Here is a 99099-nt window from a genome sequence, read left to right on the forward strand (position 1 = left end):
CCAGATCAGAGAAGGCATGGCGCTCGCCGTTGATTTCCTGATAGTCCTCGTGACCTTTGCCAGCCAGCACAATCACGTCATCGGCCGAAGCAGCGGCAATCAATTGCGCGATGGCCTGACCACGGCCAGCCACGAACGTGACTTTATCCACAGCGGTAAAACCGGCACGGATGTCATCGAAAATCACTGCCGGGTCTTCGGTGCGCGGATTGTCATCGGTGACCAGCACTTGATCGGCCAGACGCTCGACCACTTCGGCCATCAACGGACGCTTGCCACGATCACGATCACCGCCACAGCCGAACAGGCACAGCAACTGACCTTTGACGTGCGGACGCAATGCCGTGAGAACTTTTTCCAGCGCATCCGGGGTGTGGGCGTAATCAACCACCACCAGCGGCTGAGTGCCGCCGCCAAGACGCTGCATGCGTCCGGCCGGGCCTTCGAGCTTCGGCAACACTTTGAGAATTTCGTCGAGTGCGTAATCCAGGCCGAGCAAAGCACCGACCGCAGCCAGTACGTTGCTCAGGTTGAAACGACCGAGCAAGGTGCTGCGCAGATGATGTTCGCCCTGCGGCGTCACCAGCGTGGCGCGTACGCCGTGGTCGTCGAACTGCGCTTCGCGACAGAACAGATAAGCGCTGCTGTCGAGCAGGCTATAGGTGATCAAGCGCGACTCACGTTTTTCAGCGGCCAGTTGCCGGCCGAAATCGTCGTCGAGGTTGACCACGCGGCACTTCAGATCATTCCAGGCAAACAGCCGGGCCTTGGCCTCGGCGTAAGCCTCCATGGTGCCGTGATAATCGAGGTGATCGCGGGACAGGTTGGTCATCACTGCCACGTCGAACGCCAGCGCAGTCACCCGGCCTTGATCCAGACCATGGGACGAGACTTCCATGGCCACGGCTTTCGCGCCGGCCTTTTTCAGGTCGCCCAAAGTCGCTTGCACGGCAATCGGGTTCGGCGTGGTGTGCAGACCGCTTTCCAATGCGCCATAGAAGCCGGAACCGAGGGTGCCGACAATGCCGCAATGCTGACCAAGCAGATCCAATGCCTGCGCGACCAGTTGGGTCACGCTGGTTTTACCGTTGGTGCCGGTGACGCCGATCAAGTTCAGATGATGGCTTGGTTCGCCGTAAAACCGCCCGGCGATATCTGACAACTGCGCCGCGAGCCCTTTGACCGGAATCAACGGGACGTCAGTGATAGGCAGGACGGTCGCGCCCTCAACTTCATAGGCCACAGCGGCAGCGCCGCGCGCCAGCGCATCGGCAATGTGCGCACGGCCATCAAATTTGCCGCCCGGCACCGCGAGGAACAAATCACCCGCGCGCACGTTACGGCTGTCCAGCGCCAATTCACGGATCAACAGATCGTGGCCGGCGTGGGGGAATATTTTGTTCAGACTTAATGACATCAGCCGCGCCCTCCATTGGCTTTCAGCGGAATAACCGGGGTGGCGTTGGCCTGTTGCGTGGTCGGCAGGTTGTCCGGAGTCACGTTCATCAGACGCAGGGTGCCGGACATCACACGGCTGAAAACCGGCGCCGATACCAGACCACCGAAGTAACCGGCCTTGGACGGTTCATCGATCACCACAACAATGGCGTAACGCGGATCGCTCATCGGGCCGAAACCGGCGAACAGCGAACGGTAAGAGTTTTCGGCGTAGCCCTTGGTGCCGACCGAGGTCTTGCGCGCAGTACCCGACTTGCCGGCCACGTGATACGCCGGCACCTGCGCACGGAAAACGCCGCGTGGGGCCTCAATCACTTGGGTCAACATGCCCTGCATGGTTTTCGCGACAGCTTCAGGGAGCACCTGAGTGGTCTGCGGCGGCTTGTCGGTTTTGATCAGGGTGAGCGGCGCGAGGCGACCGTTGTTGGCCAGTGCCGAGAACGCGTGAACCAGCTGAATCGCGGTCACGGAAATACCGTAGCCGTAAGACAGCGTCGCGGTCTCAGCCTTGCGCCAATCGCGGTAATTCGGCAGGTTGCCGACGCGCTCGCCCGGGAAGCCGAGGCCGGTGTCTTGGCCCAGACCGACTTTCTGCGCGAGACGGTAAATGGTTTCACCGCCAATATCGAACGCGACCTTACTCATGCCGACGTTACTGGAATTGATCAGGATGCCGGTCATGTCCAGAACCGGGCCTTCGCTCTTGGAAACGTCCTTGATCGTGTACTTGCCGATCTGCAGAGTGCCCGGATACACCTCGACGGTGTCGGTCGGTTTCCAGCGGCCGGACTCGATGGCAGCACTCATCGAGATGGCTTTCATGGTCGAACCCGGTTCGAACACGTCGATCATCGCGCGGTTACGCATCATTGCCGGCTGCAGGTTGCGGCGGTTGTTCGGGTTGTAGGTCGGCTGGTTGACCATGGCCAGAATTTCGCCGGTCTTCACGTCCATGATCACCAGGCTGCCGGCCTTGGCGCCGTTCTCGATGATCGCGTTACGCAGTTCGCGGTTGGCCAGATATTGCAGACGCAGGTCAATGGACAACGCCAAGGGCTTTCCGGCCTTGGCGTTTTTGGTGACCTGGACATCCTTGATCAGCCGTCCGCGCCGATCCTTGATGACCTGCCGCTTGCCGGGTACACCGGCGAGCCATTCGTCATAAGCCAGTTCGACACCTTCGCGACCGTGATCATCGATGTCGGTAAAGCCGACCATGTGCGCCGTGACTTCACCGGCCGGATAGAACCGGCGGAATTCTTCGATGCCGTAGACGCCCGGCACTTTAAGGTCGAGCACAGACTGGCCCTGCTCGGGGGTCAACCCGCGCACCAGATAAATGAATTCTTTGTTGGCTTGCGCTTCGAGGCGCTCGGTCAGGGCTTTCGGGTCCTGACCCAACGCGGCGGCCAGTGCCGGCCACTTCTCTTTGGCGGTCTGCATTTCCTTGGCGTTGGCCCACAGCGTGGTCACCGGGGTACTCACGGCCAACGGCTCGCCGTTACGGTCGGTGATCAGACCACGGTGAGCAGGAATCGGGATGTGACGAAGACTGCGCGCGTCGCCCTGGCCTTTGAGGAAGTCACGGTCAACCACTTGCAGGTCGATGATGCGCCAGCAGATCGCCGCAACCATCACGCCGAGCAGCGCCACCATCAGGCGGAAGCGCCAAGGGAAGAGTGCGCCTTCGAGTTTCATCATGGCGCCACCATCTTCACGTCAGCCGCGCCCGGGATGTGCATCTTCAATTGTTCGGTGGCCAGCACTTCGATCCGACTGTGCGCGGTCCAGGTGCTTTGCTCAAGAATCAGCCGGCCCCACTCGGCCTGCGCCTTGTCGCGCACGCTGAGTTCGTTGTAAAGGTTGTTGAGCAACTGGCGGTTCCAATGCGCGCTGTAAGACACGCCGATGGCCGACACGAGCACGCCGACAAACAGCAGCAGCATGAAGAAGCTGCCGCCGGGCAGTGGCTTGGCGAAAAGCTTGCTCACCGCAACTTCTCCGCGACGCGCATGACGGCGCTACGGGAACGTGGGTTGGCTTTGAGTTCGGCGTCGGAGGCCGTCTGCGCTTTGCCATGGACTTTGATTTTCGGTTCGAACGCTACGTGGCGAACCGGCAGGTTGCGCGGCAGGTTGTCGGCTTCGCCTTTCACCAGCTTGCGCATGAACAGTTTGACGATGCGGTCTTCCAGCGAGTGGAAGCTGATCACGACCAGACGGCCGCCGATTTCCAACGCGTCCAGTGCGGCTTCAAGGCCGGCTTCCAGATCGCCCAACTCGTTGTTGACGTGAATACGCAAACCCTGGAACGCACGGGTCGCCGGGTTCTTGCCCTTCTCCCACGCCGGGTTGGCAACCTTGAGTACTTCAGCCAGATCGGCGGTGCGCTCGAAGGGCTTGATATCGCGACGTTCGGCGACGGCGCGAGCCATGCGACCGGAGAAACGCTCTTCGCCGTATTCCTTGAACACCCGGGCGATTTCCTCAGCCGGCGCGGTGTTAACGAACTCGGCAGCGCTGATGCCACGGGACGGATCCATGCGCATGTCGAGCGGGCCGTCGTTGAGGAAACTGAAGCCGCGCTCAGCGTCGTCGAGTTGCGGCGAAGACACGCCCAGGTCGAGCAGGATGCCGCTGACCTTGCCGGCCAAACCACGTTCGGCGACGACCGAACCGAGCTCGGCAAAGCTGCGCTGCACAACGACAAAGCGGCCGTCTTCGGCCGCTAGCGTTTGCCCGGTGGCAATCGCTTGTGGATCCTTGTCGAATCCGATGAGTCGCCCGTCAGTCCCAAGCTGGCTGAGGATCAACCGACTGTGCCCGCCGCGCCCGAACGTGCCGTCCAGATAGCAGCCATCAGGACGTACGGCGAGAGCCTCGACGGCCTCGTCAAGCAGTACGGTGATGTGGTTAAAGCCGCTATCAATAGTCACAGGATCAAATCACGCAGTTCATCAGGCATCGCGCCCGGTTGTTGAATGGCAGCAAGGTCAGCGGCAGACACCGCGTTCCATGCATCCTCGTCCCACAATTGGAACTTGTTCAGTTGGCCCACCAGCATCGCTTTCTTATCAAGCTTGGCGTATTCGCGCAGACGCGGTGGAACCAGAAAACGACCACTGCCATCGAGTTCGAGGTCGACGGCATTACCAATCAATAAACGTTGCAGGCGACGGTTCTCTTCGCGAAGCGAAGGGAGTGCGCGCAACTTGGTTTCAATAATTTCCCACTCGTCGAGCGGATAGACACACAGACACGGATCAACGGCATCAATGGTGACGATCAATTGGCCGGAACTGCGCGAATCGAGCTCGTCACGGTACCGGCTCGGCATAGCGAGACGGCCCTTTGCATCGAGACTGATAGCGTTAGCTCCGCGAAACACGTCTGCGTTTCTCCAATTTTTATCGTTTTGAGCTCAAAAAACCCACTTCATGCCACTTTCCGCCACTTGCGCACACTATAGGAATGCGCCCACCACACCGTCAAGGCGCGGATTAAAGGAAAACCCTTACAGAACGGAGATTTAGGAGCATAAAAGGAGGCACAACGAGAATCTGGCGGAGACTTTTGACCCATAACTTGATGCAGCACTGAAAGCTGCGCTCGAAAGTTAAAGTAATTTGTTAAGAGTAAGATTTTTTCGGTATTACGAAGGCGCTTCTGCTGTTGATTGAAGCAGGGTGGGAAATTGCTATTACTGCATTTGCCGCTGCCGAACTTTCAGCGTGGGCCTGCTGATAATACACAGCCCCGATAACACTGATTCAAGCAGGGAAAGAAAAAGGTGGAGAGTCGATCTGTAAGCCGGGTTCTGTCTTGAACAGTCATTCGTCTACGATGGCCATCACTGGACATCTTTAGCAACCTACCCGGTCCCAGCGCGGGCCACGCCTTGGGACCCTATTTGGTCTTGCTCCAAGTGGGGTTTACCTAGCCACGAACTGTTGCCAGACGTGCGGTGCGCTCTTACCGCACCTTTTCACCCTTACCGTCGCCGAAGCGCTTAGGCGGTTATTTTCTGTGGCACTTTCCGTAGGCTCACGCCTCCCAGGCATTACCTGGCACTTCGCCCTATGGAGCCCGGACTTTCCTCCCCCCCCTAATTTTCATAGAGGGCAGCGACTGTCCGATCGACTCTCCGCCGCGAAGGTTAACGGCAGAGCGGCCGAAGAACAAGCGCTAAAAGCCCCAAGACCGCTATGGGCGACGGCTTACACGTCTTTCTGTTTGTCCAGCGCGACCTGATACAGCACGTTTTTGCGCTCACCGGTGATCTGCGCTGCCAACGCAGCGGCACGCTTGAGCGGCATCTCTTCGAGCAACAGATTGAGGACGCGCATCGCCTCGCTGCTGACGGCGTCTTCAGACTCCGGCGCTGTCCAGCCTGCGACCAACACCACGCACTCGCCGCGCTGCTGATTGCTGTCGGACTCGACGAACGCGCGCAATTCAGCCAGGGGCAGTCCTTTGAGGGTTTCGAAGGTTTTGGTTATCTCACGAGCCAGCAATGCCTGGCGCTCACCACCGAACACCGCCTCCATATCCTGCAGACATTCAAGAATGCGATGCGGGGCCTCGTAGAAAATCAGCGTGCGCGGCTCTTCCTTAACTGCTTCCAGGCGCGCCTTGCGCCCAACCGACTTGGCCGGCAGAAAGCCTTCGAAGATGAATCGGTCGGATGGCAGGCCAGCCGCCGACAATGCCGCGATCAAGGCGCAAGCGCCGGGCACCGGCACCACATTGATCCCCGCGGCACGGGCCTGACGTACCAGGTGATAGCCTGGATCGGAAATCAGCGGCGTACCGGCATCGGAAATCAGCGCAACGTTGTCGCCCGCCAGCAAACGAGTAATAAAGCGGCTACCTTCATCTCGTTCGTTATGCTCGTGGCATGCGGCCAACGGCGTGGAGATACCGAAGTGCTGCATCAGTCGCTGCGAGTGACGCGTGTCCTCGGCAGCAATCAATGCCACTTCGCGGAGAATTTTCAGTGCCCGGGCGCTGATGTCGTCCAGGTTGCCGATGGGCGTCGCCACCACATAAAGCGAGCCAGCAGCGGAATTCAAAGGACCTGGAGCAGTCAAAGCGCACACCTCATGATCGGTAAAAGCCGGCATTGTAACGCGTCACGAGGCTTGCGATGCGCTCTGCCCGCACACGGTTTTGCGCGCAGATCTGCGGCTCCGCAACATTTACTCCAGCTAAATTGACTGATTCACGCCACTAACATCGCGCCCCGGCCAGTGCTTGGGTACAATTCCACGCTAATTTGATCGAGTATCAGGAACACTTACATGATCGCTTGCCTGCGGCTGTTCACTGCCCTCTGCCTCGCTGCCCTTTTGGCGGCCTGTGCCAGCTCCCCTTCCTCCAGCCTTGGCGAACTTCCACGGACTCCGGATGCCAGCATCGAGCAACTGCTCGAACAGGCTACCCAGGCTAAAACCCCGGAAAAAGCCGCCCTGCTGCGCCTGAGCGCAGCGGATCTGGCTTATCGTCAGGGCAATGCCGGACAGTCCGCGCAAATCCTGCAACAAGTGCCCGTTGAACAGCTAAAGCCGGGGCAGCAGATTTTTGCTAACACGTTGGCCGCCGAACTGGCCATGACCCGCAATCAGCCGAAAGCCGCGCTGACCGCACTGAGCCACCCGAGCCTGCAAAAGCTGGGTGAGATGCCGGAAGAGCAGCAGGTGCGCACCGGCACCGTTCATGCCCGCGCCCTCGAAGCCGATGGCCAGACATTGGCCGCCGCCCGCGAGCGCATCTTCATTGCGCCGATGCTGCAAGGCGAAGCCGCGAGCAAGAACCACGAAGCAATCTGGACACTGATTGCTTCGCTGCCGACCGACCAATTGCAACCAAACAACACCGATGACCTCGGTGGCTGGATGGCTCTGGCGCAGGCGGTTAAAACCGCTGGCACCCTGGAGCAGCAGCAGGCCGCTATCGACACCTGGCGCGCACAGAATCCAAAGCACCCAGCAGCGATCAACCTGCCACTGCCGCTGACCAAGCTCAAGGAACTGGCCAGCCAGCCCCTGAGCAAAATCGCCCTGCTGCTGCCGCAAGACGGCCAGCTGGCTTCAGTCGGCAAAGCATTGCGTGAAGGTTTCATGGCCGCGCACTACCAGGCTCAACAGGCCGGGCAGAAGCCGCCAGCCATCGAGTTCTACGACAGCTCGAAACTGACCTCGATGGACGAGTTCTACCGCAAGGCTCAGGCAGACGGCGTGCAATTGGTCGTTGGCCCGCTGGAAAAACCACTGGTCAAACAACTGAGCACCCGCCCGCAACTACCAATCACCACCCTGGCGCTGAACTACAGCGAAGGCGATCAAGGCCCGGCGCAACTGTTCCAGTTTGGTCTGGCCGCTGAAGACGAAGCCCGCGAAGTCTCCCGTCGCGCCCGCGCCGACGGCCTGCACCGCGCCGCAATCATGGTGCCAAAAGGCGAATGGGGTGACCGCGTGCTGCGTGCGTTCAGCCAGGACTGGCAAGCCAATGGCGGCAGCATCGTTGCCACAGAGCGTGTTGATCAGCCGGTGCAACTCGCCCAGCAGATCGCCGACATGTTCCAGTTGCGCCAGAGTGAAGCCCGCGCCAAGAGCCTGCAGAATGCGGCTGGCACCAACGTCGCCGCACAGCCTTCGCGTCGTCAGGACATTGAGTTCATCTTCCTTGCTGCCACTCCACAGCAAGCGCAGCAGATCAAGCCGACCCTGAACTTCCAGTACGCTGGTGATGTTCCGGTTTACGCGACCTCCCACGTGTACAGCGCCAGCGGCGATGTGAACCAGTACAACGACATGAACGGCATTCGCTTCTGCGAAACCCCATGGCTACTGGAAGCCAACGATCCGCTGCGCCAGCAAGTCACCGCACAGTGGCCACAAGCCGCCGGCAGCCTCGGCCGCCTGTATGCCATGGGCGTCGACGCCTATCGTCTGGCACCGCGTTTGGGCCAACTCAAAGCCCTGCCGGACAGCCGCATCGAAGGGCAGTCGGGCAGCCTCGGCATGACTCAGACTCAGCGTGTTGTGCGTCAGTTGCCTTGGGCGCAGTTTGTCAGCGGTCAGATTCAACGTCTGCCGGACACCGCGCGCTAATGCCCGACAGGTCACGCTCGCAAAGCGGTAAAGATGCCGAGCGCCATGCGCTCGAGCATCTGCAGAAACAGGGGCTGCGACTGTTGGCGCAGAACTGGTTATGCAAACGCGGCGAGCTTGATCTGGTCATGCTTGATGGCGATACAGTAGTATTCGTTGAAGTTCGCTACAGAAAAAACACTCAATGGGGTGGCGCGCTCGCTAGCATCGATGGGCGCAAGCAGCAGAAACTGATTTTCGCTGCGCAGTATTTTCTTCAGCGCGAGACGCGCTGGGCCAATTCCCCCTGCCGCTTCGACGTGGTGGCCATCGACAGCCATCCGAGTCAGCTGAACTGGTTGCAGAATGCTTTCGACAGTTGATCTGCATCCAACCCGGACTTTTTCATCCGACACATTTTGCTCTTTGCTTTGCGGGCTGCACATTCACGTGCCGGACAGCCGCGCTACTTAAGGTCACACAGATGGACATGCAATCCCGAATTCGCCAGCTTTTCCAGGCCAGTATCGACACCAAGCAACAGGCGATGGACGTACTTGCACCGCACATCGAGCAAGCCAGCCAGATCATGGTCAACGCCCTGCTCAACGAAGGCAAAATGCTTTCGTGCGGCAACGGCGGCTCCGCCGGCGATGCGCAGCACTTTTCCTCGGAGTTACTCAACCGCTTCGAGCGCGAGCGCCCGAGCCTGCCAGCCATCGCCCTGACCACCGACACATCGACGATCACCTCGATCGCCAACGACTACAGCTACAACGAAGTGTTCTCCAAACAGATCCGTGCGCTCGGTCAGCCAGGCGATGTCTTGCTGGCTATTTCGACCAGCGGTAACTCGGCGAACATTATTCAAGCGATCCAGGCCGCACATGATCGCGAAATGATTGTCGTAGCTTTGACCGGACGCGATGGCGGCGGCATGGCGTCGCTGCTGTTGCCCGAGGACGTCGAGATTCGCGTACCGGCCAACGTCACTGCACGTATTCAAGAAGTCCACTTGCTGGCGATCCATTGCCTCTGCGATCTGATCGACAGCCAACTGTTCGGGAGTGAAGAATGACCCCTAATCGCCTTGGCCTTCTGGCCTTGACCCTGTGCCTCGGCATCAGCGGCTGCACCTCGGTGGTGAACGCCAGCCGTGAAGCACCGATCGAAGACGACCGCGGCACCCGTACCTTCGGCAGCAAGATCGACGATTCGCTGATCGAAACCAAAGTAGGCGTGAACATCGCCAAGGCCGATCCGGCGCTGGACAACGACTCGCACATCGTCGCCACCAGCTTCAACGGCGTAGTGCTGCTGGCGGGTCAAACGCCGCGCGAAGACCTCAAGGCCAAGGCCGAACAGGCCGCCGCCAATGTGCAGCGCGTGAAGAAGGTGCACAACGAACTGCAAGTACTGCAGCCCTCCTCCTTGCTGGCTCGCCAGAACGACGCGTGGCTGACCACCAAGATCAAGACACAGATGCTCACCGACGCCAGTATTCCGGGCTCGCGCATCAAGGTTGTGACCGAGAACGGCATCGTCTACCTGCTGGGCCTGCTGACCAAACAGGAAGCCACCCAGGCGACCAATCTGGTCCAGGGTGTTTCCGGCGTGCAGAAGATCGTGAAGCTGTTCGAATACATCGACTGATAGCTGAAACGCGCACACAAAAAAGGCGATCCATCCGGATCGCCTTTTTTATTACTTCACCACTTTCAAACTTGGCCGGCCGCTAGGGCGCGGTGGCTCGCTGTCCGGTGGCGGCAAGTCGTCATCCGGCTCGATGTCGTCTTCGTCATCCATCGGCGACTCGATATCGAACACCATGCCCTGCCCGTTCTCCCGGGCGTAGATGCCCAGGATTGCGCTGATCGGCACGTACAGACTGTGCGGGACACCACCGAAGCGACCTTCGAAGGTCACTACGTCGTTGTCCATGTGCAGATGCCGCACAGCGCTGGGCGAGATGTTCAGGACAATCTGCCCGTCACTGGCGAAACCCTGCGGCACCTGCACCGCTGGGTACTCGGAGTTGACCAGCATGTGCGGGGTGCAATCGTTATCCACAATCCACTCGTAGAGCGCGCGGACCAGATAAGGTCGACTGGAGTTCATAGCGGCTCCTTAAGCCTTAGCGCATATCGCGTTCGACACCAGACAGACTCGCCTGGAAAGCCTCACGCGCAAACTGGCGCTCCATATAATCAAGCAGCGGCTTGGCTGGCCGCGGCAGTTCAATACCCAGAATCGGCAAACGCCAGAGTATTGGCAATAGGCAGCAATCCACCAGACTTTGTTCCTCACTGAGGAAAAACGGCTTGTCGGCAAACAGCGGCGACACGCCCGTCAGGCTTTCTCGCAATTCCTTACGCGCCACGACACGCGCGGCCTCCTTGGACTTGGGATCAAGTATCAGATCCACCAGACCACACCAGTCACGCTGAATACGGTGAATCAGCAGACGACTGTTGGCACGCGCCACCGGATAAACCGGCATCAATGGCGGGTGCGGGTAACGCTCATCCAGATATTCCATCACCACGGTCGACTCCCACAACGCCAGGTCACGATCGACCAGCGTGGGCAGGCTTCCGTAAGGGTTCACCTCAATCAGTTTAGGCGGCTGGCGACCAGCTTCCACATAAATGATCTCGGCGCTGACACCCTTCTCTGCAAGTACGATACGCACCCGGTGGGAATAGTGGTCGGCGGGGTCGGAGTAACAGGCCAACCGATTGGTCACGCCCATGGCGATCCTCCTCGCTTGTTGAAATTATCGGAACCGGAAAAACGCGCGCGCCCAGAGGGCGCCTCCGGCAAAGCCTGGCTGACCAGACGTTGCGCTATCGGAGACGCCCTTGGGCGCGCGCGATTAACAGCAATGCTTTGAAGCGTATCAGTGCACGTCTTTCCAGTATTCACGCTTGAGCAGATAGGCGAACACAAAGAAGAACGCCAAGTACAGCAAAACGTAAGTACCGATGCGCTGATGTTGCAGCTTAACCGGGTTAGCCGAGTAAGCCAGGAAGGTTACCAGATTCTTGACCTTCTCATCGAACTGCTCTTCGTTCAGAGCACCGGACTTCGGCACGATGGTCAACTGATCGCACGCTTCATGGGTCAAAGGCGTACCGGTCAGCGGATCATATTGCTTCTTGCCGTCCTCGACGATCTGCACCTGTTTGCAACCCACGACCTGACGACCCTGCAGGCCGACCAGCACGTTAGGCATGCCGACGTTCGGGAAGACCTTGTTGTTCACACCCCAAGGACGCGCAGGATCTTCGTAGAACGACTTCAGGTAACCGTAGAGCCAGTCAGTGCCACGCACGCGAGCCACCAGCGTCAGATCCGGTGGCGCAGCACCGAACCAGGTCTTGGCGTCCGCCGGCTGCATGCCGATGTTCATGTGATCGCCGATCTTGGCACCCGTGAACACCAGTTTCTCCAGCATCAGTTCGTGAGGCACGCCGAGGTCATCAGCCACGCGCTCGTAACGCTGGAACTTGGCACTGTGGCACCCCATGCAATAGTTGGCAAAGGTACGTGCGCCATCCTGCAAGGCAGCCTTGTCGGAAACGTCGATGTCGACTTTTTCCAGTTCCGGACCGCCAGATTCAGCGGCGAAAGACAGGACAGGCAAAGCAGCAAAAAGCAGAGCAAAAAATAACTTTTTCATCAGCCAGTCACCCTTTCCGGAACCGGTTTGGTCTTCTCGAGCCTGGTGTAGAACGGCATCAGAATGAAGTAGGCGAAGTACAAGAAGGTGCAGACCTGCGACAGCAAGGTTCGCCCCGGTGTCGGAGACAGAACGCCCAGAATGCCCAGAATCACGAACGAAATGCAGAACACCAACAGCCAGATTTTGCTCATCCAGCCCTTATAGCGCATCGACTTGACGGGACTGCGATCGAGCCATGGCAGGACAAATAGCACGGCGATGGCCGCGCCCATGGCGATAACACCCATGAGCTTGTCCGGAATAGCCCGCAGGATCGCGTAGAACGGTGTGAAGTACCAGACCGGCGCAATGTGCTCTGGCGTCTTGAACGGGTTAGCCGGCTCGAAGTTTGGCTTTTCGAGGAAGTAGCCGCCCATTTCCGGGAAGAAGAACACGATAAAGCAGAAGATGAACAGGAACACCACTACGCCGACAATATCCTTCACGGTGTAGTAAGGGTGGAAGGCAATGCCATCCAGCGGGATGCCGTTTTCGTCTTTGTGCTTCTTGATGTCGACGCCGTCAGGGTTGTTCGAACCCACTTCGTGCAGCGCCAGAATGTGCAACACCACCAGACCGAGAATCACGATTGGCAGGGCCACCACGTGCAAGGCGAAGAAGCGGTTCAGGGTGATCCCGGAGATCAGATAGTCACCACGGATCCACTGAGTCAGGTCGTTACCGATGACCGGAATCGCACCGAACAGCGAGATGATCACCTGCGCACCCCAGTAGGACATCTGCCCCCAAGGCAGCAGATAACCCATGAAGGCCTCGGCCATCAGCGCCAGGTAGATCAGCATGCCGAACACCCAGACCAGTTCACGCGGTTTCTGATACGAACCGTAGAGCAGGCCACGGAACATGTGCAGATAGACCACGATGAAAAACGCCGAGGCACCAGTGGAGTGAAGCAGGCGCAGGATCGAGCCGTACTCGACGTCACGCATGATGTATTCGACGGAAGCAAACGCTTCTTCTGCCGACGGCGTGTAACTCATCGTCAGCCAGACACCGGTGACGATCTGGTTGACCAGAACGAGCAGCGCCAGCGAGCCGAAGAAATAGAAGAAGTTGAAGTTTTTTGGAGCGTAATACTTGCTGAGATGGTCTTCCCACATTTTGGTGGCAGGGAAGCGCGCATCAACCCAATCCATGAACTTGCTCATCACGCTTTCTCCGTATCGACGCCAATGACAATCAGGTCATCGGTCTCATAGGAATGCGGGGGAACTGGCAGGTTCAAAGGCGCAGGTTGCGACTTGTAGACGCGGCCAGCCAGATCGTAGTGAGAACCGTGGCAAGGGCAGAAATAACCGCCTACCCAGTCTTTACCCAGATCCGCAGGTGCCACTTCGGGACGGAAGGTTGGTGAGCAACCCAAGTGCGTGCAGATCCCGATCAGCAGCAGAATTTCCGGCTTGATCGATCGCACTTCAGGGTCGACATAGGTGGGTTGCGTGGAGTTTTTGGAGGTTGGATCAGAGAGCTGGCCCTCGATCTTCTTGAGATTCCCCAGGATTTCCTCAGTACGGCGGACAATGAACACCGGCTGGCCGCGCCACTCAGCAATCATCTGCTGTCCTGGCTCGATTTTGCTGACATTCACTTTCACCGGTGCACCTGCGGCTTTTGCCTTGGCACTGGGAAACCATGACCCCACGAACGGGACCGCAGCCCCCACCGCTCCTGCAGCACCCACCACGGATGTGGCTGCTACCAAGAAGCGACGCCGGCCTGCATTCACGCCGTCATTGCTCATTCAGTCCTCTCCCATCAGCTTTGTGGCCTGTTAAATCAGGCATCTACTAAATAAATCAATGTTACTTATAAAAATTTTGCCGAGATGGTAATGAAAAGCCCCAATTCTGACAAGGGAATTACCCGGAGCTCTTACCCTCAAGCCTTGCAGTATAGGGGGTCTACGGAAGTGGCAAGTTGTCGCAGCGCAATTCTTTTGATAAATCGCAGGCATAAAAAAACGCCCGGTTCCGTGAGGAATCGGGCGTTCTTTTTGAACGTGGAAGCGGAATTAACGCTTCGAGTACTGCGGACGCTTACGCGCTTTACGCAGACCAACTTTCTTACGTTCAACTTCACGGGCGTCGCGAGTAACGAAGCCAGCTTTGCGCAGAGCGCCACGCAGGGTTTCGTCGTAGTCCATCAGAGCGCGAGTGATGCCGTGGCGGATTGCGCCAGCTTGACCACTTACACCACCGCCGATCACGGTGACGTAGATGTCGAACTTCTCGACAGTCTCAGTCAGCTCCAGCGGCTGACGAACTACCATGCGGGCAGTTTCGCGGCCGAAGAAGTTTTCCAGCGAACGGTTGTTGATGGAGATATTACCAGTACCCGGACGCAGGAAAACGCGTGCGGTTGCGGTCTTGCGACGGCCAGTGCCGTAATTTTGAGTCGCCGACATAATGTACTATTCCGTTAAAACTTCAGTTCTTGGGGCTGCTGAGCAGTATGTGGGTGTGCAGCGCCCGCATAGACTTTCAGCTTACGGTACATGTCGCGACCCAGTGGGTTTTTAGGCAGCATGCCTTTAACCGCGGTCTCGATCACGCGCTCAGGGGCTTTAGCGATCAGCTTTTCAAAGTTGATCGACTTGATGCCGCCCGGGAAACCGGAGTGGGAGTAGTACATTTTGTCAGTGGTTTTAGCGCCGGTAACACGGATCTGCTCGGCGTTGATTACGACGATGTAGTCGCCGGTGTCAACGTGAGGAGTGTACTCAGGCTTGTGCTTGCCACGCAGACGGCTCGCGATTTCGGTGGCCAGACGACCCAGGGTCTGACCAGCAGCGTCGACGACAAACCAGTCGCGCTTTACTGTTTCCGGTTTAGCAGTAAAAGTTTTCATTCTTTATAGCCTCAGGGGCCGCCCTGTAAATTAGACGGCGGATCTTACTGAATAGTGCGTACTTTGACAAGTCAAAGGCAGCCGGATACAGACGCTTTCGGGGGCTCGGGTCGGCGCGTCCGTTCAACGGCAAGATTCTTCGGCGGCGGCGCATCACTTCCACTGCAGAAAGAGGTCGGCAATTATGCAGATTGCGAAAAATAATTCAACCTGCTTTTATGATTGTTTTGCCCAAGGAGCACCCGATGGACTATCGCCAGCTAGGCCGTACCGACCTGAACGTGAGTGCAATCTGCCTCGGCACCATGACTTGGGGCGAGCAAAACACTGAAGTTGAAGCCTTCGCACAGATTGAACGGGCCAAAGAGGCCGGGATCAATTTCATCGACACCGCCGAGATGTACCCGGTGCCGCCGAAAGCCGAAACCTACGCCACCACCGAGCGCTACATCGGCAATTACTTCAAAAGTCGGGGCGATCGTGCCGACTGGATCCTGGCCAGCAAGATCGCCGGCCCGGGCAACACCATCGACTACATCCGCGACAAAAATCTGCGCCACAACCGCCAGCACATCACCGAAGCGGTAGATGCCAGCCTCAAACGCCTGCAAACCGATTACATCGATCTCTACCAGTTGCACTGGCCTGAGCGCAGCACCAACTTTTTCGGACAGCTGGGCTACAAACACAAGATCGAAGCCAACCTGACCCCGCTCGAAGACACCCTTGAAGCGCTCGACGAGCAGGTGAAGGCCGGCAAGATCCGCCACATCGGTCTGTCCAACGAAACGCCGTGGGGCACCATGCGTTTCCTCGCTCTGGCCGAAGCCCGTGGCTGGCCGCGCGCTGTGTCGATCCAGAACCCTTACAACCTGCTCAACCGCAGCTTCGAAGTCGGCCTGGCCGAAATCGCCATCCGCGAACAGTGCGGCCTGCTCGCCTATTCGCCGTTGGCGTTCGGTTTCCTGTCGGGCAAGTACGAAGGTGGCGCCCGCCCGCCAAAAGGTCGCCTGAGCCTCTACAGCCGCTTCAGCCGCTACTTCAATCCGCAATCGGAAGCTGCCTGCAGCCGTTACGTTGCACTGGCCCGTGAACACGGTCTGGATCCGGCGCAAATGGCCCTGGCGTTCGTGACCCAGCAACCGTTCGTCACCAGCAACATCATGGGTGCAACCACTCTTGAGCAACTGGACAGCAACATTGCCAGTTTCGATCTGAAACTTTCCGATGAAGTGCTGGCAGGGATCGAGGCGATTCACAAGGATCATCCAAATCCTGCGCCATAAGTAAAAAAGAGTGATCATTCCCACCCAGCGTGTGGGAATGCACTCCTGACGCTCCGTGTCGCGCTCAAAGCGGAACGCAGAGCGTCCCCGGCGGCGTTCCCACGCAGAGCGTGGGAACGATCATCAAAGCGACCGCGCAATGATCTCCTTCATGACTTCATTGGTGCCGGCATAAATCCGTTGCACTCGCGCATCAGCCCAAGCCCGGGCCACCGGGTATTCCCACATAAAGCCGTAACCGCCATGTAACTGCACGCATTCGTCGAGTACCTTGCACTGCAGGTCCGTGCCCCAATACTTGGCCATCGCCGCCGTCGGCACGTCGAGCTTGCCTTGCAGATGCAACTCCAGGCATCGGTCGACGAACACCCGACCGATCTGAATCTCGGTGGCCATCTCCGCCAGTTTGAAGCGGGTGTTCTGGAAGTCGGCAATCGCCTTGCCGAACGCCTTGCGATCGCGGGTGTAATCGAGTGTCCATTGCAGCGCAGCTTCCGCCGAGGCCAGACCACCAATCGCCACGGTCAGACGCTCCTGCGGCAGTTCCTGCATCAAATAGGCAAACCCCGCCCCGGCCTGACCCAACAGGTTTTCTTTCGGCACGCGTACGTCCTGAAAGAACAATTCCGACGTGTCCTGCGCCTTCATTCCGACCTTTTCCAGACGCTTGCCCTTGTCGAAGCCCGGGGTGTTCGCTTCGACCAGAAACAGGCTGGTGCCCTTCGCTCCAGCCTTAGGATCAGTCTTGGCGACGACGATCACCAGATCAGCCAGGAAGCCGTTGGTGATGAAGGTTTTCGAGCCGTTGATCACGTACTCATCGCCGTCCAGCACAGCGGTGGTCTTGACCCCTTGCAGGTCAGAACCAGCGCCCGGCTCGGTCATGGCAATCGCCGTGACCATCTCGCCCGACACCAGTTTCGGCAGGTATTTGTGCTTTAGCGCTTCGCTGCCGTAATGCAGGATGTAAGGCGCGACGATGTCCGAATGCAGCGAGAAACCGATACCGGTCAGGCCTAGTCGACCGACCTCCTCGATCACTACGGTGCTGTAAAGAAAGTCCGCCCCCAACCCGCCGTATTCTTCCGGCAGATGCGAGCACAGCATCCCTGCCTCCCCTGCCTTGTTCCACAGTTTGCGGTCGATATAGCCTTGTTTCTCCCATTGCGCATGAAACGGCACCGCCTCTTTTTCGAGGAAGGTTCGTACGCTGTCGCGGAACAATTCGTGCTCGGGGCTGAACAAGGTTCTAGGGATCATGCGGCACCTTTCTTTCTTGTTGGAGGGATATGACCTTCAGAGACTATGCCTCCCCTCCGATACAGGACACTGGACACATCCGACAAAAAATAAGACGATCCAGCCGTCTGGTGACCACTTTCCCTTATAAAAACAAAACAAAAGTTGAATTATGTCTAAGCAAGTCTCCACGCCCTTGCGGCGCGTCAGCATCCTGGCGATCGACCGGGTTTTCGCATCCACTCTCATGCAGGCCAAGGATTTTTTCCATCTGGCCAGCCTGCGTTACGGTAAACAACTGGGCCACGGCCTGACTCCGGCGTTCGAAACACGCCTGGTTAGCCCCGACGGCAAACCAGTGAACAGTTTCAGCGACGTGGTCATGCCGGTCGACGGCGGCCTGGAAAATGCCGACGTCATTATCCTTCCGGCGTTCTGGGACGATTTCGATACGCTTTGCAGCCGTTATCCACAGATCCTGCCGTGGCTGCGCGAGCAACATGCTCGCGGCGCGGTACTGTGCGGCGAAGCCACCGGAGTGTTCTGGCTGGCCGAGGCCGGCCTGCTCAACGGCAAGGAAGCGACCACCTACTGGCGCTTCTTCAATGCGTTTGCCGAGCGTTTCCCACGGGTGTTCCTCAATCAGGACAAACACCTGACCGACGCCGACAACCTCTACTGCGCCGGCGGCACCACATCGGCCTGCGACCTCTACATCTACTTGATAGAGCGCTTCTGCGGGGCCAACGTCGCACAGGCCGTGGCCCGCGACATCCTCTACGAAGTGCAGCGCAGTTATTCGCCGGGGCGCATCGGTTTTGGCGGACAGAAGCTGCATCAGGACGTGATCATCCTGCAGATCCAGCACTGGCTCGAAGAGCATTTTGCCGACAAGTTCCGTTTCGAAGACGTCGCCCGCGAACACGGCATGAGCATTCGCAATTTCATGCGCCGCTTCCAGACCGCGACCGGCGACAAGCCGTTGCATTACCTGCAACGACTGCGCATCGAGACGGCGAAAGGCTTGCTGTCGGGAAGCCGCAAGAGCATCAAGACCATCAGTTATGAAGTCGGATACGACGATGCGAGTTTCTTTGCGCGACTGTTCCGCCAGCACACCGAATTGTCACCGAACCAGTATCGGCAGCAGTTTCAGCAGGCGGCGTAAAGGCCTGCGATCTTTTGATCTTCAGCGCACAAAAAAGGGCCTGCAAATGCAGGCCCTTTTTCTTTGCCGAAATCCGTTTAAGGCTTGTGCGCCCGGGACAGGAATTCGTGCGATTGCATCTCCAGCAAACGGCTCAGCGTACGCTGGAACTCGAAGTTCAGACGTCCGCCGGTGTACAGATCCTTCAACTCGACTTCCGCAGAAATGATCAGCTTCACGTTGCGGTCGTAGAACTCGTCGACCATGTTGATGAAGCGACGAGCGATGTCGTCGGTGGTGACGCTCATCTGCTCGACACCGCTGAGCAGCACGGCGTGGAAGATCTTGCCCAGTTCGATGTAGTCGTTCTGGCTACGCGGGCCGTCGCACAGTTCGCGGAAGTCGAACCAGGCCACGTCGTCACAGGTACGCAGCGCGCGAATTTCACGGTTCTCGATGATCAACACATCGTTTTCCACCGCCGCCGTGCATTCCGGTGTCAGTGCCTTGAAGCTCTTGCGCAGGCTTTCGTGAGCGGCTTCGTCGAGCGGATAGTGAAACAACTCCGCCTGTTCGAGGTGACGCAGACGGTAGTCAACGCCGCTGTCGACGTTGACGATCTCGGTGTTCTGCTTGATCAGCGCGATGGCTGGCAGGAAGCGCGCACGTTGCAGGCCGTCCTTGTACAGGCCGTCCGGAACGATGTTCGACGTTGCGACCAGGGTTACGCCGTTCTTGAACAGCTCTTCCATCAGTGTGCCGAGAATCATGGCGTCGGTGATGTCGGAAACGAAGAACTCATCGAAGCAGATAACCCGCGATTCCGCCGCAAAACGCTTGGCGATGAGGGTCAGCGGGTTTTTCTCGCCGCCGAGGGTTTTCATCTCTTCGTGCACACGCTTCATGAAGCGGTGGAAGTGCGTGCGGGTCTTTTCCTTGAACGGCAGCGCTTCGAAGAAGGTGTCGACCAGGTAAGTCTTGCCGCGACCCACGCCGCCCCAGAAATACAGTCCCTTGACCGGCGTCTGATCCTTTTTACCAAACAGTTTGCTCAACAGGCCGGGCTTGTTCTGATCGGCGGCGATCAGATCCTCGTACAGGCGCTGCAAATGACGCACAGCAGTTTCCTGCGCGGCGTCATGGAAGAAGTCCGGGCGTTTCAGATCAGCTTGGTATCGTTCTAGGGGCGTCATAATTCGTTAGCAAGGCAACAAAAACGGGCCGTCACTGTAGCGACGGCCCGTGGGAATGGCAATCAGCCCTTGGTCGGGCCGAGCCGCTGATTATTCCTGAACCGGTGTCAGTGCGATGCGCAGGGCCTCGATGGCCGCGTCCCGTGCTGCACTGTCGGCGAACACCGGGCTGTCGCCGACACACTGGCCTTCCAGCCACACGCTGAAGCTCAGGTCTTCGCTGCGCACGTCCAGTGGTTGACCGGATTGCAATTGCTTGGTCACCTGCCCTGCCGCTTTGCCATCAGCGAAGTTGCGCGACAGCAGCAGTTGCTCGCCATCAACCGCCAGCAGACGGAAGCGGAAACTGCCGTCGTCTTCACGGAAACTGACGAAGCGTGCGGCTTTCGCGGCTTTCTTCTTGGTGGTCGCGGCCACTTGAACCTGATTGACGAACGAACGCAGGCCAACCGCTTCGCGCAACTCGTTGAGGAACGGCGTCGCCACGGCACGGGCCTTTTTCGCGCCGATCTGCAGGATGTCTTCCAGATCCGCCGGACGCTCGATCAATTGGTGATAACGCTCACGAGACTCGCCGAGTTCGTTGTCGAGCAACTGGAACAGGCGATTCTTCGCCTCGCCCCAACCCAGACCGCCCAGCAGTTCGCTGCGGAATTCGTCCGACTGCGCCGGCGTCGAGAACGCCTGGAACAGGGTGAACAGGTGCGAGTTGTCCGGATCCTTGGCTTCGCCCGGCGCTTTCGAGTCAGTGACGATCCGCGAGATCGCGTCTTTCATCTCTTTGGCGCTGGAGAACAACGGGATGGTGTTGTCGTAGCTCTTCGACATCTTGCGACCGTCCAGGCCCGGCAACGTCGCCACGCTTTCTTCGATCAGCGCTTCGGGCATGGTGAAGAATTCTTTGCCCTGACCGAACAGGTGGTTGAAGCGCTGGCCGATATCACGGGCCATTTCCACGTGCTGAATCTGGTCACGCCCCACCGGCACCTTGTGCGCGTTGAACATCAGGATGTCCGCGGCCATCAGTACCGGGTAGCTGTAGAGGCCCATGGTGATGCCGGCATCCGGGTCTTCGCCGGTCTCGACGTTTTTATCCACAGACGCTTTGTAAGCGTGGGCGCGGTTGAGCAGGCCCTTGGCGGCAACGCAGGTCAGCAACCAGGTCAGCTCGGGGATTTCCGGAATATCGGACTGGCGGTAGAAGGTCACGCGGTCGACATCCAGACCACCGGCCAGCCAGGTCGCGGCGATTTCCAGACGCGAGCGCTGAATGCGCAGCGGGTCATCGCATTTGATCAGGGCGTGGTAGTCGGCCAGGAAGTAGAACGAATCGGCATTGCTGTCGCGGCTGGCGAGGATCGCCGGGCGGATGGCGCCGGCGTAGTTGCCCAGGTGCGGCGTGCCGGTGGTGGTGATGCCGGTAAGGATGCGGGTACGGTTCGTCATGGGTAATCGCTTGTCAGACTGCAATCAATTCGAGAGACGCGGCAGGATCAGATCCTTGAGATCGGTCAACTTGCCATGAAAAAAGTGTCCGCATTCTGCCACTTTCAGCAGCTCATGGGGGCGCTGGAGTTTTTCAGACCATTGGTAAACCAGTTGCGGATCGATGACTTCATCGGTTTCCGGCTGGATCAGAGTCAACTCGCCGAGTTGCGGCAGTTGATCCTGTTCGCCCAGACGCATCACCGCCGGCGCGACCATGAACAGGTGCTTGAGCTGCACACCCTGGGCTTCGAGACGGCCACCGAGACTTGCTGCAACAAATCCGCCGAAGGAGAAACCGAACAGGGTCAGCGGCAGATCCGGGTGTTTTTCCCGAAGCCAGGCAGCAACGGCTTGAGCGTCATCGACTTCGCCGGTGCCCATGTCGTGTGCCCCTTCGCTGGCGCCGACGCCACGATAGTTGAAACGCAAGGTGATCAGGCCCGCGTCACGCGCGGTGCGCTGCAGGGTCGAGACGACCTTGTTGAGCATGGTGCCGCCCTGCACCGGGTTCGGATGGCAGATCAGCGCGATGCCGCGCGGCTGCTCGTTATCCAGGTACAGAGACTCAAGTTGACCCACCGGGCCGTCAATCACTACAGGGGTTTCACGCATCAGCAAGGAAGGAACTCCGTGACCTCGAATCGGGTCGACTCGTCTAGCAAATTGTCTGTGCCAATCTATTGCGAGTGAATCGCGGTATACAGCGCAGGTTCGAGCCGTTAACGTAAAGCAAAGCCGTTTATAGAGGAAGGACTCGTGGAACACTCGCTCTTAGTTTGGTTGTTACCGACTCTTGCCCTGGTTGTGGGTGTCGCCATTGGATTCCTGATCGCGCGCGTTGCGCCGAACGCCGCGCCGAGCCGTACGCAGCGTCAACTGGATGATATCCAGGAGCGTTTCGACAGTTATCAAAACGAGGTGGTCACTCACTTCAACAGCACCGCAATGCTGGTCAAGAAGCTGACCCAGAGCTATCAGGAAGTGCAGGATCATCTCGCCGAGGGCGCCAATCGTCTGGCCCTGGACGAGCAGACCCGCCAGCGCCTGATCGCCGCCCTGCACGCCGACGCGGCGGTGGCACCACGCGAACGCCTGACGCCCCCGCGCGATCAAGAGCCACCGCGCGACTACGCTCCGAAGACGCCGAACTCGCCGGGCATGCTTGATGAGCAATATGGTTTGAAGAAGTAATCAGTCTTCGCTGAAAACAAAAAGCCCCCGGACAATTCGGTTGTCCGGGGGCTTTTTTGTGCCTGCTCATTCGCGGACAACCTGACCTCCTGTAGGAGCTGTCGAGTGAAACGAGGCTGCGATCTTTTGATCCTGTTTTTAAAGATCAAGATCAAAAGATCGCAGCGTCTCGCAACTCCTACAGGGAGACCGCGTACAGAACACAAAAAAATGCCCGATCACCAGGATCGGGCATTTCTTCATTCAGACATCCAGTTACGGATACTGCTGAACCGTACCCGGCTGCTGCTGACCACCATACTGCTGACCCGGAATCGCCTTGAGGTTGACTTCAACGCGACGGTTCTGCGCACGGCCATTGACGTCACCGTTGCTGGCAATCGGGTTATCCGGGCCGGCGCCACGGGCCGACAGGTTGGCGCCACTGACACCTTGCGAGGTCAGGTAAGTCGCCACGCTCTGCGCACGGCGCTGGGACAGGTCCATGTTGTGCTGGCGGCTGCCGGTGCTGTCGGTGTAGCCGACGATTTCGATCTGGTTCTGGCTGAATTCTTTCAACGAGCCGGCCAGGTTGTTCAGCGGCTGGTAGAAGCTCGACGCGATATTCGCCGAATCGGTAGCGAAAGTGATGTTGCCCGGCATGATCAGCTTGATCTGATCGCCCTGACGCTGCACTTCAACGCCGGTGTTGGCCATGCTGGCGCGCAGTTTTTTCTCCTGCTGGTCGGCGTAGTAACCGTAACCGGCCGCCGAAGCACCGACCACGGCCGCACCGATCAAGGCACCCTTGCCACGGTTATCGTGACCGATAGCAGCGCCGGCCAGTGCACCGGCCAGAGCGCCGAGGCCACCGTATTTGGCAGTTTTGCTCATGCCTTGGGACCCACCGTCGGCCTGACCCTGATTGTCATACGGGTTGGGCGAGGCGCATCCGGACAGCAAGGCCACGGCAGTAGCGACAATAATCAAACGACGCTTGGTGAACATGAAGAGCTCCTACGTTTCTGCATTCTGTGGTGCAGCGGCCGTTTGGCAATAAACCTCTGCGGGCGTTTGATCGTGACTATGCGCAAAAATTCCACCGGGCACTCGTGACAAAATATTTAGGCCCGTACAAACGGGTTCTCGCGCATTTCATCGCCCAGACGCGTGTCCGGACCATGCCCGGCAATTACCGTCGCGTCTTCATCCAGCGTATATAGCCGCTGCTTGATCGATCGCACGATGGTCGCCTGATCGCCGCCCCACAAATCCGTGCGCCCTACCCCGCGACGAAACAGCGTGTCGCCGGCAATCAACAGCTTAGCCTCGGAAAACCAAAAGCTCATGGAACCTGGCGTATGACCCGGCGTGTGCAGGGCAACGCCGCAGCCGCAAGCGAGTTCTTCATCATCGCTCAACCAGCGATCGGGCGATGGCACCGGCACGTAAGGCACGCCGAACATCTGGCATTGCATCTCGAGGTTGTCCCACAGGAACTGATCTTCTTTGTGCAGATGCAGCGTTGCGCCGGTTTTTTCTTTCATCTGGCCGGACGCGAGGAAATGATCGAGATGGGCGTGGGTGTGGATGATGCTGACGACTTTCAAGCCCAAGGCATCGAGGCGGGCCATGATCAGATCGGGGTTGCCGCCCGGGTCGACGACGATGGCTTTCTTGGTGATGGGGTCGCCGATAATGGTGCAGTTGCACTGGAGCGGGCCTACGGGGAAGGTTTCGCGGATGAGTCTTGCGTGGGGAACAGACATGGGGAAGTCCTGGACGAACGGCGATGTTGTTTGTTTCAGGATTCTACTTCACATGCCGATACAGATCGCCCGGTCAGTTATTTGGCGCCATTGATCAGAAATATAATGGCCAAATGATGTCAAATATATTGCCCTTGGTGCAAAATCGCATTTTTTGTAGCGGTCGCATTCAGGAAGGGCCGCAAAGTACTCAGGAAATTCCATGCCAACGCCCAAGACTTACTCCTTCAGTTTGCCTTCCACGCTGACGGGCAATGCCCTAGTTGATAGCCTTATATCCGGTACATATTGGGTGGGGGCCAACTGGAGTCCGACCGGGCCTACCAACCTCAGCTACAGCTTCATGGCACCGGTCACGTCGTATTTCGTTATCGATTACAGTCCCGACAACGAATACAACGCACTGTATGAGCTGACTGCGGGGCAGAAAACGGCTGTCACCAGTGCGCTGGGAGCCTGGAGCGCTGTTGCCAACATCAACTTCACCTTGACCACCGACACCATCAGCAACGTGGGTGACATGCGGTTTGGTGGCTATCGGTTGATGGACGACAAGACCGCTGCCTGGGCTTACTTTCCTTCCAATACTCCGGTAGCCGGAGATGTCTGGATTGGCCCGCAAACCAACGATGCGAACCCGGGCAAAGGCAGCTACGACTACCTGACGTTTGTGCATGAAATCGGTCATGCGCTGGGCCTCAAGCATCCTTTCGACACCAGCGCAACCAACAAGACTCTGTTGGACTCCACGCTCGACGATGTTCACTTCACAGTGATGAGCTACAACAGCAACTATTCCTACCAGCCGACCACACCAATGGTGCTGGACATCATCGCAATCCAGAGCCTGTACGGCGCCAACATGGCGTGGCAGGCGGGTGACACCGTTTACAAGTGGGGGGCCAACCAGTCGATTTTCGAAACCATCTGGGATGGCGGTGGCAACGACACGATCGATGGCAGCAATCAACTCGCCCCCGTCAGTATCAACCTTAACGAAGGCGCGTACAGCCAGATCGGCAAGGCGTTCATTGATTACAATAACCAGACAGCTATCAATGACGGGCTGGCGATTGCTTACGGGGCCAAGATCGAGAACGCAATCGGTTCTGCGTTTAACGACATCCTGACCGGCAACGCGCTGAACAACACGCTTGATGGCGGCCTCGGCGCCGACACCATGTCCGGCGGCGACGGTGTCGACACCTATTACGTCGACAACGTCGGCGATGTCGTGATCGAAACCGATGCCTCGCTTACCGCGCTCGACCGCGTGTTCTCCAGCATCGACTACACTATCGGCGCCAACGTCGAGAATCTGATCCTGACCGGTAACGCCAACCTCAACGGCACCGGCAACGCGGTCAGCAACCGCATCTCCGGCAACGATGGCAATAACGTCCTCGACGGTGGCATCGGCGCCGACACCATGATCGGCGGCTTGGGCAATGACACCTACATCGTCGACAACGTCGGTGACACCGTGACTGAGACCAGCACCCTGATTGGCGAGATTGACACCGTTCGCTCCGCGCTGGATTGGAAACTGGGTGCCAATCTGGAAAACCTCGTTCTGACCGGCAGTGCAGTGAACGGCACAGGCAACGAGCTGAACAACACCCTGATCGGTAACGCTACAGCCAACACTCTAGATGGCGGTCTCGGCGCCGACACCATGATCGGCGGCGACGGCGTCGACACCTATTACGTGGACAACGTCGGCGATGTCGTCATCGAAACTGATGCCTCGCTGACTGCACTCGACCGGGTATTTTCGTCCATCGACTACACCCTAGCCGCCAACGTCGAAAACCTGATCCTGACAGGTAATGCCATAAACGGTACCGGTAACGAACGGGACAACCGGCTGACCGGCAACGCCCTGGCCAACACGCTCAATGGCGGCCTTGGCGCCGACACCATGATCGGCGGCGACGGTGTCGACACCTATTACGTCGACAACGTCGGCGATGTCGTCATCGAAACCGATGCCTCGCTGACCGCGCTCGACCGCGTGTTCTCCAGCATCGACTACACTATCGGCGCCAACGTCGAGAATCTGATCCTGACCGGTAACGCCAACCTCAACGGCACCGGCAACGCGGTCAGCAACCGCATCTCCGGCAACGATGGCAATAACGTCCTCGACGGTGGCATCGGCGCCGACACCATGATCGGCGGCTTGGGCAATGACACCTACATCGTCGACAACGTCGGTGACACCGTGACTGAGACCAGCACCCTGATTGGCGAGATTGACACCGTTCGCTCCGCGCTGGATTGGAAACTGGGTGCCAATCTGGAAAACCTCGTTCTGACCGGCAGTGCAGTGAACGGCACAGGCAACGAGCTGAACAACACCCTGACCGGTAACGCTGCAGCCAACACTCTAAATGGCGGTCTCGGCGCCGACACCATGATCGGCGGCGACGGCGTCGACACCTATTACGTGGACAACGTCGGCGATGTCGTCATCGAAACTGATGCCTCGCTGACTGCACTCGACCGGGTATTCTCGTCCATCGACTACACCCTAGCCGCCAACGTCGAGAATTTGATCCTGGCCGGCAACGCCAATCTAAACGGTACCGGCAACGCGGTCAGCAACCGCATCACCGGCAACGACGGCAATAACGTTCTCGACGGAGGTCTCGGCGCTGACACACTCATCGGCGGCCTAGGCAACGACACATACGTCGTCGACAACGCTGGCGATATCATCATTGAAACCAGTACCCAGGCCAGTGAGATCGACACCGTGCGTTCGTCGATCAACTGGACCCTGGCCGCCAATCTGGAGAACTTGGAGCTGACCGGCAATGCCAATATCAATGGCACCGGCAACGCGGCCAACAACTACATGACCGGCAACGACGGCAGTAACGTCCTCGACGGTGGAGCCGGTGACGACACGCTCGACGGCGGGCTCGGCTCTGACACCATGATCGGTGGCGATGGCGTCGACACCTATTACGTCGACAACGTCGGCGATGTCGTCATCGAAACCGATGCCTCGCTGACTGCACTCGACCGGGTCTTCTCGTCCATCAACTACACCCTCGGCGCTAACGTCGAAAACCTGATCCTGATCGGCAGTGCCGACCTCAATGGCACTGGCAATGCAGTGAACAACCGCATGACCGGCAACATTGGCAACAACGTCCTAGATGGTGGTCTGGGCGCAGACACCATGATTGGCGGCGCCGGTGATGACATCTACATTGTGGATAACTATTCGGATATCGTGACCGAACAGGTTGGCGAAGGTCATGACCTGGTCAGGACCAGTATCAGCTATACCCTTACCGCCAATGTCGAAGACTTGACGTTGATCGGGAATGATCACGCGACGTTGACTGGCAACGCCTTGGACAACGTGATCCGGGGCAATTCCGGCATAAACTACATCGATGGCGGTCTCGGGGCCGACACCATGATCGGCGGCGATAACTACGACGCCTACTACGTCGATAACATCAACGACGTCGTCATTGAACTCGCCAACGAAGGTGATGACACCATCTTCACCAGTGTCGACTACACATTGTCGGACAATGTCGAATACGGCCAGATGCTTGGCGACGCCAACCTGAACATGACCGGCAACGACCTGGATAACACCCTGCACGGCAACAATGGCAACAACATCCTGTCGGGCGGTTTCGGTGCCGATCGCATGATTGGCGAGAGCGGCGACGATACCTACATTGTGGATAACGTCAATGATCTTGTGTTTGAATCGCCCCTCAATGGCGGTCACGACCTCATCCGAACCTCGGTCGACTACTCCCTCGCGGAAAACGTCGAAGACGGCACAATGCTCGGCAACACGGACCTGACCCTGCTCGGCAACAATCTCGATAACGTCCTGACCGGTAACTCCGGTAACAACGTACTCATCGGCTATGCCGGTAACGACAAACTGTTCGGCGCAGAGGGTAACGACAAACTGTATGGCGGCTGGGGAAACACTACGTTGAATGGCGGTACAGGGGCCGACAGCTTTACCTTCAACAATATGATCATGCAGGGATTCGAATTTGGCGGAGGTTCCTCGCATAACGTCGTCGCCGACTTCAATGCGCTGGAAGGCGACAAGATCGATTTCTCCGGTTTCGATGCAGATCCGATGGCCCTCGGTATCCAGCACATGACGTTCATTGGTGCTAATGAATTCACTGGAACCGGGCAACTACGCTTCGTGGATCAGGTCCTGTCGGGCAACCTGGACCCAATCGCAGGGGGGTACTTTGAAGTGCAACTGGTGGGTGTCAACGCTCTCAGCGCGAACGACGTACTGGTCTGACCTTTCTGCTCTGCAAGCAGATTGGAACAGGCAAAATGAAAACACCCCGCCAAGGCGGGGTGTTTTTTTGCACGTTGTTTATCCCTATGCCAACAACCCCAATTCTTTGGCCCGCGCCACTGCCTGAGTTCGCCGCTCGACCGCCAGTTTGCTGTTGATATGGCTGGCATGGGTTTTCACGGTATGCAGCGAAATGAACAACTGCTCGCTGATTTCCTGATTTGAGCAACCTTGGGCGATCAGGCGTAACACCGCAAGCTCCCTGCTGCTGAGCTGTTCAGCGGGACCGGATTCAACGACTGAACGCGGTGCGGCTGGGGGGAAGTGCTCCAGCAATTGCTGCCCTGTCAATGTCAGTGAAACCTGCAACTGCCCACGCGACCAGTCGGCGTGCCCTTTCATCAACGCATCAAACGGTTGCAGAACGCCACCCGCTGCGGCTTCCAGCGCCTGACTCAACGCCTTGCGCGCCTCCGGTTCGCGGCCAGTGCCCAGTAACAAGGTGACCTTCTGCGCCAGCGCCATTACACACAGCAACTGCCGACCGGTTTGCTGACCGTTTTCCAGCAGCACATTCAACCGCCCTTCGGCGAGCATCGGCTGCCCTTTGATCACATCGAGCAACGCCTGTTGCAGTTCAACGTGCAACGGCAACTGTGGATGAAATTCCGGTGGCGCCGCTGCAAGCTCGCCCGTGTAAGTCTGGCCCAGCCGCGCCAGCCAGGCTTCGGCCAGATCGGTACGGCCTTGCGCCAGCCAAAGCTCACATTTAACCAGGGTGATCATCGCCAGATAGTAGATCGGCGGTACGTCCCAGATGTGCATCAGGCGTTCGGCTTCGGCGAGTTCGGCGAAGGCTTTGGCGAATTCGCCGCTGGCGCCGTCCAGACGCGCAATCACACAGTGGCCGATCAATACGCTGATATCGCGGCAGGCTCGCGCTTCACCGATCCCGGCCAATAAGCGCACACGTGCGGCCTGCGGCTGCAAGCGCATCGCCAGTAGAAAACCTTCGTACAGCGTCAGCCGCGCGCGCACCGCATACAACCGTTGCGGCGACAGGCCGCGCAAGCGCTCAAGGCCCTGATGCACTTCATCCAGTGAGCGCAGGATTTCGCCGCGCGCTTGCAAGACACGGGCACGGTCGTAGTGCGCCAATGCTTCGAACAAGGGATTGCCGACGCGTTGCGCCAGCTCAAGGGATTCGCGGTTCAGCCCGCGAGCGCGCCACAGATCACCGTCGGCAATCGCCAGATTGGACAAGGTCGACAAACACATCAATCGCTGGCCATAACGCTTGGCCGGCAGACTCTCAAGAGCTTCTGAGCAATACCTGAGGGTCAGTTCCCGATGGCCGCGGCCACGGGCAATGATGCCGCTCAGCGCCAGCCATTGCGCCAGCATCGACCTTTGCGCCGTGGCGGACGGCGCCGGCAGGAAACGGCTCAAGTGACTGGACAACTCTTCAGCTGCGTCGAGCTGGCAGGCCAGCCCCAGCGCCCAGCTGTACAAAACGATCAGTCGCGGCGTGCTGATCAGCAGGCTGTCAGGCAAGTCCATTTTCCAGCGCAGCAGCATGCCGACGTTTTGCTCGGCCAGCAGCTGTTCTTCGGAGAGGTTCTGTACCAGATTCGCCGCTACATCAAGGTGACCCGCGCGCAGGGCTTGCTCCACTGCCTCGTCGAGCAAGCCTTGGGCATTGAACCAGCGACAGGCGCGCAAATGCAGGGTGGCGGTCGGCACCATCGCCTGGGCAATCGGCCGGCTGCGCAACAAATCAGAAAACAGATGGTGATAACGATACCAGTGCCCGTGTTCGTCCAGCGGCACCAGAAACACCTGATGCGCCAAAAGGAAACGCAAAATTTCGGCACTGTCGTGAGCTTCGCGCACCGCGTCGCACTGTTCGCTGCAAAAGCGTTCTTGCGGTGCAGTGTCGTAGAGAAACGCCTGCACCTCGGCGGGCAGGCAATCGATGACTTCTTCGAGTAGATAGTCGCGGATCAGCCCTTCCCCGCCGTTCAGCGCTTGCGGTAACGCCGCGTCGCTGCCGGCCTCGGACACCGCCAGCAGCCAGAAGCGCAGCCCGGCGACCCAGCCTTCGCTGCGCTGAATGAGGTTTTCCAGGGCTTCGCCGCGCAAAGACGTGCTGTGGCGATCGAGTAGCGTCAAGGCCTCATCGTGGGTCAGGCGCAGATCCTGCTCATGCAGTTCGAGCAATTGCCGCGAAAGACGTAAACGCGCCAGATGCCAGTCCGGGCGCTGCCGACTGGTGACCATCACCAGCAAGCCATCGGGCAAATGATTGAGGAAAAATTGCAGGCACCGGTCGAGCACCGGCCCTTGGGCGAGATGGTAATCGTCGAGCACCAGCAGCAACGGGGTTGCCGTATCGAGGTGCAGCGTCAGCTCATCGAGCAGACCGTCGAGCCACTCTTCGAAGGCAAAGGGTTGATGGCGTTGACGCATCTTCAGCAGGCCAAGTGCACGACTGCCCAATTGCGGAAAGTAGTCCTGCAGACCTTCAAGCAAGCGCTCGAGAAAGCGTCCGGGGTCGCTGTCGCGCGGGCTCAAACCCAGCCAGAGACTTTGCCAGTGTGCCGGCAGACTCTGGCAGAACTCCACCGCCAGCGAACTCTTGCCGAACCCGGCCGGGGCGCTGACCAGCAACAGTCGTCCACCGAGTCCGGCTTGCAGGCGCTCGCAAAGGCGGGGTCGCAGCACGTATCCGTCGGGTAATGGCGGGCGAAAAAAACGCCCGTCCAGTGCCGCGACGGCAACGCTTGCGGGACCCGGAAGTGGGGACAGATCAGTCATGGCCGGCTCTTGTTCGAATTGCTGTTGGCGGCGTTGCAGATGTCCGCAGACTAGCCTTAATCGAACCGGTTATGAAGGTTGCCGCTACAAATGGCTACAAAAAAGCTACAGACAAAAAAACGCCCCGAACCAGTCGGGGCGTTTTCACGAGGATGCGGCCTCGGATTCACTGCGGATTAGCGAACACCGTCCTGGCGCAAAGCGGCCGGGGTGAAGTCGCTGGTGGTGGCGGTGAAGCCGAAGTCATACGCCTGCTTCTCTTCGTTCTTCATGCCCAGTGCCAGATAGCGGCCGGACTGCAGGTCGTAGAGGGTTTCCAGCGCGTACCACGGCACTTGCTTGTCGTAGTAGTTCTCGGCGTGTGCCTCGGCTACGCGCCACAGTTGACCGCGACCGTCGTAATGGTCGATTACCGCGGCCTGCCAGGTATCTTCATCGATGTAGAAGTCACGTTTGGCGTAGATGTGGCGCTGACCTTCCTTCAGGGTCGCCACCACGTGCCAGACGCGACGCAGCTCGTAACGCGCAAGATCCTGGTTGATGTGGCCGGCCTTGATGATGTCGGAGTACTTCAGCTTCGGATCGTCGAGCTTGTAGCTGTCCGAGGCGATGTACATCTCTTTCTTGCCTTCAAGCTTCCAGTCGTAGCGGTCCGGCGCACCGTTGTACATGTCGAGGTTGTCGGAGGTCCGCAGGCCATCCGCCGCCGTACCCGGCCCGTCATAAGACACTTGTGGCGCACGGCGCACACGGCGCTGACCAGCGTTGTAGACCCACGCCGAACGTGGTTCTTTAACTTGGTCAAGCGTTTCGTGTACCAGCAGCACACCACCGGCCAGACGTGCCGGCGCGGTCACTTTCTGCTTGAAGTAGAACAGGATGTTGCCCGGGTTTTTCGGGTCGTAGTCCTTCATCTTGTCGCGGAACACGAACTGGTCCTGGAAGTACACCAGACTGTACGAGCCATTCGGCTGTGGCGTCGCCTGGGTCACCAGACGGGTCACGCTGCCGCCGCGATAGCGGGTGATGTGGTTCCAGATGACTTCCACACCGGTTTTCGGAATCGGGAACGGTACGGCGGTTTCAAAGTTTTCCAGACCGTTGCCACCGGACACCAGATTGGTGGTCGTGGCGTTTTTCTTGATCGAGGCGAACACCTCATCCGGCACGGTGGCGCCGCGATGGGACGGATACACCGGCATTTTGAAGGTTTCCGGGTAGCGCTTGAACATCGCGTACTGGCCCGGTGCAAGTTTATCCTTGTACTTGTCGGCATCTTTCGCGGTGATGGTGAACAGCGGCTGTTCACTGGCGTACGGGTTGGACAGGAAACCTTTGCTGTCGACGCTGCCGGCATTCTTCGGCAGCGGCTTCCAGGCCGGAATCGAACCGTCGGCATTACCGGCCATTTCGGCGCCCATCGGGGTCAGGCTCTTGCCCAACTTGTCGGCTTCGGCAGCAGGCACTGCGGCCATGACACTGGTCGCCAGCAGCGACAGGCCCAGAACACCGGCGTGGAACAGACTCTTTGTTATTTTCATAAATTCGTTCGTCCTGAAATGCAGTGCTTAGAAGTTCACGCCGAAGCTGAGCGCAACGAAGTCGCGGTCATCCACGGTGGTGTACTTGCCGTCGAAGAAGTTGGTGTAAGCCAGGCTCGCGGTGTAGGTGTTCTGGTACTCGGCATCGACGCCCAGGCTGACGGCTTTGCGACCTTCCTCGAAGTTGCCGCCAGGGCCTGGCGAGTAGCCGCTGACGTCGTGCGACCAAGCCACGTTAGGCTTGAGGTTCACGCCGGCGAAGACGTCGTTGTATTCCCAGATGGCGCGACCGCGGTAGCCCCACGACATCGATGTGGTGAAGCCGTCGTTGTCGCAATTGCGGCTGCGGTTGTTCTGCGGCGAGCCCGGCCCGGCACCATTGATGGTGCTGGCATTGAGGATGTTGGCGCAGGTGTTGGTGGTACCCGTGGCCGGCAACTCACCCGGGCCATACACCGGATCGCGGCCATAACGCTTGTCGGACCGGCTTTCCAGCCCGCCGACGTAGGTCGCGCCGACTTCACCGACGAGGGTCAGACGGCTGGCGCCCATGACCTGGTCGAAGAAGTGTGTGAAGGTCGTTTGCAGTTGGGTGATTTCCTTACGCTCGTAGCCATGCAGATCCTGGCCAGGAACGCCAGTGAGCAACGAAGCGTTGGTCAGCGCGCCGCCCAGCGGACGTACCCCGGCGAACAGGATATCGGTGGAGTTCAGTTGCACCGGTGCGTTCGGGCGATAGCTGATTTCACCGCTCCACGCCGTACCGGTAGGCAAGGTGGTGGAGAAGCTCAGGCCGTAGAGGCGAATGTCTTCCGGGTATTCAATGAAGTAATTCGAGTTACCCGCCACCAGCAGTGGTGCGAGGGCAGCGAACGGTCCTGGCAAAGACGCTGCGGTGTTGTAGACCGACTGTGGCGCACCGGTGGCACTGAAGATCGGCGCACGGCTGTGGTAGTTCATGAAGTACGCGCCGAACTCGGTATCCAGTGGCTCGAACATGTACTTCAGGGACGCGCCCCACTGACCGCTGTCACGGGCATCACGATCCGGGCCACGACGCACCAGAACGCCTTCCTGGTCTACGTTGACACCGTTGGCAGCCAACGGCCCCAAAGCGATGGCCGGGATTTGTGAACGCTTGTTCAGCACCCGCAGGTTGTCGTTGCAACCGTCGGCAACGATGTCCGGCTGCGAGAAGAACGTGCCGCAGTTGTCGACGACGGTCTGGTCCCACTCAAGCTGATAGAACGCTTCGGCCGAGAGGTTCTCGGTCAGGCTCTGGGACACGTAGAACATGTTGACCGGGATCAGGCCTTCCTTGATTTCGGCGCCCGGACGACGGAATGCAGACACGTCGATCGGGTTGATGGAGTTGATGCCGCCGCCGATGAAGGTACTTTCACCCCAGCTCACCACCTGCTTGCCCAGACGCACGGAACCCGGCTGATCGGCGATGGAGTAGTTGTGGTAGACGAAGGCGTCGAGGATCTGCGCGCCGGACGACTTGGCGCCCTCTTTGCGACCCGAATCGCTGATGTCCTTGAACTCGCGGCTTTCGTCCTTGAGTTCAAAGTCGTACCAGTATTTGCCACGGACGAACACGCCGGTGTCGCCGTATTTCAATTCAAGGTCATGGATACCCTTGAAGATCTTCGAAAAGGTTTCGCCACTCTTGAAGTTGGCGTGGCCGTCGTCGGAAGTCTGCGACAGCCCCTGACCGCCGTTGTTGACGCCGATGAGGTTCTTGTTCGGGCTCTGAGTAGACCAACTGGCACCGATCGACAGGGAAGAGTCGAACTGGCCTTCGATTTCACCGACGTTGAAACTGACGCCGAATGCAGGCCCGGCGAGCGAGGAGGCAAGACTGACCGCCAGAGGCAGTTTCGCCCGGCGCCAGAACTGGTTTACTGAGGTCATCGACGCTACTCCATGTGCATTATTGTTATGGCAGTGAGTACTTTTAAAAACGTCTGAAGGACCGGATGCCAACGGCTGTCCGATGTCACTCCAAAAATGCATCGCCCCGTTTTGTGCGTGTGCCCCGTTCTTAAAAATCCTTGAGCGGACTATAGCCAGCAGGTGGTACTGCTTGATCCCTCTAAAGTGTGATTTGCAGCCGCCAACCACTCTGGAACAGTCCTTTCGCCAGTCCGACAGATGTCGGCACGGCAAGGATGGCTGATTTTTTCGATTTCACAAGCCAAGCGCTTGCTTGGTGGGTCTGGCGCGCCGTTTTCGGCGCGCCAGAGACACTTAAAGTGTCGAGAGGAAGGTGCTGTTATTGGCCTGCCATTCGGTGATGTCGAGGCGGATGCGCTTCTTGTCGAGCTTGCCAACGCTGGTCTTGGGAATTTCCGTAACAACGGCAATCTGGCTTGGAATCGCCCACTTGCTCAGGTGCCCCAGTTCGACGAACGGCTTGAGGTGTTCCTTGAGCTCACGTGCCCCGATTTCATGACCTTCGCGGATCACCAGCAGGGCAAACGGGCGCTCGCCCCACTGCGGATCGGCGATGCCCACCACTGCTACTTCGCGTACCGCCACATGACGGCTGATCAGGTCTTCGAGGTCGAGCGAAGAGATCCACTCGCCACCGGTCTTGATCACGTCCTTGATGCGGTCGCGGATGTCGATCACGCCCATGCTGTCGAGCGTCGCAACGTCACCGGTGTGCAGCCAACCGCCGGCCCACAGCTCGGCGCCCTTCTGCGGCTCGTTGAAATAGCCTTCGGTCAACCACGGTGCGCGCAGCACCAGCTCGCCCTGAGTCTCGCCGTCCGCCGGGAGAAAGTTGCCCTCAGCATCGACGATGGCAGCTTCCACCAGCGGCCCCGGCACACCGGCCTTGATCCGATAAGTGGTGCGTTCGTCTTCGGTGCCAGCCATCAACTCATCGTTGAGGTGCGCACATGAGACCAGCGGCCCGGTTTCCGACATGCCGTACGCGGCGGTGAGCTGAATGCCGCGAGCCTTGGCGGTTTCATACAAGGTGCGATTGAGTGCGCTGCCACCAATGACGATTTTCCAGCCGCCAAAATCGTTGCCCTGCGCACCTTTGGCGTTGAGCAGCATTTGCAGGATGGTCGGCACGCAATGGGAGAATGTGACCTTCTCCTTGCGCCACAGCTCCACCAGAAACTCCGGGTCGTAACGTCCCGGGTAAACCTGCTTGAGCCCAAGCATGGTCGCCACGTAAGGCAGGCCCCAGGCGTGCACGTGAAACATCGGTGTGATCGGCATGTACACGTCGTTGGTGCCGAGCAGGCGCACGCTGTCGATCGAGCCCATGATCGTCGACACGCCCATCGTGTGCAGCACCAGTTGCCGATGGGTGAAGTACACGCCTTTCGGGTTGCCGGTGGTGCCGGTCGTATAGAACGTGGTGGCGACCGAGTTTTCGTCGAAATCCTGGAAATCGTACTGCGGACTGGCTGCGGCCAGCAGTTGCTCGTACTCGCCGACCAGATTTGGCAGCTCGGCGGTTTTTTCCGGCAGGTCGGTCAGCAGCAGGGTTTTGTCGACCGTGGTCAGGTGCGGCGCGATGGCCTGGTACAGCCCGACGAACTCGCTATTGACCAGCACAAAGCGGTCCTCGGCGTGGTTCATGGTGTAGAGAATCTGTTCCGGCGACAGACGCACATTGATGGTGTGGATCACCGCGCCGATCATCGGAATGGCAAACATGCATTCCAGGTAACGATGGCTGTCCCAGTCCATCACCGCCACGGTGTCACCGGCCTTGACTCCGGCAGCCGTCAGCACGTTGGCCAGCCTTGCGACACGCTCGATCAGGGTCGGATAGCTGTAGCGCAACTGGTCACGGTAGATGATCTCGCGGGTTTTCTCGTAACGGGCGCCGGACATCAACAGCCGTTTAATCAGCAATGGATACTGGTAAGCCCCATCGGCCGGGGGAATGACGCGAGTCTGCAACATAAGAATCCCTTTTCTGACTGCACGGTGTTAGGCGAAGAGTTTTGTACTCTAGATCGCTTATACGCCAGTCAAATCAGCCGAAGGAATGATTTGCACAGCCGTACAAATGCTAGCTTTGCGCCAGCATTTGCCGCTTTTCTATCGCTCAATGCATCTCGGTAAACGCGATTTTCACGCCGAGAGCGATCAATACCGCACCCATGGTGCGGTCGAACCAGTGGCCCATGCGGGCGAAACCGGCGCGTACGCGTTGTTGGCTGAACAGCATCGCCACCAGGCAGAACCAGACGGCCGTCGCGACAGCCAGATAAACGCCGTAACCGGCCTGCACCGATAGCGGCGTGTGCGGATTGATCACCACGGTGAACAGCGACAGGAAAAACAGCGTGGCTTTCGGGTTCAGACCATTGGTCACGAAACCCGAGGTGAAGGCACCACGCGCTGTGCGAACACCCGCTTCCTTGTGCAAATCGTCGGTGACGGTTTTCGCCGGTTGCGCGCGCAAGGCCTTGAAGCCGATATACACGAGGTATGCGGCAGCCGCCCATTTCAAAGCGTTGAACAGGACAATCGACTGCGACACGATCAGGCCGATGCCGAGTAGCGAATAACCCACATGCAGGAAAATCGCCGTGCCGACACCCAGTGCCGTCCATGTGCCCGCGCGGCGACCATGGGTCACGCTCTCGCGCACCACCACGGCAAAGTCCGGGCCGGGGCTGGCGACGGCCAGCAGGTGGATCAATGCAACGGTCAAGAACTCGGTCCAGTACATGGGGGCTCCTTTCGGCCAAGCGTAACGTTTTGTTTCATCTGGTAGGCTCGGCAGATTACGCCTTCCGTTCAACGCACAAAAGGTACAGTTGATGACGAACCCGCGCCGCGCCGTATTCCTCGATCACCCTTCGCTGGATCTTGGCGATCTCGACCTCAGCCCGTTGCGCACCTGCTTCAGCGACCTGCAACTGTTCGCCCAGACCCTGCCGGAACAAGTGGCCGAACGCTTGCGGGGCGCAACAGTTGCGATCACCAACAAGATCAAGATCGACGCCGCCGCCATGGCCGCCAACCCGGATCTGAAACTGATCCTGATCACCGCCACCGGTACCAACAACGTCGATCTCGCGGCTGCTCGCGCCCATGGCATCACCGTATGCAACTGTCAGGGTTATGGCACCCCGTCGGTGGCGCAACACACGATCATGCTGTTGCTCAACCTCGCTACACGCCTGGCCGATTACCAGAAAGCCGTCGGTGAAGGCCGCTGGCAGCAGGCGAAACAGTTCTGTCTGCTCGACTACCCGATTGTTGAACTGGAAGGCAAAACCCTCGGGCTGCTCGGTCATGGTGAGTTGGGCGGCGCCGTCGCACGGTTGGCTGAAGCCTTCGGCATGCGCGTGTTGCTCGGGCAGATTCCGGGACGCCCTGCCCGGCCGGATCGCCTGCCGCTGGATGAACTGTTGCCACAAATCGACGCCCTCACCCTGCACTGCCCGCTCAACGAGCACACCCGCCACTTCATCGGCGCCCGCGAACTGGCGTCAATGAAGCCCGGCGCGTTCGTGGTCAACACCGCCCGTGGCGGATTGATTGATGAACAAGCCTTGGCCGATGCCTTGCGCGCCGGTCATCTCGGCGGCGCTGCTACTGATGTACTCAGCGTCGAGCCGCCAACCCAAGGTAATCCGCTGCTGGCCGCCGACATTCCGCGCCTTATCGTCACGCCGCACAACGCTTGGGGCAGTCGCGAAGCCCGGCAGCGCATCGTTGGCCAATTGACCGAAAACGCCCAGGCGTTCTTCAGCGGTAAGGCGCTACGGGTCGTCAGTTGATAAACTGCGGCACTTTTTTTTGAGGAGCAGTTATGGATCCGCGCAGTGAAGTACTGCTTCGTCAGGCCGAGTTATTTCAGGGTTCACTGTTGTTGGCAGGCTTGCCTGCCGACGATTTGCTCGGGCGCCTGCCCAACGCCTTTGGCTGGTGCTGGCACGCCGGCGACCAAGCCGCGCTCGACTCTCGCTTCGAAGGCCGCAGCCATTTTGGTGTGAACATTCCCGAGCGCGCGTTCGACAGCACTGTGGTGTTTTTGCCCAAGTCCAAGGACCTGACCGATTACGTCCTCAACGCCGTGGCCGCACGTCTGGCCGGTCGTGAAGTGTTTCTGGTCGGGGAAAAACGCAGCGGCATCGAAGGCGCCTCCAAGCAACTCAACCCGTTCGGCAAGCCACGTAAACTCGACAGCGCACGTCACTGCCAACTGTGGCAAGTGACGGTCGCTAATGCCCCTGAAGCCAAATCGCTGGAAAGTCTGGCGCAAACCTATGAATTGCCGCTGGCCGAAGGCCCGTTGAAAGTCATCAGCCTGCCGGGTGTGTTCAGCCACGGTCGACTGGATCGCGGCAGTGCCTTGCTGCTGGAGCATCTGGACAAACTGCCAAGCGGTCATTTGCTCGACTTCGGTTGTGGCGCAGGTGTATTGGGCGCTGCGGTCAAACGTCGCTATCCGCACAATCAGGTGACATTGCTCGACGTCGACGCGTTTGCCGCCGCCAGCAGCCGTCTGACCTTGGCGGCCAACGGTCTGGAAGCCGACGTGCTGACCGGCGACGGGATCGATGCGGCGCCCATGGGTTTGAGCGCCATTCTGAGCAATCCCCCGTTCCATGTCGGCGTGCATACCGACTATTTCGCTACCGAAAATTTGCTGCGAAAAGCGGCCAAACATCTGAAAAACGGCGGCGAACTGCGCTTGGTCGCGAACAGTTTCCTGAAGTATCAACCACTGATCGAAGAGCATCTTGGGGTCTGTGCGATCAAGGCCGAAGGCAATGGCTTCCGGATTTACCGGGCCAAACGCGGCTGAAGTTTCTTTTCAAAAAGAGGCTTGCTCTATCGGATTTGCCTAGGCAGAATCCGCTCCGTCCTAGGGGAGTAGTCTCCCACGAGCGCCAAGCTCGTCCGGCATACGTCAACATACTTGATCCTCAGATCATGGCGTATGCGACCCAAGCGTCCGCACCAGACGGATCGCAGGGTTTGACAAGACCTATGACACGCACACCTTACCCGGGGCGGGAAGGCTGTACGTGTCATAGCCGTGTCGACCCGCCCCTTAGGAAAATCCTGATGCTGGACTCGTTACTCGTTCCCACCGCAATCGTTGCCTTGGCCGAAATCGGCGACAAGACGCAACTGCTCGCGCTGATTCTCGCCGCTCGCTTCCGCAAACCCTGGCCGATCATTGCCGGGATTGTCGCCGCGACCTTGGCCAACCACGCAGCAGCCGGTGCGGTCGGTGCCTGGTTCGGCAGTTTCTTCTCGGATTCGGTGCTGCACTGGATTCTCGCCGCGAGCTTCGCTGCCACTGCGCTGTGGACACTGGTCCCGGACAAGATGGATGACGATGAAGCGAGCACCGCGCGCAAGTTCGGACCGTTTCTGACCACGCTGATCGCGTTCTTCCTTGCGGAAATCGGTGACAAGACGCAGATCGCCACGGTGATGCTGGCGGCGCAATATCCTGAGTTGTGGCTGGTGATTATCGGCACCACCCTGGGCATGTTGATTGCCAACGTGCCGGTGGTATTGGCGGGTAACTTTGCCGCAGACAAACTGCCGCTGACCCTGATCCGTCGCCTGGCGGCTTCGGCATTCCTGATTCTGGCGATCGTTGCGGTGTACAAGGCGATGCAGAGCAGTGGCTGGGTTTAAACATGCCAACACCGCTCGTTCCCACGCAGAGCGTGGGAACGATCACCACCTCTAGGCTAAGTCCGACTCAGGACTTCGGTGCTTTCTCGTACAGCGGCATGACTTTCGGAATCGCCGCCTGCAACGAAGCAATACGGCTGGTCGACGCCGGGTGAGTGCTCATGAACTCCGGTGGCGAACCTTCCGAGGCCTTGCTCATCTTGTTCCACAGGGTGATCGCCGCGTTCGGGTTGTATCCGGCACGGGCGGCCAGTTCCAGCCCGATCAGGTCGGCTTCGTTTTCGTTGGCACGGCTGTTAGGCAAGGTCATGCCGTAGTTGGCCACGGTGTCGGCCAGCGCCAGGCTGTCCTGACCCAAGCCAAACAAAGCACCCGCACCCTGCTTGGCCATCTCCATACCGTATGCCTTGGACATCGCTTCACGACCATGCTCGCGCAAGGCGTGGGCGATTTCATGGCCCATGACTGCGGCGATTTCATCGTCGGTCAGTTTCAGGCTGTCGATCAGCCCGGTGTAGAAAATGATCTTGCCGCCGGGGCCGCAGTTGGCGTTGAGCTCATCGCTCTTGATCAGATTGACTTCCCATTTCCACTGAGCGGCATCCGGACGGAAGTTCGGCGCCTGGGCGATCAGGCGGTTGGCAATGGCCTGAACCCGCTTGGCTTCCGGGCTGGTCTTGTCCAGCACGCCTTTGCTCGATGCTTCGCCGACGGTCTTCTGATACGACTGGGCATACATCTGGTCGACCTCTTGCGAGGACAGCATGCTGAACATGTACTGCTTGCGCTCCACGCCCACGGCGCCGCCGCTGGTGGTGTTGACCGACTGACAACCGGCCAGCAACAGCGCTGCGCTCAGTGCACTTACAACCAATGTCTTGTTCATTAAAAAGCTCCCTGAAAACCTGTCGCGTATCGTAGGCGGGTAATTGTATCGGCGCCAGATACAACGGACGTGTTGCACCGACTTTCAGAAGTTTCCCACCCGCGCTGTCGTAAAAAATTCACAGCGACCGGCAAGCCCCGGCAACTACGTCGCATACCGATCCATTTGCGACATCCCCGCCTGATCACGCCTTGCACCACTCATGGCTCATTGCCCGCTGCCGATACAACAGCGCAGACGTCCTCTTGCGTGCGGAGCTCCCATGAAGTTCAAGTCGATCCAGTTTTCCGTTGCCGCTCTGGCCGGCGCCATCGTTCTCAGCGTGGTCGCCGCGCTGGTGTTATATGCGCTGTTCTCCGGCGCCCGCACCCAAGAGATGGTGCAGCAGCGCACTCAGGCCCAGTTCGAGCAAGTCATCGAACAGCGCCTGACTTCGCTGGCGCAGACCCAGGTCAGCCAGATCCAGCGCGAACTCGAAGCGCCGTTGTTGATTGCCGGTGGGCTGGTGCGGGTCAATGCCCTGCTCGGCGCGCCGGGTGCCGATGGCCAGCCGCGACTGACCGTCAGCCGTGAGCAACTGATCAGCCTGATCAAAGAAAACGTCGAAAAGAACCCGAAGATTCTGGGTACTTACATCGGCTGGGAAAAAAACGCACTGGACCACAATGACGCAGCCTACGTCGGCACTAGCGTAGTCGGTATCGATTCGGCCAACGGGCGCTTCCTGCCATGGTGGTTCCGCAATGACGACGGCACCCTGGGCCTGGACAAACTGGTGGACGTCGACGACCAGAAAGTCCTGTCCACCGGCGTGCGTGCCAGCGAGTACTACCTGTGCTCGAAAGAGAGTAAAAAATCCTGCGTGATCGATCCGGCGCCCTACAAGGTCGGCGACAAGATCGTCATGCTCGCCTCGTTTATTGAACCGATCATGCTCGACGGCGCGTTCCAGGGCATCGTTGGCGCCGACCTGTCGGTGAACTTCATTCAGGAAATGCTCCTCGCTGCGAACCAGAAGCTGTACAGCGGCGCCGGGCAAATGGCCCTGGTCGGCAGCAACGGGCGGATCGTTGCCTACACCAAGGACCCGAGCAAATTCGGCGAGAAGGTCAGCGACATTCTCGACGCCGAGCAGATCGCCAACATGGCCAATCTCAAGCGCGGCGAAGTCACCTACTCCGTCGACAAGGACAAGGGCCGGATCGAACTGTACCTGCCGTTCGGCATCGGCCAGACCGACGCACGCTGGACGCTGATGCTGCAACTGCCGCTCGACGCGGTGATGGCCGACTTGCAGAAACTGCAGGCCGACCTCGACGCCCAGCGCAAATCCGACACCTTCGGCATGGCCATGGTCGGCCTGATCATTGCCGGCATCGGCCTGCTGGTGATCTGGCTGGTGGGCCACGGCATCGCCCGACCGCTGAAGCAAATGGTCGCCATGCTGGATGACATCGCTCAGGGCGAAGGTGATCTGACGCGTCGTTTGAGCAGTGATCGCAGCGATGAACTGGGCTCGATCGCCAAGGGCTTCAACACTTTCCTGAGCAAGTTGCAGGCGATGATCACGCAAGTGGTGACGTCGGTGCAGAGCGTCAGTGATTCTTCCGAACACACGGCCGACATCGCGATTCGCACCAACATCGGCATACAGAAACAAATGGCCGAGATCGAGCAGGTCGCCACTGCCGTGCACGAAATGACCGCTACCGCGCAGGACGTCGCGCGCAATGCGACCCAGGCTGCGCAAGCCGCCAGTCATGCCGATCAGGCCGCCAGCCAGGGCATGCAGATCGTCCGTGATACTTCGAATTCGATTGGCGTGCTAGCTGTGGAAATCGGCAAGGCTGTGGACGTGGTGCAAACACTGGCCAAGGACAGCGAGAACATCAACGCGATCCTTACCGCGATTCGCGGGATTGCCGAGCAAACCAACCTGTTGGCGCTTAACGCGGCCATCGAGGCGGCGCGCGCCGGGGAACAGGGTCGTGGTTTTGCCGTGGTCGCGGACGAAGTGCGCAATCTGGCGCAGAAGACCCAGAAAGCCACCGAAGAAATCCAGTCCATGATTCAGCAACTGCAACAAGGCACCCGCGACGTGGTGCGGGTCATGGAAGACAGCCAGAATCGCACCGACGAAAGCGTGCAGCACGCGGCAAAAGCGGCCGAGGCGCTGGAGACGATTACTCAGGCAGTGTCGGTGATCAATGACATGAACACGCAGATTGCCAGTGCGGCCGAGGAGCAGAGTGCGGTCGCCGATGACATCAACCGCAACGTGATCAATATCGGGCAAGTGGCCAATGAAGTGGCGGGCGGCGCGGATGAGTCGAGTTCGGCGAGTGCCGATCTGACCAAATTGGCGGAGCAACAGCGACGGTTGATCAATCAGTTCAAGGTCTGAAAAACGAAGAGCCCCTCACCCCGGAGTCAAACACTCCGGTCCATTGAGCTTCGGATCATTCACCAGATTCGCCAACACCCGCTCGCGCAACGCGGCGGGTTCACTGGCCAGCAGCGCCTGCAAGGTATGCAGCGGCGTCTCGGGATCGAGCCAGGCCGCCTGCCCCGCCTCATCCAGAATCAACGGTCGTCGCTGACTGGCCGCTGACTGAGTGATCACCGCCGTGCTCAGCCACACCTGCTCCTGCACCGGATACGCTTCCCAGATCGCCGCAAAAAACAGCGAAGAGCCCTCACCCGGCGTCAGCCAGTACGGGCGCTTGCGCTGGGTCCCGCGCCATTCATAAAAACCGTTGGCCGGCAGCAGGCAACGACGCAGACGCAAGGCTTCACGAAACATCGGCTGCTCGGCCACCGTTTCCGCCCGGGCGTGGGCCGGGGTACGCGACAGATCGGTCAGCCACGGCGGCGTCAGCCCCCAGCGCGCACGGGCCAGAGTGCGTTCGCCATCTTCACCGGCACGCAGCATCAACACCGAATCGTTGGGGGAAATGTTCCACTGCGCCAGTTGATCGGCGGGAAAACCTGGCAGCGCCGCGAAGTCGCGGTTCCAGCGAAACAGGGCATAACGTCCACACATGGGGCAACACGTCTCACAAATAAAACGAACGTCAGCCTAACAGACCAGCGTACCGGGGAAGCTCTCCGGTTCATCGCCGGGTAGCGGCAGCGCGGCATTGTACGCGGTGATCAGTTCAAGCGCGTATTCGGCCTTATCATTGTCGACCGACAGCCCCAACAGGCCAAAGATCGGCAACTCGCCCGTGCCGCCGAGCAGATCCCGCCCCATCAGGTGCGCCTCGATGCCTTCGCTGGCAAGCATGCCCTTGAGCATCTCGCCTTCCATCAGGTTTTCCGGCTCGTAGATTCGCTGCATGGGCGCCCCTCATTCGTTTTCGCTGAAGACTTCCAGGTGCCACTCATCCTCGTGAACCTGTAATACAAACGTGATCGGTCGACAACACACCTGACAGTCCTCGATGTAGGTCTGATCACCGCCGGACAGGTCCACTGTCGTCTCGACCTCTTCACCACAATACGGACATTCATACAGTGCGCTTTCCAGCATCGCGGTCTCCCAAGTGACTTGTGCGTATAATCGCCGGTCTATTTGCAGGGCTATTTTTGTCTGGCTACTTTTTCAGACCGTGCCCCGTTGGTTTTCGATCAAAACCTTTACTTACCCTAGCCGTTTCCAACAAGAGAGCATGATGGGCGAATTCGATGCCATCCGACCTTACGACGACAGCGAAGTACCTGCGGTACTGGCAAGACTGCTCGGCGACAAGGCGTTTCTAGATATCCTCACCCACTTCCGCTTCCCGCGTTTTGCCGGTGCCTTCGGCTGGATGCTCAAACCACTTATAGCCCATCGGCTGCGTCGTGAGTTCGCCGATGTGACGTCAGTGGCGACCTTGCAGGACAAAGTCGAGTTCTACGTCGACCACACCATCGAGCGCGCCACCGATGGCGTGACCTATACCGGTGTCGAGCAATTCAAGTCCGGCAGCGCGTATCTGTTCATCGCCAATCACCGCGACATCGTGATGGACCCGGCCTTCGTCAACTACGCCGTGTATCACGCCGGCCTGCCGACGCCGCGCATCGCGATTGGCGACAACCTGCTGCAAAAGCCGTTTGTCAGCGATCTGATGCGCCTGAACAAAAGCTTCATCGTTCACCGCTCGATCACCGGACGCCGCGAGAAAATGGCTGCGTACCAATTGCTGTCGGCCTACATCAACCACTCGATCCGCAACGACTGCGCCTCGATCTGGATCGCTCAGGCCGAAGGTCGGGCCAAGGACGGCGACGACCGTACCGAGTCGGCGATCCTCAAGATGTTCCACATGAGCCGCAAGGACGAGCCATTCGGTGAAGTCATTCAGTCGCTGAACGTCACCCCGGTGTCGATCAGCTACGAATACGACCCGTGCGACCAGGCCAAGGCCCGCGAGCTGTATATCCGCGCCACCACCGGCACCTACGCCAAGGCGCCGGGCGAAGATGACGTGAGTATCGCCAAGGGCATCACCGGCTACAAAGGCCGGGTGCACGTGAACTTTGCCGCGCCAATCACCGATCTGTTCGAAGACACCAAGCAATTGGCGGTCGAGATGGACAAGCAGATTCTCGGCGGTTATCGCCTGTTCCCGGTGCATTACCTGGCGTATGCGCAGTGGGCGGATGCTGATCCGCAGTTGAACGTGCCGAAGGCTGCCGAGGTGTTCCCGGCGGATGAACTGGCCAAGGCGCAGGAAGAGTGGCAGCAACGGTTGGACGCCTGCCCTGAAGAGCATCGTCCGTATCTGGTGCTGCAATATGCGACGCCGGTGCGCAATCAGTACCGGGTCAAGGCTGGGTTGGCGCTGTAAGCGCTTTCGGCAAGGTACAAAAACGGCGCCCTCGAGCGCCGTTTTTTTATGCCGCCAATCATCAGAAGCGGGTGCTGACCCACGAAATGAGCAGCGCCAGCCCCAGGCAGGCAAAGCCGAAGCGATAGAAAAACCGGTTCATGCGCAACGTTGCCCAATCGAGGATCGGCTCGGCGTTCGGCTGCGCCTGGCGCTGGGCCGCAATACTGGCCATTGCGCGTTGTTCACGGCGGCGAGTCGCGTGCAGCAGCCAACTGCCCGGGAAGGCCAGCAGCAGGGCCAACAGATTGATCAATTTGGCGGGATGGGCGGTAAACAGCGTCATCAAATGCAGCGACATCACAGACCTCAAACTTAATCGGTGTGGCAGGCGCCAGACCGACGACTGCGGCGGGATTCTACCGAAACCGGCCCCCGACGCCTCCCTTTTACGACAAATAACCCATCAATCGACCGATGGCTGTCCTGTGTCACGGCTTCGTCATTTACATCGGCCACCATGCGCGCCTCGAAACACACATGGAATGCGACATGCTTCACGCTGAAAACCAGGACCGTCTCTACCTCATCACCCCATCCGACGAACAGCAGAGCCTCGTCGGCAGCCTTGCCTTCAATGTTCAGGATCGCCATTGGCTGGTGTATTGCGCACTGGGCGGGCATCAACATGCGGATTTGCCCGAGACGGATTTGCTGACTGGGGTCAGCGTGCTCGATTTCTATTCGCAAGCTGCGTGAGTCAAGAGCCCCTCACCCTAACCCTCTCCCGGAGGGAGAGGGGACTGACCGAGATGAATATTTAAGTTACGTCGACCTGAAATATCGAGCCGTACTCAAGCCTTGAAAAGCCCCCAATCGGCTCCCTTCCCCCTCGCCCCCCTGGGGGAGAGTGCTGGGGTGAGGGGGATGGATCTTCCAGACAACCCGAATCCAGAACCTGCACACATGAAAAAGCCCGGAACCATCACTGGCCCCGGGCTTTTTCACATCTGGCGAATGCCTTATTCAGCAAGCACCTGCCCAACAGTCGGATCCTTGAACAGACGCGTCAACGCATCGCTCAACACGTCACTCACCAGTTTGGTGTTGGTTTCCTGATTCGGCGCCATGCCGAAACGCTGGTCCAGCGATGCGCCGTAACGGCCGCTGTAGCGGCGGTTGGCGTTCTGTACGTCGGAGCGGAAGGTTGCGCCGATGGTCGCTTCGGTCACGTACATGCCTTCTTTAGGCGACTGATATTTCAGTTCCGCCAGGGTCACGGTCAACTGGGGAGCATTCGGCGCGTTGTTGGTCGGGGTGAACCCGAGCAGACGCACGGCGGCTTCAGCCTGAGCCTGCAACTTCGGCAGGATCTGCTCGCGTTGCACGGTGATGGCGCTGGTTTCCGGGTAAAGACCACCACGGGTGCCCAGGGTTGGCGACGGACGACCGTCAACCACACGCACTACCACAGGCTGGCCACGGCCGACGGCTGGCAATTGCGTGGTCAGCTTCGGTTCCGGACTCAGTTGTTGCGGGCTGTGGGCGCAGCCGGCCAGAGTCAAACCGGCCACAGTGATCAAACCGAACAACAGGCGTTGCAACATGCTCTTCTCTCCAGAATCAGGCACAAACAGGCCGGCAGTATAGCGGTGGGCCACTGCGGGTCACCAGCATCGCGAGGTGAATACTGAAATGTCTGACAAACCCTGTCGAAAGCGGTTCCTGTCACACATTCTTCACCACCCATACACCTTGACGTCACGGGTCGCTGGCAATCTTCAAACCAGTCCTCCAACAAGGTACTCGGCCATGCGTTATCTGATCTCGTTGTTCGCCCCACGCCCACTGCACCGCAGCTTCGCCCTGCTCGATCGTAACGGCCATTGTCAGGCGTTCAAGCAGTGCAGCCTGCAACCAATGGGCGATGGCTGGGTGGAAATCGAAGAAATCCGCCTGCAGTGGTTGAACCAGCCGCTGCCCGCCAGCGCCCGGGTCGTACCGCGACAAATGCGCGCACGGGCTCAAGTGCAGTTGACCATCTGACCGGACGGCTAATAAAAGTCATTAAACACAACCAACTCCGCGCATTTCTTCGATACAATCTCCCCCCGATTATAAGGACGTCTCCTGATCGGGCCCCGCAACAGCGTCAATGCGCTTGCATCGACATCAAAAATCGCCCACAGAGAGCCGCCCACACAGATCGAGTGAAGTTGGCGCGCTTGCCTGTTCTTCCGGCAAAACCCCGCTTTTCGCGAATCTGCAGAGCTGTCATGACGCTCGGTCACTGAGCTGTTTTGCCTTCACGGGCACGGTGCCAGGCTTCGACAGCCCTTTTTTGAGGTTCACGTCTTCAAAAGAGCGTGAAAAAAACGGGTTTTCACAACTTCACAAGAGTGTGGCGAGCAAATGAATAGTTTTGCGTCTGAACATGCACCATTAGCGTCTGAAACAGCCCAACGACACAGGACCGGGTACACCTCGAATATCGGAGCCTGAAGCCTGTCCGCTACGGATTTGGTTGCACAAAATGGATGTCTCGACCATAAGTCGAATTGCCAGCCGCGCGCTGAAATGAGTTCATGGAACTCTTGAAGCCTGGCCGCATGCATCCATCGAAGTTGCGAAAAATTGCGAAGATTCGGACATGGCGAACTGACCCTCGTTACCTGGGGCATCACTGACCTGCCCCTGAACGCCTGGCAGCCATGCCGACAATTTGGTGCTGCAGATTTTGGAGACGCGTTAAATGGCGCATAACGAAGCAGTCGACGTAGTACTGGTTGGGGCCGGCATCATGAGTGCCACCCTTGCCGTGCTGCTCAAAGAGCTCGATCCGGCGATCAAGCTGGAAGTTGTCGAGCTGATGGATTCCGGTGCTGCGGAGAGTTCCAACCCGTGGAACAACGCCGGTACCGGTCACGCTGGCCTGTGCGAGCTGAACTACACGCCGCAGGCTGCCGATGGCAGCGTCGACATCAAGAAAGCCGTGCACATCAACACCCAGTTCGAAGTGTCCAAGCAGTTCTGGTCGTACCTGACCAAGAAAGGCACCTTCGGCTCGTGCAAGTCCTTCATCAGCCCGGTGCCGCACCTGAGTTTTGTCCAGGGTGACAAAGGCGTTTCGTTCCTTAAGGAACGCTTTGACGTGTTGAGCAAGCACCACGCTTTCTCCGACATGGAATACACCGAAGACAAAGCCAAGATGGCCGAGTGGATGCCGCTGATGATGCCGGGCCGCTCGCCGGACGAAGTGCTCGCTGCCACCCGCGTGATGAACGGCACCGACGTCAACTTCGGCGCCCTGACCAATCAGTTGCTCAAGCACCTGACCAGCGCACCCGACGCCCAGGTCAAATACTGCAAGCGCGTGACTGGCCTCAAGCGTAACGGCAACGGCTGGACCGTCAGCATCAAGGACGTCAACAGCGGCAGCAGCCGTGAAGTCGACGCCAAATTCGTCTTCCTCGGCGCCGGTGGCGCGGCACTGCCGTTGCTGCAAGCCTCTGGAATCGAAGAAAGCAAAGGCTTCGGCGGCTTCCCGATCAGCGGCCAGTGGCTGCGTTGCGACAACCCGGACGTGGTCAAACACCACCAGGCCAAAGTCTACAGCCAGGCCGCCGTGGGTTCGCCGCCGATGTCGGTGCCGCACCTGGACACCCGCGTGGTCGATGGCAAGAAATCCCTGCTGTTCGGGCCATACGCCGGTTTCACCACCAAGTTCCTCAAGCACGGCTCCTTCATGGATCTGCCGATGTCGGTTCGCGCCGGCAACATCGGGCCGATGCTGGCGGTGGCGAAAAACAACATGGACCTGACCAAGTACCTGGTCAGCGAAGTGATGCAGTCGATGGAGCAACGTCTTGAGTCCCTGCGCCGTTTCTACCCTGAAGCGAAAGCTGAAGACTGGCGCCTGGAAGTGGCCGGCCAACGGGTGCAGATCATCAAGAAAGACCCGAAAAAGGGCGGCATCCTGCAATTCGGTACCGAACTGGTGGCTGCGAAGGACGGTTCCCTCGCTGCTCTGCTCGGCGCATCCCCAGGTGCCTCGGTAACCGTTTCGATCATGCTGGAACTGATCGAGAAGTGCTTCCCGGGCAAGGCCAAGGCTGAATGGGCTGGCAAACTGGCCGAAATCTTCCCGGCCCGTGAAAAAGTACTGGAAACCGATGCTGCGCTGTATCGCAAGATCAACACGCAGAACAACATCGCACTGGAACTGGTTGAAGAAAGCAGCGAGACCCCAAGCTACGCTTGATCTAGCGGCATAAAAAACGCCCCGTACTCAGTGAGTGCGGGGCGTTTTTTTATGCCTTGAGAAAACCTTAGCCGCGGCTTTTTTCGATCAGCTCGATGTAGTCCGGGGCGTTTCGCTGATCCTTGATCACCTCAACGAAAGTCTGGCCCTGCTCATCCTTGCCATCGACGTCGTAGCCAGCGGCAACGAAGAACGTCAGAAACCGCTCGAAATCATCAATGCGCAAGCCACGATAAGCCTTGATCAGTTTGTGCAGCGACGGCGAGGTGGCGTCGACCGGTTCAAAATCGAGGAACAGCTTGATCTGCTCATCGCCGATCTCGTCACCAATCACTTGTTTCTTATCTTTACGCATTGCCGACTCCAGCTCGCAGACATTTCACGGGCGGGCAGTTTACCCCTGCCCCGCCGCCGGGCTCAACGCGCGCGCACGCTGCCGGTGTGCAAATCGGCCCAGATATGGCCGTTGGCGTAACTGAGGAACTGCACATAGACGGTGTCGTTACGCAGCAGATCGATCACCACGCGGTATTGGGCGAGCGGGTAAAACAGGTTCAGGGTTTTGCTTTTTTCGTCGTAAAGCGGCTTTTTCAGGCTTTTGCTTTCACCATCGAAACTGACCAGCACCTGAGTTATCGTCGCGCCCTTGTTCAGGGACTTGCCCTTGAGACGGATCATCAGCGACGAAGTGACCGGAATCGGCTGCTGATTGGATTGGCGTTGCGCACCGACGACCACCGAATAATCGGTGACTTGCAGCAGTTGCTGCTGTTCCGGCTCGGCATCGCGAAGGGTCAGGTCATCCGGCGGCAGGAATTGACTGTGCATCGGCGCGGCGGACAGAGGCAGGCTGAGGGTCAGCAACAGGGCGGCAAAGCTGCGGATCAAGAGGCTCATGGCTGGCTCCGGGGACGGGCCGAGCACTCTAGCATGGGATTAAAAGCAAAAGATCGCAGCGTTCCGCAGCTCCTACAGGTTTACATCAATCCCATGTAGGAGCTGCCGAAGGCTGCGATCTTTTGATCTTGCTTACATGCCTTTAACGGCAAAGATCCCGTTGGCGTTGCGCCAGTAGCCTTTGTAGTCCATGCCGTAACCGAAGATATAACGGTCGATGCACGGCAGACCGACGAAATCGGCTTTCAGGTCAGGACGTGCCTTGCGGTCGTGATCCTTGTCGATCAGCACGGCGGTGTGCACTTTGCGCGCGCCAGCGTGTTTGCAGAAGTCGATGATCGCGCCCAGGGTGTGACCTTCGTCGAGGATGTCGTCGATGATCAGTACGTCGCGGTCGATGAACGAGACTTCCGGCTTGGCTTTCCAGAACAGATCGCCGCCGCTGGTTTCGTTGCGATAACGGGTGGCGTGCAGGTAGGACGCTTCCAGCGGGAATTGCAGATGGGTCAGCAGTTTGCCGGAGAAGATCAGGCCGCCGTTCATCACGCAGAACACCACCGGGTTGCTGTCAGCCAGTTGCTCGTTGATTTGTGCACCGACGCGGGCGATGGCCGCCTCGACTTCAGACTCGGTGTACAGGCAGTCAGCCTCTCGCATGATTTGACGGATATGCTCGAGATCAGCGGACATGGCGCTCTCCGGGGGGGTTGTGGGTGGGGGGTATGGCTGCGAAAAGCGGGCAAAGGTACGCATCTCGCACGGCTGAATCAAGCCTTTATGGACTAACGTACTCAATGTCCTATAGGACATCACCCTCGGATAGATTAATCTAGGCCGGTTTTTTTGCCCGCCGCCGGAGCCTTTCCCATGCCCATCCTCGAGATCCGCCATCCGCTGATCCGTCATAAACTCGGCCTGATGCGCCGCGCTGACATCAGCACCAAGAATTTCCGCGAGCTCGCTCAGGAAGTCGGCGCACTGTTGACCTATGAAGCTACAAAAGATTTGCCGCTCGAATCCTACGATATTGAAGGTTGGTGCGGCACCGTGTCGGTCGAGAAAATCGCCGGCAAGAAGATCACCGTCGTGCCGATCCTGCGCGCCGGCATCGGCATGCTCGAAGGCGTGCTGAGCCTGATCCCGGGTGCCAAGGTCAGCGCTGTGGGTGTTGCCCGCAACGAAGAAACCTTGCAAGCCCACACTTATCTGGAAAAACTGGTTCCGGAAATCAACGAACGCCTGGCCATGATCATCGACCCGATGCTCGCTACCGGCAGCTCCATGGTTGCGACCATCGACCTGCTGAAAAAGGCTGGCTGCAGAGATATCCGCGCCATGGTGCTGGTTGCCGCGCCGGAAGGCATTGCCGCAGTAGAAAAGGCTCACCCGGACGTGACCATCTACACCGCTTCCATTGATGAACGCTTGAACGAACACGGTTACATCATCCCAGGGCTGGGCGATGCCGGCGACAAGATCTTCGGCACCAAGCAGAAGGACGCGTGACCATGCAGCAAGAGTTCAACGATCCGCTCTGGCGCACGGTGCTGTCCGGCGCGCAGATGCTGTTCGTGGCTTTCGGCGCTCTGGTGCTGATGCCGCTGATCACCGGCCTGGACCCGAACGTGGCACTGTTTACCGCAGGTCTTGGGACGATTCTGTTCCAGATCGTCACCGGCCGTCAGGTCCCGGTGTTCCTCGCGTCGAGCTTCGCTTTCATCACCCCGATCATTCTCGCCAAGGGCCAGTTTGGCCTCGCCGCGACCATGGGCGGCGTGATGGCGGCTGGTTTCGTCTACACCTTCCTGGGCCTTGCGGTGAAGATCAAAGGCACAGGCTTCATCGACCGCCTGCTGCCGCCGGTGGTGATTGGTCCGGTGATCATTTCCATCGGCCTGGCCATGGCACCGATTGCCGCGAACATGGCAATGGGCAAGGCGGGTGACGGTTCCGAACTGATCCACTACCAGACCGCGATGATGATCTCGATGCCGGCGCTGCTGACCACGTTGATCGTGGCGGTGTTCGGTAAAGGCATCTTCCGTCTGGTGCCGATCATTTCCGGCGTGCTGGTCGGCTTTGGCATGGCGTTCTATTTCGGCGTGGTCGATACCGCGAAGATTGCCGCAGCTCCATGGTTTGCGATCCCGCACTTCACCGCACCGGAATTCAACTGGCAGGCGATTCTGTTCATCGTGCCGGTGGCATTGGCTCCGGCCATTGAACACATCGGCGGTGTGATTGCGGTGGGTAGCGTTACCGGTCGCGACTATCTGAAGAAGCCGGGCCTGCATCGCACCCTGCTCGGTGACGGCATTGCCACCACCGCTGCCGGCCTGTTCGGCGGCCCGCCAAACACCACTTACGCCGAAGTGACTGGCGCCGTGATGTTGACCAAGAACTACAACCCGAAAATCATGACCTGGGCGGCGATCTTTGCCATCAGCCTGGCGTTCGTCGGCAAGTTCGGTGCGCTGCTGCAAAGCATTCCGGTGCCGGTGATGGGCGGGATTCTGTGCCTGCTGTTCGGTTCGATCGCGGCAGTGGGGATGAACACCCTGATCCGTCACAAGATCGATCTGGGTGAAGCACGCAATCTGGTGATCGTTTCGGTGACGCTGGTGTTCGGGATTGGTGGTGTGCTGGTCGGCACCGGCACCGGCCCGGATGACTTCGGTCTCAAAGGCATCGCGCTGTGCGCGGTGGTGGCGATCGCGCTGAACCTGATTCTGCCGGGCAATGACGGCTGGAAGAACAAGAAGGCGGATGAGCCGTTGATCTAACCTCTGATCGTTCCCACGCTCTGCGTGGGAATGCAGCCCGTGACGCTCCGCGTCACTGGACGCAGAGCGTCCCTAGAGGCATTCCCACGCAGAGCGTGGGAACGATCACTACAGCGCCAAAGGCGCTCGCTCGCACAAGGTCGCCAACGCCTTCGCCCATTGCGGGTCATCATTCAGGCACGGCACCAGCAACAACTCCTCTCCCCCCGCCTCGCGGAACTGCTCCTTGCCGCGATCACCGATCTCTTCCAGTGTCTCGATGCAGTCGGCAACAAACGCCGGGCACATCACCAGAATCTTCTTCACACCGCTTTTCGCCAGCTCATCCAGCCGCGCTTCGGTATAGGGCTCGATCCACTTCGCCCGGCCCAATCGCGACTGAAAAGAGACAGACCATTTGCCCTCCGGTAACCCCATACGCTCAGCGAACAGGGCCGCCGTGCGCAAACATTGCGCGCGATAACAGGTTGCCAATACCGCAGGCGACGCATTCTTGCAGCAGTCTTCATTTTTGAAGCAGTGATTGCCGGTCGGGTCGAGCTTGGTCAGGTGCCGTTCCGGCAGGCCATGGAAGCTCAGCAGCAAGTGATCGTAATCCTGCTGCAAATGCGGCTTGGCACTGGCCACCAAGGCGTCGAGGTATTCCGGCTGATCGTAGAACGGCTGCAGCACCGAAATCTGCACATTGAGCTTCTTCGCGCGGATCACGCGCTTCGCCTCTTCGATCACCGTGGTGGTGGTGCTGTCGGCGAACTGTGGATAAAGCGGCGCCAGCGTGATGCGCTTGTGTCCCGCTGCTACCAGCCTTGTCAGGCACGTTTCAATTGAAGGCTCGCCGTAGCGCATCGCCAGATCGACCGGGCCGTGTTTCCACTGCGCTTTCATCTGCTCTTGCAGACGGCGGCTGAGTACCACCAGCGGCGAACCTTCGTCCCACCAGATAGAGGCATAGGCGTGCGCCGACTGCTCGGGCCGCTTGATCAGAATCAGCGAAACCAGCAAACGCCGCACCGGCCACGGCAGGTCGATCACGTACGGGTCCATCAGAAATTGATTGAGGTAACTGCGCACATCGGCCACCGAGGTGGAGGCCGGGGAGCCCAGGTTGACCAGAAGCAAGGCGTGATCGGTCATGCAACGTCCTATTTCAGAGGCGGCTGGAGAGATCGTCCAGAGCCGCGCGTAAATCCGTGAACTGGAAAGTGAAACCCGCTTCCAGCAAGCGTGCCGGCGTGGCCCGTTGGCCGCCCAGCAACAACAAAGACATCTCGCCGAGCCCCACCTTCAGTGCAAGGGCGGGCATCGGCATGAACGCCGGGCGGTGCAACACGCTGCCCAGCGTCTTGGCAAATTCACGATTGCGCACAGGTTTCGGCGCGCACGCATTATAAGGACCGCTCGCCTGATCGCGGTGCAGAAGAAAATCAATCAGGGCGATTTGATCGTCGATATGAACCCACGGCATCCACTGCCGACCATTGCCCAAAGGCCCGCCCAGCCCGAGCTTGAACGGCAGCAGCAAGCGCGACAAAAAGCCGCCCTCGGCCGACAGCACCAGACCGGTTCGCACCAGCACCACGCGGATGCCCAGCGACTCTGCGCGCAGGGCGGTTTCCTCCCAGGCGATGCACAACTGGCTGGCGAAATCGTCGATCACTGGCGGCGAGTCTTCGGTCAACTCGCGTTCACCACCGTCGCCGTACCAGCCGATGGCCGATCCCGAGATCAACAACGACGGCTGCTGCGCTCGGGTTTCGAGCCACGCCAAAAGGGTTTCCGTGAGCTTGATCCGGCTGCTCCACAGCAACGCCTTGCGGCGATGCGTCCACAGGCGGTCGGCGATCGGCGCGCCCGCAAGATTGACGATGGCGTCTACGGGTTCATCGCCGAGGTCTTCCAGGCGCGCAATGCCACGCACCTGCGCACCACAGATTTTCGCGACTTTTTCGGGGCGTCGACTCCACACCGTCAGGCGATGGCCCTGCTCCGCCCAATGCTGGCAGAGCTGCCGTCCTATCAAACCAGTACCGCCGGTCAGCAATATGTGCATGACATCTTCCTCGCGTGGCGTTTTACCCGGATCCCTAGTCTATTTTTAAAAGCAGGGATCTTTTCGAACGGGCAGGCTCTATTGTTTAACCATAGGCCAAGCTGTCAGAACGAGAACGCTAGAAGTTATACCAAAAAACAAAATTGTACAGGTTTCATCAACGGCGTAGTCTGTACAGAAAGGTAAACGAGGCCCCTATGACTGTACCTATCGCAATCATCGGCACCGGCATCGCCGGACTCTCGGCAGCCCAGGCTCTGACAGAGACCGGGCACACCGTTCAATTGTTCGATAAAAGTCGCGGCAGCGGTGGACGCATGTCGAGCAAACGCAGCGACGCCGGTTCGCTGGACATGGGCGCGCAATATTTCACTGCGCGCGACCGCCGTTTCGTCACCGAGGTTCAGCGCTGGCAAAGTCAGGGCTGGGTCGCCGAGTGGACACCGCAGCTCTATACCTTCCAGGGTGGACAACTGAATCTGTCGCCGGACGAGCAGACCCGCTGGGTCGGCGCGCCGCGCATGAGCGCGATCACCCGCGGCTTGCTCGACGGCATGGAAGTCCACTTCGCCTGCCGGATCACCGAGGTCCTTCGTGGCGAAGAACACTGGCATCTGCAAGACGCCGAAGGCTTCACCCACGGCCCTTTCAGCCATGTGGTGATTGCCACGCCAGCGCCTCAGGCCACGGCATTGCTCGCCGCTGCGCCGAAACTTGCCGGTGCCGCTGCCGGGGTGAAAATGGAACCGACCTGGGCCGTTGCCCTCGCCTTCGACACACCGCTGGATACGCCCATCGAAGGCTGCTTCGTGCAAGACAGCGCCCTCGACTGGCTGGCGCGCAACCGCAGCAAACCCGGACGCGACAACACCCTCGACACTTGGGTGCTGCATGCCACCAGCGCTTGGAGCCGGCAGCACATCGATCTGCCCAAGGAAGCCGTGATCGAGCAACTGCACGGCGCCTTTGCCGAGTTGCTGCACAGCGCCATGCCCGCCCCGACCTTCAGCCTCGCTCACCGCTGGCTCTATGCCCGCCCGGCAACAGGCCACGAATGGGGCACCCTGGCCGATGCCGATCTGGGTTTGTACGCCTGCGGCGACTGGTGCCTGTCCGGGCGCGTCGAAGGCGCCTGGCTCAGTGGCCAGGAAGCCGCGCGACGTCTGCACGAACACCTGCAATGAATCGCATCAATCCGCAAAAACTGCTGCTGTCGAAATGGACAGCAGCCCACCCGCAAAACCGTGAAAAACATTTTCTGGTCACCGAGCTGATCCGCGATGAGGAAGGCACGGTGCTCGAGGTTGAGTTGCAAGCAGTGCTCACGCAGCGCAGTGAGCGATTCGAGTGGCAAATCCTGAAAAATAATTCCGAGTGGATGCAAGGCTGGAAGTGAAACCTGCTCCCACACGGAATCACCTCCCCTGCAAAAACTTATACAAATGATTTGACTTGTACACCCATGAATCTATGCTGAAAGAAATGTTGTACAGAGATAACTCTCTGTACAGGTATAGATTCGAGGTGCTTATGTCCGAAGCTTCCCAGCTCAAACCCAAGATAGCCATCAGCGCCTGCCTGCTGGGCGCCGAGGTGCGCTACAACGGTGGACACAAGGAATCGCGACTGTGCAGCCGCACTCTCGCTGAACACTTCGAGTTCGTCCCGGTATGCCCGGAAGTCGCCATCGGCCTGGGCATTCCCCGCGAGCCGATTCGTCTGGTAGGCAATCCTGAAAGCCCCGAAGCCATCGGCACCGTCAACCCGACGATCAACGTTACCGCGCCACTGGCTGAGTACGGCGAGAAAATGGCCGCCGAACTCGGTGATCTCTGCGGCTATATCTTCATGCAGCAATCGCCGTCCTGCGGGCTGGAACGGGTCAAGGTCTATCACGCCAATGGCGCTCCGGTGAACGGCGGCGGTCGCGGTATTTACGCCCAGGCCTTCTGCGCGCAGCACCCGGACTTGCCGGTGGAAGAAGCCGGACGCTTGAACGACCCGGTGCTACGGGAAAACTTCATCACCCGCGTCCTCGCCTACAGCGCCTGGCAGCAAGTACTGGCCCAGGGTTTGAGCCGTCGCGCCCTCACCGAATTTCACTCGCGCTACAAATACCTGCTGATGGCCCATAACCCGGTGCAATACAAAACGCTGGGCAACATGCTCGGCAACATGGGCCACAGCGACCCTGCGGAACTGGGGCCACGCTATTTCAGCGAGCTGATGGCTGCGTTGAAAAAGTGCGCGACCCGGCGCACCCATAGCAACGTCTTGCAGCACATCAGTGGTTATCTGAAGCAGGCGATCAGCGCCGCAGACAAACAGGAAATGCAGCACGTGATCGGCCAGTACCGCCACGGCATCGTACCGCTGGTGGTACCGCTGACACTGCTCAAACATCACTTTCGCCAACATCCGGATCCGTACATTGCGCAACAGGTTTACCTGCAACCGCATCCGGAAAATCTCAGCCTGCGAAACGCTATCTAATGAATGAAAAACCCGATTCAAGCGCCCAGGAAGACCTCGGCGCCGACTTCAAGAAAGCCCTCGACGAAGGTTGGCTGCCGATCCGCGAAGTGGCGCGCCAGACCGGCGTCAATGCGATCACGCTGCGTGCGTGGGAGCGTCGTTATGGACTCGTCATCCCGCAACGCACACCGAAGGGCCATCGGCTGTATTCGGCCGAGCACGTACAACGCATCCTGACCATCCTCACCTGGCTCAACCGCGGCGTCGCGGTCAGCCAGGTCAAGCCGCTGCTCGACACGCCGCAGGCATTCAGCGAACCGGTGGAAAACGACTGGCAACGGTTGCGCCAGACCCTGCTCGCAGCCGTTACGCAACTCGATGAACGCACCGTCGACGACAGCGTCAATCAAGCGATGGCGCTCTACCCGCCGCGCACATTGTGCGAGCAATTGCTGATGCCGCTGCTGGAAGAACTGGAACAGCGCTGGCAGGGCCAGTTCGGCGCGCAGATGGAACGCGTGTTCTTTTATTCGTGGCTACGCAGCAAATTCGGCGCACGCATCTACCATAACAATCATCAACTGCACGCTGCGCCCCTGTTGCTGATCAACCATTCCGACCTGCCACTGGAACCTCATCTGTGGCTATGCGCTTGGCTGATCAGCAGCGCCAATTGCCCTGTGCAAGTGTTTGACTGGCCGTTACCGGCCGGGGAGCTGGCACTGACGGTCGAACATCTGCAAGCCCGTGGCGTACTGCTGTATTCCAGCAAAGCCATGCAGCTTGCGCAGTTGCCGAAACTGTTGGCTGGCGTGAGTTGCACGAAAATGATTGTCGGACCAACGGTATGCATCCACCACGCCGAGTTGTCCGTAAAAACCTCAGAAACTGCTGATTTGTACCTGGCTGAAGATGCGCTTTCGGCGCACCAGGCCCTCGTTCAGCATGGGCTGATTTAATGAGCGCGGCGAATACCGACATGCAATTGATCTGGCTGCGCAGCGACTTGCGCCAACACGACAACACTGCCCTCGCGGCGGCCGCAGCGCGCGGTCCGACGGTCGCGGTGTATCTGTTGAGCCCACAGCAGTGGCAAGAACATGACGACGCGCCGTGCAAAGTCGACTTCTGGCTGCGCAATCTGAATGAGCTGAGTAAAAGTCTCGGTGCCCTGAACATTCCGTTGTTGATTCGCACGGCGGCGCACTGGGATCAGGCGCCGGCGGAGCTGCTCAAACTCTGTCGGCAATTGGACATCGAAGCGGTGCACGTCAACGAGGAATATGGCATCCACGAAAGCCGCCGTGATGCAGCCGTGGCCGAGGCATTGCAGGCCGAAGGTATCGATTTTCGCAGTTACCTCGATCAATTGCTGTTCAAGCCCGGCACCGTGCTGACCAAGACCGGAACCTACTTTCAGGTATTCAGCCAGTTTCGCAAGGTCTGTTACGAGCGCCTGCATCGCGCGATGCCGGCGCTGGTAAAAGTCCCCGGCAAACAGTCGCCATTGAACATCGACAGTGATCCGATTCCTGCGTCCGTCAAAGGCTTCGCCACACCAAGCGAGTCACTGCGTGACCTGTGGCCTGCCGGCGAACAAGAGGCCCGTCGCCGTCTCGATACCTTCGCCGACGCCCAAATCGATTACTACAAAAGCGAGCGCGACTTCCCGGCCAAGCCCGGCACCAGTCAGCTGTCCGCGTACCTGGCCGCCGGTGTGATCTCGCCGCGCCAATGTCTGCACGCCGCCCTGCAAAGCAATCAGGGCGAGTTCGAAAGCGGCAAAGTCGGCGCCGTTACCTGGATCAACGAGTTGCTGTGGCGCGAGTTCTACAAACACATTCTGGTGGGTTATCCACGGGTCTCGCGCCACCGCGCGTTCCGTCCGGAAACCGAAGCACTGGCCTGGCGCAATGCGCCGGATGACCTCGCCGCATGGCAAGAGGCGCGTACCGGCCTGCCGATCATCGATGCCGCCATGCGCCAATTGCTCGAAACCGGCTGGATGCACAATCGCCTGCGCATGGTGGTCGCAATGTTCCTGACCAAGAACCTGCTGATCGACTGGCGCGAAGGCGAGCGCTTTTTCATGCGGCATTTGATTGATGGGGATCTGGCCGCAAACAACGGCGGCTGGCAATGGAGCTCGTCGACGGGCACCGATTCGGCGCCGTATTTCCGCATTTTCAATCCACTGAGCCAGTCGGAAAAATTCGACAGCGAAGGCTTGTTCATCAAGCACTGGCTGCCGGAACTGGCCGGCCTCGACAAAAAAGCTGTGCATAACCCGGCCAGTGCCGGCGGATTGTTCGGTGTGGCGGATTACCCAACGCCAATCGTCAATCTGAGTGCCTCGCGGGAGCGGGCGCTGACCGCGTTCAAAAATCTGCCCTCGCGCCAACCGGCCGGAGGCGATCATGAGTGAATTCCTGCGCCGCTTCGCCCGCCAGTTTGCCGAATTGAACTCAGACAACCTGCACCGTTTGGGCGAGCTGTACAGCGATGACGTCCAGTTCACCGACCCGCTGCACGAAGTACAGGGGTTGGCGCAATTGCGTGATTACTTCAGTGAGCTGTACGCCAACGTCAGCGAGCTGCGTTTCGACTTCCACGGTTTCGACCAGATCAGCGACGGTGAAGGCTACCTGCGCTGGGTCATGAGCTATCGCCATCCACGCCTGGCCGGGGGCCGGGTGATCCGGGTAAGCGGTTGCTCGCACCTGCTTTGGCGCGACAAGGTTTATCGCCATCGGGATTATTTCGATGCCGGGGCGTTGCTCTATGAACACTTGCCAGTATTGGGCCGGGTGATCGCCTGGCTGAAAAGGAGAATGGGATGAGTCGTACACCTCCACGGCGTTATTGGCTGACCGGTGCCAGCAGTGGCATCGGCGCGGCACTGGCTGAGGACATTCTGAAAAGCGGTGCGCATCTGGCGGTCAGCTCACGCCAGGTCGCCCCACTCAAGGTCTTGTCACAACGCTATCCGGGACAAGTGCTGGTGGTGCCCGGAGACCTGACCAACAGCCAGACGGTCCGGGAAATCGGCGAACAGATTAACGAGGCCTGGGGCTCACTGGACACGGTGATCCTCAATGCCGGCACCTGTGAATATGTCGACGCCCGGCAGTTCGACGCCTCCATTGTCGAGCACGTGGTGCGCACCAATCTGCTCGCCAGCGCTTACTGCATCGAAGCCGCCCTGCCCTTGCTGCGCAAAGGCACCGCGCCGCATCTGGTCGGGGTGGCGAGTTCCGTGACTTACATGCCGCTGCCAAGGGCCGAAGCCTACGGCGCGTCCAAAGCAGGGCTGCGTTATCTGTTCGAATCGTTGCGCATTGATCTGGCGGATGAGGGCATTGAAGTCACCGTGGTCAGTCCGGGTTTCGTCGAAACTCCGCTGACCGCGAAGAACGATTTTCCGATGCCGCTCAGTTGGCCTGTGGATAAAGCCGCGCGGCACATCTTCGCCAAACTCAAGGATCGACCACTGGAGATCGCTTTCCCGGCGCTGTTCATGGCGGCGCTGTGGCCCTTGTCGAAATTGCCTGCCCGCCTGCAACTGGCAATCGGCAAACGCATGGTGCGCAAATCACCGCCGCTGCGTGATCCAGTATGAAGGTCGCTATCGTCGGCAGCGGGATCGCGGGGCTGACCTGCGCCTATCTGCTCAATCGTCGCCATGACGTCACCGTGTTCGAGGCCGGCGACTGGGTCGGCGGTCACACGCACACGGTGCAGGTGACGGTCGACGAACGTCAGTACGCGGTCGACACCGGTTTCATCGTGTTCAACGACTGGACCTACCCCAACTTCATCCGTTTGCTCGATCAGCTCGGGGTGACGTCCAGCCCTACTGAAATGAGCTTTTCGGTGACCGATCCGGATAGCGGTCTGGAATACAACGGCAACAACCTCAACAGCCTGTTCGCCCAGCGGCGCAATCTGTTGTCGCCGGGGTTCTGGGGCATGCTGCGCGACATCCTGCGCTTTAACAAAGAAGCCCAGCGCGACCTTGCCGAACAGCGCATCGCGGCCGACATGACACTGGATGATTACCTCAAGGCCGGCGGTTATGGCGAGCGCTTCATCCTGCACTACATCGTGCCGATGGGCGCGGCAATCTGGTCGATGCCGATGGCCGAGATGCTCAATTTTCCGCTGCAGTTCTTTGTGCGGTTCTTCAAGAATCATGGCCTGCTGTCAGTCAGTGACCGCCCGCAATGGCGGGTGATCGACGGGGGTTCCAGCGCCTACATCGCGCCGCTGACCGAATCGTTCAAGGACAGGATCCGCCTGAACTGCCCGGTGAGCCGAGTCGATCGCGACGAACACGGCGTGGTTATCCACAGCCCGGCGGGCATCGAGCATTTCGACAAAGTGGTGTTCGCCTGCCACAGCGATCAGGCCTTGCAACTGCTGGCGACCCCGAGCGACGCCGAACGGGCGATTCTCGGCGCCATGCCCTACGCCGACAACGAAGTCGTGCTGCACACCGATACGCGTCTACTGCCGACACGCAAACTCGCTTGGGCCAGCTGGAATTATCGCTTGAGCGGTGCCGGCCATACCCACGCGGCCGTCACTTACGACATGAACATCCTGCAAGGGATTGAGAGCGACACCACGTTCTGCGTCAGCCTCAACCAGAGTGCCGGCATCAGTCCGTTCAAGGTGCTCGCCAAATACACCTATGCCCACCCGCAGTTCAGCCTCACAGCGGTAGCCGCGCAGAACCGCTGGGCCGAACTGGACGGCGTGCAGAACACCCATTACTGCGGTGCCTACTGGGCCAACGGTTTCCATGAGGACGGTGTGGTCAGCGGCTTGCGCGTGGCCGCCGCGTTCGGTGAAACCTTATGAACAGCGCCCTCTACAGCGGCTGGATCGGCCACCGACGTTTTGCGCCGCGCCGGCATGAGTTTCGTTACCGGATTGGTCTGCTGTATCTGGATCTGGCCGAGCAGGACGCGGTGCTGGGTTTATCGCCACTGGCGGGACGCAGTCGATTTGCGCCGTTCTCCTTCCGCGAGACGGACTACCTGAAAACCTTCACCGGTCGGGGCGTTCGCCTTATCGATGCTGTGCGCCAGCGGGTCGCTGAGGCTATCGGGTATGAGCCACAGGGTTCGATCTGCCTGCTGACCCAGCCTCGCAGTTGGGGCCTTTCGTTCAACCCGGTGAGTTTTTTTTATTGCCATGAACCTGACGGGCAACTTGCGGCCATTCTTTGCGAAGTCACCAACACCCCGTGGCGCGAGCGTTATCACTACGTACTGCCCGCCAGCCCCCGGGTGAACCTGCACGACTTTCATCAACATTTCGCCGTGGCCAAAGCCTTTCACGTTTCGCCTTTTCTGCCGCGCGATCTGGAATACCGTATGAGTTTCAGCCCCGCCGCGCAAAGCCTCGGCGTGCACATGGCGGACTGGCAGGGCGAACACAAATTGTTCGACGCCACCCTCAGCCTGAAACGCGAAACACTCGACCGGCCAAACTTGCATCGCTATTTGCGGCGTTTTCCATGGATGACGGCAAAAACAGCTCTGGCGATTTACTGGCAGGCACTGCGCCTGTTGCTCAAGCGTGCACCGATCTTCACTCACAAGGCTGCTGACGGCAGCTTTCAAACCGCCACCGTGCTTCCCAAGGAGCGCCGCCATGAAATCCTCTAGCGTCTCGGCCAAAGCCAATCTGTTCAGCACCAATGGCGTGACCGGCTCGCTCCTGCGCCGTGGCGTTTTGCGCCTGCTGGGTCAGCTCAAACACGGGCAACTGGTGGTCATCGAGGATGGCGAACGTCTGCTGTTCGGCACCCCTGGCAGCACATTGCTTGGGGAAATTCATGTCCAGGATAAGGCTGTCTGGGGAATGGTCGCCAGCAACGGTTCGATTGGCGCTGGCGAAGCGTTTATCCACGGTTACTGGAGTTCGCCCGACCTGACTGCGGTGGTGCGGGTGTTCGTCAGCAACCTTGAAGTACTCGATGCAATGGAGGGCGGTTTGGCTCGCCTCGGGCGACCGTTGGTGCAGGGCTTGCACTGGCTCAATCGCAATACGCGCAAAGGCTCGCAGAAGAACATCGCCGCCCACTACGATCTGGGCAACGATCTGTTCGAACAGTTTCTCGACCCGACCATGATGTATTCGGCGGCGCAGTTCCTCACTCCCGAAGACAGTCTGGAACAGGCGCAACTGAACAAACTGGAGCGCATCTGCCAGAAGCTCGCGCTCAAGCCCGAGGACCACCTGCTGGAAATCGGCACAGGCTGGGGCAGCATGGCGCTCTACGCGGCGCAGAACTATGGCTGCCGGGTAACCACCACCACGTTGTCGAAAGAGCAGTACGCCTTTACCGCTCAGCGCATCGAAAAGCTGGGCTTGCAGGATCAAGTCACCTTGTTGCTCAAGGACTACCGCGACCTCACCGGCGAGTACGACAAACTGGTATCGATCGAGATGATCGAAGCGGTCGGCCATCGCTTCCTGCCCACCTATTTCAAACAATGCGCGCACCTGCTCAAGAGCAACGGCCTGATGCTGATTCAAGCAATCACCATTCGCGAACAGCGCTACGAGCAGGCCAAACGCGGGGTCGACTTTATCCAGCGCTACATCTTCCCTGGCGGCGCCTTGCCGTCTGTGCAGAAGATGCTCGAGGTGGTCAGTCGCGAAACCGACATGAACCTGCTGCACATGGAGGACTTCGGCCTGCACTACGCCAAAACCCTGCGCCTGTGGCACGAGAACTTTCGCCGCGCCCACAGTCGCTTGAGCGAGTTGGGCTACGACGATTACTTCCTCAGACTGTGGGAGTTTTACCTGTGCTATTGCGAGGGCGGATTCCTCGAACGCACCATCGGCACCGCGCAGTTGTTGCTGGCCAAACCGGCCGCCATGCCCGCGCCGCTGCTCGGCCGCTTCGATGCTTGAGCGGATCGCCAATGCCGTGCTGTTCCAGCTCGGCTGGCTGGTCTGTGTGCTCGGCGGCAACAGCCTGTGGTTGCTGCTGGCGTTGGCGGTGCTGGTGATTCATCTGCGCTGGATCAGCAGTTGGGCGGCTGAAGGCCGTTTGATGCTCAGTGTGGTGATCGTCGGCACGGCGGTGGACAGCGTCTTGCGTGCCCTCGGGGTGTTCGAGTTTCAGGATCAGTCACCGTTGATTCCGCTGTGGCTGATGTTGCTGTGGGCCTTGCTCGCCACGACCTTGCGTCATTGCCTTGAGTGGACTGCCAGGCCATGGTGGCTGGCCAGCGCGCTCGGCGCGGTCGGCGGTGCAATGTCTTACTACGGTGGCGGGCGCCTGGCCGGGGTGCAATTCCCCTACGGCGAGTTACCGACACTGATCGGCATCGGCCTGCTCTGGGCGCTGCTGTTTCCGCTGCTGCACATCATGGCCCGACGCTTGAGTCACTGAGCGTCCGTCAGAGCTTTCACACACTCAGCAAGCTCTGCCTTACACTGCCGGCCATGAAAACCATTCCTCACCAGCAAATCACCGAACCGGCGGTCACCTGTTCGACTTGCGCAGCCTGCTGCTGCCAGCTCGAAGTGATGCTGATCACCGACACGGGCGTGCCTGATCGTTTTATCGATACCGATGAATGGGGCGGCGAAGTGATGCTGCGTCTGGACGACGGCTGGTGTGCGGCGCTGGACCGCGACACGATGATGTGCACGATTTACGAGAAGCGCCCGCTGATCTGCCGCGAGTTCGAGATGGGTGCACCGGAGTGCATCGAAGAACGCCAGGGTATCGCCACAGCCTACCGCTGATTAAAAGCGAAAAGATCGCAGCCTGCATGGGATTGTGTTTTTCCCTGTAGGAGCTGCCGAAGGCTGCGATCTTTTGATTTTGCTTACAACGGCAACGTGTAATGCAGCGAGTAGCTTTCTACACCGTCGTTGTCACTGGCAAGACCGGCGTTGGAATAGTGCGTCGCGCGGATCCCGACTTCATGCCCGCCATTGAAGCGCAGACCAAACCCGAGACGGTCTTCGAACTGGAAGGAGCCGCCGAGATTGTTCGATTCGTATTTGGTATTGGAGAACGCCGCCACACCGATCCCCGCCTCGATATAGGGCTTGACCGACTGGCCGGCAAACTCGTAAACAAATACCGGCGAGAACGACAGGCTGTTGTTGCTGGAGGTCTTGTCACCTTCCCAGTAGGTGTAAGCACCGCTCCAGTAACCGGTAAGGCGACCAACGTCGCTCTGCAGCCAGCTCTTGTCCCAGTCGAAATTCATCCCCAGGCGATAGGCCATGGTCGAATCGCTGGTAGCACCGACGGCGAATTCAACGCCGGCAGCTTGTGCAGTAATACTTTGCCCCATCAACGCGGCCGCAATCGCGGCCAGGCAGAATAGTCGCTTCACTTTGAAACTTCCTTTTCCGGAACGATCGTTTGGTTTTTTAGGTAACTCATCGCTATAGAAGCTAGCGCTTAAACAGAAGTTCAGCCGATGTTTCGGTTATTTCACAATTTTTTTACAAACTGAAGTTTTGTACATCACCCACTGCTTGCCCCAGCATTGGCAGGATGTTTTTAAAGTGCTGCGGATCATCGCTGGTCCAGAATCTGACCGATCGGTTCGGTCCTTCGGCGAGCAGATCACGCTCGGCCAAAAGACGTTGAAGTTGCCGCGCCACGGCGGCGCCGGTATCGATCAGGCTGATGGTCTCGGGGATCATCGACTTGAGCATCGGCTTGAGGAAGGGATAGTGCGTGCAACCAAGAATAATCGTGTCGCAACCGTTGGCCAGCAGCGGATCGACATAGCTTTGCAGCAACTGGCGCAACTCGGCGCTGTGCAGATCACCGCTCTCGATCAGCTCGACCAGGCCCGGGCACGGTTGAGTGATCACGCGCACATCGGTGGCAAAGCGGTCGAGTAAAGCGGCGAACTTGGCGCTCTGCAACGTACCCGTGGTGGCAAGTACACCGACTACGCCGCTGCGGGTCGCAGCGGCCGCCGGCTTCACCGCCGGCTCCATGCCAACGATCGGCCAGTCGGGAAAATCACCGCGCAGATCGGCAGCCGCCGCCACTGTCGCGGTATTGCAGGCGACCACCAAAGCCTTGGCGCCCTGCTCGCGAAAAAAACCGGCCATCACGCTGCAACGCTGGCGGATGAACTCCGGGGTTTTCTCGCCGTACGGAATGTGCCCGCAATCGGCGAAGTACAGCAGCGATTCATTGGGCAACAAGCGCTGGATTTCTGCCAGCACCGACAAACCGCCGACACCGGAATCGAACACGCCGACCGGCGCCTCACGCATGACGCAACCCACAGACGCTGCAACCCGGATCACGCTTGACCCGCAACTCGCGGAAACGCGAACCCAAGGCATCGATCAACAGCAAGCGGCCCACCAGCGGCTCACCGAAGCCGACCAACACTTTCAACGCTTCAAGCGCCTGAAGGCTGCCGACCAACCCCACCAACGGCCCGACCACACCAGCCTCGCTGCAGGTCAGTTCGGCTTCGCTGCCATGCCCGTACAAACAGTGATAGCAAGGGCTCTCGGGGCGACGCGGGTCGAACACCGACAGTTGCCCTTCAAGACGAATGGCGGCGCCGCTGACCAAGGGTTTGGTCGCGGCCACGCACGCAGCGTTAACCGCTTCGCGCGTGGAAAAATTATCCGAACAGTCGAGTACCAGATCCACCGCCGCAACGGCAGCGGCGAGAGAGTCCTCGTCGAGCGCCTGACGATGCGGCACCAGTTGAATCTCGGGATTGATCGCACTCAAGCGCTTTAGCGCCGAGTCGACCTTGCTCATGCCGACGCTGTCGGTGTCGTGAATGATCTGGCGTTGCAGGTTGGTCAGATCGACTGTATCGAAGTCCGCCAGATGCAGTTCGCCGACACCGGATGCCGCCAGATACAGCGCAACCGGTGCGCCAAGACCACCGAGGCCGACGATCAGGACGCGACTGTCCTTGAGCTTCAGTTGCCCATCGATATCGATGTGTTGCAGCAGAATCTGCCGGCTGTAGCGCAGCAACTCCTGATCATTCAGCACGGCAGGCGTCCCAGACTGATGCGTTGATGGCCGCCCAGATCGGTGCGGCTGTGGACTTCTTCGAAACCGCGAGTGTTCAACAGATCGCGCACGGCTTCGGCTTGATCATAGCCGTGCTCGAGCATTACCCAGCCGCCGGCCTGAAGATGATCAGGGGCCTGGGCAACGATCAGGCGCAGATCGTCGAGCCCATCCTCACCGGCCACCAGCGCACTCGCCGGCTCGAAGCGCACATCGCCTTCGACCAGGTGTGGATCGGCGGCGGCAATGTACGGCGGGTTGCTGATGATCAGATCAAAACGCTGACCTTCCAGAGCGCTGAACCAGTGACTGCTCAGCACCGTGGCGTTGTTCAAGTGCAGACGCTGGCGATTGCGCTCGGCCAGTGCCACCGCTTCCAGCACGCGATCCACGGCGGTGACTTGCCATGCCGGACGCTCACTGGCCAGAGCCAGGGCAATCGCGCCGCTGCCGGTGCCGAGGTCGAGCACTTTGGCCGGGGTCGCTGGCAGCAATTCCAGCGCCGCTTCCACCAGCAGTTCCGTGTCAGGCCGGGGAATCAGCGTGTGCGGCGCGACTTCCAGATCGAGTTTCCAGAATCCTTGCTGGCCGAGAATGTAGGCCACCGGCTCGCCGCCACGACGGCGTTGCAGGTATTCGGCAAAGGTCAGCGCGGCTTCCGTCGGCACGATGCGCTCGGGCCAGGTATGCAGGAAACTGCGCGACTTGCCCAGCGCGGCCGCGAGGAGCAATTCGGCATCGAGACGTGCGGTAGGTGAGTCCGGCAGTTCGGCGGCACGCAACAGGCTGGCAATGATGGTCATTTATTCACCTATCGCAGCGAGTTGGTCAGCCTGGTATTCGGCCAGCAAAGGCTCGATCACCGCGTCAACGCCACCGGCGAGAACGTCATCAAGAGAGTACAGGGTCAGGTTGACGCGATGGTCAGTGACCCGGCCCTGGGCAAAGTTGTAGGTGCGAATCCGCTCGGAACGGTCACCGGAGCCGACCAGCAATTTACGCTCGCTGGCGATGGCATTGGCCGCCGCGGCGGTTTGCTGATCGTTGAGTTTGGCCGACAGCCACGCCATCGCCCGCGCACGGTTCTTGTGCTGGGAACGCTCTTCCTGACACTCGACGACGGTGCCGGTCGGTATGTGCGTGATGCGGATCGCCGAGTCGGTCGTGTTGACGTGCTGACCACCGGCCCCGGAGGAGCGGTAAGTGTCGACACGCAAATCCGCCGGGTTGATCTCGATGGCTTCGCGCTCGTCCGGCTCGGGCAACACCGCTACGGTGCAGGCCGAGGTGTGGATACGTCCCTGGGATTCGGTGGCGGGTACACGCTGTACGCGGTGCGCGCCGGATTCGAATTTCAGCTTGCCGTAAACGTTGTCGCCTTCAATACGAGCGATGACTTCTTTATAGCCGCCGTGCTCGCCTTCGTTTTCCGAAAGGATCTCCACACGCCAGCCACGGCGTTCGGCGTAACGCGAGTACATGCGGAACAGGTCGCCGGAGAAAATCGCCGCCTCGTCGCCACCGGTGCCGGCGCGGATTTCGAGAAACACGTTGCGCCCGTCGTTGGGGTCTTTGGGCAGCAACATGCGCTGCAGATCGCCTTCCAGCGTGATCAGCAATTCTTTGGCTTCACGGACTTCTTCCACGGCCATTTCACGCATGTCCGGGTCGCTGTCCTTGAGCAGCGCCTGAGCGCCTTCAAGATCGCTTTGTACGCTGAGCAGCTTTTTATAGGCGTGTACGATCGGCTCGAGTTCGGCGTATTCCTTGGAATAAGCGCGAAACCTGCCCTGATCGGAAATGACTTCGCCGTCGCCGAGCAACGCGGTCAGTTCCTCGAAACGGTCCTGGAGGATGTCCAGTTTATTGAGCAGTGACGCTTTCATTGCGGTTTTTTATCCGAAAAGCTATCCGGTGAGCCCTCGAGGGCAAAGAGTTCCTGGGCCATGGCCAGCGCATCGAGGCGGCCTTCGGCAGAAAGCTTTTTCAGTTGCACGCTGGGTGCATGCAACAGTTTATTGGTCAGGCCACGGGCCAATTGCCCCAGCACATCTTCAGCGTTGCCGCCGTTGGCCAGCAGACGCAGGGCTTTTTGCAGCTCTTCGTCGCGCAAGCGTTCGCTCTGTTGACGATAGGCCTTGAGCACATCGACCGCCGCCAGCTCACGCAGGCGCACCATGAAATCGTCGGCACCGACCGAGACCATCTCTTCAGCCGCTTGCGCTGCGCCTTGGCGGCTCTTGAGATTCTCGGCGACCACTTCGTGGAGATCGTCGACGCTATACAGGTAAACGTCGTCCAACTCGCCGACTTCCGGTTCGATATCCCGGGGAACAGCGATGTCGACCATGAAGATCGGTTTGTGCTTGCGCAGCTTCAATGCGCTCTCGACGGCTCCCTTGCCGAGAATCGGCAACTGACTGGCCGTCGAACTGATGACGATGTCGCTGCGCACCAGTTCGGCCGGGATGTCCGAGAGCAACACCGCGTGGGCGCCGAACTGCTCGGCCAACAGGCTGGCACGCTCAAGCGTACGGTTGGCGACAACGATGCGTTTGACCCCCAGCTCGTGCAGATGGCGGGCGACCAGGGTGATGGTCTCGCCGGCGCCGATCAGCAAGGCCTGGCTGCGTTGCAAATCACTGAAAATCTGTTTCGCCAGGCTGACCGCGGCAAACGCCACGGACACCGGGTTTTCACCGATGGCGGTGTCGGTACGCACCTGCTTGGCGGCATTGAAGGTTGCCTGGAACAGCCGCCCCAGCAGCGGCCCGATGGTGCCGGCCTCGCGAGCCACGGCGTAGGCCGACTTCATCTGGCCGAGAATCTGCGGTTCGCCCAGCACCAGCGAGTCGAGCCCGGAGGCGACGCGCATCATGTGACGAACTGCCGCATCATCTTCATGCACATAAGCACTCGCGCGCAGCTCATCGAGGCTTAAATGGTGATAATCGGCCAGCCAGCGCAGCACGATATCCGCAGAAAGCTGATCCTGTTCTATATAAAGCTCACTGCGATTGCAGGTGGAGAGGATCGCAGCTTCGCGGCTGTCGGTCATTCGGCAGAGCTGCTGCAAGGCCTCAACCAGTTGCTCAGGGGTAAAGGCCACGCGCTCGCGGACGTCTACTGAAGCAGTCTTGTGGTTAATACCGAGTGCAAGGAAGGCCATTCAAGGTCGCTGATGGTGACGTGAAGCCGGCAATTGTCCACCTTCGTCAGATTCAGAACAACTACCGCTGACTATTGTCCCAATTGTCCGCCCCTATAATGGGCACAATTGAGACTCGGTTATGTTTGGCCGAAGGCTTGTGTCATGATGATCCGACCGCAGGTTAGTCGTCCTCTTCCTATATGAATAGATCTTCCGCGTTGCTCCTTGCTTTTGTCTTCCTCAGCGGCTGCCAAGCCTTGGCCCCCGTTGCGCCGAACGGTACGCCGTCGGTAGAAGACACCACGCCCGCCCCTGAAAAGCCCAAGGTTTACAGCTCGTTCAGCGAAGAAACCGTGTTCAGCCTGCTGAGCGCCGAACTCGCTGGCCAGCGCAATCGTTTCGACCTTGCCCTGGACAACTACGTGACCCAGGCCATCAACACTCAGGATCCGGGCGTCTCCGAGCGTGCGTTCCGCATCGCCGAGTACCTTGGCGCCGATCAACCGGCCCTCGATACCGCGCTGATCTGGGCGAAAAACGCCCCGGACGATCTCGAAGCGCAACGCGCCGCCGCCGTGCAACTGGCACGCGCCGGGCGTTACGACGACTCGATGGTCTATATGGAGAAAGTCCTGCAAGGCAAGGGCGATACCCATTTCGATTTCCTCGCACTGTCGGCGGCCGATACTGATCAGGAAACCCGCAACGGCCTGATGAAAAGTTTCGACCGTTTGTTGCAGCGTCACCCGAACAACAGTCAGCTGATTTTCGGCAAGGCCCTGCTCATGCAGCAGGATGGCGACAACAAAGCGGCACTGGCCCTGCTCGAAGACAATCCGCCTGAAGACGGCGAAATCGCCCCGATCCTGCTGCGCGCACGTCTTCTCCAGCTCCTGAACCGTGGCGACGAAGCCCTGCCGCTGCTGAAAAAGAACATCAAGAAATACCCGGACGACAAGCGTCTGCGCCTGACTTACGCGCGCATGCTGGTTGAACAGGACCGGATGGACGACGCCAAGGCCGAGTTCTCCGGCCTCGTTCAGCAATACCCGGAAGACGACGAACTGCGTTACTCGCTGGCGCTGGTGTGCCTGGAAGCCAAGGCCTGGGACGAGGCCAAGGGGTATCTGGAAGACCTGATCGCCCGTGAAAGCCATGTCGATTCGGCGCACCTTAACCTCGGTCGTATCGCCGAAGAGCGCAATGACCCGCAAGGCGCACTGATCGAATACGCCCAGGTCGGCCCGGGCAATGACTATCTGCCCGCGCAGTTGCGTCAGGCCGACATTCTGATGAACAACGGCAAAACCGCCGAAGCACAAAGCAAACTGGCGGCCGAGCGTGACGAACAACCCGATTACGCGATCCAGTTGTACCTGATCGAGTCGGAAACCCTGTCGGCCAACAAACAGGAAGACAAGGCCATGAAAGTCTTGCAGCAAGCCTTGCTGCAATACCCGGACGATCTGAATCTGCTGTACACCCGCGCCATGCTTGCGGAAAAGCGCAACGATCTGGCGCAGATGGAAAAAGACCTGCGCCTGATCATCAAGCGCGATCCGGACAATGCCATGGCGCTGAACGCGCTGGGCTACACCCTGTCCGACCGCACCACCCGCTACGCTGAAGCCAAGACGCTGATCGAGCAGGCGCACCAGATCAACCCGGAAGACCCGGCAGTACTCGACAGCCTCGGCTGGGTGAATTACCGCTTGGGCAACCTGGACGACGCCGAGAAATATCTGCGTCAGGCGCTGGAGCGTTTCCCTGATCACGAAGTCGCCGCACATCTGGGCGAAGTCCTGTGGACCAAGGGCAATCAGCGCGAAGCCAAACAAATCTGGGGCAAATTCCTCAAGGATCAGCCCGACAGCACCATTCTGCGCAGCACCATCAAGCGCCTGACCGGATCCGAGACTCTTTAATGTTTTTGCGCCACGTTATTGTTTTCAGCTTCATCGCCCTGCTCGCCGGTTGCGCGGGCTTCGGCGCTCGCGAATCGGTCGAAGGCCACGGCAGTCCGGCTCAATGGGCCGCGAACAAACAGCAACTGACCGGCCTTGACGGCTGGCAGATCGACGGCAAGATCGGCATCCGCGCCCCGAAAGACTCGGGCAGCGGCACGCTGTTCTGGCTGCAGCGTCAGGACTATTACGACATTCGACTCTCCGGCCCGCTGGGTCGTGGTGCGGCACGCTTGACCGGGCGTCCGGGCAAGGTGTCGCTGGAGGTCGCCAATCAGGGTCGCTATGAATCGCAGTCGCCGGAAACGCTGCTGGAAGAGCAGCTTGGCTGGAAACTGCCAGTGTCGAACCTCGCCTGGTGGGTGCGTGGCCTGCCGGCGCCGGAAAGCAAAAGCCGTCTGAGTCTGGATGCCGACAGCCGCCTGGCCAACCTTGAACAGGATGGCTGGAAAGTCGAATACACCGCCTACACCGAACAAAATGGTTACTGGTTGCCCGAGCGCATCAAACTGCACGGCACTGACCTGGACGTGACGCTGGTGATCAAGACCTGGCAGCCGCGCAAACTGGGGCAATAAGCATGAGCGCTGCACGCCTGACTCTGCCGTCGCCGGCCAAACTCAATCTGATGCTGCACATTCTTGGTCGCCGTGAAGACGGTTATCACGAGTTGCAGACGCTGTTTCAGTTTGTCGATTACGGCGACGAAATCACTTTTGCCGTTCGCGATGACGGTGTGATTCAACTGCACACCGAATTCGCAGGCGTGCCCCAGGACAGCAACCTGATCGTGCGCGCGGCGAAGATGTTGCAGGAACAATCCGGTTGTTCTCTTGGCATCGACATCTGGATCGACAAAGTGCTGCCCATGGGCGGCGGCATTGGTGGCGGCAGTTCCAACGCGGCGACAACCCTGCTCGGTCTCAATCATCTGTGGCAGTTGTGCTGGGATGAAGATCGACTCGCCGCACTGGGCTTGGCGCTTGGCGCTGATGTTCCGGTTTTCGTCCGTGGCCACGCAGCGTTTGCCGAGGGCGTAGGTGAAAAACTCACCCCGGTCGATCCCGAAGAACCGTGGTATCTCGTGCTTGTGCCGCAAGTCGCTGTAAGTACGGCAGAAATTTTTTCCGATCCTTTGTTGACACGCAACACGCCGCCCATTAAAGTGCGCCCCGTTCCCGAGGGAAACAGTCGAAATGACTGCTTGCCGGTGGTTGCAAGGCGTTACCCAGAAGTACGTAACGCATTGGATTTGTTAGGTAAATTTACCGAAGCAAAGCTCACCGGAACTGGAAGTTGTGTGTTTGGGGGCTTCCCAAGCAAAGCTGAAGCTGATAAAGTCTCGGCCCTTCTGACAGAGACCCTTACAGGGTTTGTAGCAAAAGGAAGCAACGTTTCGATGTTGCATCGCAAGCTGCAAAGTCTGCTCTAAAGGAACCAAGTGCTCGGCACTTGATGCAACAGATACAGGGGCGTCGCCAAGCGGTAAGGCAGCAGGTTTTGATCCTGCCATGCGTTGGTTCGAATCCAGCCGCCCCTGCCATTTTCTATACTCATCCAGGTTACCCTCAGCCTCTAGGTACTGCGCGTGTCCAAGATGATGGTCTTTACGGGGAACGCTAACCCCGATCTGGCTCGGCGTGTTGTACGTCAGCTGCATATCCCTCTCGGTGACATCTCTGTCGGTAAGTTCTCCGACGGCGAAATTACTGCCGAGATCAATGAAAACGTTCGCGGTAAAGACGTTTTCATTATTCAGCCGACTTGCGCTCCGACCAACGATAACCTGATGGAACTGGTAGTGATGGCTGATGCCTTCCGCCGCTCCTCGGCTACTCGTATCACTGCTGTTATTCCTTATTTTGGTTATGCCCGTCAGGATCGCCGTCCGCGTTCCGCACGTGTGGCTATCAGCGCGAAAGTCGTCGCTGACATGCTTACCGTAGTCGGCATCGACCGTGTTCTCACGGTTGATCTGCATGCTGACCAGATTCAGGGTTTCTTCGATATTCCGGTAGATAACATCTACGGCTCCCCGGTTCTGGTGGATGACATTGAAGATCAGCGCTTCGAAAACCTGATGATCGTATCGCCGGATATTGGTGGCGTCGTGCGTGCACGTGCTGTTGCCAAGTCGCTGGGTGTGGATCTCGGGATCATCGACAAACGCCGTGAGAAAGCCAATCACTCTGAAGTGATGCATATCATCGGTGATGTCGAAGGGCGTACCTGCATTCTGGTCGATGACATGGTCGATACCGCCGGCACTCTGTGCCACGCGGCCAAGGCCCTGAAAGAGCATGGCGCAGCCAAGGTCTTTGCCTACTGCACACACCCTGTGCTGTCGGGTCGGGCCATCGAGAATATCGAAAATTCCGTGCTGGACGAGCTGGTGGTGACTAACACCATCCCGCTGTCCGCTGCAGCACAAGCCTGTGCACGTATCCGTCAACTGGATATTGCACCGGTAGTTGCCGAAGCGGTTCGCCGCATCAGCAATGAAGAATCGATCAGCGCGATGTTCCGCTAAGGGCCCTGCCCTTCTCGAAATGTCTCGTTGACGAAAAGCGCCCCGCCCCGGCATTCCTGTCGGGGCGGGGCTTTTTTGCCCATACCGTGTTAGGCGCTGGTCGCAAACGCCGCTCGGTCATGGCTATTTTGGAGATACAAAATGAACGATTTTACTCTGAATGCTGAAGTGCGTTCCGACCTGGGGAAAGGTGCGAGCCGCCGCCTGCGTCGTCTCGCCGCTCTGGTTCCAGCTGTTGTTTACGGTGGCGAAAAAGCCCCTGAATCCATCAGCATGCTGGCCAAAGAAGTTGCCAAACTGCTCGAAAACGAAGCGGCTTACAGCCACATCATCGAGCTGAACGTTGGTGGCACCAAGCAGAACGTCATCATCAAAGCTCTGCAACGTCACCCGTCGAAAGGCCACGTTCTGCACGCTGACTTCGTACGCGTTGTAGCAGGTCAGAAACTGACCGCTATCGTGCCTGTACACTTTGTTGGTGAAGAAGCTCCAGTGAAGAAAGGCGGCGAAATCTCGCACGTTACTTCGGAAATCGAAGTGACCTGCCTGCCGAAAGATCTGCCTGAGTTCATCGAAGTCGACCTGTCGAAAGCAGAAATCGGCACCATCATTCACCTGTCGGACCTCAAAGCTCCTAAAGGTGTTGAGTTCGTTGCTCTGGCACACGGCGATGACAAGGCTGTTGCCAACGTCCACGCTCCACGTGTTGCTCCAGAAGCTACCGAAGAAGGCGCAGCAGAGTAATTCACTCTGTAACGCCTGAGTGAGCAGGTAACATCGCGGACTGGAACGTAGCGAGAAAGCGGGCGAGAACGCGGAGTTTACATTCATGGTAAATGAGCAATTTTCGTCCACTTTCGCCGCTTTCCCTGATCGCGGCGATGTTATCCACCACTCCAAGGAAGGGCCCCTATCGTGACTGCCATCAAACTGATCGTTGGCCTGGGAAATCCAGGCGCCGAATACGAACAGACCCGGCATAACGCAGGGGCCCTTTTTGTTGAGCGCATCGCCCACGCACAGAATGTGAATCTTGTGGCCGATCGCAAATATTTCGGCCTGACCGGGCGCTATTCGCACCAGGGTCAGGATGTTCGTCTGCTGATTCCCACCACCTACATGAACCGCAGCGGCCAGGCCGTGGCGGCACTCGCAGGTTTCTTCCGCATCAAGCCTGAAGAAATCCTGGTGGCGCACGACGAACTCGATCTGCCTCCGGGCGTTGCCAAGCTCAAGCAGGGCGGCGGCCATGGCGGTCACAACGGGTTGCGCGACATCATCGCGCAACTGGGTAATCAGAATACTTTCTACCGCCTGCGGCTTGGCATCGGCCACCCGGGCGTCGCCAGTATGGTTTCAAATTTCGTCCTGGGTCGTGCGCCACGCGCCGAACAGGAAAAACTCGATGCCAGCATCGACTTTGCCCTCGGCGTGCTGCCGGATATCCTCGCCGGTGAATGGAACCGCGCGATGAAAAACCTGCACAGCCAGAAGGCCTGACTCTACTCCGAGGGGAAACACCATGGGATTCAATTGCGGCATCGTCGGCCTGCCTAACGTCGGCAAGTCCACCCTGTTCAACGCCCTGACCAAATCCGGTATCGCGGCCGAGAACTTCCCCTTCTGCACCATCGAGCCGAACAGCGGCATCGTGCCGATGCCGGACCCGCGTCTGGAAGCACTGGCAGCCATCGTCAATCCAAAGCGCATCCTGCCGACCACCATGGAATTCGTCGACATCGCGGGCCTTGTAGCTGGCGCTTCGAAAGGTGAAGGCCTGGGCAACAAGTTCCTGGCCAACATCCGTGAAACCGATGCCATCGCTCACGTCGTGCGCTGCTTCGAAGACGAAAACGTAATCCACGTTTCCAACAGCGTCGACCCGAAACGCGACATCGAAATCATCGACCTGGAACTGATCTTCGCCGACCTCGACAGCTGCGAGAAGCAACTGCAGAAAGTCGCACGCAACGCCAAGGGTGGTGACAAGGACGCAGTGGTTCAGAAAGCTCTGCTGGAGCAACTGATCGCACACTTCACCGAAGGCAAGCCTGCGCGCAGCCTGATGAAGAACATGAGCACTGACGAAAAGGCAGTCATCAAAGGCTTCCACCTGCTGACCACCAAACCGGTCATGTATATCGCCAACGTTGCTGAAGACGGTTTCGAGAACAACCCGCACCTGGACGTGGTCAAGGCCATTGCCGAAGAAGAAGGCGCCATGGTGGTTCCGGTCTGCAACAAGATCGAAGCGGAAATCGCCGAGCTGGATGACGGCGAAGAGAAGGACATGTTCCTCGAGGCCCTGGGTCTGGAAGAGCCTGGCCTGAACCGCGTGATCCGCGCCGGTTACGAAATGCTGCACCTGCAGACCTACTTCACCGCCGGTGTCGAAGAAGTCCGCGCCTGGACCGTCAAAGTCGGTGCCACCGCACCTCAGGCTGCCGGCGTGATCCACACCGACTTCGAAAAAGGCTTCATCCGCGCCGAAGTCATCGCCTACAACGACTTCATCCAGTACAAGGGCGAAGCCGGCACCAAAGAAGCCGGTAAATGGCGTCTGGAAGGCAAGGACTACATCGTCAAAGACGGCGACGTGATGCACTTCCGTTTCAACGTGTAAGCGACACGCCCAAGAAAAAGCCGCGTTTGATACGCGGCTTTTTTGTGCCTGACATAATCTCCGCCACACCACCTGACAATTGCGGGGTCAGGCCTTTTTGGTCCGCGGCAAGAAGATCGCCAACACGCCAAACAACGGCAAGAACGAGCACAGGAAGTAAACGTACTCAATCCCGTGCACATCCGCGAGATGCCCAAGCAACGCCGCGCCAATCCCGCCAAAACCAAACATCAAACCGAAAAACACCCCGGCAATCATCCCGACATTGCCCGGCACCAACTCTTGCGCGTACACCACAATCGCCGAGAACGCCGAAGCGAGGATGAAGCCGATCACCACGCTGAGGACCGTCGTCCAGAACAGATCGACGTGAGGCATGAGCAACGTAAACGGCGCCACGCCCAGGATCGAAAACCAGATCACCGCCTTACGCCCGATCTTGTCGCCGATCGGCCCGCCGAAGAAGGTGCCCGCCGCCACCGCTCCAAGAAACAGGAACAAGTGCAGCTGCGAACTGGCCACCGACAGGTCGAACTTCTCGATCAGGTAGAACGTGAAATAGCTCGTGAGGCTGGCCATGTAGAAATACTTGGAGAACACCAGCAAACCGAGCACCACCAGCGCACTGGTCACCCTGCCCTTCGACAACCCGTGAGTCGCCGCCTGGCCGGCCTTGAGTTTGAACAGGTTCAGGTGATGGGCGTACCAGCGACTGATGCGGTACAGCACGAACAATGCAAACACTGCGAACAGACCGAACCACGCCACGTTGCCCTGACCGAACGGAATAATGATCGCCGCCGCCAGCAATGGGCCGAACGCAGAACCGGCGTTACCACCGACCTGGAAGGTCGATTGCGCCAGACCGAAGCGTCCGCCCGAGGCCAGCCGCGCAATGCGCGATGCCTCGGGGTGGAACGTCGAGGAGCCGATACCAATCAGCGCCGCCGCCAACAGAATCAATGGAAAACTGCCGACCATCGACATCATCACGATGCCAATCAGCGTGCAAATGGAGCCGGCCGGCAGCAGCCAAGGTTTCGGGTGGCGATCAGTGTGGTATCCGACCCAGGGCTGCAGCAACGACGCAGTCAGTTGAAAGGTCAGGGTAATCAAACCGACCTGAGTGAAGCTCAGATCGTAGTTGGCCTTGAGCATCGGGTAGATCGACGGCAGCACCGACTGGATCAGGTCATTGATCAAATGCGCCAGCGCCACCGCGCCGATGATGCGCATCACCAATGGGCTGCTTTGGGGAGGAGCGGACGCCGAGGCAGCGGCGGTCTGAGTGTTGCTGATAGCCATGGAGATTTCCGGACAGCAGATGGGTGCCCGCAGGCAGGTGCGTCAATGTGCCATTTTTCGGTGCGCCAGCGCCATCCCCTTAGCCAGCTAACGAACGAGTTGTTCATCGCCATAACGGTGATAGCGCAACGCCATGGTCTGAATCTTGCCTTGCTTCTATGCTTGAACGCGGCGCCCTTACAAAGGGCGCCGAGAATGGGAAGTTTCGCTACAGAGTCGGCCTACAGAGCGGGCGAGAGTGAACTTTCGAGGCCTTTTAGCAGGGCACAACATCAAGGTCGCACGACCGCGATGCACGCCAATGGTGCGTGGTGTCCAGAGGAGTCATGGGGCATGCAGGCTTTCCTTTCACCGGGGATCAAATTGCTGGGGCGGTTTGGCTTCGCACGTAAATTCCAGCTGTTGTTTCTGCTGTTCATTCTGCCGTTGGCCGGCAGTCTGTTGATGATCGGCCAGGACTATCGCGACAAGCTCAACCTGATTTCCGGCGAACGCGCCGGGGTGCGCCAATTGCTCAGCCTCGATGCGCTGGACAATATGCTCGCCGCCCAACGTGACCGCGCCGCCCGTTGGCGCGCCACGGAAACCAATCGCCAACCGACGCCGGCGACCCTCGCCGCCATGGCTGCATTCGATGGCGTGCAACCCGCCGTCCTGCAAGCCACCGCCGATTTGGGCAATGCCCTGAAAAACGAAGGCGCCGACGGCGAGATTCTCGTCCGCTATCAGGCGTTGCAAACCGCGCTCAATGGCCTGGATTCGAAAAGCCTCAGCGGCGTCGGCTGGTGGCCGGACGGTTACGACCGGTTCACCCATGCCCTCAGCGCCCTGCAAGCGTTGCGCGAGCAGATCGTCATGGACAATCGCCTGACCTTGGCACCGTGGCTGGAAACCTACTTGCTCACGCAAATTTCCACGCAGCACGCGCCAGACTTGATCGAACGGGTCGGTCGCCTCGCAGCGGTGGGTCAGGCTTCGGTGGTGTCCGGCCAGTTCACCTTGCAGAGCCGTTTGCAGTTGCGCGACCTGCGCAGCCGTATCGGCGATGCCCGCGAGCAACTTGTCAAAACGGCAGGCCTGCTCGAAGCGCGACTGCCGAAAGAGCTGCAAGCCTGGGCCGGCCAGTATCACGGCAGCCTGAAAAACCTCGATGCTGGCCTCAAGGTGCTGGATGACGGCGTGTTCGGCGGCAGCATCACGCTCAAGCCCGAAGAGTTCGAACGCAGCCTCGACGCGTTGCTGACCGACCTCGCCTCCCTGCGCCAGCAATCGCTGGTGTCGCTGGATCAGCGCCTGGAGGCCTACCACGCCTCGGCGATTCGCCAGTTCATCCTCGTCGCCGCTGTATTCGGCTGTCTGCTGCTGGCCGCGTTGTACTTGTTCGTCTGCCTGCAAGCCTCGATCCGGCGCAGCGCCAGCGGCATCACCGTGCTTGCCGAAGCCCTGCGTGACGGCAACCTGAGCCTGCAAGTGCCGGTGGAGGGCCGCGATGAGTTGGCGGCGATCAGCACCGCGCTCAACGTCGCCGTGGTGCAACTGCGCAACAGCATGCTCGGCGTCGACCACGAGACCTCGCAACTGAGCAACGCGGTGCGCAGCCTCAACGATCATTCCAGCGGCGCGCTGGGTGAAGTCGAAGCGCAACAGTTGCAGATCAGCCAGATCGCCGCTGCCGCCACGCAACTGGCTGCCACCTCGCAAGGCGTGGCGCAGAGTTGCGAACAGGCTTCCGGCAGCGCGCAGCACACCCAACGCATCGCCGCCGACAGCAGCCGCGACAGCCAACGGACTACCGCGAGCATTCAGCAACTCAATCAACGCCTCAACGAAACGGCAGCGGCACTGGGCCGGGTCAGCGAACAAGGGCAGCAGATTCAACTGGTGGTCGACACCATTCGTGGTGTTGCCGAACAGACCAACCTGTTGGCACTCAACGCTGCGATTGAAGCGGCGCGCGCCGGTGAACAGGGACGCGGTTTTGCCGTGGTGGCCGATGAGGTGCGCAGCCTGTCGCAACGCACGCAATCGTCCACTGCACAGATCGCCGGCACCGTTGACAGCCTACGCGCCACGGTCAACGAAGCCGTGAGTTTGATGGAAGCCGCGTGCGGCCAGGCGCAAACCGATGCCGAGTCGGTCACCGGTCTCGGTGAACGCTTGGGCGAAATCGCCAGCGCCGTACAGAGCGTCACCGACACCCTCGCGCAGATCGCCACGGCGGTTGAAGAGCAAGCGAGTACCGCCGATGAGGTCAGCGGCAATATCCAGCAGGTCGATCAGGCAGCGGTGCGTTTGCTTGAAGGTGCGCGGGCGGTGAACTTGGCGGCGGACACCCTGAGCCAGGGCAGCCATGCGTTGAGCGCCAATACCGCAAGATTCCAACTGCGTTGACGCCCTGCCCGGCCCCGATTTCCGGGGTCGGAGGATAAGCGGTTGAAAACAGGAAGAAATATTTTAAATTTACGCTTGACGCTTTTCCATTTCAGGGGAATAATGCGCGCCACTTGGCTACATAGCTCAGTTGGTTAGAGCATAGCATTCATAATGCTGGGGTCCGGGGTTCAAGTCCCTGTGTAGCCACCAAGTACTAAAAACGGCTTACCGAAAGGTAGGCCGTTTTTTTATGCCTCGAGAAAAGTATCGGTAATCTGTTATTCCGCCGTAATCACCAAGCACCCTTTCATCACGCGGACTTTGACGTTCTCGTTTACCTCGAATCCTGCCTGTCGTAACCACAGGCCGCGTAGCCTGATCCAGGGCACGGGTTTGGCGGGGCTGTGGGTTTTTTCCTTTGTGTGGACCGGGTAAAAGTCTGCGGCGATTTTCAACCGGCGTTCAGTGATGGGGGTTGATGACGTATGATTGGTTTCAGCCATGATTAGCTCCTGTTATTAGCTCCTGTTTAGCTGCTTGTGGTTAGCGGGGCCAGGGTGTTCGTGCACCTTGGTTCCGCGTTCTTTGGGTTACTTCAAACTTCTTTTTCTTCGTCGCTCGTTTTGGTCGCTGCCTGTGCGATCAGGGCGTCGAGCATCTGCGCAATGACCTTCTGTTGGACCTTCGAAAGCTCATTAATGGACTGCAGCCGTCGATACCACGTCGAGGTCAAGCTGCGTCTGGGCGTCTCCGTGTGCGAGGGAGCCCCGAGCAGGTCTTCAACAGGAACGCGAAGCGCAAATGCCATCTTCACCAGTGTCGTGACCGGCATGCTGCGGGTGCCCTCCTCGTAGCCCTGAAAGGTTTGCCGGGAAAGACCTAAGGCCCGTGCAAACCGAGTCTGTGTGATTTCGTGCACTGTGCGTAAGTGAGCAATGCGACTGCCCATCGCCACCAGAAAATCGCGATCCTCGTTGGAAATACTCATGACAATGGCCGACTGAAAATAGAGTTGAATGGCAACGGACTCATCCTTTTCATCTGAAATCCATCCTGGAAATAACGATAGAAACCATCCTCAGGTAAAGGCGCGTAAGTTGTCGACCTGAAAGGTTTGTAGGAGAAATGCCGAGCAACCGACAAGTTGGGCCGAGGTACTACAGGCGCGAAATGCCTTTTCATTCGACTGAATCGGTACTAAGAGATCAGGTTGAAAAAACGCTGTAGGAAACTGGTTCGATGCTGTTATGAATTAAATCGCGCACCACAAAAACAAAAAAACGGCTTACCGCAAAGTGAGCCGTTTTTTGTGCCCGGAGGAAAGTGCCCCCAGCAAAAGCACTAATGATTTACTGCGACCAGTTGCCCAATGCCGACAACCCCTTCCCCCAAACCTGCCGAGTCCGCAACCCCACCATCGCCCGCCAATCAGGGTCCGCTGGATAAAACTGCTCCAGCAAACTCAACTTGATCGCCCTTCCCGTCGCGTCAAGCGGATCGCCATGTAGATGCAGCCAATGGTCATCACGCAAATATCGATGCACGTCCGCTCCCGGATACGTCCCGCACTCGATCACGAATGGCATCAGTTGCACACCTGGTAATGCATTGAGCAACGCCTGCGAGGTGTAACCGGTAGCCGTCGCCGCGACACCGGTTTCACTCAGGGTATCGGCGCCGGTGTGCAGGGTGTAGAGCCATGGGCCGTAGATCGATTGGGCCTGCGCCAACACCGGGTATGGCGCCTCAGTGATGGTCAACAGCATCGGATGACCGTACTCACCAGCCCCGGTGTGCAGGTCGAAACACATCAGCGTTTCTGCGCCAGCCAGATGTGCTTCGATGATTTGATGCAACGTGCGATTCGACCAACTAGGCGCGCGGCCACCGTAAAACAATCCATCGGGATGGCTGTGCTGACCGCCCTCGACAATCGACATCACCGCCGGCCAGCCATGCTCATCGATCTGCGCAGCCAGCAAGGCATCGGCACGTTGTCGCTCGGGGCCGTTCAAGTCGCGGCAGGCGTAGATTTCATGCAGCGCGGCGTAAGCCCGGTTATCCGGTAGCGACCCAGTGAAATCTTGGTGATTGCGGTTGAGGTCGATGTTGTCTTCATTGACCCGCCGCAACCACGCCGTGCCCCAGGGATTGATCAGGTGAACCATCACCACCGCGACGTCCTTGGGCAGCGAACCCGGCACGAAGGTTTTCAGCCAGTCGATCTGACAGTCGGAGCCGTAATAACCCTCCACGCCATGCGTACCGCTAAGCGTCACCAAACGCCGCTTCGCCTGCGGGTTGCCGAGCACAGCCACATCGGTGCTCAACGGTTCGCCAAACGGCCCGCAACGCGGGTGTGCGTAGGAGGTAAGCGTCGCGCCGGCGGATGTCGCAGCGGCAAGAAACTGTTCGCGCTGATGGCGGTAACTGGACTCGCTAGGAAACTCACTGTGCATGTCGGCCTCTTGTAGATTTTTCTGGCTTCACGATTGCCACTGACCCTACAGAAAATTCGCCAAGGCATGAAGGAGAAACACACCGGTGGTTTGCGTCCTTCACGGTCGGTCGATAAAGTCCGTCAGACTTTTATCCCACGGACGGAGAGCCTACGTGTTTCCAGCCCTGCCCTTGAGCCGCTTTCGCCTGCCTGCCCTGACGCTGATTATCAGTGCCCTGACCCTCACCGCGTGCAACGCACCACCCTCCTCGACCCTGCCGCTGGCGCCGGAAGCCGCCTCCGGTTATCGCACCGATCTGCAAACCCGCCACGCCAGCAAACACATGGCCGCCGCTGCGAATCCGCTGGCCGCTGAAGCCGGTCGCGAGATGCTACGTCAGGGCGGTTCGGCGATTGATGCGGCGATTGCGATGCAAGCGGTGCTGACGCTGGTTGAGCCGCAATCCTCCGGGATCGGTGGCGGCGCGATGATCGTGCTGTGGGACGGTAAACAGGTGCGCACCTATGACGGTCGCGAAACCGCGCCGGCCGGCGCCACCGAGAAGCTGTTTCTGCAAGCGGACGGTAAACCGATGCCGTTCCCGCAGGCGCAGATCGGTGGCCGTTCGGTCGGCACGCCGGGCGTGTTGCGCGCACTGGAGATGGCGCATAAACAACACGGTCGCCTGCCGTGGGCGAAGCTGTTCGAGCCGGCGATCAAACTCGCCGAGCAAGGCTTTGCGATTTCCCCGCGTCTGTATTCGCTGCTGGCGTCAGACCCGGTGATTGGTAAATCGCCGGACATGGCCGCGTACTTTCTCAACCACGACGGCAGTGTCAAAGCCGTCGGCACGCGCCTGCAAAACCCGGCGCTGGCTAAGGTGTTCAAGCGCATTGCCAACGAAGGCGCCGATGCGCTGTACAAAGGCCCGATCGCCGAGGAAATCGTCGCCAAGGTTCAGGGCCACGCCAACCCCGGCAGCCTTTCGTTGAACGATCTTCAGCGCTATCAGGCCAAGGAGCGCGCGCCGCTGTGCACCGACTACAAGCGATGGCAGGTCTGCGGCATGCCGCCGCCGTCGTCGGGCGGGATCGCCTTGGCGCAGATTCTCGGCACCTTGCAGGCACTGGAAACCCGCGACCCGCGTCTTTCGCTGACCCCGCTCAAACCCCACAAGACTGACAAACCGGCCGGCATCGAACCCGATCCACAAGCCGTGCATCTGATCGCCGAAGCCGAGCGCCTGGCCTACGCCGACCGCGCGCAATACGTCGCCGACACCGACTTCGTGCCAGTGCCGGTCAAAGGCCTCGTCGACCCAGGCTACCTCGCCAGCCGCGCCAGTCTGATCGGCGAACGCAGCATGGGCAGCGCCAAACCGGGCACGCCGCCGGGCGTGCAAGTGGCCTACGCACCGGATCGCTCGCCGCTGCGCATTTCCACCTCGCAAGTGGTGGCGGTGGATGACCTCGGCGGCGCCGTGTCGATGACCACCACCATCGAAGCCGCATTCGGTTCGCACCTGATGGTTCAGGGCTTCTTGCTGAACAACCAGATGACCGACTTCTCGTTCATCCCCGAAGAGAACGGGCAGAAAGTCGCCAACCGTGTCGAACCCGGCAAACGTCCACGCTCGTCGATGGCGCCGACGCTGATCTTCGACCGCAACAGCGGCGAATTCCTCGCCAGCGTCGGCTCACCGGGTGGCTCGCAGATCATCGAATACGTGGCGAAAACCACCGTCGGCCTGCTCGACTGGAACCTCGATCCGCAAAGCGCCATCAGCCTGCCCAACTTCGGCAGCCGCAACGGCCCGACCGAACTGGAACAAGGCCAGTTCAGCCCGGCGCTGATTCAGGCGCTGAAGGACAAGGGCCACAGCGTGAATGAAATCGACATGACCAGCGGCACCCAGGCCGTCGTGCGGGTCAAGGATGCGCAAGGGAATGTGTCGTTGGCGGGTGGCGCGGATCCACGGCGTGAAGGGGAAGCGTTGGGCGATTGAGGCTACGCAGTGAATGGAAAAGGCTTACCGGGAGGTAGGCCTTTTTTATGCTCTGAGATCGAGTTTTTGCTTGGCGACCACGACTCAGCGACTAGCCACCAAATGCGCCCCAAACAGCAGATAACAACCACCGGCCAATCGATCCAGCCATTGACGTGACCGCTCGTAAACACCGGCAATCCGCCGACTGGCGAAGAACAGCGCCACGCTGCAATACCAACTGAACGACAACGTGGCCATGGTCATCACCGCCAGCGCCAGCAGCAACGGCGGTATATGGGCAGGCATCGCGGTGGCGAAGATTGTTGCGACGAAAAGCGCCGATTTGGGGTTGGTCATGTTGCCCAGAAAACCGCGCCCGTAAGCACCGAGCAACGTTTGCTGCGCAGCATCTGAAGCGCCTGGGACGATGGGCGCCTTGCGCTTGAATTGCTTGAGTCCGAGATAGATCAGGTAGCAGCCGCCGGCAATCTTGAAGCTCAAGTACAAGGTCGGCGCTGCGCTGAACAATGACTGGATACCCAGGCCGCCCGCCAGTCCCCACAACACCGTTCCGCTGGCAACGCCGAGCGCCGCTACCACGCCATGACGGCGGGAGCGGCTGACTGCGAGTTGAGCGATGTTGAAGAAATTCGGGCCGGGTGTGACCACCGCAACTGTCCATAGCAACGCCAGCGACAGTAACGGAGCGAGATAACTCGAAAGGGAAAGGTCCATGGGGCACGTGTGATTGGTTCGACAATGCCCCTACCTTGCAACATTCAGCAATGTTTTGCCATCAGCCACCATTCAAATCGCTAGCGTCTTGCCATCCACCGCGTCACCAATCGTCAGGAAATGCCCACCCGCCACATGGTGCAGCGTACGCAAACCATCATGCCCTTCGAAATGCCAACGCCCTTCACTGAACACACGCTCATCGGCGTGAGCGGCGATGACTTCGGCGAGAAACAGATCGTACTGTTCGTGGTTACGCGGCTCGGGCAACAAGCGGCATTCGAGCCAGGCGACGCAACCGTCGAGCAATGGCGCCTCGACTTTCTCGCCAGCAAAGGTCTGCAAGCCATAGGCCTGAAACTTGTCCTGCCCTTGGTTTTGAGTGATTTCCAGACCCGACGTGTTGCCGACGGTTTGCACGATATCGGCCTGATTGACGCACGGCACGTTGAGGACGAAGGTGCCGGACGCTTCAAGCAATTGCCGCGTCCAGGTGGATTTGTCGAGTACGACGGCGACTTTCGGCGGTTCGAAATCCAGCGGCATCGCCCATGCGGCGGCCATGATGTTGCGCTGGCCGTCATGGGCGGCGCTGACCAGAACGGTCGGGCCGTGGTTAAGCAAACGGTAGGCTTTGTTCAGGGGTACCGGGCGGCGGTGGGAATCGCTCATGGGGATCTGCTCCGGGAAAAAGGAACAGATTGTAGCGCCAGCGATTGGAGAAACGCAGAACCTGTGGGAGCGAGCTTGCTCGCGATAGCGGTCTGTCAGGCAACGCATTGGTTGAATGTCAGACCGCTATCGCGAGCAGGCTCACTCCTACAGGGTTTGGTTCAGGTCAGTGGGACAGTTGATTGGCGAACTGCCCGACCGCATCGACCACTTTCTGCGCGCCGTCCTGAATCTCGAGGATCACCGTGCCCGCCTCCGCCGCGAGCGCCAGCCCTTGTTCGGCCTGGAGCTTGCCGTCGGTCATCAGGGCGACGGCGTTGCGCGCCATTTCCTGGTTCTGCCGCACCACGCCGACGATTTCCTCGGTCGCCTGGCTGGTACGTGAAGCCAGTTGTCGCACTTCATCGGCCACCACAGCAAAGCCGCGCCCCTGCTCGCCAGCACGCGCTGCTTCGATCGCCGCGTTGAGCGCCAGCAAGTTAGTCTGCTCGGCAATGCCGCTGATGGTTTTGACGATGGTGCCAATCACCAGCGACTGCTCGTTCAGCGCTTCGATGCCTTCACCGGCGGTCTGCATGTGCCGCGACAGATCGCGCATCACGTTGACGGCCTCGGTCACAACGGTCGTACCGCGTTGCGCGGTGCTGTCGGTCTGCTGCGAGGTGCTGTAGGCAATGTTGGCCGCGTCAGCGACGGCTTGCTCGCGATTGACCTGATCGGTGATCACCGTGGCGAACTTCACCACTTTGTACAGTTTGTTGTTGGCATCGACCACCGGGTTGTAGGACGCCTCCAGCCATACCCTACGACCATGGCTGTCGACACGCTTGAAGCGTTCAGCCACGAATTCGCCATTGTTCAAACGGCGCCAGAAGTTCTGATACTCGGCGCTGTTGTATTCCTCGGGTGTGCAGAACATACGGTGATGTTTGCCTTTGATCTGCGCCAGGCTGTAACCCATGCCGTTGAGGAACCGCTCGTTGGCGTTGAGCACGTTGCCGTTGAGGTCAAACTCGATCACTGCAGTGGAACGCACCAACGCGCCGATCAGGTTTTCGTGTTCGCGGGAGGCTTCGATGGTGCGGGTCAGGTCGCTGGAGAAGATCGAAATATGTTTGATCCGACCATCCGAAGAACGTACAGGCTGGGCAATCGAGCGCAACCAGGCCTCTTCACCATTGCCACGCAACAGGCGCACGGCTCCGGCGAAGTGCTCGCCTCGGGTCAACGCATTCCTGAAGCGGTGGTGAAATTCGTCGGATTTGACGTGAGCCGGCACGATATCCTCAAGCGCCCGCCCCATCAGGTCCTGGCTCTTGTAGAGCATCTCGTTGAGGAAGTTCTGGTTGACCGATTGAATCCGTCCGTCCGGTTCAAGGGTCAGCACCAGCATCTCGCTTTCCAGGCTTTCCTTTACCTGCACAAGACTGGAGAGTTCTTCACGAAGAGCGGCCAGCTCTTGCTTCAGGCGTTTGTTGAACATGGGAAAGCACCGATGGGCAGGGTAGTAAGCGGGATACAGCCTAACCATCGGCCTTGGAAGTCTTTTCTGAAGAGCGTTTGAGACCGGTCAGTCAAAAATAGTTTGGGCGGTTGGCGTCAAGCAGCCCCGGCCACCTGACACGGGCCCGTGCGCGGCATCCGCGAGCCGAAATACGCAGCACTGAGAATCCCCACTACGCCCATCACCGCGCAGAAGATCACGCAGATCCAAGGGCTCCACGGCATCAGACCGATCAACAACAGCGGTGTGATACTCGCCCAGGCGGCGTAGGCAATGTTGTAGGTGAAGGAGATCCCCGACACTCGGATACGCGCCGGGAACAAACCGACCATCACCGACGGCACCGCGCCGACGACACCACACGCCAGACCAGCCACTGCATACGCCAGACCGACCCAATCGCCGCCCATGATCAGACAGCCATAAAGCACGGCGATGCCTAGCGGCAGCAGCAGGCTGTAAAGCATGACGGTGCGCCAGGCGCCGATGCGATCGACCAGCAGACCGGCGATCACGCAACCGATATTGAGGAAGACGATGCCCAATGCGCTCAGGGCAAAGGTGTGGCTAGCGGTCATGCCGAAGGTTTTCTGCATCATGGTCGGGGTGATGACCACGAACACCACCACTGCCGAGGTCAGTACGCAAGTCAGTAGCATGGCCGGCAGCATCGCCAACCGGTGTTCACGCAGCACGGTACGCAGCGGCAGTTCGACCCGCGCTTCGCGTTGCGCTTCCATTGCCATGAATACCGGAGTTTCGCTTAACCAGCGACGCAGATAGACACCGATCACGCCGAATACGCCGCCGAGCAGGAACGGATAGCGCCAGGCGTAATCGAGGATTTCCGCCGGGGTAAAGGCTTGCGCCAGAAAGGTCGCGGTCAGTGCGCCGATCAGATAGCCGAACGTCAGCCCGGCCTGCAAAACGCCCAGCGCATAACCACGATGGCCGGTCGGTGCGTGTTCGGCGACGAACACCCAGGCGCTCGGTACTTCACCGCCGACGGCCGCGCCTTGGAGGATGCGCAGCGCCAGTAATAGCAGCGGCGCGAAATAACCGATCTGCGCATACGTCGGCATGATCCCGATCAGCAGGCACGGCAACGCCATCATCAGGATGCTCAGGCTGAAGACTTTCTTGCGCCCCAATCGGTCGGCGAAATGCGCCATCAGGATCCCGCCCAGCGGCCGCGCCAGATAACCGGTGACGAAAATCCCGAAGCTCTGCAACAGGCGCAGCCACTCGGGCATTTCCGGCGGGAAGAACAACTGGCTGAGGGTCAGGGCGAAGAACACGAAGATGATGAAATCGTAGATCTCCAGCGCCCCGCCAAGGGCCGCAAGGCCGAGGGTCTTGTAGTCGGAGCGGCTGAACGGCGCAGGTTTGGCCGTGGTTTGGGCAGTCATGGCAAAGAACTCTGGCAGGCAAAAAACCAAGGCGCCCATGGTCTACGCAAATGGGCGGATGGACAACCCGTTAGACCATCGTCATGGTTTGGCAAAACCTGCTCACAAAACGGCGGCGGTTGATTTACTGTTTATGCCTGTCCTGAGGGTACGCAAAGCTCTGACAGTCATATCCACAGGGGTTATCTGGTTTGACTGATAGGGATGGCAGCCCCAAGGGACCAAAAATAACCATAAAAAATCCGAGGTACTCCCGTGGCCGTTGATATCGAAGATAGCCGCTCCGCACGCTTTGCCCTGCGCTGTTCAAGTTTTGCCGAACGCTGGTTTCCCGACTCCTGGGTATTCGCCGCGCTGGCCGTGATCATCGTGGCAGTGGCCACGCTGGCCATGGGCGCCAAGCCCACCGCTGCCGCGATGGCGTTCGGTGATGGCTTCTGGAGCCTGATTCCGTTCACCATGCAGATGGCTTTCGTGGTGATAGGCGGCTACGTTGTCGCCAGCTCGCCCCCCGCCGTGAAACTGATTGATCGCCTGGCACGCATCCCGAAAAACGGTCGCTCCGCCGTGGCCTGGGTTGCCTTGATCTCGATGGTCGCGTCGCTGCTCAACTGGGGTCTATCGCTGGTGTTCGGCGGTTTGCTGGTGCGCGCCCTCGCCCGCCGCACCGATCTGAAAATGGACTACCGTGCCGCCGGGGCCGCTGCCTATCTGGGTCTTGGCGCGGTGTGGGCGCTGGGCTTGTCGTCGTCGGCTGCGCAGTTGCAGGCCAACCCCGCCAGCCTGCCGCCATCGATCCTGTCGATCACTGGCGTTATTCCCTTCACCGAAACCATTTTCCTCTGGCAGTCCGGCGTGATGCTGCTGGCGCTGATCGTGATTTCGATCATCATCGCCTACGCCACCGCCCCCGGGCCGAACTCCGCGCGCGACGCCGAGGCCTGCGGCATCGACCCGGCCTTTAACCTGCCTCCGCTGCAACCACGCACCCGGCCGGGTGAATGGCTGGAACACAGTCCGCTGCTGATCATCGTGCTGGTGCTGCTGGCGGCGGGATGGCTGTTCCACGAGTTCTCGACTAAACCGGCGATCACCGCGATCTCCGGGCTGAACACCTACAACTTCCTGTTCATCATGCTCGGCGCATTGCTGCACTGGCGTCCGCGCAGCTTCCTGGACGCGGTTGCGCGAGCGGTGCCGACCACTACGGGCGTGCTGATTCAGTTCCCGCTGTACGGCTCGATTGCCGCGCTGATGACCACGGTCAAAGGCGCCGATGCGCAAACCCTGGCGCATCACATCTCGACGTTTTTCGTGAGCATCGCCTCTCACGATACCTATGCGTTGTTGATGGGCGTGTACTCGGCGATTCTCGGCTTCTTCATCCCGTCCGGCGGCGGCAAGTGGATCATCGAAGCGCCTTACGTGATGCAAGTGGCCAACGATTTGCAGTATCACCTCGGCTGGGCGGTGCAGATCTACAACGCCGCCGAAGCACTGCCGAACCTGATCAACCCGTTCTACATGCTGCCGCTGCTGGGCGTGCTCGGTCTGAAGGCGCGAGATCTGATCGGCTTCTCGTTCGTGCAATTGCTGGTGCACACGCCGCTGGTGCTGCTGTTGCTTTGGGCGCTGGGGACGACATTGGCGTATACGCCGCCGGTGATGCCGTAAATGATTGGATTGCACCTGCCTAAGGGCAGGTGCAATCAGTTTTGCTCAGCAGGAAGGACCTTCAAAAGTTCGGGCAATGCGACCTGGACTGTTTCCCACACCACATCCAGGTTGATATCGAAATAACCGTGCGCAATCCGGTTGCGCATTCCGCGCATGGCACGCCATGGCACCTGAGAATTCCGGGCGGTGAACTCAGGATAACGATCCATTACCTTCGTAGCCGCCTCGCCAATGATAACCAGGCTCATGATGACCGCTTGCTGGGTACGCTTGTCGTCGATGAACTCTTGTTTGCTCAGGCCTTCGACAAAGATCAGCGCATCACTCGCAGCTTGGCGCATGTGCTCAAGGTAATCGCCGAGCCGGTTCTCGATCATACGGGACGGGCCTGATCAAGAACCTGCTGACGAAACTTCAACGGCAGGTCTCCCGGCGTCAGCAAATCAACAGTAACGCCGAGCAGATCCTCAAGTTCGACCTGAAGTCCGCCGAGATCAAACAAGGTGGCCCCGGGCAGTGGATCGACCAAGAGATCAAGATCACTGCCTTCCATATCAGTCCCCAGCACCGCAGAGCCAAAGACTCGGGGGTTGGTCACGCGAAATCTGCCGACCACTTCACGGACGGCAGTTCGTTGCAAATCAAGAGCAATGGAAGGCTTCATGGTTCACCGTAGCCGGTTTCAATATCGCAGCAGTCTAGCAGTGCCGATGCGCGGTAGACACCGCGCCATTTGTAACCCCACCGTCACATTCCCTTGCTAGCGTCCGCCAGAAACATACTGAAACATTTAAGCAAAAACGGGCGCGACATGAACGACGATACAGACGCTAAAGACCCCTCCTCGCCAGAATCTGATAAACCCACCGACACCAGTCGCCGCCGCTTTCTCGGCGGCGTTGCGGTACTCGGTGTCGGCGCAACACTGGCGGGTTGCAGCAACGCGGGCGATCAATCCGGCCAACCGGCCGAGCGCCCATTGTCTGCGGCCGAGTTGGACAAGGCGCTGCGCGATCAGGTGAAAACCGTGGTGGTGATCTACGCCGAGAACCGCAGCTTCAATAACCTGTTCGGTGATTTCCCCGGTGTCGAGAAACCGCTGTCAGCGCTAAAACCTGCCGACTATCAACAACGCGACCGCGACGGCAGCCTGCTGCAAACTCTGCCGCCAGCCTGGGGTGGTGTCTTGCAGATCGGTCCGCAAACCCTCGATGGCGTAACCTATCCCGGCGCCACGCAGTTTCAGGAAAACCTGCCCAACGCACCGTTCGCTCTCAAAGGCCCGAATGGCGAAGACTTGCCGTTTGGTCTGGTTACCCGCGATTTATGGCACGTGTTCTATCAGAACCAGATGCAGATCAATGGCGGCAAGAACGATGGTTTTGTCGCGTGGGCCGATTCCGGCGGCTTGACCATGGGCCACTACGCACAGAGTCGCTATTCCCTGCGTTTGTGGGACGTCGCGCAGGAATTCGTGCTGTGCGACAACTTCTTCCAGGGCGCCTTCGGTGGCTCGTTCCTCAACCATCAATACCTGATCAGCGCCACCGCGCCGTTTTACCCGGACGCTGCCAATTCGGTGGCCAAAAGCCAAATCGCTGCGCTGCAAAGCGATGACCCGGCCGATCCAAGGCTCAAACCGCTGGCGCAATCACCCGCCAGTGCCATGACCGGCCCGCCGCAGTTTGGCCCGAGTGCGCTGACGCCGGACGGTTTCGCGGTCAACACTCTCGCCCCTCCCTACTGGCCAACGTGGATTCGCGACCCGGAGCGTCCGGCGTACTCGAAACCCGATCTGCCCAACGTGTTGGTGCCGCAGACCCACGAGCACATCGGCGACAAGCTGTCGAAGAAGAACGTCGACTGGGCGTGGTACGCCGGGGCGTGGCAGGCGACGCTGGAGCAGTACAAGGATTCCGGTGGCATTCCGAAGATCCCAAACTTTCAGTATCACCACCAGCCGTTCAACTACTTCAAGCAGCAAGGCCCGGAGAATCCAGCCGAGCGCAACAAACGCCTGCGCGATGCCGGGTTGGGTGACGAGTCGAGCACCAACAAGTTCTTCGCCGATGCCGAGGCCGGCAAGCTGCCCGCCGTGAGTTTCTACAAACCCCAGGGCAACCTGAACATGCACGCCGGTTATGCCGACGTGGCGTCAGGTGACCGGCACATTGTGCGTGCGCTGAAGGTGCTGCGCGAAAGTCCGCAATGGAAAAACATGGTGGTGATCGTCACGGTGGACGAGAACGGCGGCTGGTGGGATCACGTTGCACCGCCCAAGGGCGACCGCTGGGGGCCGGGCTCACGCGTGCCGGCCTTGGTGGTGTCGCCATTCGCACGCAAGGGCACGGTGGATCACACGGTCTACGATACGGCATCGATCCTGCGCCTGATCACCCGAGTGTTCCAGCTGGAGACCCTCGACGGCCTCAAGCAGCGCGATGATGCAATGACCGCAAGAGGCCAGAAACCCATGGGGGATTTGACCAACGCCCTGCATTTTCAGGTCTGAGAGCGAGTCCTGCGGCGCAGCGTAAAAATCTGCGAATGATGGCTTCTCTGTGTCACAGCGCTGATCCAATATGAAGCGCCCCAACAATCGGGGGAAACCACGCTGAAAAGGATCTGAGCATGTTCAAATTCGCAGGACTTACCCTCGCCGCGCTCACACTGAGCGCGGCCGCCCACGCCGATGTCGACCTGAAACTGGGCAGCACCGAGCGCGTCACCCGCCTCTTCGCCTATCCCAACAATTGCAGCGTGATCTGCTTTCGCAATTGGTCGCTGGAGCAGACCGTCGCCCATTATCTGAGCCAGAGCGTGCAGCGCGATGGTTACACCGATGCCAAGGTGCTGGTGAAGAACGATAACGGCCAGATTTACGCCGAAATCAGCGGCGTGCCTGAGGGGTACGACAAACCGCTGTCCGCCCTGCTCGATGCCGGTGATCTGGCTTATACCGGCGCGAGCAAACTCAATGCCGACGGCAAATGGGCCTATAGCTGGTATCTGTTCCTGCCACTGGGCATGGCCCTGGAAAATCGCAAAAGCGTCGAGCTGTTGCACTTCCCGCCGGATTACTCACTGACTCAGGCTCAGGATTATCTGCGTTCGAACACCACCGACCGCTGGGCAACGCTGTTGACGGTCAATGGCATCCCTGCCGAGCAGACACCTGCTTACCAGACCATTATCGACATCGCCCCGATTGCCGCGCCGTCCAACGCCGGCAGCGATCTGGAAGGCGTCTATGACTACTTCAAGGACTACCAGACCACACTGGTCAAACAGTTCAGCCAGACCGCCAAGGGCACGACGCTGCCGATGGTGGCTTTCGGCGCCCCCGTGCGGAACTGGATCAAGCAGCAATACGGGCCGACCGTGAATGTTCTGGGCCTGGCGACCATCAGCCCGAGCACAGGCGTGAACGTGCCGGTGCTCGGTTCGAACCACCCGAGTTACATCTGGTACGCCGCCGACCCCAAGAGCTACACCGGCGACGATGCGCAGGCCAAAGCCGATGCTGCTGGTTTGAAAGTGATGGGGCAGGATTTGAGCGCCGCCTGCTGGCAGGCCGGGATGGGCAGCAAACCGGGAAGTGATCCGCAAGCCACGCTCAACAGCTGCACCCAGACCTGGCAGGTGACGCAAAAGGTTAAAACCTGCGAGCTGTTCTACACCTCGATCCGCAACCTGAAGCCGGAAGACGCCGCTGCCAAGTGCACGACCACGCCGATCAAGGCGCAACTGCAACAGCTCAAAGCCCCGCTGCCAGCCGCTGCGGTTCCCGCTCCACATCTGTAATCGAGCAGACGTGATTCCTGTGTCAGTCATGACTGACGCGGGAAAGCGTCTATCTCGACTGTCAGATCTGACAGTAGACCGGCTATACCTATACGAATAGATTGGATCCAAAGAAACGTGTCACCGTGTTGACAGGACGTCAACCAAGGAAGTCGCAGCCCCTTGCGACAAGGATTGTTATGAATACCCATGCCGTTGCTGGATCCGCTCCACGCGATACCGAAGGCATCTACCCCTTCGCCGGACTGCCGGTGCGCCTCGGGTTTCCATCCAGCGCCGACTTCGAAGTCATCCACGATCAACACGGCAACCCTGTGGCGGTTGCCGCGCGCCGTGAGTTTCTGCATACCAGCCGGATGTGCCGGGTTTCGGGGCAATTGCTGCCCTATCGCTGTCGACAGACCCGCCAATTGCTGACCGGCATTCATATCTACGATCCGCGCTTTTGCGGATTGCTCGAACACGCCTGCGACCCAAATGTGTTTCTCGACATGAGCGAACTATGGCTGTGGGCGTTGAAAGATATCCACAGGGGCGAGCGCCTGACCATGGATTACGCCGCCACCGAAGACAAACTGCTGCGCCAGTTTGCCTGCGGTTGCGGGTCTTCGCGTTGCCGAGGGTGGATCACCGGTTACAACGAACCACCGAGCATTGAGGGCCAGCACTTTCTGCAGCGCTGGCACCGGCAATGCTCACGTTGAACAGCCCCTGAAAAATCCGGGTTACAACTCACCGACCGGACGCAAACGGTATTGCGGCGGCAACTGTTCGAAACCGCTGATGGTCGTGTTCAGGCTTTTCCAGCGACCGTCCTTGATGCCATAGATGCAACCGTGGATCGACAGGCTCTGCCCGCGATGCCAGGCGTTCTGGATGATGCTGGTGTGGGCGACGTTGGCCACTTGCTGGATGACGTTGAGCTCGCACAGTCGGTCGACCTGTTCCTCTTCGGTTGGCAGCTTGGCCAGCTCTTCACGTTTTTCGTAGTACAGATCGCGGATCGAACGCAGCCAGCCGTCGATCAGGCCGAACTGACGATCCTGCATCGACGCCCGCACGCCGCCACAGCCGTAGTGGCCGGTGACGAGGATATGTTTGACCTTGAGCACATCGACCGCGTACTGGATCACCGACAGGCAGTTGAGGTCGGTGTGCAGGACCACGTTGGCGACGTTGCGGTGAACGAACAGATCTCCCGGCAGCATGCCGACGATTTCGTTGGCCGGCACCCGCGCGTCGGAGCAGCCGATCCATAGATATTCGGGGGTTTGCTGGCGAGCCAGTTTGGCGAAGAAATCCGGGTCTTCCTTGGTGATCGCGTCAGCCCAACGCTCGTTGTTATCAATCAGGTCTTGTAAGTCATGCATGCTGTAAGGCCTCAAGAAAGATGCGCAGCTTTGACAGACAACCGTCCGTCGGGGTCACGAAAGGATCGCAAGTGTTTTGATTGGAATTCTCGCGTGCCGGGTGTGTCCACCCAAGTAAGGCCCACAGTATGAGGAATTGCCATGACTGATTCACGACGCCCTTACGATGCGGTGCAACCGGAGCCCATCGATGATAACGAAGACCGCATGGGTTCGATGCGCGAACTGGACTTCGACGAAGACGAACAGCCCAGCGCAAAAATTGGCGATGAATTGCCCGAGCGTGAGCGCAAACAACTGATGCCAGAGGAACGCGTGCGTGAGGCGGGCATGACGGGAGCGTCAGTCAGCGACCATGAGCCGACCGACGACGACATGAGCCCGGAAACGCTGATTCATGAAGATGGTGCCCGGGATGCCGCAGAAGCGGGTGAAAACAATCCGGCGGATTGGGATTTGAGCGTGGTCGATGAAGATGACATCGGCGGCGGTAACGGCCTGGATGAGGCGGAACTGGCGCGGCGCGATCCGATTGATGGCAACCGCTGATCACCCGCCATCATGCAATCCCCTGTAGGAGCTGCCGCAGGC

The 99099-nt window shown here is 59.2% G+C and carries 96 protein-coding genes, 2 tRNA genes, 1 other RNA gene, 2 pseudogenes and 1 riboswitch (1 of these 102 running past the window's edge); of the genes and pseudogenes, 47 read left to right on the top strand and 54 right to left on the bottom strand.

Annotated features, from left to right (window positions below):
- The 7 genes from IAI51_RS08165 to rsmI form a co-directional block, all read right to left on the bottom strand.
- A protein-coding gene (locus IAI51_RS08165; RefSeq protein WP_187678003.1) for a UDP-N-acetylmuramoyl-L-alanyl-D-glutamate--2,6-diaminopimelate ligase crosses the window boundary here: on the bottom strand, positions 1-1417 show its 5' portion. It extends 47 nt beyond the left edge of the window; 1417 of the gene's 1464 nt are visible here — the first part of the coding sequence; it begins with the start codon at positions 1415-1417; its stop codon lies beyond the left edge, outside the window.
- Positions 1417-3156, bottom strand: a complete 1740-nt coding sequence (locus IAI51_RS08170; RefSeq protein WP_187678079.1) for a peptidoglycan D,D-transpeptidase FtsI family protein — start codon at positions 3154-3156, stop codon at positions 1417-1419. Before IAI51_RS08170 ends, IAI51_RS08165 begins: the two co-directional genes overlap by 1 nt.
- Entirely contained in the window at positions 3156-3449 is a 294-nt protein-coding gene (ftsL, locus tag IAI51_RS08175) for a cell division protein FtsL (RefSeq protein ID WP_187678004.1), read from the bottom strand. Before ftsL ends, IAI51_RS08170 begins: the two co-directional genes overlap by 1 nt.
- Positions 3446-4393 (bottom strand): 16S rRNA (cytosine(1402)-N(4))-methyltransferase RsmH, encoded by a 948-nt coding sequence (rsmH, locus tag IAI51_RS08180; RefSeq protein ID WP_410457996.1) that lies wholly within the window; start codon positions 4391-4393, stop codon positions 3446-3448. Before rsmH ends, ftsL begins: the two co-directional genes overlap by 4 nt.
- Positions 4390-4845 (bottom strand): division/cell wall cluster transcriptional repressor MraZ, encoded by a 456-nt coding sequence (gene mraZ / locus IAI51_RS08185; protein WP_042560992.1) that lies wholly within the window; start codon positions 4843-4845, stop codon positions 4390-4392. Before mraZ ends, rsmH begins: the two co-directional genes overlap by 4 nt.
- Positions 4846-5247: 402 nt before the next feature.
- Positions 5248-5601: RNase P RNA component class A (gene rnpB, locus IAI51_RS08190), an RNA gene on the bottom strand.
- A 73-nt stretch (positions 5602-5674) separates the two neighbouring features.
- Positions 5675-6580 (bottom strand): 16S rRNA (cytidine(1402)-2'-O)-methyltransferase, encoded by a 906-nt coding sequence (gene rsmI / locus IAI51_RS08195; RefSeq protein ID WP_187678005.1) that lies wholly within the window; start codon positions 6578-6580, stop codon positions 5675-5677.
- 177 nt (positions 6581-6757) lie between these two features.
- Here rsmI and IAI51_RS08200 point away from each other — a divergent pair, with 177 nt between their 5' ends.
- The 4 genes from IAI51_RS08200 (at position 6758) to IAI51_RS08215 (ending at position 10201) form a co-directional block, all read left to right on the top strand.
- Complete coding sequence (locus tag IAI51_RS08200) at positions 6758-8569, top strand: penicillin-binding protein activator (protein ID WP_187678006.1); 1812 nt, start codon at positions 6758-6760, stop codon at positions 8567-8569.
- Positions 8569-8931 carry a YraN family protein gene (locus tag IAI51_RS08205; RefSeq protein WP_187678007.1) on the top strand — a complete coding sequence of 121 codons (363 nt, stop codon included), beginning with the start codon at positions 8569-8571 and terminating at the stop codon, positions 8929-8931. Before IAI51_RS08200 ends, IAI51_RS08205 begins: the two co-directional genes overlap by 1 nt.
- Before the next feature lie 101 nt (positions 8932-9032).
- Positions 9033-9626 (top strand): phosphoheptose isomerase, encoded by a 594-nt coding sequence (locus tag IAI51_RS08210; RefSeq protein WP_008082788.1) that lies wholly within the window; start codon positions 9033-9035, stop codon positions 9624-9626.
- Positions 9623-10201, top strand: a complete 579-nt coding sequence (locus IAI51_RS08215) for a BON domain-containing protein (protein WP_187678008.1) — start codon at positions 9623-9625, stop codon at positions 10199-10201. The genes IAI51_RS08210 and IAI51_RS08215 overlap by 4 nt, the downstream gene beginning before the upstream one ends.
- A 51-nt stretch (positions 10202-10252) precedes the next feature.
- On the opposite strand, the gene IAI51_RS08220 is transcribed toward IAI51_RS08215, so the two are convergent.
- The 7 genes from IAI51_RS08220 to rplM all read right to left on the bottom strand — a co-directional run bounded on the left by IAI51_RS08220 (position 10253) and on the right by rplM (position 15140).
- Positions 10253-10666, bottom strand: coding sequence for a ClpXP protease specificity-enhancing factor (locus IAI51_RS08220; protein WP_016985146.1), 414 nt, complete (start codon positions 10664-10666; stop codon positions 10253-10255).
- A 16-nt stretch (positions 10667-10682) separates the two neighbouring features.
- Positions 10683-11300 carry a glutathione S-transferase N-terminal domain-containing protein gene (locus IAI51_RS08225; RefSeq protein ID WP_007961620.1) on the bottom strand — a complete coding sequence of 206 codons (618 nt, stop codon included), beginning with the start codon at positions 11298-11300 and terminating at the stop codon, positions 10683-10685.
- A 147-nt stretch (positions 11301-11447) separates the two neighbouring features.
- Complete coding sequence (locus IAI51_RS08230) at positions 11448-12230, bottom strand: cytochrome c1 (protein ID WP_187678009.1); 783 nt, start codon at positions 12228-12230, stop codon at positions 11448-11450.
- The gene (locus tag IAI51_RS08235; protein WP_187678010.1) at positions 12230-13441 is read right to left on the bottom strand and encodes a cytochrome b; all 1212 of its coding nucleotides are present in this window, start codon (positions 13439-13441) and stop codon (positions 12230-12232) included. The genes IAI51_RS08230 and IAI51_RS08235 overlap by 1 nt, the downstream gene beginning before the upstream one ends.
- Positions 13441-14034, bottom strand: a complete 594-nt coding sequence (petA, locus tag IAI51_RS08240) for a ubiquinol-cytochrome c reductase iron-sulfur subunit (RefSeq protein ID WP_007917031.1) — start codon at positions 14032-14034, stop codon at positions 13441-13443. Before petA ends, IAI51_RS08235 begins: the two co-directional genes overlap by 1 nt.
- 270 nt (positions 14035-14304) lie before the next feature.
- Complete coding sequence (gene rpsI, locus IAI51_RS08245) at positions 14305-14697, bottom strand: 30S ribosomal protein S9 (protein ID WP_008080273.1); 393 nt, start codon at positions 14695-14697, stop codon at positions 14305-14307.
- A gap of 14 nt (positions 14698-14711) precedes the next feature.
- On the bottom strand, positions 14712-15140 hold the full coding sequence (gene rplM, locus IAI51_RS08250; protein ID WP_007917032.1) for a 50S ribosomal protein L13: 429 nt from the start codon (positions 15138-15140) through the stop codon (positions 14712-14714).
- Between the two features lie 245 nt (positions 15141-15385).
- Here rplM and IAI51_RS08255 point away from each other — a divergent pair, with 245 nt between their 5' ends.
- Positions 15386-16426 carry an NADP(H)-dependent aldo-keto reductase gene (locus IAI51_RS08255; RefSeq protein WP_187678011.1) on the top strand — a complete coding sequence of 347 codons (1041 nt, stop codon included), beginning with the start codon at positions 15386-15388 and terminating at the stop codon, positions 16424-16426.
- Positions 16427-16549: 123 nt separating this feature from the next.
- Here IAI51_RS08255 and IAI51_RS08260 read toward each other — a convergent pair whose 3' ends face one another.
- The gene (locus IAI51_RS08260; protein ID WP_187678012.1) at positions 16550-17686 is read right to left on the bottom strand and encodes an acyl-CoA dehydrogenase family protein; all 1137 of its coding nucleotides are present in this window, start codon (positions 17684-17686) and stop codon (positions 16550-16552) included.
- 250 nt (positions 17687-17936) lie between these two features.
- On the opposite strand from IAI51_RS08260, the gene IAI51_RS08265 reads away from it, so the two are divergent.
- Positions 17937-18833, top strand: coding sequence for a GlxA family transcriptional regulator (locus IAI51_RS08265; protein WP_187678081.1), 897 nt, complete (start codon positions 17937-17939; stop codon positions 18831-18833).
- 77 nt (positions 18834-18910) lie between these two features.
- Here the strand turns inward: IAI51_RS08265 and zapE are convergent, their stop codons facing one another.
- From zapE to IAI51_RS08280, 3 genes are all read right to left on the bottom strand, one after another.
- A complete protein-coding gene (zapE, locus tag IAI51_RS08270) occupies positions 18911-20005 on the bottom strand; it encodes a cell division protein ZapE (RefSeq protein ID WP_187678013.1) in 1095 nt (364 codons plus the stop codon).
- A 90-nt stretch (positions 20006-20095) separates the two neighbouring features.
- Positions 20096-21451 (bottom strand): tryptophan--tRNA ligase, encoded by a 1356-nt coding sequence (locus tag IAI51_RS08275; protein ID WP_187678014.1) that lies wholly within the window; start codon positions 21449-21451, stop codon positions 20096-20098.
- A gap of 24 nt (positions 21452-21475) precedes the next feature.
- Positions 21476-22105 (bottom strand): alpha/beta hydrolase, encoded by a 630-nt coding sequence (locus IAI51_RS08280; protein ID WP_187678082.1) that lies wholly within the window; start codon positions 22103-22105, stop codon positions 21476-21478.
- Between the two features lie 144 nt (positions 22106-22249).
- On the opposite strand from IAI51_RS08280, the gene IAI51_RS08285 reads away from it, so the two are divergent.
- Positions 22250-22684, top strand: a complete 435-nt coding sequence (locus IAI51_RS08285; RefSeq protein ID WP_187678015.1) for a YhcB family protein — start codon at positions 22250-22252, stop codon at positions 22682-22684.
- 255 nt (positions 22685-22939) lie between these two features.
- Here IAI51_RS08285 and IAI51_RS08290 read toward each other — a convergent pair whose 3' ends face one another.
- The gene (locus IAI51_RS08290) at positions 22940-23671 is read right to left on the bottom strand and encodes an OmpA family protein (RefSeq protein WP_150616353.1); all 732 of its coding nucleotides are present in this window, start codon (positions 23669-23671) and stop codon (positions 22940-22942) included.
- Positions 23672-23787: 116 nt separating this feature from the next.
- Positions 23788-24432 carry an MBL fold metallo-hydrolase gene (locus tag IAI51_RS08295; RefSeq protein WP_187678016.1) on the bottom strand — a complete coding sequence of 215 codons (645 nt, stop codon included), beginning with the start codon at positions 24430-24432 and terminating at the stop codon, positions 23788-23790.
- A 202-nt stretch (positions 24433-24634) separates the two neighbouring features.
- On the opposite strand from IAI51_RS08295, the gene IAI51_RS08300 reads away from it, so the two are divergent.
- Entirely contained in the window at positions 24635-28738 is a 4104-nt protein-coding gene (locus IAI51_RS08300) for a M10 family metallopeptidase (protein ID WP_187678017.1), read from the top strand.
- An 84-nt stretch (positions 28739-28822) separates the two neighbouring features.
- Here the strand turns inward: IAI51_RS08300 and IAI51_RS08305 are convergent, their stop codons facing one another.
- The 5 genes from IAI51_RS08305 to IAI51_RS08325 form a co-directional block, all read right to left on the bottom strand.
- Positions 28823-31555 (bottom strand): LuxR C-terminal-related transcriptional regulator, encoded by a 2733-nt coding sequence (locus tag IAI51_RS08305; protein WP_187678018.1) that lies wholly within the window; start codon positions 31553-31555, stop codon positions 28823-28825.
- Between the two features lie 176 nt (positions 31556-31731).
- Positions 31732-33096 carry a DUF1329 domain-containing protein gene (locus tag IAI51_RS08310; protein ID WP_187678019.1) on the bottom strand — a complete coding sequence of 455 codons (1365 nt, stop codon included), beginning with the start codon at positions 33094-33096 and terminating at the stop codon, positions 31732-31734.
- 27 nt (positions 33097-33123) lie between these two features.
- Complete coding sequence (locus tag IAI51_RS08315) at positions 33124-35013, bottom strand: DUF1302 domain-containing protein (RefSeq protein ID WP_187678020.1); 1890 nt, start codon at positions 35011-35013, stop codon at positions 33124-33126.
- 336 nt (positions 35014-35349) lie between these two features.
- Positions 35350-37032, bottom strand: a complete 1683-nt coding sequence (locus IAI51_RS08320; protein ID WP_187678021.1) for a fatty acid--CoA ligase — start codon at positions 37030-37032, stop codon at positions 35350-35352.
- 145 nt (positions 37033-37177) lie between these two features.
- Positions 37178-37807: a LysE family translocator gene (locus IAI51_RS08325; protein ID WP_187678022.1), complete on the bottom strand. Its 630-nt coding sequence runs from the start codon at positions 37805-37807 to the stop codon at positions 37178-37180.
- Between the two features lie 91 nt (positions 37808-37898).
- On the opposite strand from IAI51_RS08325, the gene IAI51_RS08330 reads away from it, so the two are divergent.
- The 3 genes from IAI51_RS08330 (at position 37899) to IAI51_RS08340 (ending at position 40743) form a co-directional block, all read left to right on the top strand.
- Positions 37899-38864 carry a 2-hydroxyacid dehydrogenase gene (locus tag IAI51_RS08330; protein ID WP_187678023.1) on the top strand — a complete coding sequence of 322 codons (966 nt, stop codon included), beginning with the start codon at positions 37899-37901 and terminating at the stop codon, positions 38862-38864.
- Between the two features lie 32 nt (positions 38865-38896).
- A complete protein-coding gene (locus IAI51_RS08335; protein WP_187678024.1) occupies positions 38897-39895 on the top strand; it encodes a class I SAM-dependent methyltransferase in 999 nt (332 codons plus the stop codon).
- A gap of 51 nt (positions 39896-39946) precedes the next feature.
- Positions 39947-40069: riboswitch (yybP-ykoY riboswitch) on the top strand.
- A gap of 89 nt (positions 40070-40158) precedes the next feature.
- Positions 40159-40743 carry a TMEM165/GDT1 family protein gene (locus IAI51_RS08340; protein WP_187678025.1) on the top strand — a complete coding sequence of 195 codons (585 nt, stop codon included), beginning with the start codon at positions 40159-40161 and terminating at the stop codon, positions 40741-40743.
- A 67-nt stretch (positions 40744-40810) separates the two neighbouring features.
- Here the strand turns inward: IAI51_RS08340 and IAI51_RS08345 are convergent, their stop codons facing one another.
- The gene (locus IAI51_RS08345) at positions 40811-41629 is read right to left on the bottom strand and encodes a M48 family metallopeptidase (protein ID WP_187678026.1); all 819 of its coding nucleotides are present in this window, start codon (positions 41627-41629) and stop codon (positions 40811-40813) included.
- A gap of 1351 nt (positions 41630-42980) precedes the next feature.
- Here IAI51_RS08345 and IAI51_RS28185 point away from each other — a divergent pair.
- Both IAI51_RS28185 and IAI51_RS28190 read left to right on the top strand, forming a co-directional pair.
- Positions 42981-43178, top strand: a pseudogene (locus IAI51_RS28185) (HAMP domain-containing protein); the annotation flags it as partial.
- A gap of 111 nt (positions 43179-43289) precedes the next feature.
- The gene (locus IAI51_RS28190; protein ID WP_401271746.1) at positions 43290-44033 is read left to right on the top strand and encodes a methyl-accepting chemotaxis protein; all 744 of its coding nucleotides are present in this window, start codon (positions 43290-43292) and stop codon (positions 44031-44033) included.
- Positions 44034-44048: 15 nt separating this feature from the next.
- Here the strand turns inward: IAI51_RS28190 and IAI51_RS08355 are convergent, their stop codons facing one another.
- The 3 genes from IAI51_RS08355 to IAI51_RS08365 are packed head-to-tail and all read right to left on the bottom strand — an operon-like array spanning position 44049 to position 45161.
- Complete coding sequence (locus IAI51_RS08355) at positions 44049-44672, bottom strand: SOS response-associated peptidase (protein WP_187678028.1); 624 nt, start codon at positions 44670-44672, stop codon at positions 44049-44051.
- A gap of 36 nt (positions 44673-44708) precedes the next feature.
- Positions 44709-44969, bottom strand: coding sequence for a putative signal transducing protein (locus IAI51_RS08360; RefSeq protein ID WP_187678029.1), 261 nt, complete (start codon positions 44967-44969; stop codon positions 44709-44711).
- 9 nt (positions 44970-44978) lie between these two features.
- Positions 44979-45161: a CPXCG motif-containing cysteine-rich protein gene (locus tag IAI51_RS08365; RefSeq protein ID WP_095191731.1), complete on the bottom strand. Its 183-nt coding sequence runs from the start codon at positions 45159-45161 to the stop codon at positions 44979-44981.
- A gap of 142 nt (positions 45162-45303) precedes the next feature.
- Between IAI51_RS08365 and IAI51_RS08370 the strand changes: the two genes are divergently transcribed.
- Positions 45304-46467 (top strand): 1-acyl-sn-glycerol-3-phosphate acyltransferase, encoded by a 1164-nt coding sequence (locus IAI51_RS08370; RefSeq protein WP_187678030.1) that lies wholly within the window; start codon positions 45304-45306, stop codon positions 46465-46467.
- A gap of 61 nt (positions 46468-46528) precedes the next feature.
- Here IAI51_RS08370 and IAI51_RS08375 read toward each other — a convergent pair whose 3' ends face one another.
- Entirely contained in the window at positions 46529-46807 is a 279-nt protein-coding gene (locus IAI51_RS08375; protein ID WP_095190593.1) for a hypothetical protein, read from the bottom strand.
- 191 nt (positions 46808-46998) lie between these two features.
- Here IAI51_RS08375 and IAI51_RS08380 point away from each other — a divergent pair, with 191 nt between their 5' ends.
- Complete coding sequence (locus IAI51_RS08380; RefSeq protein WP_047296561.1) at positions 46999-47205, top strand: hypothetical protein; 207 nt, start codon at positions 46999-47001, stop codon at positions 47203-47205.
- A 263-nt stretch (positions 47206-47468) separates the two neighbouring features.
- Here IAI51_RS08380 and IAI51_RS08385 read toward each other — a convergent pair whose 3' ends face one another.
- Complete coding sequence (locus IAI51_RS08385; protein ID WP_007912832.1) at positions 47469-48053, bottom strand: YajG family lipoprotein; 585 nt, start codon at positions 48051-48053, stop codon at positions 47469-47471.
- A gap of 205 nt (positions 48054-48258) precedes the next feature.
- Between IAI51_RS08385 and IAI51_RS08390 the strand changes: the two genes are divergently transcribed.
- Together IAI51_RS08390 and mqo are read left to right on the top strand one after the other, a co-directional pair.
- On the top strand, positions 48259-48492 hold the full coding sequence (locus IAI51_RS08390) for a hypothetical protein (protein WP_187678031.1): 234 nt from the start codon (positions 48259-48261) through the stop codon (positions 48490-48492).
- A 706-nt stretch (positions 48493-49198) separates the two neighbouring features.
- Positions 49199-50707, top strand: coding sequence for a malate dehydrogenase (quinone) (mqo, locus tag IAI51_RS08395; RefSeq protein WP_187678032.1), 1509 nt, complete (start codon positions 49199-49201; stop codon positions 50705-50707).
- Between the two features lie 67 nt (positions 50708-50774).
- Here the strand turns inward: mqo and IAI51_RS08400 are convergent, their stop codons facing one another.
- From IAI51_RS08400 to IAI51_RS08410, 3 genes are all read right to left on the bottom strand, one after another.
- A complete protein-coding gene (locus tag IAI51_RS08400) occupies positions 50775-51062 on the bottom strand; it encodes a PA4642 family protein (protein WP_187678033.1) in 288 nt (95 codons plus the stop codon).
- A 62-nt stretch (positions 51063-51124) separates the two neighbouring features.
- On the bottom strand, positions 51125-51604 hold the full coding sequence (locus IAI51_RS08405; protein ID WP_187678034.1) for a hypothetical protein: 480 nt from the start codon (positions 51602-51604) through the stop codon (positions 51125-51127).
- A gap of 132 nt (positions 51605-51736) precedes the next feature.
- Positions 51737-52294: a hypoxanthine-guanine phosphoribosyltransferase gene (locus IAI51_RS08410; RefSeq protein ID WP_016987197.1), complete on the bottom strand. Its 558-nt coding sequence runs from the start codon at positions 52292-52294 to the stop codon at positions 51737-51739.
- A 177-nt stretch (positions 52295-52471) separates the two neighbouring features.
- Between IAI51_RS08410 and upp the strand changes: the two genes are divergently transcribed.
- Together upp and IAI51_RS08420 are read left to right on the top strand one after the other, a co-directional pair.
- Positions 52472-53110, top strand: coding sequence for a uracil phosphoribosyltransferase (gene upp / locus IAI51_RS08415; protein ID WP_187678035.1), 639 nt, complete (start codon positions 52472-52474; stop codon positions 53108-53110).
- A 2-nt stretch (positions 53111-53112) separates the two neighbouring features.
- The gene (locus tag IAI51_RS08420) at positions 53113-54387 is read left to right on the top strand and encodes a uracil-xanthine permease family protein (RefSeq protein ID WP_095190599.1); all 1275 of its coding nucleotides are present in this window, start codon (positions 53113-53115) and stop codon (positions 54385-54387) included.
- A 108-nt stretch (positions 54388-54495) separates the two neighbouring features.
- Here IAI51_RS08420 and hemH read toward each other — a convergent pair whose 3' ends face one another.
- Together hemH and IAI51_RS08430 are read right to left on the bottom strand one after the other, a co-directional pair.
- Positions 54496-55521: a ferrochelatase gene (gene hemH, locus IAI51_RS08425; protein ID WP_187678036.1), complete on the bottom strand. Its 1026-nt coding sequence runs from the start codon at positions 55519-55521 to the stop codon at positions 54496-54498.
- 13 nt (positions 55522-55534) lie between these two features.
- Positions 55535-56437 (bottom strand): TIGR01777 family oxidoreductase, encoded by a 903-nt coding sequence (locus tag IAI51_RS08430; RefSeq protein WP_187678037.1) that lies wholly within the window; start codon positions 56435-56437, stop codon positions 55535-55537.
- Positions 56438-56634: 197 nt separating this feature from the next.
- On the opposite strand from IAI51_RS08430, the gene IAI51_RS08435 reads away from it, so the two are divergent.
- The 12 genes from IAI51_RS08435 (at position 56635) to IAI51_RS08490 (ending at position 66688) form a co-directional block, all read left to right on the top strand.
- Complete coding sequence (locus tag IAI51_RS08435) at positions 56635-57621, top strand: NAD(P)/FAD-dependent oxidoreductase (RefSeq protein WP_187678038.1); 987 nt, start codon at positions 56635-56637, stop codon at positions 57619-57621.
- Positions 57618-57833 carry a TIGR02450 family Trp-rich protein gene (locus tag IAI51_RS08440; RefSeq protein ID WP_187678039.1) on the top strand — a complete coding sequence of 72 codons (216 nt, stop codon included), beginning with the start codon at positions 57618-57620 and terminating at the stop codon, positions 57831-57833. Before IAI51_RS08435 ends, IAI51_RS08440 begins: the two co-directional genes overlap by 4 nt.
- Positions 57834-57967: 134 nt before the next feature.
- On the top strand, positions 57968-58930 hold the full coding sequence (locus tag IAI51_RS08445; protein ID WP_187678040.1) for a YbgA family protein: 963 nt from the start codon (positions 57968-57970) through the stop codon (positions 58928-58930).
- Positions 58930-59871, top strand: coding sequence for a MerR family transcriptional regulator (locus tag IAI51_RS08450; RefSeq protein WP_187678041.1), 942 nt, complete (start codon positions 58930-58932; stop codon positions 59869-59871). Before IAI51_RS08445 ends, IAI51_RS08450 begins: the two co-directional genes overlap by 1 nt.
- Before the next feature lie 20 nt (positions 59872-59891).
- The gene (phrB, locus tag IAI51_RS08455; RefSeq protein ID WP_187678083.1) at positions 59892-61337 is read left to right on the top strand and encodes a deoxyribodipyrimidine photo-lyase; all 1446 of its coding nucleotides are present in this window, start codon (positions 59892-59894) and stop codon (positions 61335-61337) included.
- Positions 61330-61752 carry a nuclear transport factor 2 family protein gene (locus IAI51_RS08460; protein WP_187678042.1) on the top strand — a complete coding sequence of 141 codons (423 nt, stop codon included), beginning with the start codon at positions 61330-61332 and terminating at the stop codon, positions 61750-61752. Before phrB ends, IAI51_RS08460 begins: the two co-directional genes overlap by 8 nt.
- Positions 61749-62531, top strand: a complete 783-nt coding sequence (locus IAI51_RS08465; protein WP_187678043.1) for an SDR family NAD(P)-dependent oxidoreductase — start codon at positions 61749-61751, stop codon at positions 62529-62531. Before IAI51_RS08460 ends, IAI51_RS08465 begins: the two co-directional genes overlap by 4 nt.
- Positions 62528-63775, top strand: a complete 1248-nt coding sequence (locus IAI51_RS08470) for an NAD(P)/FAD-dependent oxidoreductase (RefSeq protein WP_187678044.1) — start codon at positions 62528-62530, stop codon at positions 63773-63775. The genes IAI51_RS08465 and IAI51_RS08470 overlap by 4 nt, the downstream gene beginning before the upstream one ends.
- Positions 63772-64587, top strand: a complete 816-nt coding sequence (locus tag IAI51_RS08475; protein WP_187678045.1) for a DUF1365 domain-containing protein — start codon at positions 63772-63774, stop codon at positions 64585-64587. Before IAI51_RS08470 ends, IAI51_RS08475 begins: the two co-directional genes overlap by 4 nt.
- Positions 64574-65845 (top strand): SAM-dependent methyltransferase, encoded by a 1272-nt coding sequence (locus tag IAI51_RS08480; protein ID WP_187678046.1) that lies wholly within the window; start codon positions 64574-64576, stop codon positions 65843-65845. Before IAI51_RS08475 ends, IAI51_RS08480 begins: the two co-directional genes overlap by 14 nt.
- The gene (locus tag IAI51_RS08485; protein ID WP_187678047.1) at positions 65838-66329 is read left to right on the top strand and encodes a DUF2878 domain-containing protein; all 492 of its coding nucleotides are present in this window, start codon (positions 65838-65840) and stop codon (positions 66327-66329) included. The genes IAI51_RS08480 and IAI51_RS08485 overlap by 8 nt, the downstream gene beginning before the upstream one ends.
- 53 nt (positions 66330-66382) lie before the next feature.
- A complete protein-coding gene (locus IAI51_RS08490) occupies positions 66383-66688 on the top strand; it encodes a YkgJ family cysteine cluster protein (protein WP_187678048.1) in 306 nt (101 codons plus the stop codon).
- Between the two features lie 83 nt (positions 66689-66771).
- Here IAI51_RS08490 and IAI51_RS08495 read toward each other — a convergent pair whose 3' ends face one another.
- The 6 genes from IAI51_RS08495 to hemA form a co-directional block, all read right to left on the bottom strand.
- The gene (locus IAI51_RS08495; RefSeq protein WP_187678049.1) at positions 66772-67290 is read right to left on the bottom strand and encodes an acyloxyacyl hydrolase; all 519 of its coding nucleotides are present in this window, start codon (positions 67288-67290) and stop codon (positions 66772-66774) included.
- Between the two features lie 112 nt (positions 67291-67402).
- Positions 67403-68194: a glutamate racemase gene (murI, locus tag IAI51_RS08500; protein ID WP_187678050.1), complete on the bottom strand. Its 792-nt coding sequence runs from the start codon at positions 68192-68194 to the stop codon at positions 67403-67405.
- A complete protein-coding gene (locus IAI51_RS08505) occupies positions 68187-68942 on the bottom strand; it encodes a molybdopterin-synthase adenylyltransferase MoeB (protein WP_187678051.1) in 756 nt (251 codons plus the stop codon). The genes murI and IAI51_RS08505 overlap by 8 nt, the downstream gene beginning before the upstream one ends.
- The gene (gene prmC / locus IAI51_RS08510; protein ID WP_187678052.1) at positions 68936-69766 is read right to left on the bottom strand and encodes a peptide chain release factor N(5)-glutamine methyltransferase; all 831 of its coding nucleotides are present in this window, start codon (positions 69764-69766) and stop codon (positions 68936-68938) included. Before prmC ends, IAI51_RS08505 begins: the two co-directional genes overlap by 7 nt.
- On the bottom strand, positions 69767-70849 hold the full coding sequence (gene prfA, locus IAI51_RS08515) for a peptide chain release factor 1 (RefSeq protein WP_187678053.1): 1083 nt from the start codon (positions 70847-70849) through the stop codon (positions 69767-69769).
- Positions 70846-72132: a glutamyl-tRNA reductase gene (gene hemA / locus IAI51_RS08520; protein WP_187678054.1), complete on the bottom strand. Its 1287-nt coding sequence runs from the start codon at positions 72130-72132 to the stop codon at positions 70846-70848. The genes prfA and hemA overlap by 4 nt, the downstream gene beginning before the upstream one ends.
- Positions 72133-72314: 182 nt before the next feature.
- Between hemA and IAI51_RS08525 the strand changes: the two genes are divergently transcribed.
- The 8 genes from IAI51_RS08525 to ychF all read left to right on the top strand — a co-directional run bounded on the left by IAI51_RS08525 (position 72315) and on the right by ychF (position 79231).
- On the top strand, positions 72315-74039 hold the full coding sequence (locus tag IAI51_RS08525) for a tetratricopeptide repeat protein (protein ID WP_187678055.1): 1725 nt from the start codon (positions 72315-72317) through the stop codon (positions 74037-74039).
- Positions 74039-74656 carry a lipoprotein insertase outer membrane protein LolB gene (lolB, locus tag IAI51_RS08530; protein WP_187678056.1) on the top strand — a complete coding sequence of 206 codons (618 nt, stop codon included), beginning with the start codon at positions 74039-74041 and terminating at the stop codon, positions 74654-74656. The genes IAI51_RS08525 and lolB overlap by 1 nt, the downstream gene beginning before the upstream one ends.
- A 2-nt stretch (positions 74657-74658) precedes the next feature.
- Positions 74659-75510 carry a 4-(cytidine 5'-diphospho)-2-C-methyl-D-erythritol kinase gene (ispE, locus tag IAI51_RS08535; RefSeq protein WP_187678057.1) on the top strand — a complete coding sequence of 284 codons (852 nt, stop codon included), beginning with the start codon at positions 74659-74661 and terminating at the stop codon, positions 75508-75510.
- Between the two features lie 36 nt (positions 75511-75546).
- Positions 75547-75621 (top strand) — tRNA-Gln (locus tag IAI51_RS08540).
- Positions 75622-75666: 45 nt separating this feature from the next.
- The gene (locus IAI51_RS08545; RefSeq protein ID WP_003171603.1) at positions 75667-76608 is read left to right on the top strand and encodes a ribose-phosphate pyrophosphokinase; all 942 of its coding nucleotides are present in this window, start codon (positions 75667-75669) and stop codon (positions 76606-76608) included.
- Between the two features lie 141 nt (positions 76609-76749).
- On the top strand, positions 76750-77352 hold the full coding sequence (locus tag IAI51_RS08550) for a 50S ribosomal protein L25/general stress protein Ctc (protein WP_187678058.1): 603 nt from the start codon (positions 76750-76752) through the stop codon (positions 77350-77352).
- 171 nt (positions 77353-77523) lie between these two features.
- A complete protein-coding gene (gene pth, locus IAI51_RS08555) occupies positions 77524-78108 on the top strand; it encodes an aminoacyl-tRNA hydrolase (protein WP_016773203.1) in 585 nt (194 codons plus the stop codon).
- Positions 78109-78130: 22 nt separating this feature from the next.
- On the top strand, positions 78131-79231 hold the full coding sequence (gene ychF / locus IAI51_RS08560) for a redox-regulated ATPase YchF (RefSeq protein ID WP_187678059.1): 1101 nt from the start codon (positions 78131-78133) through the stop codon (positions 79229-79231).
- 87 nt (positions 79232-79318) lie between these two features.
- On the opposite strand, the gene IAI51_RS08565 is transcribed toward ychF, so the two are convergent.
- Positions 79319-80536 (bottom strand): MFS transporter, encoded by a 1218-nt coding sequence (locus IAI51_RS08565; protein ID WP_187678060.1) that lies wholly within the window; start codon positions 80534-80536, stop codon positions 79319-79321.
- Between the two features lie 333 nt (positions 80537-80869).
- Here IAI51_RS08565 and IAI51_RS08570 point away from each other — a divergent pair, with 333 nt between their 5' ends.
- Positions 80870-82927 (top strand): methyl-accepting chemotaxis protein, encoded by a 2058-nt coding sequence (locus tag IAI51_RS08570; RefSeq protein ID WP_187678061.1) that lies wholly within the window; start codon positions 80870-80872, stop codon positions 82925-82927.
- 115 nt (positions 82928-83042) lie between these two features.
- A tRNA-Met gene (locus tag IAI51_RS08575) sits at positions 83043-83119 on the top strand.
- A 68-nt stretch (positions 83120-83187) separates the two neighbouring features.
- Here IAI51_RS08575 and IAI51_RS08580 read toward each other — a convergent pair.
- The 3 genes from IAI51_RS08580 to IAI51_RS08590 all read right to left on the bottom strand — a co-directional run bounded on the left by IAI51_RS08580 (position 83188) and on the right by IAI51_RS08590 (position 85368).
- Complete coding sequence (locus tag IAI51_RS08580; protein ID WP_187678062.1) at positions 83188-83412, bottom strand: SymE family type I addiction module toxin; 225 nt, start codon at positions 83410-83412, stop codon at positions 83188-83190.
- Between the two features lie 92 nt (positions 83413-83504).
- Positions 83505-83897, bottom strand: coding sequence for a helix-turn-helix domain-containing protein (locus IAI51_RS08585; protein WP_262410319.1), 393 nt, complete (start codon positions 83895-83897; stop codon positions 83505-83507).
- A gap of 361 nt (positions 83898-84258) precedes the next feature.
- Positions 84259-85368, bottom strand: coding sequence for a DUF2817 domain-containing protein (locus IAI51_RS08590; protein ID WP_187678063.1), 1110 nt, complete (start codon positions 85366-85368; stop codon positions 84259-84261).
- 154 nt (positions 85369-85522) lie between these two features.
- Here IAI51_RS08590 and ggt point away from each other — a divergent pair, with 154 nt between their 5' ends.
- Entirely contained in the window at positions 85523-87355 is a 1833-nt protein-coding gene (gene ggt, locus IAI51_RS08595; RefSeq protein ID WP_187678064.1) for a gamma-glutamyltransferase, read from the top strand.
- 84 nt (positions 87356-87439) lie between these two features.
- Here ggt and IAI51_RS08600 read toward each other — a convergent pair whose 3' ends face one another.
- The 5 genes and pseudogenes from IAI51_RS08600 to IAI51_RS08615 form a co-directional block, all read right to left on the bottom strand.
- Positions 87440-88072, bottom strand: a complete 633-nt coding sequence (locus tag IAI51_RS08600) for a LysE family translocator (protein ID WP_187678065.1) — start codon at positions 88070-88072, stop codon at positions 87440-87442.
- 72 nt (positions 88073-88144) lie between these two features.
- Positions 88145-88744 carry a flavin reductase family protein gene (locus IAI51_RS08605; RefSeq protein ID WP_187678066.1) on the bottom strand — a complete coding sequence of 200 codons (600 nt, stop codon included), beginning with the start codon at positions 88742-88744 and terminating at the stop codon, positions 88145-88147.
- A gap of 166 nt (positions 88745-88910) precedes the next feature.
- Positions 88911-89471: a methyl-accepting chemotaxis protein gene (locus tag IAI51_RS28195; protein WP_410457997.1), complete on the bottom strand. Its 561-nt coding sequence runs from the start codon at positions 89469-89471 to the stop codon at positions 88911-88913.
- Positions 89451-90275, bottom strand: a pseudogene (locus IAI51_RS28200) (PAS domain-containing protein); the annotation flags it as partial. The gene IAI51_RS28195 and the pseudogene IAI51_RS28200, both read right to left, overlap by 21 nt.
- Before the next feature lie 68 nt (positions 90276-90343).
- Positions 90344-91657, bottom strand: coding sequence for an MFS transporter (locus tag IAI51_RS08615; RefSeq protein ID WP_187678068.1), 1314 nt, complete (start codon positions 91655-91657; stop codon positions 90344-90346).
- 255 nt (positions 91658-91912) lie between these two features.
- Here IAI51_RS08615 and IAI51_RS08620 point away from each other — a divergent pair, with 255 nt between their 5' ends.
- On the top strand, positions 91913-93331 hold the full coding sequence (locus tag IAI51_RS08620; protein ID WP_187678069.1) for a short-chain fatty acid transporter: 1419 nt from the start codon (positions 91913-91915) through the stop codon (positions 93329-93331).
- A 35-nt stretch (positions 93332-93366) separates the two neighbouring features.
- On the opposite strand, the gene IAI51_RS08625 is transcribed toward IAI51_RS08620, so the two are convergent.
- Positions 93367-93711 carry a DUF86 domain-containing protein gene (locus IAI51_RS08625; RefSeq protein WP_187678070.1) on the bottom strand — a complete coding sequence of 115 codons (345 nt, stop codon included), beginning with the start codon at positions 93709-93711 and terminating at the stop codon, positions 93367-93369.
- Positions 93708-93998 (bottom strand): nucleotidyltransferase family protein, encoded by a 291-nt coding sequence (locus tag IAI51_RS08630; RefSeq protein WP_187678071.1) that lies wholly within the window; start codon positions 93996-93998, stop codon positions 93708-93710. The genes IAI51_RS08625 and IAI51_RS08630 overlap by 4 nt, the downstream gene beginning before the upstream one ends.
- Positions 93999-94145: 147 nt before the next feature.
- Between IAI51_RS08630 and IAI51_RS08635 the strand changes: the two genes are divergently transcribed.
- The 3 genes from IAI51_RS08635 to IAI51_RS08645 all read left to right on the top strand — a co-directional run bounded on the left by IAI51_RS08635 (position 94146) and on the right by IAI51_RS08645 (position 97842).
- Positions 94146-95846 (top strand): acid phosphatase, encoded by a 1701-nt coding sequence (locus IAI51_RS08635; protein ID WP_187678072.1) that lies wholly within the window; start codon positions 94146-94148, stop codon positions 95844-95846.
- Positions 95847-95965: 119 nt separating this feature from the next.
- Positions 95966-97138, top strand: a complete 1173-nt coding sequence (locus IAI51_RS08640; RefSeq protein ID WP_187678073.1) for a hypothetical protein — start codon at positions 95966-95968, stop codon at positions 97136-97138.
- Positions 97139-97317: 179 nt separating this feature from the next.
- Entirely contained in the window at positions 97318-97842 is a 525-nt protein-coding gene (locus tag IAI51_RS08645) for an SET domain-containing protein-lysine N-methyltransferase (RefSeq protein WP_187678074.1), read from the top strand.
- A 21-nt stretch (positions 97843-97863) separates the two neighbouring features.
- Here IAI51_RS08645 and can read toward each other — a convergent pair whose 3' ends face one another.
- Positions 97864-98508: a carbonate dehydratase gene (gene can / locus IAI51_RS08650; protein WP_187678075.1), complete on the bottom strand. Its 645-nt coding sequence runs from the start codon at positions 98506-98508 to the stop codon at positions 97864-97866.
- Between the two features lie 141 nt (positions 98509-98649).
- On the opposite strand from can, the gene IAI51_RS08655 reads away from it, so the two are divergent.
- Entirely contained in the window at positions 98650-99057 is a 408-nt protein-coding gene (locus IAI51_RS08655; RefSeq protein WP_187678076.1) for a serine kinase/phosphatase, read from the top strand.
- Positions 99058-99099 lie beyond the last annotated feature (42 nt).

Source organism: Pseudomonas sp. N40(2020) (genome assembly GCF_014472415.1).
Taxonomy (GTDB): domain Bacteria; phylum Pseudomonadota; class Gammaproteobacteria; order Pseudomonadales; family Pseudomonadaceae; genus Aquipseudomonas.

Coding starts and splice junctions, on each gene's coding strand:
- prmC (WP_187678052.1), bottom strand. CDS start 69,766: ATGACCATCATTGCCAGCCTGTTGCGTGCCGCCGAACTGCCGGACTCA.
- IAI51_RS08235 (WP_187678010.1), bottom strand. CDS start 13,441: ATGAGCAAGTTCATGGATTGGGTTGATGCGCGCTTCCCTGCCACCAAA.
- IAI51_RS08335 (WP_187678024.1), top strand. CDS start 38,897: ATGGATCCGCGCAGTGAAGTACTGCTTCGTCAGGCCGAGTTATTTCAG.
- hemH (WP_187678036.1), bottom strand. CDS start 55,521: ATGACCGATCACGCCTTGCTTCTGGTCAACCTGGGCTCCCCGGCCTCC.
- IAI51_RS08170 (WP_187678079.1), bottom strand. CDS start 3,156: ATGAAACTCGAAGGCGCACTCTTCCCTTGGCGCTTCCGCCTGATGGTG.
- IAI51_RS08325 (WP_187678022.1), bottom strand. CDS start 37,807: ATGTACTGGACCGAGTTCTTGACCGTTGCATTGATCCACCTGCTGGCC.
- rpsI (WP_008080273.1), bottom strand. CDS start 14,697: ATGTCGGCGACTCAAAATTACGGCACTGGCCGTCGCAAGACCGCAACC.
- IAI51_RS08640 (WP_187678073.1), top strand. CDS start 95,966: ATGTTCAAATTCGCAGGACTTACCCTCGCCGCGCTCACACTGAGCGCG.
- IAI51_RS08225 (WP_007961620.1), bottom strand. CDS start 11,300: ATGGGCGTGACCAATCGGTTGGCCTGTTACTCCGACCCCGCCGACCAC.
- IAI51_RS08430 (WP_187678037.1), bottom strand. CDS start 56,437: ATGCACATATTGCTGACCGGCGGTACTGGTTTGATAGGACGGCAGCTC.
- IAI51_RS08445 (WP_187678040.1), top strand. CDS start 57,968: ATGTCCGAAGCTTCCCAGCTCAAACCCAAGATAGCCATCAGCGCCTGC.
- upp (WP_187678035.1), top strand. CDS start 52,472: ATGCCCATCCTCGAGATCCGCCATCCGCTGATCCGTCATAAACTCGGC.
- IAI51_RS08490 (WP_187678048.1), top strand. CDS start 66,383: ATGAAAACCATTCCTCACCAGCAAATCACCGAACCGGCGGTCACCTGT.
- rsmI (WP_187678005.1), bottom strand. CDS start 6,580: ATGCCGGCTTTTACCGATCATGAGGTGTGCGCTTTGACTGCTCCAGGT.
- IAI51_RS08295 (WP_187678016.1), bottom strand. CDS start 24,432: ATGTCTGTTCCCCACGCAAGACTCATCCGCGAAACCTTCCCCGTAGGC.
- IAI51_RS08420 (WP_095190599.1), top strand. CDS start 53,113: ATGCAGCAAGAGTTCAACGATCCGCTCTGGCGCACGGTGCTGTCCGGC.
- IAI51_RS08475 (WP_187678045.1), top strand. CDS start 63,772: ATGAACAGCGCCCTCTACAGCGGCTGGATCGGCCACCGACGTTTTGCG.
- IAI51_RS08290 (WP_150616353.1), bottom strand. CDS start 23,671: ATGTTCACCAAGCGTCGTTTGATTATTGTCGCTACTGCCGTGGCCTTG.
- IAI51_RS08580 (WP_187678062.1), bottom strand. CDS start 83,412: ATGGCTGAAACCAATCATACGTCATCAACCCCCATCACTGAACGCCGG.
- IAI51_RS08480 (WP_187678046.1), top strand. CDS start 64,574: ATGAAATCCTCTAGCGTCTCGGCCAAAGCCAATCTGTTCAGCACCAAT.
- IAI51_RS08460 (WP_187678042.1), top strand. CDS start 61,330: ATGAGTGAATTCCTGCGCCGCTTCGCCCGCCAGTTTGCCGAATTGAAC.
- IAI51_RS08320 (WP_187678021.1), bottom strand. CDS start 37,032: ATGTTGCAGACTCGCGTCATTCCCCCGGCCGATGGGGCTTACCAGTAT.
- IAI51_RS08570 (WP_187678061.1), top strand. CDS start 80,870: ATGCAGGCTTTCCTTTCACCGGGGATCAAATTGCTGGGGCGGTTTGGC.
- IAI51_RS08440 (WP_187678039.1), top strand. CDS start 57,618: ATGAATCGCATCAATCCGCAAAAACTGCTGCTGTCGAAATGGACAGCA.
- IAI51_RS08305 (WP_187678018.1), bottom strand. CDS start 31,555: ATGACTGATCTGTCCCCACTTCCGGGTCCCGCAAGCGTTGCCGTCGCG.
- IAI51_RS08260 (WP_187678012.1), bottom strand. CDS start 17,686: ATGATCCCTAGAACCTTGTTCAGCCCCGAGCACGAATTGTTCCGCGAC.
- petA (WP_007917031.1), bottom strand. CDS start 14,034: ATGAGCAATGACGGCGTGAATGCAGGCCGGCGTCGCTTCTTGGTAGCA.
- IAI51_RS08465 (WP_187678043.1), top strand. CDS start 61,749: ATGAGTCGTACACCTCCACGGCGTTATTGGCTGACCGGTGCCAGCAGT.
- IAI51_RS08360 (WP_187678029.1), bottom strand. CDS start 44,969: ATGCAGCGAATCTACGAGCCGGAAAACCTGATGGAAGGCGAGATGCTC.
- IAI51_RS08215 (WP_187678008.1), top strand. CDS start 9,623: ATGACCCCTAATCGCCTTGGCCTTCTGGCCTTGACCCTGTGCCTCGGC.
- IAI51_RS08470 (WP_187678044.1), top strand. CDS start 62,528: ATGAAGGTCGCTATCGTCGGCAGCGGGATCGCGGGGCTGACCTGCGCC.
- IAI51_RS08365 (WP_095191731.1), bottom strand. CDS start 45,161: ATGCTGGAAAGCGCACTGTATGAATGTCCGTATTGTGGTGAAGAGGTC.
- IAI51_RS08655 (WP_187678076.1), top strand. CDS start 98,650: ATGACTGATTCACGACGCCCTTACGATGCGGTGCAACCGGAGCCCATC.
- IAI51_RS08330 (WP_187678023.1), top strand. CDS start 37,899: ATGACGAACCCGCGCCGCGCCGTATTCCTCGATCACCCTTCGCTGGAT.
- ychF (WP_187678059.1), top strand. CDS start 78,131: ATGGGATTCAATTGCGGCATCGTCGGCCTGCCTAACGTCGGCAAGTCC.
- hemA (WP_187678054.1), bottom strand. CDS start 72,132: ATGGCCTTCCTTGCACTCGGTATTAACCACAAGACTGCTTCAGTAGAC.
- lolB (WP_187678056.1), top strand. CDS start 74,039: ATGTTTTTGCGCCACGTTATTGTTTTCAGCTTCATCGCCCTGCTCGCC.
- IAI51_RS08340 (WP_187678025.1), top strand. CDS start 40,159: ATGCTGGACTCGTTACTCGTTCCCACCGCAATCGTTGCCTTGGCCGAA.
- IAI51_RS08375 (WP_095190593.1), bottom strand. CDS start 46,807: ATGTCGCTGCATTTGATGACGCTGTTTACCGCCCATCCCGCCAAATTG.
- IAI51_RS08605 (WP_187678066.1), bottom strand. CDS start 88,744: ATGAGCGATTCCCACCGCCGCCCGGTACCCCTGAACAAAGCCTACCGT.
- IAI51_RS08550 (WP_187678058.1), top strand. CDS start 76,750: ATGAACGATTTTACTCTGAATGCTGAAGTGCGTTCCGACCTGGGGAAA.
- IAI51_RS08435 (WP_187678038.1), top strand. CDS start 56,635: ATGACTGTACCTATCGCAATCATCGGCACCGGCATCGCCGGACTCTCG.
- IAI51_RS08485 (WP_187678047.1), top strand. CDS start 65,838: ATGCTTGAGCGGATCGCCAATGCCGTGCTGTTCCAGCTCGGCTGGCTG.
- IAI51_RS08625 (WP_187678070.1), bottom strand. CDS start 93,711: ATGATCGAGAACCGGCTCGGCGATTACCTTGAGCACATGCGCCAAGCT.
- IAI51_RS08590 (WP_187678063.1), bottom strand. CDS start 85,368: ATGCACAGTGAGTTTCCTAGCGAGTCCAGTTACCGCCATCAGCGCGAA.
- zapE (WP_187678013.1), bottom strand. CDS start 20,005: ATGACGCCCCTAGAACGATACCAAGCTGATCTGAAACGCCCGGACTTC.
- IAI51_RS08230 (WP_187678009.1), bottom strand. CDS start 12,230: ATGAAAAAGTTATTTTTTGCTCTGCTTTTTGCTGCTTTGCCTGTCCTG.
- IAI51_RS08205 (WP_187678007.1), top strand. CDS start 8,569: ATGCCCGACAGGTCACGCTCGCAAAGCGGTAAAGATGCCGAGCGCCAT.
- phrB (WP_187678083.1), top strand. CDS start 59,892: ATGCAATTGATCTGGCTGCGCAGCGACTTGCGCCAACACGACAACACT.
- IAI51_RS08280 (WP_187678082.1), bottom strand. CDS start 22,105: ATGCGTGAAACCCCTGTAGTGATTGACGGCCCGGTGGGTCAACTTGAG.
- IAI51_RS08630 (WP_187678071.1), bottom strand. CDS start 93,998: ATGAAGCCTTCCATTGCTCTTGATTTGCAACGAACTGCCGTCCGTGAA.
- mqo (WP_187678032.1), top strand. CDS start 49,199: ATGGCGCATAACGAAGCAGTCGACGTAGTACTGGTTGGGGCCGGCATC.
- IAI51_RS08615 (WP_187678068.1), bottom strand. CDS start 91,657: ATGACTGCCCAAACCACGGCCAAACCTGCGCCGTTCAGCCGCTCCGAC.
- IAI51_RS08450 (WP_187678041.1), top strand. CDS start 58,930: ATGAATGAAAAACCCGATTCAAGCGCCCAGGAAGACCTCGGCGCCGAC.
- IAI51_RS08210 (WP_008082788.1), top strand. CDS start 9,033: ATGGACATGCAATCCCGAATTCGCCAGCTTTTCCAGGCCAGTATCGAC.
- IAI51_RS28190 (WP_401271746.1), top strand. CDS start 43,290: ATGGCCGAGATCGAGCAGGTCGCCACTGCCGTGCACGAAATGACCGCT.
- rplM (WP_007917032.1), bottom strand. CDS start 15,140: ATGAAAACTTTTACTGCTAAACCGGAAACAGTAAAGCGCGACTGGTTT.
- prfA (WP_187678053.1), bottom strand. CDS start 70,849: ATGAAAGCGTCACTGCTCAATAAACTGGACATCCTCCAGGACCGTTTC.
- IAI51_RS08310 (WP_187678019.1), bottom strand. CDS start 33,096: ATGAAAATAACAAAGAGTCTGTTCCACGCCGGTGTTCTGGGCCTGTCG.
- IAI51_RS08525 (WP_187678055.1), top strand. CDS start 72,315: ATGAATAGATCTTCCGCGTTGCTCCTTGCTTTTGTCTTCCTCAGCGGC.
- IAI51_RS08380 (WP_047296561.1), top strand. CDS start 46,999: ATGCTTCACGCTGAAAACCAGGACCGTCTCTACCTCATCACCCCATCC.
- IAI51_RS08370 (WP_187678030.1), top strand. CDS start 45,304: ATGGGCGAATTCGATGCCATCCGACCTTACGACGACAGCGAAGTACCT.
- IAI51_RS08400 (WP_187678033.1), bottom strand. CDS start 51,062: ATGCGTAAAGATAAGAAACAAGTGATTGGTGACGAGATCGGCGATGAG.
- IAI51_RS08355 (WP_187678028.1), bottom strand. CDS start 44,672: ATGTGTGGACGTTATGCCCTGTTTCGCTGGAACCGCGACTTCGCGGCG.
- IAI51_RS08200 (WP_187678006.1), top strand. CDS start 6,758: ATGATCGCTTGCCTGCGGCTGTTCACTGCCCTCTGCCTCGCTGCCCTT.
- IAI51_RS08585 (WP_262410319.1), bottom strand. CDS start 83,897: ATGAGTATTTCCAACGAGGATCGCGATTTTCTGGTGGCGATGGGCAGT.
- IAI51_RS08220 (WP_016985146.1), bottom strand. CDS start 10,666: ATGAACTCCAGTCGACCTTATCTGGTCCGCGCGCTCTACGAGTGGATT.
- IAI51_RS08385 (WP_007912832.1), bottom strand. CDS start 48,053: ATGTTGCAACGCCTGTTGTTCGGTTTGATCACTGTGGCCGGTTTGACT.
- IAI51_RS08390 (WP_187678031.1), top strand. CDS start 48,259: ATGCGTTATCTGATCTCGTTGTTCGCCCCACGCCCACTGCACCGCAGC.
- IAI51_RS08565 (WP_187678060.1), bottom strand. CDS start 80,536: ATGGCTATCAGCAACACTCAGACCGCCGCTGCCTCGGCGTCCGCTCCT.
- IAI51_RS08345 (WP_187678026.1), bottom strand. CDS start 41,629: ATGAACAAGACATTGGTTGTAAGTGCACTGAGCGCAGCGCTGTTGCTG.
- IAI51_RS08255 (WP_187678011.1), top strand. CDS start 15,386: ATGGACTATCGCCAGCTAGGCCGTACCGACCTGAACGTGAGTGCAATC.
- IAI51_RS08645 (WP_187678074.1), top strand. CDS start 97,318: ATGAATACCCATGCCGTTGCTGGATCCGCTCCACGCGATACCGAAGGC.
- IAI51_RS08410 (WP_016987197.1), bottom strand. CDS start 52,294: ATGTCCGCTGATCTCGAGCATATCCGTCAAATCATGCGAGAGGCTGAC.
- IAI51_RS08600 (WP_187678065.1), bottom strand. CDS start 88,072: ATGGACCTTTCCCTTTCGAGTTATCTCGCTCCGTTACTGTCGCTGGCG.
- can (WP_187678075.1), bottom strand. CDS start 98,508: ATGCATGACTTACAAGACCTGATTGATAACAACGAGCGTTGGGCTGAC.
- IAI51_RS08275 (WP_187678014.1), bottom strand. CDS start 21,451: ATGACGAACCGTACCCGCATCCTTACCGGCATCACCACCACCGGCACG.
- murI (WP_187678050.1), bottom strand. CDS start 68,194: ATGCGTGAGGCGCCGGTCGGCGTGTTCGATTCCGGTGTCGGCGGTTTG.
- IAI51_RS08635 (WP_187678072.1), top strand. CDS start 94,146: ATGAACGACGATACAGACGCTAAAGACCCCTCCTCGCCAGAATCTGAT.
- IAI51_RS08315 (WP_187678020.1), bottom strand. CDS start 35,013: ATGACCTCAGTAAACCAGTTCTGGCGCCGGGCGAAACTGCCTCTGGCG.
- ispE (WP_187678057.1), top strand. CDS start 74,659: ATGAGCGCTGCACGCCTGACTCTGCCGTCGCCGGCCAAACTCAATCTG.
- IAI51_RS08405 (WP_187678034.1), bottom strand. CDS start 51,604: ATGAGCCTCTTGATCCGCAGCTTTGCCGCCCTGTTGCTGACCCTCAGC.
- IAI51_RS08300 (WP_187678017.1), top strand. CDS start 24,635: ATGCCAACGCCCAAGACTTACTCCTTCAGTTTGCCTTCCACGCTGACG.